Genomic DNA, 115343 nt, shown 5'->3' with positions numbered 1-115343 from the left:
GGGACCAAACCCGATCGTTGCACCAGGTGGAATATCCGAGATCGAAGCAATACCGGAACTGGATAACGCGGCAATAGAAAAAGGAGTCTCGTACATCGGGAACATGGCGCAGACATTATCCATCTTCATTCCCGGAGCCAGGGGGCTTTGGCCATCAACCGCTTCCCGGGCGGGGCCCATGGTGGTTAAGCCAAGCTTTAGATCACCCGTATGGACCAGCGCCATGTTCTGAACCGGGCCACCGGTGATTTCAGCCCCACCAGAAACCCCCAGATTCTTCGCCACAAAGTTTGCCCAGCCAGATCCGTAAGCGAAGTAAGTTCCGCCCTGGCTCGCCGTACCGACGGTAAAACTGGCCGGCCAGCCGGAACGATCCTGAGCCAGAACAGGGGTTGCAAAAACAGCGTAGGCGAGCGCAGTCGCCGCAATGGATTGGAATCTCATAATGAGTGCTCCCGATTGGTCTTGTTGGTTGGGTGCTGATGAGGCCAGAGAAGAGCCCCGCTGGGGGAAGCAATCAGCAAGCACCAGGCCAGATCGGGAAAACGGCCGAAGAACAGAAGGTTAAGTCTGAGTTGCTGTTATCGGACGGTGATAATGGGCGGGTCCCCACCCATCAATGGAATGAGTTTGGGTAGGCTCCCACCCATCCGGGCCCGGTAATATCCGTGACGTTAATGTGGCTTACCAACGCCCCTGCAACGTCGCCACAATCTTCCGGCTACCGGCGTTATCCCGGTGTTCACACACATAGATACCCTGCCAGGTACCCAGGGCCAGATGGCCGTGACTGATGGGCAGCGTCAGTGACGGGCCGATCATCACACTCTTGATGTGGGCCGGCATGTCGTCCGGGCCTTCCATGGTGTGTTCATAATGCGGAGCATTCTGGGGCACCATAACGTTGAAATGGCGCTCCAGGTCGCCCCGCACATCGGGACCGGCATTCTCGTTGACCGCCAGAGAGGCGGAAGTATGCTGGATAAACAGGTGCAGTAGCCCCACTTCGCAGTTGGTCAGTTCCGGCGCCTGGGCCAGAATTTCATTGGTGACCAGGTGAAAGCCCCGTGGTAGCGGGGCCAGTTCGATGGTGTTCTGATGCCAGATCATGATTCCGCCTCCGGTTACTTTTGCAGTTCGTCCCAGGGGTGTACGGGCACTACCGCGTCTTCCGACACTTCGCTCTCGAAGGAGCTGCGGAAGTAGTCCATGGCTTTTTCAGCTTCGCCCAGCTCGTCGAAGCGGGCGATGTGATAGATGGCCTCGCCTTCGTTCACCAGTGGCAGGTTGTTCACACAGATCACGATGCCGGAACAGGGGGACGTGATCGCCACCTCCGATTCACCAAAGGGGTCCGCCACCATGGCCAGTTTCTGGCCTTTACGCACCTTCTGTCCGAGACTGGCCACCGGGCGCATGATGCCGTCCATATCCGCCCGCACCCACTGTGAATTAGCCGCTGTTTCAGAGCGCTTTCTGGGCGCCCTCGGGCCTTTCTTGGCAGGCACCATTTCCAGTTCCCGCATCACCCGGATAATTCCCTTCACACCACTGGCAATCACCACATCATCAAAGCGCAGGGCTTCACCCCCCTCAAAGGTGATAACCGGAATATCCAGGGAATCGGCGTAGGCCCGCAGGCTGCCTTCCCGCAATCCGGCATTGATGATGATGGGCGCACCAAAGGCATCCGCCATGCGGGAGGTTTCCGGGTTCTTTAGTTCCGCGCGAATCTGCGGCAGGTTGAAGCGGTGAATGGCGCCGGTGTGCAGGTCAATAATGTGGGTGACCTTTTCCATAATCTGGGTGCGCAACAGGTAAGCAATGCGGCCGCCCAGGGAACCGGTTTCCGAGCCCGGGAAGCAACGATTCAGATCCCGGCGGTCCGGCAGGTAACGGGTGCGCTGCACAAATCCGAAGATATTGACAATGGGCACTGCCACCAGGGTACCGCGCAGATACCGCAGGGCCGAGTTTTTCAGCACCCGGCGGATGATTTCCACACCGTTGATTTCATCGCCATGAATCGCGCCACATACCATCAGTACCGGGCCGTCACGGCGGCCGTGCACCACCTCGACGGGAATGTGCAGCGGTGTGTGGGTGTAGAGTTTGGCCACCGGGACTTCCACAGTCTCCCGGGTACCGGCTTTTACCTGTACGCCAGCGATTTCAAACGGTGCTCTTGCCATGCGCGCTTATCCCCTGCCCCGGGTTTTGGTTTTCCAGGGTTTGTAGTTCTTTTCAGTCCAGTTGATGATCATGCCTGCCACGTTCTTGCCGGTGGCATTCTCGATGCCTTCCAGGCCCGGCGAGGAGTTTACTTCCATCACCAGCGGGCCACGGCTGGAGCGCAACAAGTCCACACCCGCCACGTTCAGGCCCATGGCCTTGGCGGCGGTAATGGCGGTGCGGCGCTCTTCCGGAGTAATCCGCACCAGCGAGGCCGTGCCACCCCGGTGCAGGTTGGAGCGGAACTCACCCTCGGCGCCCTGGCGTTTCATGGCGGCAATCACCTTGTCACCGATCACAAAACAGCGAATGTCAGCGCCGCCGGCTTCCTTGATGAACTCCTGCACCAGGATGTCTGCCTTCAGGCCCATAAAGGCCTCAATCACACTCTCTGCCGCCTTGCGGGTTTCCGCCAGTACCACGCCGATGCCCTGAGTGCCTTGTAGCAGCTTGATCACCACCGGCGCGCCGCCCACCATCTTCAGCAGCTCCGGCACGTTGTCCGGTTTGTTGGCGAAACCGGTGACCGGCATGCCCACGCCCTTTCGGGCCAGCAGTTGCAGGGAACGCAATTTATCCCGGGAACGGGTAATGGCCACGGATTCGTTCAGCGGAAACACCCCCATCATCTCGAACTGGCGCAGCACGGCTGTGCCGTAGAAGGTGACCGAGGCACCAATCCGGGGAATCACCACGTCGAAGTCTTCCAGCACCTCTTCGTGATAATGGATCAACGGGTTCGCAGAGGTGATGTTCATGGAGCAATGCAGGGCATCGATCACCTTCACTTCGTGGCCACGGTTAATGCCTTCCTCCACCAGACGCCGGGTTGAGTACAGGTGACGGTTTCGCGACAGTACCGCAATTTTCATATTCAGGTCCTTAATGCCGGTTTGCCGGCCAGGTAGGAAGCTTCAGGGTAAACGAGGGAGCGGCCCGCCATGGCGGTACGGCCCAGCAACATCCGGAACCGCATGGAATCCCGGTTTGTCAGTGTCATTTCAATCGGCCAGCTCTGATCACCCACCACCAGGGTGGTCTCAATCACCAGCCGCATTTCTTTGTGGCCACCGGAATCCGACACCGTTCGCTCATCCAGCACTTTGGCATCGCATTCCACCACGTGGTGCAGATCGTTCTGAACGGGATGAACCCAGAACTTCACTCTGCGCTCTCCGTTCTCCGTGTAGGGTTCGGTGCGAAAGGTGTGCAGGCACGATGTGCGCGCACCGGTATCCACTTTCGCCTTGATGCGGCCAATATCCAGATCCGGCAGGGCCACCCATTCCCGCCATCCCAGAGCGATCTTGTTATCCGCCTGGATTGGTTGAGTGGTCTTGATTGCTTCAGTTGTCTCGCGCGACATCCGGGGAGTCCTTATCTTTCTGTTGTTCCGGGCCCATCAGTTGCACACGGAAGGGCGCGGAATGGCTACCGGCATAAATGCTGGTATGGGGGAACGGAATCTCGATACCCTGCTGGTCCAGTGTTTTCTTGATGGCCACCATCATGCCACCACGGCCCTCGAAGAACTTGTCTTTGGGTACCCAGAAAGAAAACTGCAGATCCACGGAGGACGCGCCAAAGCCAGTGACCAGAACAAAAGGCTTGGGTTCTTCAAGGCATACCGCATTTTTCTCCGCCAGCTCCAGCAACAAATCACTGACACGCTCCACATCTTCCGCGTAGGCAATACCCACAGTCAGATCAATCCGGCGAATGGGAAAGCGGGAGCGGTTTACCAATCGGGTCTTGATCAGTGTCTCATTGGGGATTCGCACATACAGGTTGTCCGGCGTGCGCAGTTTCACACTCAGCAGGTCAATAGAAACGATTTCCCCGATAGTGGCATCCACCTCGATAAAGTCACCAATCTCGAAGGGTTTCTCCATGACCAGGAACAACCCGCTGATGATGTTGGAGGCTGAGGTTTGCGAGGCAAAACCAATGGCGACGGTCAGGATACCGGCGGCACCCAGTACAACCTCGAGAGAAAAACCAGCCTCGCGCAGCGCTGCCATGGCGAACAACATGAAGATTGCATAGAAGAACAACCGGCGAATCATCACCATGTGATGGCGAGACACCCGGCTCTCAACCATGCGGCCAACACTGCGGGCCACCAGTGAACCCAGAACGATACCCAGAGCCAGCAAGAATCCGGCGGACAACCACTGCCCCCAGGCAATCCCATTGATCACCTGTGTTATGGTTGCCTGAATTGCTTCCAACACGTAACTGCTCCTGTAGCGGCTGTTAGCCAAACATATGGTCGAAGGCGCGAACCAGCCTTCGGCCCCGGGCAAGCTTTTCCCGGGCCGGGGCGATGGCTTCGCAAGGGCCAGCCTCAGCAACCACAGACGACGCTATCTGCAGGCTGGCAGAACTCATGTCCGTTTCGCATTCTACAGTGATACCGGGTGTCCACAGCTGCCCTTTCTCGTTGCGATACAGAGACAGCAATGGCGTAGGCATACTGAAACGCTCCAGCAGGAGCGGCTTCTCCCGACTGTTGATGATGGTGACTGGGGTAACCGCCCGCCAGGGCCTTTTGGGTACCGCTTCCAGCGCTAATCGCCCATATGTCGACGAGGCGTAACACAACTCACCCTCACGGGTATTCCGGCCAAGCCAGGTCAGGGAAGGTGGCGCCAGCGGGATTTCCGCCAATTCCAGCCGCTCTTCACCCACGCAGACTTTCATCCAGAGTGCGGTTCCCACGTAGAGAACGCAACGGGCGCCAGGCGGAATTGTCAGGGGCTGAAAAGGACGAATCACCGTTGGCAGGCTGGCCATGGCCGGATAAAAACTCACCACGCCGTTGTCGCTGGAGCGAACGAAACGCTGAGCAGCAATCTCGGCCGAAGGCAGAGTGTAGCCGGTGGTTTCCAGCCAGTGCTGGGGATCAGACTCGACGTCAATTTTCTCTTCCCGAATCTGCCACTCCAGATCCAACAAGGTCACCCATAATCGTTTATGGCCAAGCTGGTGCTGCTGTGTCTGGCCCGAAGCCAGTTGGTATGGGTGTGCCCAGACACCGTCGCGCTGGCTTTCGGTAGCTTCAATCATGCCGAGAAAAAGGCTCCTGTTTCGTATACGGCTAGTCTGCTTAACTATAATCCAATCCGGTAGTTGCAGCGAATATACAAGCCAATGATTTATCGCCTGTAATTTCACCTATGCTTCACATTCAGGGGTACGCTTCCCAATGACAGAACTGGTCTGGTTCCGCAACGACCTCCGCCTGGCCGACAACGCCGCCCTGACTGCCGCCTGCGCCCGCAGCAAACCCGTGAAGGCCTGTTTCCTGGTGACGCCGGGGCAATGGCAGGAGCACGACTGGTCCGCCGCGCGGGTGCAGTTCGTGCTTGAGCACGCCAATGTTCTGGCCCGCCAGCTGGCCAAGCTGGGCATTACCCTGTCATTTCTTTACGCGGACACCTTTGCTGAAAGCCTCGACAAGCTGGAGGCATTCTGCAAACAACACCAGATTGCAGGCCTGCACTTCAATGAAGAGTACGGCGTCAACGAGCGCCGCCGAGACAAACAGGCCCACGACCGGCTGACGAACCTGGGTATTCGGGTTGCCAAGTACCGGGACCAGACCGTGGCCCCGGTGGGCCAGATTCTGACCCAGCAGAACGAACCCTATTCCGTGTTCACTCCCTTCTCCCGCCGCTGGCGCAGCTGGATAGAGGAAACCCAGCCCACCCTGTACCCGGCGCCGTCGTCCATGGGGCCAGAGGTAGAAGCCGAGCAAACCGACACCCTGCCCGCACCGTTCAAAGATGCACCGAAACCCTTGGTGGCCAACGGCGAAGACGCCGCCCATCAGCAACTGGATAATTTCCTGGAAGAACGGGCAAAAGGCTACAAAGACAACCGGGATTTCCCGGCGGTGGACGGCACCAGCCAACTCTCGCCTTATCTGGCCAATGGCGTATTATCCGGCCGCCAGTGCCTGATTGCCGCACGGCAGTCCGGCATCTCCGGCGACGGCATCGAGACGTGGATCAATGAAATCGCCTGGCGCGATTTTTACGTTCACATTCTTTACCACTATCCGCGCATCAGCATGCATCGTGCATTCAAACCGGAAACAGAAGCGCTGGTATGGAACGAGCCGGGCGAACATTTTGAGGCATGGAAGGAAGGCCAAACAGGTATCCCGATTGTGGACGCGGCTATGCGTCAGCTAAAGACAACCGGCTGGATGCATAACCGCCTGAGAATGATCACCGCCATGTTCCTGACCAAGAACCTGTTTATCGACTGGCGGCTGGGCGAAGCCTGGTTCATGCAGAATCTGGTGGATGGTTTTCTGGCGTCCAATAATGGCGGCTGGCAGTGGAGTGCCTCAACCGGTACCGATGCAGCACCTTATTTCCGGGTGTTTAATCCGGTAACTCAGAGTGAGCGGTTTGACCCGAAGGGGGAGTTTATTCGGCAGTGGGTGCCTGAACTGGCCAAACTGGATAACAAACGGATTCACGATCCATCCAAGGGAGGCGTTATCCCGAAAGGCTACCCCAGACCTATTGTCGATCTGAAAGAGAGCCGGAAAGAGGCCATTGCGAGATTTCAGGCTTTGAAGGATTGAGACTTTGGAGTCTTGCTGCCGGTCAGGGTTGGGGACGGCCTTTCCAAAACACGCCGTGAATACGTCCCTGTAGGCTCCGCTCCGCCATCCATGGCTCCGCAGGGTTTTGGAAAGGCCGTCCCCAACCCTGACCTACTCTTGAGCTAGCCGGCACAAACCGGGCAATCGAGGTCCTTCGCCAGCTTCATTTCCCGCCATTCCATCTGCCAGGCATCAAGGATTAGCAAACGACCTACCAATGGTTTGCCCACTTCCGAGATAACCTTTATTGCTTCCATGGCCTGAGCTGAACCGATCATGCCTACCAACGGGGCAATAACACCGGCTTCGGAACAAGTCAGGTCTTCATTGCCTTGCTCAGGATACAGACAATGGTAACAAGGACTATCCGCCTGCCGCGGATCGTAAACAGACAACTGCCCTTCACCACGGATGGCAGCACCGGATACCAGCGGGACCTTGTTGGCGACCGAAGCCCGATTCAGGGCAAAGCGGGTATTGAAGTTGTCGGTGCAATCGAGGACCAGAGTGGATTCGGCAACCAGCTGTTTGAGGTCGTCGCCATCCACCCGCCGATTCACCGCATTAACGGTGATCTCCGGGTTAATCGCCCTTACCCGCTCCGCCAGGCGCTCCGCTTTTGAATCGCCAAGCCAGCTCTGCTCAAACGCAATCTGCCGTTGCAGGTTAGCCAGTTCGATCTGGTCGTCGTCTACCAGGGTCAGATGGCCAACGCCGGCTGAGCCCAGATACAACGCAACCGGGCACCCCAAACCACCGGCGCCGATGACCAGCACATGGGCGGCCTTGAGTTTTTCCTGGCCGGCGATGTCGAACCGGGGCATCAGGATCTGGCGGCTGTATCGGAGCAGTTCTTCGTCGCTGAGCATGAGAGATCTCGCTACTGGTCGCTGGCAGGTTTCCGGGCCAGGGTCATTCGGTCATTTCCGCCGTAGTCCCGGCGGGTTTCTATGTTGCGCCATCCGGCTGCGGCAAACAAATTCCGAACAGCCTCACCCTGGTCGTAACCATGCTCCAGCAGCATCCAGCCATCGGGGTTCAGGTGTTTGAGGCCTTCGGCGACCAGCAACCGGATGTCATCCAGGCCATCATCGCCCGCCACCAACGCGGATGGTGGTTCAAAGCGTACGTCGCCTTCGTTCAGGTGATGGTCACTGACGGGTATATAGGGAGGGTTGGAGATCAGCAGGTCAAAGCCACTTTCGGGGATCTGGTCGAACCAGTGACTCTGCACTACGGTGATCGGCAGTTGCAGGGAGCGGCTGTTTTCCCGGGCCAGTTCGACAGCCTCCTCAACACGATCGCTGGCCATGATCTGCCACCCAGGCTTTTCACTGGCCAATGCCAGGGCAATGGCACCGGTACCGGTACCAAGATCCAGCACGCGGGCGTTGTCAGGCAAAGGCAATTCCAGCGCGGTTTCCACCAGGCATTCGGTGTCTGGCCGGGGAATCAGGGTGGAAGGGCTGACTTTCAGGGGCAAGGACCAGAATTCCTGCTGCCCCAGCAGGTAGGCGATGGGTAAGCCCTTGACCCGTTCAGCCACCAATTCGCGAAACGCTTGCGCCTGATCAGGGGCAACTTCCCGCTCGGGCCAGGCGCGGAAGCTGGTACGGCCCAGGCCGGTTACGTGGCTCAAGAGTAATTCAGCGTCCAGGCGGGGTGAATCGCCACCAATCTGTTCAATGGCGTTATTCAGAAGGGTTTCACAGGTCAGCGAGGACTCACTGCTCATTGGCCAGTTCTGCCAGCAATTCAGCCTGGTGTTCCTGTTGCAGGGGGACCACCACGGCGTCGAGATCGCCGGCAATCACCTCGTCCAGCTTGTACAGGGTGAGGTTGATGCGGTGGTCAGTCACCCGGCCCTGGGGGAAATTGTAGGTGCGAATACGTTCCGAGCGGTCGCCACTGCCCACCAAACTTTTGCGGGTTTCCGCCATGCTCTTCTGCTGTTTCTCCAGCTCGGCATTCTGCAGCCGGGACGCCAGCAGGCTCAGGGCCTTGGCGCGGTTCTTGTGCTGCGAACGTTCTTCCTGGCACTCCACCACAATACCGGTGGGCAGGTGGGTAATGCGGATGGCAGAGTCGGTTTTGTTGACGTGCTGGCCACCAGCGCCGGAGGAGCGGAAGGTGTCTACCCGCAGATCGGCTTTGTTGATTTCGATGGCTTCGGATTCATCGGCCTCCGGAATCACGGCCACGGTACAGGCGGAGGTGTGAATGCGGCCCTGGGATTCGGTTTCCGGTACCCGCTGCACCCGGTGGGCTCCAGACTCAAACTTGAGCGTTCCGTAGACGCCATCTCCTGACACCCGGGCGATGACTTCTTTGTAGCCGCCGTGCTCACCCTCGTTCTCGCTCAGCACTTCCACCTGCCAACGGTGTTTTTCCGCATAACGGGAATACATGCGGAACAGGTCGCCGGCAAAAATCGCGGCTTCGTCACCGCCGGTACCGGCGCGCACTTCCAGGAACACATTCTTGGTGTCGTTCGGGTCTTTCGGCAGCATCAATCGCTGCAGTTCTTCATCAAGCTCTTCACTACGCGCTTCGGCGGCGGCCAGCTCTTCTTCCGCCATGGCACGAATCTCGGCATCGCCGTCTTTGGCCAGCTCTTTCGCCTCCGCGATATCTTCATGGGATTGGCACCAGGCCTGGAAGCACTTCACCACCGGTTCAATCTCAGCAAATTCCCGGGACAGTTCCCGGAATTTGTCCTGGTTAGCAATCACCGAGGCATCGCTCAACAACGCGTTAACCTCCTCGAACCGTTCAACAAGCTGTTCGAGGCGGGACTGGATCGATGGCTTCATAATTTTTCCGTGGTGGTGGGCTCGTCAGCTTCCAGGGCATCAAGCTGATACAGCTCCCGCAGGCATTCGGTAACTTCGGTGCGGCCCTCGGCCATGGCTTTACGCACTTGCACAGAGGGCTGGTGAAGCAGTTTGTTGGTGAGGCCCCGCGCCAGGCTGCGCAAGACGGTCTCGGGATCAACGCCGTTGCGTAGAGCACGCAGGGCCTTTTCAGATTCGACATCCCGCAGCAGTTCGGCACGCTGGCGGAACACCTTCAGGGTAGAGACCGCATCCAGGGCCCGGAGCTGATCCAGGAATTCCTGCACGCCACTGCTGATCAGGTTCTCGGCTTCGCGGGCAGCACCTTCACGGGAGCGGATGTTTTCTTCGATTACCTGCCGCAGATCGTCGACGGTATAAAGATACACATCGGCCAGCGACCCAACCTCCGGCTCAATATCCCGGGGTACCGCAATGTCGACCATAAAGAACGGGCGATGCTTGCGCTTCTTCAACGCGCGCTCCACCGCACCCTTGCCAAGTATTGGCAACGGGCTGGCCGTGGAGGAAATGATGATGTCGACGTCCGCCAGGTGATCGGGAATTTCCGACAGCACAATGCCCTTGCCACCGTGCAGTTCGGCCAGCGCCTGGGCTCGTTCCAGGGTGCGATTGGCGACCAGGAAGTCTCTCACGCCGGCATCGGCCAGGTGGCGGGAGACCAGTTCAATGGTTTTGCCCGCGCCAATCAGCAACGCCTTGTTGCGGGACATGTCGGCAAAGATATGATGCGCCATGCTGACAGAGGCATAGGCCACTGACACAGGGTTTTCCCCGATGGCTGTCTGGGTTCGAACCCGCTTGGCTACCGAGAACGTCTGCTCAAACAGGCGGGACAGGAAAGAGCCGGTGGCACCGTGCTCGCGGGCCAGGGAGTAGGCATCCTTTAACTGCCCGAAGATCTGCGGTTCGCCCAGCACCATGGAATCCAGCCCCGCCGCTACGCGCATCATATGGCGAACGGCCTCGGAATCCCGGTGAACGTAGAGCACTTCTTCCAGGTCGGCCACATCCAGCTCGTGAAAACCGGCCAACCAGCGCAGCACCGCGGGCGCGCAGTCGTCGTCCCCAGCCAGATAAAGCTCCGTGCGGTTGCAGGTAGACAGAATAGCCGCTTCGCTGGCACCGGACGCCGCCCGGAGTTCCGAGAAGGCTTCCGCCATCCGCTCCGGGGTAAAAGCCACACGTTCGCGGATCTCCACGGGTGCGGTTCGGTGATTGATTCCCAGTGTCAGCAATGCCATTTCGAGGTTAAAAAACCTTATGCCAGTCGTGGATCATATTGTGCCATTCTACCGGTGAGGGCCACCGCCTGCCACCCGAAAACACGCCGCCTTCGGGAACTGCGGACAGGTTGGGCAAGTTATAATGCTTATGCCATTATAGAGGCTCGGCCACGGCCTAAACCCGATCTGCCTCAATTCTGCGGCAGAACAGAACATACTCTGACGTACTGCCGACAGCACACGGGAAGTTGCATGCAAAAATCCGCACCGTATCTGGTTACCAGCCTGCTGGCCTTCACCATTGCCGCCCTGCCCGGCTGCGCCAGCTTTTCCGAAACAACAGAACCAAAGGCTGATGAACCTACTCCCATAGTGGTCACCCCGACGCCACAGGAAGAGATTCGTTATGCGGATTTCGAGCCGGAAGTGCTTTACCAACTCCTGGCGGCGGAGATTGCCGCCCAGCGAGGGCGCTACGACGTAACCCTGGTCAACTACCTGCAGGCAGCCAAAACCTCAAAAGATCGCGGCGTCATCACCCGTGCCATGCGCATTGCCCAGTCCCTGAATGCCGATAACGCGCAGCAGCAACTGGCAGACCTATGGCTGCAACTGGAGCCCGACAACCTGCTGGCACACCGGGTTTCCGCGATTCAGGCGGTCAAACGCCAGGATCTTGAAACCGCTCTGGTCCACATGGAACGCATTATGGAGCAGGGAGAGGACGCGGACTTTGACAGCCTGGCGGCGATGTCTGCCAACCTGCCACCGGCCCAGCAACGGGAACTGCTGCAGCTATACGAGCGACTGGCTGAACGGCACCCGGGCAATCCCGAGCTTGAGTACAGCATTGCCCTGCTCCTGAAAATCACCGGCGCCCCGGAGCAGGCCCTGGAGCGCATTGAGCGGCTCACCAACCAGCAACCCAACTTCCAGCCCGCCATCGCACTCAAAGGCGACCTGCTGTACCAGACCGGTCAAACAAGAGAAGCCCTGACCTACCTGACCACAAACACCCGGCGATTCCCGTCCAACCGGCAACTGGGCACGCTTTACGGCCGCATCCTGATTAACGAGGGAGAACTTCAGGCTGCCCAGGACGAGTTCGAGCGACTGGTCAAACGCTATCCCCAGACCCCGGGGCTGCGGCTGTCATTCGCTCTGGTTGCCCTGGAAAATCGTCAGCCGGAGCTGGCCAGAGAGGAGCTTACGGAACTGATCGAACAGGGCCACCACACCGATGAAGCCAGCTACTACCTTGGCCGCATAGAGGAAGATGCGGGCAACATCACCCACGCCATCGGTTACTACATGAGCGTAGAAGGCGGAAACTACTTCTTCCCCGCCCTCGCCCGGGCAAGTGAACTGCAAGCCGAGACAGGGGATCTGGAAAGCGCACTTGCCAAGATTGACACACTGAGGGAGTCAAACCCGGGACAGGCTGAAAATTTCTGGCTCCTTGAAGTCAACCTGCTGCTCGACCAGCAGCGCGAACAAGACGCCATGGCAGCCGCCAACCATGCCCTTGAGGCCTTTCCTGAAAACATTCAAATCCGTTATGCCCGCGCCATGCTGCACGACTCTCTCGGCAACACCGAACTGGCGGAAGAGGACCTCAGGGCCATCTTATCGAATCAACCAGACAACGCGGTGGCGCTGAATGCGCTCGGGTATATCCTGACCATTCGTACCGAGCGCCTGGATGAAGCCCGCAGTTACATCGAACAGGCACTGGCCCTGGACCCGAATAATCCCGCCATTCTCGACAGCATGGGCTGGGTACTGTTTCGCCAGGGCGACACCGAAGCCGCCCTCGAATACCTGGCCGACGCCTGGGCCGCCTACCCGGACCCTGAAGTAGCCGCCCATTACGGCGAAGCCCTCTGGGTCAGCGGAAATGAAGAACAGGCCCGCGTTATCTGGGAGGAAGGCCTGGAACAGGATCCGGACCACGACATTCTGATTGAAACCATCCAACGCCTGACCGGCAACGGAAACTCCTGATGTTGAAGAATTTGTTCGCCGCCCTGCTGGTACTGAGCCTGCTGGGCGGCTGTACCACCATTCAGCTGGAACCACTCCCGGAAGGCATGACCGACCAACCCCCAGCCAACTGGGCTGAACAGTCCCGCACACTGGGTCAATTCAATCACTGGCAGCTTTCCGGGAAACTTGCGGTGCGCCAACCATCGGACAGCGGCACCGCAGTCATTAATTACTGGGAACAGCAAGGCGAGCAATACGACCTGGCGCTATCGTCGTCCTTTCTCGGAATGGGTAGCACCAGCCTGCGCGGAACACCGGGATTTCTCGAACTGCAACTGGCTAACGGCGACACCTACCAGTCAACGAACCCGGAACAGCTGGTACAGGCCGCAACTGGCTGGCAGCTGCCCATCGACAACCTGGCCTGGTGGATTCGTGGCCTGCCGGCACCAGACGGCAATTTCCGGTTATTGTTCGATGACCAGCAACGGCTAGCCATCATTCGCCAGGACGGCTGGGAAATCCGCTACGATCGCTGGCAGGCGTTCATTGATGACCTGCCTCAGCTCCCCGCCCGAATCACCGCCCTGAAGGACGACAAGCGCGTTCGAGTGGTAATCAGCGACTGGCAGAGAAAGGACTGAGCACGTGAGTAGCAGCATTACCCTGCCTTCGCCGGCCAAGCTCAACCTGTTCCTGCACATCGTGGGCAGACGACCCGATGGCTATCACGAACTGCAAACCCTGTTTCAGTTTCTCGATTACGGCGACGAGATCACCTTCACCCTGACCCCGGGGGATGCCCGCATACGCCTTGAGGAACCGGTTCCCGGGGTACCTGACAACGACAACCTCATTATTCGCGCAGCCCGTGCCCTGGCCGAACGCGCCAGCCATGCATTGCCCGGCGTGACGATCCGCATTCAAAAACGACTTCCCATGGGCGGCGGCCTCGGTGGCGGCAGCTCTAACGCCGCGACCACCCTGGTGGCACTTAACCACCTCTGGGAACTGCATCTTGATGAAGACGAGCTTGCCGAGCTGGGCCTGGATCTGGGCGCCGATGTGCCGGTGTTCGTCCGCGGCCGCTCCGCCATTGGCGAAGGGGTGGGCGAAAAGCTCACGCCCGCCAATCCGCCGGAAGACTGGTTTGTGGTCCTCAAGCCTGACTGCGAAATAAACACCGGGAAGATTTTTTCGGAAGAAGGGTTGACAAGGGACACCCCAAAAATGAAAATAGCGCCCGCTTTTGAGGGAGACGCCTCGAGGTACCGAAACGACTGTGAGGATGTAGTTCGAAAACTGTATCCTGAGGTTAACAAGAGCCTGGAATGGCTTTCACAATTCGGACCTGCAAGATTAACCGGAACCGGGGCTTGCATTTTTGGACGTTTCCCGACAGAATCCGCAGCCCGGATTATCTGGGAAAGCAAACCCTCCGGCATCACGGGGTTCGTAGCTAAAGGGGTGAACCATTCACCTCTGCACAAAAAGCTGACAGAGCTGAAATGATGCCAAGAAAGCACGATGATATTGGGGTGTCGCCAAGTGGTAAGGCAACGGGTTTTGATCCCGTCATGCGCAGGTTCGAATCCTGCCACCCCAGCCACCTTTCTCCCGCTTCTTCTGAATCAAACGCCGATACTGAGAAGGATGCTGTCGTGTCCAAATTGATGATCTTCGCTGGCAATGCCAACCCTGAACTGGCGCGCGATATTGCCAGGAAACTGCATATTCCCATGGGCCAGGCCACCGTTGGCCGTTTCAGCGATGGTGAGACCACCGTTGAGATCAATGAAAATGTTCGTGGTCACGACGTTTTCATTATCCAGCCCACCTGCTACCCCACCAACGACAACCTGATGGAACTGATCGTGATGGCCGACGCCCTGCGCCGTGCTTCCGCCACACGGATCACCGCCGTTATCCCTTACTACGGATACGCCCGCCAGGATCGTCGCGTTCGCTCTACCCGGGTAGCCATCAGCGCCAAAGTGGTTGCTGACATGATTTCCAGCATCGGCGTCGACCGTGTGCTGACCGTCGACCTCCACGCTGACCAGATTCAGGGCTTCTTCGACATCCCGGTGGACAACATCTACGCCACCCCGGTGTTGCTTGAAGACATCGAAAAGCAGCGGTTCGAAAACTTTGTCGTGGTATCTCCGGATGTAGGCGGTGTTGTACGTGCCCGCGCCGTTGCCAAGCGTCTGGATGATGCCGACCTGGCCATCATCGACAAACGCCGCCCGAAGGCCAACGTTTCCCAGGTAATGCACATCATCGGTGACGTCAAAGACAAAACCTGCATTCTGGTTGACGACATCGTTGATACCGCCGGCACCCTGTGCAAGGCAGCCAACGCTCTGAAAGAGCACGGCGCCTCCCGCGTAGTCGCCTATATTACCCACCCGGTGCTGTCCGGCCCGGCTGTCGAGAACATCAACAACTCGGAGCTGGACGAACTGGTGGTGTGCGACACCATTCCACTGGGTGACAAAGCCAAAAATTGTGCTAGAATCCGCCCCCTCAGCATGGCTGGACTGCTTGCGGAATCGATTCGTCGCGTGAGCAACGAAGAGTCCATCAGCGCCATGTTTGAGAACGTCTGAACGGGCCAAGCTCCGTAACACTCAGACTTTAAAGGCAGTTTTCGGGTCGGGAGTCCAACAGGGCTCCCGACTCTTTTAGTCGATCGGAAAAATCCGGTCATTCAAAGAACTCATCTGTCCCGAGCCTGGTCGCGGGCCGTTCAGATGAACAACGAGGTACATACCATGTCTCAGGAATTCCTTATTGAAGCATTTCCTCGTGACGATCAGGGGAAAGGTGCGAGCCGCCGCCTGCGTCGCGAAGAGCGTAAAATCCCGGCCATCATCTACGGTGGCGGAAAAGACGCAACGCCGGTCTCCATCTGGCACAACGAGCTGAAAAAGGCCCTCGAAAACGAAGCCTTCTTCTCTCACATTCTGACCATCGACATTCAGGGCAAAAAAGAAAGCGTGATCCTGAAGGATCTGCAGCGCCACCCGTACAAGCTGCTGCTGACCCACGCCGACTTCCTGCGCGTAGACAAGGATCACGAGATCCACGTTAACGTACCGCTGCACTTCCTGAACGAAGACACAGCGCCGGCGGTTAAGCTTCAGGGTGGTATTGTTTCCCACACCATGACCGAAGTGGAAGTGATCTGCCTGCCGCAGAACCTGCCTGAGTTCATCGAAGTTGACCTGACTGACGTCGCCATGGACCAGGTTGTCCACCTGAGCGACCTGAAACTGCCGAAAGGCGTTCGTGTTGCTGCCCTGCTGCAGGGTGAAGACCACGACCAGCCGGTTGCCTCTATCCACAAGCCGAAAGGTGCCAAGGCGGACGACGCTGCGGACGCCGAAGGCGAGGAAGGCGGCGAGGAGTAATCACTCCGGGGGCAAAGGCGAATGGCACAGGATATTGTCATGGTGGTTGGCCTGGGAAATCCCGGCGCCGACTACGAGAATACCCGCCACAACGCCGGCGCCCTGTTCGTCGAAGCGCTGGCCCGCCATGCGGGCCAGACGCTACGCCCCGAACGGAAGTACCACGGGCTTTACGCCCGCATTCAGTGGCAGGGTCTCGACCTGCACCTCCTGAACCCCAGCACGTTCATGAACCGCAGCGGCATTGCCATCAAGGCCCTCGCGGACTTCTTCAAGATCTCTCCTGAACAGATTCTGGTTGCCCACGACGAGCTCGACCTGCCTCCCGGCACGGCCAAACTCAAGAAAGGCGGCGGTCACGGTGGTCATAATGGCCTGCGGGACACCATTGCCCACCTCGGCACCAACGACTTCCAGCGACTACGCCTTGGCATCGGCCATCCCGGCGACAGCCGTAAGGTCACCGGCTTTGTACTGGGCCGGCTCGGCAAACAGGAAGCCGAGCAACTGGGCGCCGTGTTCGACGAAGTCATGCGAGTATTACCAGAAGCCGCCAACGGCAAACTGGCTGCTGCTATGAACCGGTTACACAGTTTCAAACCGACCCCCTGAGCAAGGCACATCCCCTTACTCGCACCCGTACCGATACCCCGGTATAATCCGCCCAAATTTTTCAGTTCCAGCAGAGGCATTCCATGGGATTTAACTGCGGCATCGTCGGCCTTCCCAACGTCGGCAAATCTACCCTGTTCAACGCACTGACCAAAGCCGGCATCGGCGCAGAGAACTTCCCGTTCTGCACCATCGAACCCAACGCCGGCGTGGTGTCCATGCCCGACCCACGCCTGACCAAACTGGCCGAAATCGTAAAGCCCGAGCGAGTCGTGCCCACCACCATGGAATTTGTCGACATCGCCGGCCTGGTCGCCGGCGCCTCCAAAGGCGAAGGCCTGGGCAACCAGTTCCTGGCCAACATCCGCCAGACCGACGCCATTGCCCATGTAGTGCGCTGCTTCGAAGACGGCAACGTCATCCACGTGGCCAACAAAGTTGACCCGGCATCTGACATTGAAGTGATCAACACCGAGCTGGCGCTGGCCGACCTGGACACCGTAGAGAAAGCTATCAAGCGCGTGCAGCGGGTAGCCAAGAGCGGCGACAAAGAGGCCAAGGCCCAGCTGGAAATGTTCGAGAAGCTGCTGCCGGTGCTGAATGAAGGCAAACCGGTGCGCAGCATGGGCCTGGACAAAGACCAGATGGCCCTGGTACGCGAGCTGTGCCTGCTCACCGTCAAGCCCACCATGTACATCGCCAACGTGAATGAAGACGGCTTCGAGAACAACCCACACCTGGACAAGGTTCGCGAAATTGCCGCCTCCGAGAACGCGGTGGTAGTACCCATCTGCAACAAGATGGAAGCCGAAATCTCCGAACTGGAAGACGAAGAGAAAGCCATGTTCCTGGACGAAATGGGCATGGAAGAGCCCGGCCTGGACCGCGTGATCCGCGCCGGTTACGGCCTGCTGGGCCTGCAAACCTACTTCACCGCGGGCGTAAAGGAAGTGCGCGCCTGGACGGTTAAAATCGGCGCTACCGCCCCCCAGGCTGCCGGCGTTATTCACACCGACTTCGAACGCGGCTTCATCCGCGCCGAAGTCATCAGCTACGACGATTTCGTGCAGTACAACGGCGAAGCCGGCGCCAAGGATGCCGGCAAATGGCGCCTGGAAGGCAAGGAATACATCGTTAAGGATGGCGACGTAATTCACTTCCGGTTTAACGTGTAATTTTTCCGGATTTTTGGCCCCAAAGCCTTGACACCTTGGACCCAAATACCGAAAATACGCGCCTCGTTTGGGGCATGCCCTGAAACGAAATGGCAAGGTAGCTCAGTTGGTTAGAGCACAGCACTCATAATGCTGGGGTCGGCGGTTCGACTCCGCCCCTTGCTACCAGTATTCTTAAAAGCCCGGTTCGAAAGATCCGGGCTTTTTTCGTTCTGGCCCAACCCCGTTGAGAGCCCGATTGCGTGTTTTACAGCACAGGATAGCAGCCATGCCGGAATCCCTCGTGTCAGGACTGTCGCTGGATCGCCTCGAGCGCATCAGCCGGCACTTTGAACAGAACTATATCCAGCCCGGCAAGCTACCCGGTTTTGCGGCACTGATTGCGCGACACGGCAAGATTGTCTGGCGTGATGCCCGAGGGCTGAGAGATGTAGAGCGCAACCTGCCCATGGAACGGGATACGGTGTTCCGCATCTACTCCATGACCAAACCCATCACCAGCATCGCGATGATGCAGCTGTACGAACAGGGTAAATTCCTGCTGAACGACCCGGTGCACAAGTACATTCCGGCCTGGCGCAACCTGCGGGTGTACAAGGGTGGCCGCTACCCGGATTTCAAAACCGAGCCGGCAACCACCACCATGACCATCCGGGACCTGATGACCCACACCTCAGGGCTGACCTACGGTTTCACCGAGCGAACCGAAGTGGATGCCGCCTACCGCCAGCTGAAGCTGGATGGCAGCTCCATCCTGACTCTGGAGAAGCTGGTGGATCGGCTGGCCGACCTGCCACTGGAGTTTTCCCCCGGGACCGCCTGGAACTACTCGGTGTCTACAGATGTGATCGGCTATCTGGTCCAGCTGCTCTCCGGCCAACCCCTGGATGACTATTTCCAGGAGCATATATTTAAACCACTGGGTATGACCGAGACGGGCTTCCAGGTGCGCCCGGACCAGCAAGACAGGTTTGCCGCCTGCTACCTGCATCAACCCGGCGACACCATGAAACTGCAGGATGACCCGCAGCGCTCGAAATATCTCAAGCGGCCCCGCTTCCTTTCTGGCGGTGGCGGGTTGGTCTCCACCATTGATGACTATTACCGGTTTGCCCAGGTCTTGTGCCAGGGTGGCGAGTATCAGGGCCAGCGGATTATCGGGCGAAAGACCCTTGAGTTCATGCGCCTGAACCATTTGCCCGGGGGCAAGGATCTGCCGGCGCTCTCAATTGGTGGCTTCAGCGAAACGCCCTACGCGGGCAGCGGCTTCGGGCTGGGCTTTTCGGTCAAAACCGATGTCGCCAAATCCGCCACTATCGGCTCAGAAGGCGAGTTCGGCTGGGGTGGGCTGGCCAGCACCAGTTTCTTTGTCGATCCGGTGGAGGACATGGTGGTGATTTTCATGACTCAGCTAATGCCCTCTTCCTCTTATGCGATACGTCAGGAACTCAGAGCTCTGGTATACGGAGCCCTGGACTGATCTGTGGCGATTGACAGGCATCATCCTCTTCTGGAAACCTCTGTGCCATACTTCAGGGCCTCAAACCAATAACGAACAAACCACCAGCAAGGAATGTTGTGATGAAAGCGGAAACCCTCGCACTGCACGCCGGCTTCAAGAGCGACCCGACCACCAAGGCCGCCACCACACCCATTTACCAGACCACATCCCACACCTTCGACGACACCCAGCACGGTGCCGATCTGTTTGATCTTAAGGTGCAAGGCAACATCTATACCCGCATCATGAACCCCACCAACGCGGTTCTGGAAGAGCGCATGGCGGCGCTGGAAGGCGGTATCGGGGCCCTGGCCGTGGCCTCCGGCATGGCTGCGATCACCTATGCCCTGCAGACCATCTGTAAAGTGGGCAATAACATCGTCAGCACCAGCCAACTCTATGGCGGCACCTACAACCTGTTCGCCCACTCCCTGCCCAACCAGGGCATCGAGTGCAAGATGGTGCCCCACGATGATTTTGCGGCGGTGGAAAACGCCATCGACGACCAGACCCGCGCCCTGTTCTGTGAGTCTATCGGCAACCCGGCCGGCAACGTGGTGGATATCCAGAAGTGGGCGGAGATTGCACACAAGCACGGCATTCCGCTGATTGTCGATAACACCGTCGCCACCCCGTTCCTGTGCCGACCGTTTGAGCATGGCGCCGATATCGTCATTCACTCCCTGACCAAATACATCGGCGGCCACGGCACCACCGTAGCGGGTATTGTGGTGGATTCCGGCAAGTTTGACTGGAAAGCCAGTGCAGACAAGTTCCCGATGATGAACCAGCCAGACCCGTCCTACCATGGAGTGGTTTACACCGAAGCCCTGGGCGAAGCCGCCTTTATCGGCCGCTGCCGGGTGGTGCCACTGCGTAACACCGGGTCTGCCCTGTCGCCATTCAACGCCTTCCTGATCATGCAGGGCCTGGAAACCCTGGCCCTGCGCATGGAGCGCCATTGCGACAACGCCCAGAAGGTTGCCCAGTTCCTGCAGGATCACCCCGCCGTGGAGTGGGTGAACTACGCCGGCCTGGCCAACAGCCCCTACAAGGCCACCTGTGACAAAATCTGCGGCGGCAAGGCCTCCGGCATTTTGAGCTTTGGCATCAAGGGCGGCCGCGAGGCCGGCGCCAGGTTTATCGATGCGCTGGACATGATCCTGCGCCTGGTAAACATTGGCGACGCCAAATCCCTGGCTTGCCACCCGGCCACCACCACCCACCGCCAGCTCAACGCAGACGAGCTGAAGAGTGCCGGTGTCAGCGAAGACCTGGTGCGCCTGTCTATCGGCATTGAGCACATAGACGACATCATTGCCGACATCACCCAGGCCCTGGACAAATCCCAGGCTTGATAACCATCAACCGGGTACGACCAAAGTCGTGCCCGGTTACCCCGTGATTGCCCGTATCTGCCTTGTATCTCCTCGCCCCGCCGATTAACCTTTAAGGTCCTCCATACCTTTTCTGCGAGAGTCTCCGGCCCAATGAGCGAAAGCGCAAAGCCCCGCATTACCAGTGGTTCCAAATTCCGTAACGAACACGGCTTTTCCGCCATCAAGGACGGCGTGAAACGAACGGCCGCCAGCACGGAAGACAAGCCCCTGGAGCGCAAGCCAAAATGGCTGAGAGCGCGTATGCCCGGTGGCGAACGTTACGATGCCGTGCGCCGGAATGTATCGGAACACCGCCTGAGCACCGTATGCCAGGAATCCCACTGCCCCAACATCGGCGAATGCTGGACCAACGGTACCGCCACCATCATGGTGATGGGCTCGGTGTGCACCCGGGCCTGTAAGTTTTGCGCGGTCGACACCGGCAACCCCAAAGGCTGGCTGGACCTGGAGGAGCCCGAGAACACCGCCAAGTCTGTGGAGCTGATGGGCCTGCGCTACATCGTTCTGACCTCGGTAGACCGGGACGATCTGGACGACGGTGGTGCCGCGCACTACGCCGCCTGCGTCTCTGCCATCAAACAGCGTACTCCGGAAGTGGCCGTTGAAGCCCTGACCCCGGATTTTGACGCGGTGATGAGCGACGTGGAAAAAGTGGTGGATTCCGGCCTGGACGTGTTCGCCCAGAACGTCGAAACCGTCAAACGCCTGACTCACCGCGTGCGCGACCCCCGGGCCGGTTACGAGAAAACCCTGAGCGTGCTGGCCCACGCCAAGAAGCACCGACCAGACGTACTTACCAAGACCAGCCTGATGCTCGGCCTGGGTGAAACCGAAGAAGAAATCCTGGCAACCATGGATGACCTGCGGGCCATTGGCGTCGACATTCTTACCCTTGGCCAGTACCTTCGCCCCACTCCCAACCATCTGCCGGTGGAACGCTACGTGACCCCGGAAGAGTTCAACCGTTACCGCGACATCGGCCTGGAGAAGGGCTTCATGGAAGTGCCATCAGGCCCCATGGTGCGCTCCAGCTATCGGGCTGACCGGGTGTTCGACAAGAACAACCTGGGGCTGGCCGTGCCCGACGTTCCGCAGGCGAGCAACGCCATGCAGATTCCCGTTAAAGCCATCGACTGAGGCGCCCATGCTGACACTGCTGCGCAATGCCCGGCTGAAGTACAAGTTCTGGTTGCTGAATATTGTAGTGTTTGCTGTGCTCTGCCTGCTGGTGCTTTACGCCATGCAGCTGATCGCTGACCAGTCTGGTGCGACCTTCTCACAGGTGTTTGCCGACACCGCACCGGGGTTTGCCCTGGTGGTTGCCGTGCTTATGGCACTTGAGATGGCCGGCTCCCAATTGCTGATTTCCTTTATAGAGCGGCACATACACCGCCTCAAAGACACCATGGTGTCGGTTCAGGCCAGCGGCAATCTCAGCGAGCGGGCCCCGGTGGATTCCACCGATGAGATCGGCGAGATGGCTACCGCTTTCAATGCCATGCAGGATCGTACCGTCGAGGTTGTTCGCAGCATGAAGGAGGCTATCGAACGGCTGAACCGGGAGGTTCAGGAACTGACGCTCGCGGCCGAATCCCGGCGAGATGATCTGGCCCGCCAACAAGCTGGCGCTGATCGCTCTGCCGAAGTGATCGAAACCATGCTGCAAAGCTTCATCGGCATTGCCGAGCAGTCTGGCATTGCCAAAACCCTGTCCCACGAAGCCCGCGACACCGCCCTTGCCGGCCAGGAACGCGTGGGCAGGAGCGCCGATAGCATTCGCCAGCTGGAACAGGTTATCCGCAACTCCGCCAGCAGCGTCGAATCCCTGGCCGAGAACAGCCAGGCCATTGGCCAGACCATCACCGAAATCAAGGGTATTGCCGAGCAGACCAACCTACTGGCACTGAATGCTGCCATTGAAGCCGCCCGGGCCGGAGAGCAGGGCCGGGGCTTTGCTGTGGTCGCGGACGAAGTGCGCAAGCTGGCCCAACGGGTGCAGGACTCCACCGACCAGATCCAGACCAGACTGGACAAGCTGTTGGCCGCCATGAACACCTCGGTACAGCAGATGACCGGCAGTTCAGAGAGCGCTGCCCGCTGCGTGGAGGAGTCGGAACTGGGGCGCCAGGCACTGGAAGCCATCAATGAAGTGGTTACCCGCATTGACCGGACCAACCAGGAAATCGCGGATATGTCCGCCGAACAGACGGCCGGTACCGATGACGTGCTGGCCAATGTCCAGGGTATCCGGGACACCACCCAGAGCATGGTCACCCAGCTTTCCGACAGCGCCGAGATGACCCGTCGACTGAAACACCTGATCGAATCGCTCGAAGACGCGGCATCAAAGGTCAAAGTTCACTGAGGTTTGTGGCACACTCTGCAGTCGTTTTTCGCTGCAGAGTCCTGATACATGAACCGCATCGGTGCCTTTTACGATCGCTTTATCCTTCCCCACCCCTGGATTGTCCTGGTCCTGTTCGGAGCCATCCTGGCCTTGGCAGCCTTGCGCTTTGACCAGTTCCGGCTCGACGCCTCCGCCGAATCGCTGGTGCTTGAGAATGATCGCTCACTGGAAGAGTACCGGCAGGTAAACCGCACCTTCACTACCTCGGACGACTTCCTGGTGGTGACTTATACGCCCCACGAGCCACTCTTCACCCCGGAAGGCCTGGGCCGCCTCAAAGCCCTGCGGGACGAGCTGCAGGCGCTGGAAGCCGTCAGCTCGACCAACAGCATCCTGAACGTACCGCTGCTGCACAGTCCGGACCTGACGCTGGATACCGTCGACACTGAAATCAAGACCCTGGACGAACACGAGGTTGCCCCGGATACCGCGCGCCAGGCGTTGCTGGACAACCCCATGTACCCGAACCTGTTGCTCAGCGAAGATGCCGGCACCACGGCCATTCAGGTTAACCTGCCCACACCCGAGCGCTATTTCGAGTTGCTGAACCAGCGTGACAACCTGCGGGACAGGGTGAACTCCGGCAACGCCAGCGCCGATGACCAACGGCAACTGGAACAGGTCAGCCAGGAATTCATTCGTTACACCGAATCCCTGGGCAAGGAGAGGGATGCCACCATCAAGAAGGTCCGGGTGATCCTCGATAACCACCGGGAGCACGCCAGCATTCACCTGGGTGGCGTACCGATGATTGTGGCCGATATGATTCGCTTCATTCAGAACGACCTGTCTACCTTTGGCCTGGGTGTACTGGCGTTCCTGCTGCTGACTCTGGCGATTATCTTCCGGCAGTGGCGCTGGGTTCTGGTGCCCCTGTTGTGCTGTGGCTTTACCGTGTGGCTGATGATTGGCTTCCTTGGCTGGGCGCAATGGCCCGTTACCGTCATCTCATCCAACTTTATCTCCCTGCTGCTGATCATGACTCTGTCGCTCACCATTCACCTGATTGTGCGCTACCGGGAGTTCCAGCACGACGAGCCAGGTGCTGCGCCCCGGGATGTCCTGCGCCGCACCGTCATGGCCATGATCAAACCCTGCTTCTATATGGCCATCACCACCATTGTCGCCTTCGGCTCCCTGACCTTCAGCGGCATTCGACCAGTGATTGATTTCGGCTGGATGATGACCCTGGGGCTATCCGTAGCCTTCATCATCACCTTCCTGGTGTTCCCTGCCCTGCTCAGCCTGCTGCCGCCCCCTTTGGACAGCCGGGTAACCTCGGACAGGATTCCGTTCACCGATGCCTTTGCCCGCTTTACAGAGCGGTTTGGCGGCACCGTGCTAGTGGGCTCCGGGGTGATTGCCGTGCTGTGCGTGATTGGCCTGAACCGGCTGACCGTTGAGAACAGCTTTATTGATTACTTCAAATCCTCCACCGAAATCCACCAGGGCATGATCACCATAGACGACCGGCTTGGCGGCACCACCCCGCTGGACGTGGTGATTACCGATGAGCCGCCACCTGAGAACTACAGCGACGACCCCTTCGCCAGCGATTGCGACCCGTTTGTGGAAGACTGTGACGAAGAAGACTACCGGGACACCTGGTATACCTACCAGAAAATGCGCCAGCTTGGTGACGTGCACGACTACCTGAACAGCCTGCCAGAGACCGGCAAGGTGCTGTCGATCAGCACCACCCTGGACCTGCTTGCCCAAATTAATGGCGGTACGCCCCTGAACGCCGTTGAGCTGGCGTTTGTGCCCGCCGCGGTGCCCGACGATTTGCAGGACATTCTTCTGACACCCTACATATCGGAAGAACAAAGCCAGGCCCGGTTCAGCATCCGGATTCTGGAAACCATGCCGGATTTGCGCCGGCAGGACCTCCTGGACCGCATACACAACCACCTGACAACGGAACTTGGCTACGCCCCGGAACGAGTCCAGCTCTCGGGTATGACCGTCATGTACAACAACATGCTGCAAAGCCTGTTCGACTCCCAGATCAAAACCATCGGGGTGGTTTTCGCAGCCATTATGGTGATGTTTTTGATCCTGTTCCGGTCACTCAAACTGGCGCTGATCGGCATGGCCCCGAACCTGATAGCGGCTGGCTCGGTGCTTGGGTTGATGGGCTGGCTGGGGATTCCTCTGGATATGATGACCATCACCGTGGCTGCCATTACCGTGGGCATTGCGGTGGATGACACCATCCATTACATCCACCGGTTCAAGACCGAGTTAGCCAAAGACGGTGATTACCTGGCCACCATGCACCGATGTCACCGCAGCATCGGCCAGGCCATGTTCTTCACCTCGTTGACCATCATCTCCGGGTTCTCGATTCTGGTGCTGTCCAACTTCATCCCCACCATCTACTTCGGCCTGTTCACCGGCTTTGCCATGTTCATGGCCCTGGTCGGCGCCCTGACCCTGCTGCCAAGGCTGATCATCCTGTTCAAGCCTTTCCCTGCCCCATAATAAAAAACCCCGCCGGAGCATCGCTCGGGCGGGGTCTGATTCAGCCGGTTTTACTGGCCAGGCTGCATCATCTGCTGTTGCTGCTGCATCTGCTGCTGCATTTCACGCATGCGACGATCCAGCTCATCACGCTGTTCTTCAGTGAATACCGCATCTACGCGGGCCTGCATCAGTGCAGACAGCGCCGCGATCTCGCCCGTTACATCACCCAGCTTCTCGGCATTATCCCGAATGGCAGATTCGCTGTAGTCCGCCTTGATTTCAGCCTGCAGTGCCTGCTGCAGTGACTGGGCATTCTGACGCAGCGCACCAATTTCGCCCTGCATTTCGTCGATGATGCCGCGAATTTCAGTTTGCTGGTCATCAGACAAACCCACCATCTCGGCCAACTGGTCTACCTGGTCAGGCTGGCCAGGGGCGGCTTGCTGGGCAAAGGCAGGCATTGACAGGCTGATGGCCACCAAAGCAGAACCAATAATTTTTGCAATCTTCATAAATGTCTCCAAATGGCCGGTGGCCACGCTCTAACCACCGGATTTCGTTGCTTTCACTGTTCAAGGCTGTACACACTAAAACATTCCGGCCCCACTTTTCACCCCGATCACCCTTCTTTTTGTACACACTTCCGAAAAAAACTCCGTCGGCTCCCGGCACACGGGGGTCGCAGCGACTATGAAAATTTGGTCATTCCCCTGCATAATGGCGCCTTTAAACAGCGAGCGGAGCACACACCATGGCGATTAACTGGTTTCCCGGGCACATGCACAAGGCCCGAAAGGAGATCAAAAAAGTCATGCCTCAGATGGATCTGATCATCGAGGTAGTCGACGCGCGCATTCCTTTCAGCAGTGAGAACCCGCTGGTGCCCTCGCTTCGTGGTGACACCCCGCTGATCAAAATCCTGAACAAGCGTGATCTGGCTGATCCGGCGATCACCGATCAATGGCTTCAGTGGCTGGAGCAGGAACGGGGCGTTCGTGCCATCACCCTGACCCATAACGAACGTAAGGAAGCGTTGGGTATCCTCAAGCTGGCCGAGGAACTTACCCCCGGCCATGATCGGCAGAAAAGCGCGCTTCGGGTGATGATCCTGGGCATTCCGAACGTTGGCAAGTCCACCCTGATCAACACCCTTGCCGGCCGGCCCGCCGCCAAGACCGGCAACGAGCCGGCGGTTACCCGGGCCCAGCAAGCCATCAAATTGCCAGACAACATACTGCTCTATGACACGCCCGGCTTCCTATGGCCCAAACTGTCCCCGGAACAGTGCGGTTACCGGCTGGCCATTTCCGGCGCCATTCGCAGCGCTGTGCTGGACTTCGAAGATGTGGCGATGTTTGAAGCGGACTACCTGGTCAAGTCCTACCCGGAACTGGTGATGGCCCGCTACGGTCTGGAACAGAAGCCGGCCGATGGCCTGGCCCTGATGGATGCCATTGCCGCGAAACGAAAGTTCTTCCGCCGGGGCGGTGTGCCGGACCTCCACAAAGTGTCCGAGATCCTGCTCAATGAATTCAGGGCCGGAACCATCGGCCGGATTTCCCTGGAAACACCTGAGATGGTAGAGAGAGAACTTCAGCAGGCCCGGGCCGATGAAGAGGCCAGGAACGCCGAGAAGCAGGCCCGAACCGAGCAACGCAAAAATAGGTCGTCCTGAAGGAATACCCACCGATTGACCACCGGACCGGTTAGACTAAAGCCTTCTTAAATTCCACGCATAAGACTAGACTCTTTTGCTATACTTGATTTTGATCAATGTGTGAGAATCCAGATGTTTCAGCATTGTCACCCATGGCGGTCCGCTAAACTTTGAGCGTATCCGGATTGGCCATGGTCTTGCTTCCTGAGCAGGGGCAATCCTTGCCAACCAGGAATGAGGACGGCTGCGCATGACCGCAGCCTGATATGGATCAACCCGGATGGTTCGTCAATATGGCCCAGGCAATTCGACTTCACCAAGTGTCTCCCCTCAAGGCCTCCTGCCAGCAGTGCAGCCTGAGCAACCTGTGTCTTCCCCTGGCGGTGGAAGAAAACGATCTGGAGCGATTGGAAGACATTGTCCAGCAGGGACGGATTTTCAATCGCGGCGAGCACATCTTTGATCAGAGCACGCCGTTCCGCTCGTGCTTTGCGGTCAAGAGCGGTTCCATCAAAACATCCATCATTACCGAAGGTGGCGACGAGCAAGTGACGGGCTTCTTCATGCCCGGCGAATTGGTGGGCCTCGACAGCATGAGCAGCGAACACTATGCCTGCACCGCGAAAGCCTTGGAGCGGACCAGTGTATGTGAGTTCCCGGTAGACAAACTGGAGGAACTCACCGGCAAGTTGCCGGAACTGCAGCACCACATGTACCACCTGATGAGCCAGGAAATCCAGAACAGCCATCAACTGGCCATGCTGCTGAGCAAGAATACCGCCGAAGAGCGCATCGCTGCCCTTTTGCTGTCTCTATCCAGTCGGTTCCGCCGGCGCAGAATGTCGCCCACCAACTTCAGCTTGCCCATGGCGAGAAACGATATCGCCAATTTCCTGGGGCTGGCCGTGGAAACCGTGAGCCGGGTGTTCACCCGCTTCCAGAATCAGGGCATCATCCGGGCCAGGGGCCGGGAAGTAGAACTTCTTGATGTTGAAGCCCTGCAGATGGTCACCCGGGATTTCGCTCGCCAGGGCTGCCAGCAGTAAGCCCGGGGACCAACAGCGCCGGTAGCTTCAGGAGCTCGCCGGCGCCTTGTCTGCTTCTGCCTCCGGCGAGGTTTTCAGCATCGCCACCTCCTCTGACAACCAGGTTCGCCACGGCAACTGTTTAATGCCGAAGGTGTTGCGAATCTTGCTGCACACCATCGTGGTGTTCACCGGCTCCAGGTGCCCCCACCCGGGCACTTCATCCACTATCCTTATGTCTTCGGGAATACCGGGCATCCCGGCAATCGCCAGCCCCAGCTCATAGAGGTTGATTTCTTCAGCCCCGGCGTACTGATAGGTGCCCCATACCTCAGCGCCACAATCTACCTGCAGAACCACCGCGGTAATCACCCGTGCCAGATCCTGCACGGCCACCGGCTGGCCTTTGCAACGCCCGGGCAAATGCAGCCCTTCATTACCAGCGGTGCTTTTCTGAACCTTCTCGATAAACCGGGCGAGGCTCCAGCCGGTTCTGAGCAGAATATGCCTGGGCAATACGGTGCGAAGCGCCTGTTCACACTCCCACTGCCAGCGGCCCAGTTCATTGACTGGTTGCCCGGGATTGGAGGCAATGTAAGCCGCCTGCTTGCGGCCATCAAAGACATAGCAAGACGACAGCTGTAAAAGGGCCATGTTCCGGTCACGGGCAAACTCCGCCAGCGCCAGGGGTAGGGAAAACGCCGCCTGGTGCGTTGCCTCGCGATTATCCTCGGCCTTTTCGGGGTCTACCAGCCACAGGGCATTCACAATCAGGTCAGTGTCTTCAGGAATCCAGTTTTCCAGAGCGTGCAAGTCGGCATTGGCCGGGTCGCTGACCAGCAAAGGGCTGACCTGAAGATGGGTTCTTCGCAGCCGCTCCAGCAACACCCTGCCAAGAGGGCCATAGTCGTGAACCACAAGTACATGCACGTTGAATCACTGCCTCCGGAATATCACTGATATGACGGGCGCTGGCAATCACTCAGGCCAATGGCCCGGGCAATCCATTTGCTGCACTATCATGCAACTTCAAGCGCCGGTGTAAAACCATTCTCACTGACGAGCATACAACAACAGGAACCTCTATGCTGAAACAACAAAGCCATATCGTGGCCCCCATCCCGGACGAACTGCGCACCCGGGCCCTGTATACCGTAAGCGAGCTCAAGGGGCGCGGTAAAGCCGATAAGGAAGCCATCGAAAAGCTGTACAACCTGATTGTCGAGCTGACTGAACAGGGCCTGGATTTCTTCTTCCTGGAGCCCCTGCGGCGCCTGAATGCCAGCAGCATGATGATGGGCATGGCCAAAATGGGCATCAGCAGCATGCTTAAAGGCAGCAAGATGGTTGTTCACAAGGTGCTGAAAAAGCTCGATGACCGGAGCCTGGCGGCGATTCTCGATTTTATCGAAGAAATCATTCACGAACCTGAAGCCCACTGAACTCGCCCAAGAGCCCTGAGGGCCTGCCTTTTACTCGCAGACCCTGGGCACCCTTGCGGTAACGCCGGTCAGCAGCTCGTAGCCTATGGTACCGGCACAGCTTGCGACTTCGTCGACGCTGACCGTCGTACCCCACAGCTCCACCGGATCGCCTTCACGGGCCTCTGGTGCACCTGTCAGGTCGACTGCCAGCATATCCATGGATACCCGGCCCAACAGGCGAACGCGCTTGCCACGAATGGCTGCCGGCGTTCCGGTACCGGCATGGCGAGGATAACCATCACCATACCCGATGGCCACCATACCCATTCGGGTATCCTCCTGAGCCACCCAACTTGCACCGTAACCCACGGATTCTCCGGCGCGAACAACCCGCGTGCTGATCAATGGCGCCTCAAGAGTCATCACTGGCCGCAGTCCCAAATCCGGGCCGGTCTTGCCGATCATGGGCGAGGCCCCGTACAGCATGATACCGGGCCGACTCCAATCATAGAGCGGCTGGCCCGGCCGAAAATGGGCCGCAGAATTGCCGACACTGCGCATTAACGCTGGCCAGGCAGCCGTGGCGTTCTCAAACAAACGGGTTTGATGATCGGTCATATCGCTGGTGAGGTCATCAGCACAGGCGAAATGGGTAACAAACCCCAGCAATGGCCCCGTCGTCGCTGACGGCCCCAAGGCGGCAACCACGGAATCCAGTTCTTCCGGGCGAAACCCCAAACGGTTCATGCCAGAGTTCACTTTCAGCCAGAATCGGGGGTTTGGGCCCGCGGCCAGCCAGTCAAGTTGCCCGTGGCAATGCATCACGGGCTCAAAACCATGCTGTACGCAATCACGCAAGTCGTCAGGGGTATGCACGCCCTGCAGCAACACGACGGGCTGCCCGAGGCCGACGCTCCGGATTGCCAGCGCTTCCTCAATACAGGCTACGGCAAATTTTTCGACCTCGCCGGCCAGGGCCCGGGCAACGTTAACAATTCCGTGGCCATAACCATCCGCCTTGACCACTGCCATGGCACGCGCGCCACCGGCCCTGGCCTGAGCCAACCGATAATTATGCCTTAGAGCATCCAGGTCAACGCGGGCAACGGTACTGCGTGGCATTAATAATCACCACCGTAATCGCTGTAATCGCCGTGGGCCAGATCTTCAAACTTGGTGTATTTACCGATGAACGCCAGGCGAATGGTGCCGATAGGACCATTCCGCTGCTTACCAATAATAATTTCCGCGATGCCCTTATCCTGGGTGTCTTCGTTGTAGACCTCATCCCGGTATACGAACATGATAACGTCGGCATCCTGCTCGATCGCACCGGATTCCCGCAGATCCGAGTTCACCGGCCGCTTGTTGGGCCGCTGCTCCAGGCTACGGTTAAGCTGTGACAGCGCCACCACCGGGCAGCTCAGCTCCTTGGCGATACCCTTCAGGGATCGCGATATTTCCGAAATCTCTGCCGTCCTGCCCTCGGTATTGCCAGGCACCCGCATCAACTGCAGGTAGTCGACCATGATCAGGCCGATTTTGCCGCCATTTTCCCTGGCAATCCGCCGTGCCCGTGACCGCATCTCCGTCGGGCTCAGGCCCGGCGTATCGTCAATATAGAGGGGTTTGTCCTTGAGCAGGCTCACCGCAGAGGTCAGCCGAGGCCAGTCATCTTCCTCCAGCTTACCGCTCCGGACTTTGGTCTGGTCTATCCGCCCCAGGGAAGACAGCATACGCATGGCCAGAGCGTCTGCCGGCATTTCCATACTGAACACCAGTATCGGCGTGCCGGTACTGATCAGAGCGTTCTCGACAATGTTCATGGCGAAGGTGGTCTTACCCATGGAGGGCCGGCCTGCAACGATAATCAGGTCCGCTGGCTGCATACCGGAGGTCTGGTCATCCAGATCCCGGAAGCCCGTAGTCAAACCCGTGGTCTGTTCACCGGATTCAAACAGCTCTTCAATACGGCTCAGCGTTGTCGCCAGAATGGGATTGATTGCCTTGGGGCCAGAGCCTTCCTTCGACCGGGATTCGGCGATCTGGAATACGCTGCGCTCGGCCTCGTCCAGAATCTCGCTACTCTTTCGCCCCTGGGGATTGAACGCAGAGTCGGAAATCTGGCCAGAGACCTCCACCAGTTTTCGAAGCACCGAACGCTCACGGACAATCTCGGCATAGGCACGGATGTTCGCCGCACCCGGCGTTTTCTCTGCCAGCTCGGCCAGATACGACAAGCCACCGGCATCTTCAATGTCACCGGCACGCTCCAGAAACTCGGCCAGGGTAACCACATCCAGGGGTTCACTTTCACTGGCGAGGCGCTCCACGGCACCAAAAATCAACCGGTGGTCCTGGCGGTAAAAGTCAGCAGCAGAAATGATCTCGGAGACTTCATCAAAACGCCGGTTATCCAGCATCAAACCACCGAGCACCGCCTGCTCCGCTTCAACAGAATGGGGCGGAACCTTGATACGGCTGGTTTCCGGATCAATGGATGCAGGTTTCAAAGTGGGATTGGCCATAAACACCAGACAACGTTGAATTGAATAACAGGAAACAAGAATACCAGAAAGCAACGGGCCCGAAACCGTTTCCGGCTCGGGCCCGTCTCAGAATGCTCAAGCCGTTGGCTTCAACACTCCATGCTTACATCAATCAACGATGACCGATTACTCGGCAACAACCGCCAGCTTGATGGTTACTTCTACGTCTGAGTGCAGCTGCAGTTCGATCTCGAACTCGCCAGTGGTCCGGATAGGACCTTCCGGCAGACGAACTTCGCTCTTCTCGACTTCCGTGCCACCGGCAGAAACCACGTCTGCGATGTCACGAACACCGATAGAACCAAACAGCTTGCCTTCGTCACCAGCCTTGGAGGTAATGGTGAAGGATGCACCTTCCAGAGCTTCGGCACGGGCCTGGGCAGCAGCCAGCTTCTCAGCAGCCGCTTTTTCCAGCTCAGCGCGACGCTCTTCGAACGCCTGTACGTTTGCGGCCGTGGCAGGAACAGCTTTGCCGTACGGCAGCAGGAAATTACGACCGTAACCGGCCTTAACCTTTACCTTGTCACCCAGGGAGCCAAGGTTTGCTACTTTCTCGAGCAGAATAACTTCCATCTCGTTAACCTCTTCGTGCTTTATTCAGCTGGCCCGGCGGGTTGTATACGCCCCCGGATATCCAGCCAGCTATCCACAAAAGCCAGAACCAATAACAGCAACATCAGACTCGGACCCAGCAATACCAGCGCCAGATAAAACATGGCCAGCCAGTTACCGCTCAACTGCTTACGACCAACAACACCGTGAACCAACCCCAGCGCAGCGATGAACAGCGGCGTACCCGCTGCCCAGGCCAACAGCATGGAATTGAGCCCCAACACCGGGCCAATCACCATGGTGAGTGCACAAACCACCGCAATGGCCGGCGACAACCTCAGGGCATGGAATTCCTTGCGGAATCCGCCGGGGTTATAGAGCCCCGCCTGCCAAGCCCTCGCCAGCATGGTCATACCAACCGCTGTCGCGAAGTAAGTGCCAGCCATACTGGCGTTCATGGTGTCCCGGATGATCAGCTCAAGATCGCTGCCCAATGACCGGGCCACTTCGGCGTTGTACTGCTCGTAAAAGCTGACACCGGTCTGAACCAGATCGTTCAGCAGTGCCGGATACATGACGGGCAACATCAACCCGCTCAATATCGCCAGAAAAGCACCCGACAACAGTGCTTTCTCCCAGGCCAGGGTTGTTCGCAGGATGGATGCCATCAGCATCACCTGCAGCAGTACCACCAGTGACGTTGGATCCTGGCCGTAAACGGCCCAGCCCAACGCCGGCATTAATGCCCAGAGGCCGATATTCAACCCCTGCCGGATGCCCAGTCTGAGAATGACCAGGCCAATAACCGCTGCGCCAATCCAGAACAACAGGGGCACTGCAGTGGTAACTGCTGCAACCCCGCCAGCCTGCAGGGGACCGCGCATTACATATTGTGCCAGTGCACGCATGGTCCCGGGTCCTGTCTATCTGTGCTTAGTGGTCGTGGCTGTCCGTATACGGCAGCAGTGCCAGGTAGCGGGCACGCTTGATAGCGGTAGCCAGCTGACGCTGATAACGTGCTTTGGTGCCGGTGATACGGCTGGGCACGATTTTGCCGGTTTCAGTGATGTAGCCTTTCAGGGTGTCCAGATCTTTGTAATCGATCTCTTTCACACCTTCTGCCGTGAAGCGGCAGAACTTACGACGTCTGAAAAAACGAGCCATAACGTAACTCCTAACTCCGGTTGATTACTCTTCTTCGTCCTGGGATGCGCTCTGACGATCTTCAGAGTCAGCTGAACGACGCGGACGATCGTCTCCGCCGGAACGACGGTCCTCACGGGACTCGGCAGCTTTCATCGGAGACATGTCGGTAACAGCCTCATCGCGACGCAGAATCAGGTCACGGATGATGGCATCGTTGAACCGGAAGTTATGAGTCAGCTCGTCCATAGCGGCTTGTGAACACTCAGCGTTCATCAGCACGTAGTGAGCCTTGTGAATCTTGTTGATCGGGTAAGCCAGATGACGACGGCCCCAATCTTCCAGGCGATGTACCTTGCCGCCATCTTCAGTGATGACGCTGGTATAACGCTCGATCATTGCGGGCACCTGCTCGCTCTGATCCGGATGTACCATAAAAACGATTTCGTAGTGACGCATGAGTTCTCCCTACGGTTTAAACAGCTTTCTTCTGCGGCGGGCGCGGTTAAGCCCCGTTCCCGAGCACGAAAGCAAGGAGGTGACAGCAAAGCTGCCGGCTTCTTTTTGCTTTTATCAACAAGGCCTTAAATATAAAGACCCGATCAAAAGCCAGGTTCTGCCTGCCTGCATTCAGGCAATACAAAACCACCCCTTGGAAAAGGGGTCACGTATTCTAGGCGTATGGGCGGTGTTGTGCAAGACTTAACCGAGCCGCTGGCGCAGGGCTTCATACAGGCAAACTCCGGTCGCCACCGACACGTTCAGGCTATCGACATGCCCCAGCATGGGAATGTTGATCAACTGGTCGCAGTGTTCCCGGGTTAAACGGCGCATACCCTTACCCTCGGCGCCCATCACCAGGGCCACCGGCCCCTTGAAGTCTGCCTGATACAGGTTTGCACTCGCCTCTCCGGCCGTACCAATCAGCCAAACGCCGAGTTCCTTGAGCTCGCGCAGGAAGCGAGCCAGGTTGGTCACCCGAACAAACGGCACGGTCTCCGCCGCACCACAGGCAACCTTTCGGGCCACCGGGGTCAGCGAAGCGGATTTGTCCTTGGGCACAATCACCGCCTGCACTCCCACGGCATCTGCCGTACGCATACAGGCACCGAGGTTGTGCGGGTCGGTCACCCCGTCCAGCACCAGCAGGAATGGTGGTTTGCCACTGGCGGCCAGCTGGGCCAGCAAGTCCGCTTCGGTCCACTCACGGCTTTCCGCCACGGCGGCAACAATACCCTGGTGAACACCGGCGACCCGCTCATCCAGCTCACGACGATGCACCACCTTCCAACGCACACCCAGGCTATCCAGGGTGTCGGTAACCGATTTAACCCGCTTATCCTGCCGCCCGGTCTGAATCCAGACTTGCTGCAGGCGCTCCGGTTCCCGCTTGAGAACGGCATCGACGGCATGCCAGCCAAATACATATTCCTGTGACACTGACGCTTATTTCCTGTGAAACGGTTTACTTTCGGGGCTTACGGGCTTTACCGCCGGCAGAGGGCTTACCCCTGCCACCTTTTCGGGACGCCGCCCTGGCCGCCTCGGCTGCCAGCTTCTCCTTGGCACTCTCAGGCTTGGCAGATTTACCGCGCTTTCCACCCTTTCCGCCCTTACCGGCACGATCACCTTTACCGCGGGTCTCGCGTTTGGACATGTCCAGGGCGTCACGATCTGCTGTCCGCTTTCTGGGCGTACTGACCAGTTCCAGATCGATCTTGCGATCTTCCAGCCCTACCCGAACAACCCTGACGCGAACCTCATCCCCTAACCGGAAGCTCACCGCGGTGCGCTCACCGATCAGGCGGTGCTTGGCGGAATCGTGGTGAAAGTAATCGCCACTGAGGGTGGACACGTGCACCAGCCCCTCAATATAGATATCCGACAGTTCGACGAAGAAACCGAAGGGTGTGACGGCCGCAATCACACCATCGTGCTCCTCGCCCACGTGATCCCGCAGGAACTCGCACTTGAGCCAGGCCATCACGTCACGGGTGGCATCGTCGGCTCGGCGCTCGGTCATCGAACAATGCTCACCCAGCTGTTCCATACGGGCATAGTCGTAGGGATACACCGCCAGCTCCGGATCGTGGCTTTTCGGCGACACCACGTCTTTCTGAACTTCAGGATTGTGAATCCGGGACTTGATGGCCCGATGAACGATCAGGTCCGGATACCGGCGAATGGGCGAGGTAAAGTGGGTATAGCTGGGAAAGCCCAGACCAAAATGGCCAGCTTCTTCCGGGCTGTATACCGCCTGACTGAGGGAACGCAGCATCACCATCTGGATCACATTGGCATCCGGACGGTCGGCAACCTGGGCCAACAGCTGCTGGTAATCCCCGGAGGTTGGCTTGTCACCGCCCCCTAACTGCAAACCGAGCTCACCCAGGAACAAGCGCAGGTTATTCAGACGTTCCTCAGAGGGCCCATCGTGCACCCGGTAAAGCGCCGGCACCTGATGCTTTTTCAACAGCCGGGCCGTGGCCACGTTGGCGCAGAGCATGCACTCTTCTACGATCTTGTGGGCATCGTTGCGGTGCACCGGCACGATTTCCTCAATCTTGCGCTCGGCATCAAAAACGATTTTGGTCTCGGTGGTCTCGAAATCAATCGCTCCACGCTCAGTCCGGGCACGGCGTAGCAGCTTATAAAGCTCATAGAGGTTATGCAGATGCGGCAGCAAATCGGCGTAATGGGCCGACAGCTTGTACCCCTGCTCCGAGTCCGGGTGCTCCAGCATGGCACTGACCTTGTTATAGGTCAGCCGGGCATGGCTGCGCATAACCGCCTGGTAGAAGGTGTAGCCACTGATATTACCGGCTGCGCTGATGGTCATATCCGCCACCATACACAATCGATCAACACCCGGGTTTAGCGAACACAATCCATTGGAGAGCTTCTCCGGCAACATGGGCACCACGTGGTCCGGGAAGTACACCGAGTTACCCCGGCGAATCGCCTCCTCATCCAACGGCGAGCCAGGGCGTACATAGTGCGACACATCCGCAATGGCCACGACCAGCCGGTAACCGCCACGGGGCCGGGGCTCACAGTAGATGGCGTCATCAAAATCACGGGCGGTTTCATCATCAATGGTGACCAGCCGCATGTTACGGATATCCACCCGGTTCGCCTTGTCTTTCTCGGCAACCTCTTCGGGAATGCCCGCCGCCTGCTCGCCCACGGCGGTTGGCCAGCTGTGTGGAATCTCGTAAGAGCGGATTGCTACGTCGATTTCCATCCCCGGAGCCATATGCTCCCCGAGAACTTCAACAATACGCCCTGTCGGCTGGGTGCGCACGGTGGGCTGGCGCAGAATTTCCACCACCACGTACTGGCCGTGCACAGCCTTACCGGCGTGCTCATCCGGCACCAGAATCTCGTGATTGATGCGGGCATTCTCGGGCACCACAAATGCAATGCCACTCTCCTTGAAGAAGCGACCAACCGTCTGACTGGTGCGATGCTCCAGAACCTCGACAATTACCCCTTCACGGCGACCACGATCATCCACGCGGTCCACCCGGGCAGCCACCCGGTCACCATGAAACACCTGGCGCATCTGGCGCGCGGTGAGGAACAGGTCTGAGCCGCCGTCATCGGGAATCAGGAACCCGAAGCCATCTTTGTGCCCAGTCACCTTACCCGTGACCAGATCCGCCTCTTCAATGGGCAGGAACGCATCCCGGCGGTTACAGATCAACTGGCCATCACGGCACATGGCAATCAGCCGTCGCCGCAACGCCTCGATACCTTCCTCGGACGTTTGCCCCAGTTCCTGGCACAACGTTTCATGAGTGGCCGGCGCACCGCGCTCTTTCAGGTGCTTGAGAATAAACTCCCGGCTCTGGATGGGGTTTTCATACTTCTGGGCCTCACGTTCAGCGTGAGGATCCCGTCCTTCTTTCTTCCTGGAAACCATTCGGATCCTTGTTATCAGGCCGCAAACACTGCGGCGGAATTCATTATTCCAGCAGTATAACGTCGGTAGGCGGTACCTGCCTAACCGCGGGCTGATTTATAGGCATAAATACGGCAAAAAGATTTTTGAAAAAATATTTGACAGCGTTCGGGGGAATTATTAAAGTACGCGCCATCGGTTGAGGGGCAACGCCTCAACACTGGCAAAACGCTAGGTTTTCAACAAACTAACAGCGATTTTGCAAATCACCTGCCGAGGTGGTGAAATTGGTAGACACGCTAGCTTCAGGTGCTAGTGGGGGCAACCCCGTGGAGGTTCAAGTCCTCTCCTCGGCACCATTCTTCTTGAATGGCCTTCCGAATTAGATACTTACCCTGAGAACAGTAACTTACGGACCTCGCTGGTACACATAACTGGTACACAGGGTCAATCGTGAGTCTACGCATGTGCTCCCCATACCGTCCTAAAAACAGCGCCAAGTACTGGGTTCGTAAGCGCGTCCCCAAAGAACTCAAAGCCGTTGTTGGTCAAACAGAAATCAAGCGCTCACTAGGCACAACATGCCCAAAGGAAGCCCGGCGACTGGCTCCCATTGTCTGCGCTGAGATTGACCAGATCATCACGAAAGCCCATCGCTCTCTCACTATGGATGTGTCAGACGTACAAGCCCTGTCCGGCGAATACCTGAGAGAGCGGCTGTCAGAAATCAAAGCTGATGCTATTAAGCAGAACTGGGACTCCAGCACTTTCAGCATTGCCCGTGAACGGCTGACAGAAACGCTAGACCGGAATCTACCATCCGGCGTGAGCAAGATGGAGTTTCACCAGGCGCAGTCACGGCGTGCCACTGAATGGGGCTTGAAGGCCGTGCAACCCATCCTCGATCGCCACGGGCTGAAGCCGAATGACCGCATAAGGGATAGCTTGGGCATTGAAGTGTTCAAGGCAGAGCTTGAAGCCTACGCCGGGGCCGACTCACAACTACACGGCGACACTAGCTGGCGGGCTCCAGCCTATGCGAACGAGGCGACACTGCAAGAACCGGCCACGTTGCCGGAACTGTTCGCCGACTATGTCAAAGTGACACCTAGGCTGGCAGCGCGGACTCGGGATGGGTGGTCAACCTATATCCGGCGAGCACACGACTTCTTTGATGGAAAGGCTGCCGCGCAAGTCACGCGCAAGGATGTCAGAGCGTTCGCCGATGCCTTGTTGGCGGGTGACAAGAATGCCACGCCTAAGGGCAAACCTTTATCACCGAAGACCGTCAAAGATAATTACATCGCGTCACTCTCGGTCATCTACAAGTTCGCCATCGACCGGGAGCGCCTGACCAGTGACCCAACCTACAAAATATCCTTAGAAGCAACTAAATCAGTCATCACAGGCTATAGCCGGGAACAGGTACGGACACTGCTGGAAGCGTCACGCATGAAGCAAGGCGCGAGGGTGCGACCAGAAACAGCCAATGTCAGACGCTGGGTTCCGTGGCTGGCGGCGTATACCGGGGCGCGCATCAGTGAACTGCTATGGCTTGGTCGTAATGACGTGCGATTCACGCAGGGTATGACCTACATCAACATTCAGGCCAGCACAGGCGCAACCAGCGCCAAGCGCGTCAAGACTCACAGCTCCACGCGCACTGTCCCACTTCATCCGGCAATCATTGAAGAAGGATTCCTTGATTACTGGCGATCACTTCCCGAGGGCGAGGAGTATCTATTCCCCGGTGAGTGGGCTGACCAGAACGGCGATAGGGCGAAGACACCAGCGAACAAACTGCGTGACTGGATCAAAGCGCAACTGCCGAACGCTGACTGGGATAGACTGAGTCCGAATCACAGCTTCCGTCACTGGCTAGTCTCGGAGTGTCGCCGCGCTAAAATTGACGGTGACGATAGGCGCGTCCTGACAGGTCACAAAGCTCAGGATGTGCATGGTCGCTACGGACCTGCTGATATCCCGACATTCTATGATCTAGTAAAACTCATACCGTCACCGGACGACTGGGACAAGTAGCCATCGGTAATGCGTCAATGACGCAGTGAGGGTGACGCAGCGCCGCCCTCGCTCCTTAAAACTCGCCCATGTCTGCCTCAAGGTACTTCTGGAAAGCTTTGGGACTCTCAAGGTACGGGGCGAAGCGCTCCGCCAGCTCCTCCTTCGAGATGTATTCCTTGTTCCATGTCCTGAATAGCTCAATCAGAACCTCCTGCTCGTGGGGCTCCTCTGCGTTGATCTTTTCCAATGTGGTGAGCCATCCGACAAGGCGTTCAGTCGCTGAGTAAGTTCGTTCCTGCTTGGACTGGCGGGCTTGCTTCCAGGTCATTTGATCGGCTTCGCCGTCCAGCTCCACCCTAGCGCTGACCATGCGATCCACTGTTTTGGGACTTCCCATCCCCATCAGTCCGGCCAGCTTTCGTGCCGACAAGCCCGCAGCCCATTCTTTGCCGTCGTGGAGTCTGACCACTTCGCGCCAGACCATCTCGCTCCGCTCCTCCTTGCCCAGCGGAATCGTAGCGTTGTAGGTGTTGAGAGCAGTAGCCAGCAAGTGCGCTTCTGACTCCGAACACACAATAACCCGCGCAGGCACAATGTCACGTTGCGCCGCCCTGTAACTGGAATATCGATGGTGACCATCAACCAAGACGAGCCTCCCCTCTACGTCACAAACTGTAACCGGCTCTGCGTGATGGTCCGGCCTCGCTGAAAGGTCGGCGGTTAGCTTTTTGACAACCTCCACTTCCTTCTCTCGAATGGCATTCCTCTGCACATTGGCCTCAGTACTGGCGGCGCGCTTTTGGAAGGTCCGGTGCTGCTCAATGTCGCTTAGCGGAATTGTGATTGGTGTCTGGCTTTTGGTCTGCGCTATGAGAGCACGAACCCGGTCATCTAATGCTGTCATGGGATTCCGGTGTCAAGGGCGTAGTGCGTCAATGACGCAGTGAGGTTGGCGCGGCGTGAGTTTACAATCCCGGCAATTAAAACGACAGGGGATCAGACGTAAAGCAGTCTCTAACAGTTCTTTATCCCTAAGGTGTGGGTTATCAAATAACCAGCTCACACGGCTTCTTTGGCATCTGCCAGCACCCGGCACACGGTCGCTTTGGAGTATCCAGAAAGCTTGGCAATGTCATTCAAGGTATGCCCTGCATCCCGCAATTCGATAACACGCTGATGCCGCTTAGAGTCCGCCTGTCGCCCTCTGTACTTGCCTTCCTGCTTTGCCTTCTGAATGCCCTGCCCCTGACGCTTGCGCCGATCCTCGTAGTCCTTGCGGGCTATGGCTGCCAGCATATCCAGCATCATCGTATTGATTGCCTTCAACATCGACTGCATGAAGTCTTGGCCTTCCTTCACGTCAAACGCTTGGTAGGAGGTCGGGAGGTCCTTGGCCACCACCGAAAGCCCCTTGTCTTCGATCTGGCGCTTGAGGCGCTGCCAATCTTCATCCTTGAGCCTCGTCAGGCGGTCTACCTGTTCCAAAAGCAGGATGTCTCCGGGCTGTGAGTCATTGAGCAGACGCTGCAACTCGGGGCGGTCCAGCGTCGCCCCTGAGACGTTCTCGACGTAGTACGAGGCGATGCGTTGCCCGTGCTCCTCAGCGAAGGCAGTCAGTTCCTCCCTCGCTCTCTCGGCATTCTGGTCATCGGTTGAGGCTCGTAGATAAGCGCGGACAAACATGCAGTAGATTCCTTATGTCTCATTAAGGTTGTCTCACTATCACCTGTCTCATATAGGTTGTCAAGTAATTACTTTTCGGCGTGTATCAGGTGGTCGCATGGAGACATAGGCTTTTGAGACAGCAGGTAGGACACACTGGCACATCGACCTCACAAGCTCCTTAACCGTTGAAGTTGACCACTTCAGGCAGCTATTGTAAGTACGACAACCTACCAATATCGCGAACTTACTGACCCGCATCATGGGCTGCTTGACAACATGGCTGAACCAACAGCACAACTTCGAAAAGACAACCACTACGTACCTCAACTCTATCTCAAGCAGTGGATGCGAAACGGAAAGATACCCACATACCGACTAATGGTACCCCATGACAATTGTCGGCTCTGGAAAGATCAATCACTAAAAAGCATCGCCTTTCTCCAACACTTCTATACCTACCACGTCGCGGGAAAGGGAGACACGGACGAGTTTGAACGGTGGTTAGACTCAGAGTTCGAGCGCCCCGCAGAGGAGGCAATAACACGGGTGGTAAACGGTCGTCAGTTGACCCCTGAACATTGGCGGGACCTAATCAGGTTTGCAGTTGCTCAAGATGTCCGAACACCAGCTCGCTTCAGGGAGTTTATGGAGAGGCAAAGCTCCACTCTGGAGCCGCTACTCAAGGATGTTACGTCAACTGCCGTACACAAATTGGAACAAGCCGCCCAACGACGAGTCCCAGTTTCAGGGGCAGGCTCGAATGACACCCCTTCACCCCGGTTAAATGTACCCCTTAATGTCAGCATTGAGCGCAGACCCGGCGGTGACGGTCTCCTCAAGGTCGAGACTATCCTCGGTCGGAAACTATGGATCGAGTCATGCCGTTATCTACTTTCGCACACGGTATCCCGGTTGCTCTCTCAAAGATGGACAATCCTTCACGCGCCTGAAGGTATGACATGGCCAACCAGCGACGATCCCGTTGTCCGCCTCAACTACATTGATGATAGCAACTATGACTTTCATGGTGGCTGGGACCGCACGAACGGAAATATATTCCTTCCCCTGAGCCCTAAGCATCTGATGTTCACACAAGTTCGCTCCTCTCTCCCTCGACGCGGAACAGTTCTGAGCAAACCATATGCACAGCAGATCAGAAAAATGATTGTGGAACATGCTGACCGTTACATCTTTTCAATCGACGAGAGTGACATCCAGAGCATCCGACCGAGAAAGGTTGCCCCCCTCGCTCTCGAGCGCGAAAGGCAAATGTGGCGGACATGGCATGAAATGCAAAGCAAAGCTGAAACTGCCTACTCGTTCAAGAACAGCACAGAAAGGTAGACGGTCCCAGACCTGTCAACTCTCACAGCCTCATCTCAATCGCAGGGGTACGGGGGGGTGATTCCGGAGCTTGGGGTATTCAAAACCCTGACAGAGTTTTGTCATATTCCTAACCAGCCGCTATGCTTGTGTCTCCGGGCATACAACCTACTGGTACACACGCCCAAGCAGGAGGCCCGCAAGTCACTGTTTATTAGGAGTTAAGTAGAGGCTCTAGCAAGTCCTCTCCTCGGCACCATTCCTTCATCAGGAATGGCAAGAACGAACTCCCAAGAATCAAGCGATCACACCGACCTTCAGGTTATCGGTGGTTTTTCCGTTTCTGAAATGCCGCCCTATTGGCCCTCCTGAATATCTCGACTAAGCCAAAGCATATTTCAATCAGCACTAAGCCCCGCCAACTCTTATCGACTCACTCCCAGCTCAGGCTATTTGCCCCATAGAAGCTGCTCCGGTAATCTCCACTTAAAAAGAGCATCAAGCCACTCCCTTTGCCCAAGACCTTCAGCAGGAAAGCAAAAGGCACTTCCGGAAAATACAATGCACCAACTTCTCTACACAGGTATGTAGATGCCACTGCGTGGAATCGTAAAGGGCTTTCCCCCTTCAACTTTGCGATATGCATTCTAATTATTGTCTCGGTTTTCCTGGCGGTCATTGAGACCGAACGCCCCATCAGAGAAGCCTACCCGTATCTTTTTCTGGTATCAGAGCGGATTTTGTTCGCCTTGTTTGTCATTGAGTATGGTCTTCGGGTGTATGTCGCTCCGGAAAATCCAAAGTACTCTGGCAGATTTGGACGACTCCGCTACATGAAATCCGGATGGGCCGTTTTCGATTTACTGGCACTTCTATCATTCATGGCACCTTTCGTCTCCAATTCTCTGGCTTTCTACATCAGGCTGACCCGCATATTCAGAATACTTCGGGTATCCAGGCTCGGACGCTTCACTCAAGCCTGGGATCTGCTCTGGGAAGCTACAGCCAGACGCAAGTTTGAGCTGCTCATGAGCGCAACTATCGCGTTTATTCTTTTACTAGTATCCAGCGCCTTTCTTTATCTGTTCGAGGCTGAATTACAGCCAGAAGAATTTGGAAGCATACCCAGGGCTCTATGGTGGAGCGTAGCCACACTGACAACCGTAGGGTATGGAGACGTCACGCCAATCACTGCTGCAGGTAAGTTCTTCGCCAGCCTGACGGCCATTTCAGGCATTGGCATTGTTGCCATGCCGACCGGAATACTGGCCGCTGCATTCAGTGACGCGTTCCAGGCACGTCAAGAAGCAGGCACAAACAAGGAGTAATGCTTTCTGTAGAGCCAAGAGCGAAGTTGCCCGTGCAACCAACGCTCAAATCACTCCGCCAGCAAACCCACCAGGTAATCCGACAAGGTCTGATACTGATAATCCACCCTGGCATAAGCATTTCTGGGTGCATCCTGGAACCGGGCACCACAACCGGCCACGGTTGTCACATCCAGCAGGTACGCCGTCTGGATCAGGTTTGGCAGGTCGGGGTTCAGGCTGTCGGCATCCAGCCGGGGGTAATAGAGCGACCACTGGAAGGCGCCATCACCGGGGCTGACCCCATCGAGATTAGCCGTTGCCGTGTCCAGGAACGGCAGTTTCAGCAATCGCTCTATGGCCAGTCCGTCCACGTCACGGGCGTCGTACTCATAGGCGCGGGGCCCGAAGTTGTTAGCGGCCTCTGTATTGCCGGCGTAATCAAACGGGAATAGTCGGGTGACATAGGGTGCCGCCTCATCAACCGGTGTTCGGTCGGTACCTTCAGGTTCGCAGGCGTCATCGGGCGTGGTGAAACTGAGTTCTGCTTCCGTCGCTTCCTCCGCCAGTACCCGGTAACCGGTCACCCAATCCGGCGCATCGGCTTCCAGCTCTTCCGATGGCGAGTTGGCCGCCAGTGTCGTGAAGGTTCGCCGCTCACCTCCCGCACTGCCAAGGCGCTCAATCAACTCCACCCCGGCATCATCCTGGCTCCAGCTCCAGGACAGTTCCGGCGTTCCGTCCAGCTCTGAGCTTTCCGGAGAAACCGCCAGGGTTTGCTTGTGGCAGCTGGTTACGGTATCGAAGTACGCTTGCTGATTGTCCCAATCGAAGACAATTCGCTCGTGGATGGCCTCGCCCTCTTCCTCATAGCGCTGCCGACTTTGGCGGGAGAGAGAGGCTGACGGCAGCCACTGGGTTTTCAACTGCGCCATATAACCATTCACCTGAATCAGGCGGGCGAACTCAGGCATGGAAGGCACCAGGCAGCCACGACTGGACACAGAGAGCAGCCGGCCGTCTTCGGTGTAATCAAAGAACAGTTCCGCCGAGATATCGAGATCCGAGGTTCCGGTGGGCAGATCCTGCCCACGCCTGGAATCCGCCGATACCTGCAGGCGGGTCAAGAGCACCGGATTGGCCAACTCCACTGGCACGCTGGGCAATGCCAGTGAATCGGTGTCCAGATTCTCGTAATTGCCTGCCGCAGCCGCATCAACGATGGCGATAACATCGCCTGCATTCTGTACCAGGGAATACCCCAACAGGAAAACGGCATCCCTACTCAGTTGCCGCTCGGTACCGTCACTGCCGGGGCGCGAGAGCACTTCATTGTAGCTATCCGGAATCTGGCTGGCCATGAAGCGAGCCAAGGCTCTGGCGTAAGCGTGGGCGCGATGATCACCAGCAACGATATAGTCCTGCCAGAGATTCAGACCATCCAGATCCGCTAACTGGCTTTCATTGACCGGGCTCAGGCTGTTGCGGCGGGCGGCGTCGGCGCGGAACCGGGCCAGGGTACTCAGTGGTGTCACGTTACGGATGCCGGGGCTGGCCGACATCAGGTAAGCCTGCTCAACAACTGCGTCGCCGCGGGAGGTTTCCTCCAGGGTTTTTCCGGGAATGGCCAGGGCGTAAAGCGGGTAATGCCTGGGGTCCAGATCAGGCCCAACGGATGGGTCCACGCTGAGTGCCGAGATATCGATGGAGAACCTGCCACCCGCGCCACTCATGGCCGTGGGCTCGCCTTCGTCGAGGGTCACCACTGCGCCGTTGGCCAACTCCACTTCCAGCGGGCCCGGGGTGAATTGGCCATCACCATCAATATCCAGCCAGACTCGGGCATTGTTGAGGTAACCGTCAATCACCCGCCCCTGATATGGCCCAGGCTCGCTGTAATCAACCCCATCGAAATCTCGCCCGTCAACCGGCAAGCGATCGGATTCTTCACCGCAACCGGCGATAACAAGAGACAGCAAAGGAACAGTAAGGGTGATCAGGCGTTTCATCGCGGCAACCATTTATCTTTATTAGTGCCGCTACTTTAGGAGATGTAATCGGTGCAGACCTTGACAGGCTTGGCAAATTGTAAAGTTTGGTAACAGGCAAGCCCCGGAATGTGCCGGGGCTTGCACTTACAGGGCTCCGATCAGAACGACCGGGCCACGATTTCCTTCATGATTTCGTTGGTGCCGGCATAGATGCGCTGAACCCGCGAGTCTGCCCAGGCCCGGGCGATCGGGTATTCCCACATGTAACCGTAGCCGCCGTGCAGCTGCACGCATTCGTCCATCACCTTGCACTGCAGGTCGGTGGTGTGCTGCTTGAGCATGGCGGCGGTGGGAATGTCCAGCTTCTTGGTCAGGTGCAGCTCCAGGCAGCGGTCGGTAAACACGCGGGCGGCGGTGATCTCGGCTTTCAGTTCCGCCAGCTTGAAGCGGGTGTTCTGGAACGCGATAACCGGTTTACCGAAGGCTTTGCGCTCTTTCACGTAGTCCAGAGTCCACTGCCAGGCAGCCTCGGCGGCCGCCACAGCGGTCAGCGCCACCTGCAAGCGCTCCGCCGGCAGTTCTTGCATCAGCTGGAAGAAGCCCTGCCCTTCCATGGCGCCCAGCAGGTTGTCTGCGGGTACTTTTACATCCTGGAAGAACAGCTCGGAGGTATCCTGGGCCTTCATGCCTACTTTGTTCAGGTTCTGGCCTTTCTCGAAGCCTTCCCAGGCGGTTTCCACCAGCAGAAGGCTGGTGCCCTTGGCGCCTTCCTTGGGGTCAGTCTTGGCAACAACGATTACCAGGTCTGCCAACTGGCCGTTGGTGATAAAGGTTTTGGAGCCGTTCAGAATGTAGTGGTCGCCCTGGCGAATCGCAGTGGTTTTCACGCCCTGAAGGTCAGAACCCGCGCCCGGTTCGGTCATGGCGATGGCGGTGATCATTTCACCGGAAGCCATTTTGGGCAGATATTTCTGCTTCTGCTCTTCTGAGCCGTAGTTCAGGATGTAGGGCGCAACGATATCGGAATGCAGCCCCCAGCCGATGCCAGACAAACCGGCCCGGGAGATTTCTTCCATGATGACCGCCGAGTAGCGGAAATCGGCGCCAACACCGCCATACTCTTCCGGCAGCATCGGGCACAGGAAGCCCAGCTCGCCCGCCTTCAGCCAGAGCTCGCGGCTGACCTGGCCGTCTTTTTCCCATTGCTCGTGATAAGGCGCGGCTTCCTGCTCCAGGAATTTGCGGACGGAGTCCCGGAAGCCTTCAAGATCGGCGTCGAAAAGAGTACGTGGAATCATGCTGAACCTCGGTGAACGGGTTGGTTTATCGTTGTGTTCAGCAAGTCTGTGGCGGGGCGGGTTTTCGCTCAATGGTGAAAACCATCAATCGCTTTGGCCAAAACCATCGCCCCGGACGGGCGCAGATCATCAGTCCGCGCTCTCGCCCCAACGGGGTACCAGAGTTTGCGGCAGGTCCAGGTGATCCAGAATCCGCGCCACCATGAAATCTACCAGGTCGTCCAGGGATTGCGGGTTATGGTAGAAGCCAGGGCTGGCGGGCATGATTACCGCCCCCATGCGGGTCAGTTTAAGCATATTCTCCAGGTGAACCTCGGAATACGGTGTCTCCCGCAACACCAGGATCAGCTTGCGGCGTTCTTTAAGCGCCACATCGCCGGCCCGCTCGATCAGGTTGTTGCTGGCGCCGGTCGCCAGCGCCGACAGGGTGCCTGTGCTGCAGGGGCAGATCACCAACGGGGCCTTTTCTCCGGAGCCGGAAGCTGGTGGCGAGAACCACTCTTCCCGGCCAAACACCTGCACCTGCCCCGGCTTTGCCTTGGCATAGTCCGTGAACGCCTCAACCATGGCCGGCTTGGAACCCGGCAGCCGGAACTCTGTCTCGGTGGCGATTACCACCTGGGCAGCCTTGCTCACCATCACATTCACCCGGCAGCCATTGGCTGCCAGGCATTGCAGCAGTCGCAGCCCATACTGGGCACCAGAGGCACCGGTAAAGGCCAGATTGATGACCGGCGAGTTATCAGCCACGACGTTTCTCCAGTTCGGCAACCAGTTTGCGATGAATACCACCAAAGCCGCCATTGCTCATAACCACAATGTGGCAGGTTTCAGGCAGCTGTTCCAGGGCCCGGGCAATCAGTGCCTCGACCGAATCTTCCACGGCATGGTGATCCAGCTCACCGTGTTCAGCCCGCCAGCCCCCGACCAGTTCTGGCAGCCAGGTCATCTCGCTGAGGTTACCCCAGAGTACCCGGTCAGCGGCAGCGGCACTGGGAATCAGGGTTTGCTGATGCACGCCCTGCTTCATGGTGTTGGACCGGGGTTCGATGATCGCCAATATCGCCTCATCCCCCACCCGGTTACGCAAGCCTTCCAGCGTCAGGGCGATGGCCGTGGGATGATGAGCGAAATCGTCATACACACGCACACCGCCTACTTCGCCCACCAGTTCCATGCGTCGTTTCACGCCGGAGAACCGGCACAGGGCTGCCACTGCATGGTCCGGGGTGACACCCACATGGCGGGCAGCGGCGATGGCCGAGAGCGCGTTGCGCACATTGTGCATGCCGGTGAGATTCCACTTCAGGGTGGCCACCGGTTGCTCGTGGTGAATCACCATGAACCGGCTGCCATCCTCCGCCAGCAGTTCAGCGCGCCAGTCTGCGGTGCGGCTGATCTCGCTGCCGATGGCGGTATCCTGCACCGGGCTCCAGCAGCCCATGTCGAGGGCGTTGTCCAGGTGCTTGTCAACCGCCGGGCGAATGATCAGCCCCTGGGAAGGCACGGTACGCACCAGGTGGTGGAACTGGCGCTCGATGGCTTCCACGCTGTCGAAAATATCGGCGTGGTCGTATTCCAGGTTGTTCAGAATCAGGGTGTTCGGGCGGTAATGGATGAACTTGGAACGCTTGTCGAAAAACGCACTGTCATATTCATCCGCCTCAATCACGAAAAAGTCACTGGTACCGAGGCGCGCCGAAACCGGGAAATCCTGGGGCACGCCACCCACCAGGTAGCCGGCATCAAACCCGGCCTGGTCCAGAATCCACAACAGCATAGCGGTGGTGGTGGTTTTGCCATGGGTGCCGGCAACCGCCATCACCCAACGATGGCGGAGCACTTCCCGGGCCAGCCACTCGGGGCCAGACATGTAGTCAATGCCGCGATTGAGCACTGCTTCCACTTCCGGATTGCCCCGGGACATGGCATTGCCGATCAGCACCAAATCTGGTCTGGGCTCGAGATTCTCGACCCGATAGCCTTGCATCAACTCGATGCCCTGGGCCTCAAGCTGGGTACTCATGGGCGGGTAAACACCCTGATCGGAGCCGGTCACGGTATGGCCAAGCTCTCTGGCGATAACCGCCAGGCTACCCATAAAGGTGCCGCAGATGCCCAGAATGTGTATGTGCATTAACGTGTTGCCTCCGGTTTGAAACCTGCCAAGCCTCTACCATACTTTCTGCGGGGTCAAGAGCCGGTATGTGCTCATGAAAAACCGCCGTGTTTGGCGTATCATCTGCGCCATCGTTGAACCAGCAGGAGGCCTTAGCCCGAGATGGCTATCAAGAACGCATTTTATGCCCAGTCTGGCGGGGTTACCGCCGTTATCAATGCCAGCGCCTGTGGCGTTATCCAGACCGCACGCAAGCACACGGATAAAATAGGCAAGGTGTTTGCCGGTCGTAACGGCATTATCGGCGCCCTGAAAGAAGAGCTGATCGACACCAGCCTGGAATCAGACGACGCCATTGCCGCGCTGCTTCACACCCCGGGCGGCGCCTTTGGCTCCTGCCGCTACAAACTGAAAAACATCTCCGAGAACCAGCGCGAGTACGAGCGGCTGATCGAAGTCTTCCGCGCCCACGACATCGGCTACTTCTTTTACAACGGTGGCGGCGACTCTCAGGATACGGCGTACAAGGTCTCACAGATTGGTGAAAAAATGGGTTATCCGATCACCTGCATTGGTGTGCCCAAGACAGTGGACAACGACCTGCCGTTCACCGACTGCTGCCCGGGCTTTGGCTCGGTAGCCAAGTACATTGCCACCTCTACCCTGGAAGCCAGCCTGGACATCAAATCCATGTGCGAAACTTCCACCAAGGTGTTCATCCTGGAAGTAATGGGCCGGCACGCGGGCTGGATTGCAGCGTCTGGTGGCTTGGCCGGCCAGGGTGAAGGCCAGCCGCCGCACATCATTCTGTTCCCGGAAATTCCGTTCAACCGGGAGAAGTTCCTGGAGCGGGTCGACCAGTGCGTGAAAGATTACGGCTACTGCGTGGTAGTCGCCTCTGAGGGTGCCCAGTACGAAGACGGCCGCTTTGTGGCCGACGCCGGTGCCAAGGATGCCTTTGGCCATACCCAACTGGGCGGTGTTGCTCCGGCACTGGCCAACATGGTCAAACAGGCCCTGGGACACAAGTACCACTGGGCCGTTGCTGACTACCTGCAGCGGGCCGCCCGGCACATTGCCTCGGCCACTGATGTAGAGCAGGCATATACCGTAGGCAAGGCCGCAGTGGAAATGGCAATAGCGGGCAAACAGGCGCTGATGCCCACCATCGTTCGCGAGCAGGCGAAACCCTACCGCTGGAGCATTGGTGAGGCCAACCTGAGCGAAGTGGCCAACCAGGAAAAGAAAATGCCGATCCACTACATTACCGATGACGGCTTTGGCATTACCCAGGATTGCCGGGACTACCTGCAGCCGTTGATCGAGGGCGAGAGCTTCCCGCCATTCGAGAATGGTCTGCCCAAGGTTGCGCACTTGAAAAACCAGCTGGTCGAGAAGAAGCTGAGGACTGAGTTCAAGCTCTGATCTGGTCGTCATGAAAAAGCCCGGTCACCTCACGGTAGCCGGGCTTTTTTTGTACCTGAAAACGGATGGCAATCAGGGTGCTGTTGCGGCCTCATGGTCGCGAACGTAGCCATAAAAATCATCGAAACCGCCAACGTATTCGGAACCGACGAGAATCTGGGGCACGGTATACACAGGGCGGCCGATCTGGTCGGCAATATCCTGCTTGCTCATTCCCCGCTCGATCATATCGATCCAGATGTACGGGATGTTTCTGGATTCACACAGGTCCCTCGCCCGAACACAAAAACCACAGCTTGTACGGCCATAAATAGTGACCTGCTCCATAACAACCTCCTGAATCCGGGTGAGCCCCAGGGTGAAACGAATGGTTCAATACTTGGTTTGAATGATGACATGAGAAGCAACAATTGAAAATTGATGCTTCTCATGGCTGTGATAGTAAGGGGCGATACTAACCCTCTGCGTTAAGTCATCAGGTTTTCAGCCGGCCCAGTTCCCGGTCAAGCACTTGCACCTGGCCGTCCAGCGCGTCACCGCTCTGGCGGACCCGCTGTGCGAGCTCCCGCAGATCGTTGGCCGCATCGCCAATCTGGGTCAGGTTGCGGTTGATCTCTTCGCTCACCGAACTCTGTTCTTCGGCGGCCGTGGCCACCTGGGTGACATGCTCGACAATGGTACCAATCCGCTCCACCACCGTGGCCAGTGAGTGGTCCGCTTCGCGAGTGCCGTCTACCGCAGTGGTTGCTCGCTCAACACCACCCTGGATGACGGTTACCGCGCCGTCCACATCGCCTTTGAGGCGTTCGATCATATCGCTGATTTCGTCGGTGGATTCCCGGGTTTTCGACGCCAGGGTTCGCACTTCGTCGGCCACCACCGCAAAGCCCCGGCCCTGCTCGCCGGCCCTGGCCGCTTCAATGGCCGCATTCAACGCCAGCAGGTTGGTCTGTTCGGCAATGCCGCGAATCACTTCCAGGATTCGGTTAATCTCCTCGCTGCGCTGTGCCACGTGGCCGATGGCGGAGCTGGCCTGTTCCATATCTCCCGCCAGCGCATCGACGCCCTTGAGCGCCGCGCCCAGGGTATCCTGGGTAAACCGGATGCCATCCCGGGCGGCCCGGGCATTATCAGCAGCCTCACCGGCAAAGCCTGCTACTTCGCCCGCGGCGGCAGACATCTCGTTCATGGCGGTGACGACGCTGTCGATGTCCTGATGCTGTCGCGACGTCTGGTCGTCAGTATCACGGGCGATGGCGCCCACGTCTGCAGCCTGGCCTCGCACCTGGGCATTGACCTCTTTCAGGTCATTGATCATTTCCCGCAGGCGAGCCAGGAAAGCGTTGAAGCCACCGGCCAGGTCAATCAGCTCGGCGTGGGTGTCTATATCAAGTTCACGGGTAAGGTCCCCTTCAGCGCTGGCCAGGTTGCGCATCCGGTCTCGAATTTCATCCAATGGCCGGGTGACTGAACGCACCAGCAGAATCAACACAGCAATGGCAATCAGTACCACCACCACACCCACCATGGTCTGCCGCGCCGCCGTATCAGCCACTTCGGAAGACAACAGACCGGTGATTTCCTCAACACTGGCCAGGGCCACTGAGCGCGGCAATTCAATCAACAACGACCATTCGGCGCCGGGTAACTGCACTTCCACCGGATAGGCCACCGCCAGGGTCTGCCCATCATCAAACCGGCCGCCACGCTGGTGCAGGCGGACAAATTCGTCAGCCAGGTCTGGTACGGCTTCCTGTAATGGCCGGCCAAGGTGGGACTGGTAATGGCTGGATGCGGCAATCAGCCCGCCCTCGCTTAACAGTGACACCCGGGACTCACCATCAAACAACGCCTGGCTGACACCAGCAATCGTGGCTTGCAGTGTGGACAGGTTAATATCCACACCGGACACACCGGCAAACTCACCGTTGTTCTGAATCGGCACTACCAGGCTGGTCATCAGCTCAGAGTATCCCTCCTCGATTTCGTATTCGTAAGGCTCCATCAGGCAGGGTTTGAGGGAATCCCTGGAACACAGATACCACTCTGCTTCACGAATGCCGAATTCGTTCCGGTTGTCGAGGTACTTGGTGGACGGGTCTTCGGTGCGGCTGAACAACACATTGCCCTGAGGATCACGGTAATAGTAGATCTCCAGGGTGCCTTCATCACTGCTGTGTTCCTCTACACCGTCGGTGAAATAGATGTCCATACCATCGTATGCGTCAGGTTCAAACTGGGCGTAGATGGAACTTAAATGCTGCTGTTCGGACAGAATGGTTCCGATGGTTTCCTGAAGATCCCGGCGGCTGATGCGGCCGGAACTGTCCGTTTCAATGTTGCGGGTGATCAGGCTGCGCACCACTTCCGGCGTCTGGTAGGCGGTTTCGAACAGGCCGGTCACCAACTCACCGTACTGCCCGGCCGTTGCGCTCAGCTGGTCCATGACAATATTCTGCACGGTATCGCGGGTTTCCCGGGACAATCGCTCTTCCATCGAACCAAGTGATAACTGGGCAGTCACCACAATACTGATGCCCATTACCAGCAGCAGTGAGATAACCAGACCATAGAGCTTGAAGCGAAGCGACAGGTGTTTCATAAACCGCGAAACCTTTGTTAATGAACCTTTACTGACAATACTAGAGCATGGAGGCGCCCTTGGCGTACCTGACCCTCTTTTTCACCGCATTCGCCGCCGCCACATTGCTGCCAGCCTATTCCGAGCTGCTGCTGGGCACTCTGGCCAGTCAGGGCCTGCCGCTATTCTGGCTGTGGTTCTGGGCCACACTGGGCAATACGCTGGGGTCAGTCGTTAATGGTCTTATCGGCCGGCAGGTGGATCGCTTTAAGCATAAACGATGGTTTCCGGTCAGCGAATTGCAGCTGCACAAGGCCCGCAACCGGTTCAATCGCTATGGGCAATGGTCATTGTTGCTGGGCTGGCTGCCGATTGTTGGAGACCCGCTGACCCTGGTAGGCGGCATCATGCGGGTGCCCTGGCTCAACTTTGTGATCCTGGTGGGTATCGGAAAGGGCCTGCGCTATGCCTTCGTGATCTGGGTAGTGCTGGAGGCCACCGGATTTGCCTCATCGGCGCCATCACCATAAAGGTATTTGCGCAACAGGTCTTCGCCGTTGAATTCTGCGTGCATCACCGCGATGAAGGTATACACCCCGATCAACTTTCGGTTGAGGAACACGAATTCCTTCGGGGGCACCCGGAAATACCGACTGATGGCTGAGCGCGCTGCGTGTTTGGCTACCCGCGAAGGCAAGTCACTCTGCTTCCAGCGGTACTGGCCCCTGGCGTTCACGGCATAGTCCGGCCACTGGCTGCGGTCCCGGGCCAGGGGCTCCAGCACCGACATACACACCGAACCAAACTTTTCCAGGACTTCTTCTGGCCAATCCCGGCTCATGAACCGGAGGGTAACGCCACCCTCAATCACCTGCTCCAGATCCTGCTCGTAGGACGCGCGAATCATCTGGATAACCGGATCAAGAAAGGCCGGTGAATAACTTTGAACGGCACCAAAGTCCAGAAGCACGATGCGGTCATAGTCTTCGTCACCACCCTCCTCGCCGGCAATCCGGATGCGGTAGTTCCCGAAGTTCGGGTCTGTCTGGATTTCGCCCCAGTCAAACAGCTCCCGGAAGAACAACTCCAGCGCCGCCTCGCCCAGGGCACTGCGGCGCTCCAGCGGCAAATCCCGTACCGCCGGGGAGCCAACGGAATGGCCGTGCTCGTAGGTAGAAGCGATGATATGGTCGGTCGAATACTCCTGTAATACCCTGGGCACAACAAACCTTGGGTCGGAGCCCAGCATGTTGCGGAATTTCTCGGTGGTCCTGGCCTCCAGGCGGTAGTCCACTTCCCGGTGCATCATCTGCCGGACTTCTTCCAGCCAGTCATTGAATTCCGGGCCGAAGCTCACCAGCCGGGCCACCTTCAATAACTGCGCCACGGCATTCAGGTCACTGTCCACGGCATCAGCAACGCCGGGGTATTGCACCTTGAGCACCAACTCCAGGCCGTCACTGCGTCGCACCGCACGGTGCACCTGGCCAAGGGAGGCAGCACCGATTGGTTCCGGATCGACATCCAGCTCTGCGAGCTTTTCGGCACCAATCTCAGCCTTCAGCACCCGCTCGATCGCCGGCCATTCCAGCGACGTGGTCTGGTCTTCCAGGGTGTGCAGGGCTTCGGTCACCTCTTCTGGCAAAAAATGCTCGCCATAGAGCGCCATCACCTGGCCAATCTTGACCACACTGCCTTTCAGCCGGCCTAACTCATCCACCAGGAAACGCGCCTGGCTCGACAACATCGCACGATGGCGCTGCTCCCGAGTGTCCTTGTTGCTGAACCAGTTGGTGGCCATGTGTGATGCCACACGGGTACCAGCGAAAAGCCCGGCCTTGGTCAGGGAAAGCCTGCGCTCGAAGCTGCCGGTTTTGATGCGGGACACGGATTTTCCGGGGCGTCTGGAAGACATGGATAACCTGTATGTTCAGAAAATTTTGGCGTTTCGACCGCGCCCGGAACAGTTTTCCCCGGCGCCGTTACTGCATTATACGGATCGCAAGCGGTGACAACCTAACCTCTACGCCGCAAAAGCTCCGTTTCCGCAGCCAATGTGGACAAATATTGTTCACCGTAAATATGTTCAGGTCGATGGTTACGATTTAACACAATCTCAAGTCACAATGCGTTCTAGAATTGGTTAACAGGAACAATGTGACTTTCGTCAATTACAATAAAAGCCAAGACATGAAGCCTTCAACAACCAGAACACCAGATTCTGAACTTTCCCAGTTCCGGGTGAAGGGTGAGATCCCGGTACCGGCCCTTATCAACGGGCTTACGGCCGCTGCTGTGCCGTTACTGTTGTTTTTTTCCTGGCGCTCAATGCAGCAGGGGGATTCGGTTACTGCCCCCTTCCTGATTGGCTTCGCTATATTGTTGGCGATCAACAGCCTGGTTTTTCTGTTCGTGGGCCACAAGACCTTTCATCGCCGGGTCTTTATTACCCTGATCACCGCGCTGTTTACCTATCTGGCAACGCAAGCGGTGGAGGATGGCTCAGCGATTATCTGGCTGTTTGCCTACCCACCGATTATTTTCTATATCAGTGAGGCCCGGGTCGGTATTTACGCCTGCCTGGGTGGCTGGCTGGCCGTCCTGGTGTTGTTCAGTCCGATTGGCGATGCGCTGTTTGCATCCCCCTACAACGCCACCTTCCGCCTTGTCATGATCATCGTCCTGGCGTTCGTCATGGTGACCTGTTACATCCTTGACCAGAGCCGCCGGCGCAGCAAACTCGGGTTGATCAAGCTGGCCAAGGAGTTTGAATACGCTGCGAAACACGATGCGCTGACCGGGCTGGCCAATCGGCGCGAAGGCCTGGAACAACTGGATAACGAATATCAACGTTACCTGCGTAGCGGCCGCGGCTTTTCCGTCCTGCTGATGGACATCGACCTGTTCAAGAGTGTGAACGACACTCACGGCCACCAGGCCGGTGACGAGATGATTGTTCTGGTCGCAAGAACGCTGGCCAGCCAGTGCCGAAAGGTGGACACCATTGCCCGTTGGGGCGGCGAGGAGTTTCTGATTCTGCTTCCGGAAACATCGTTAGCGGATGCCTACGCCTCCGCTGAGCGGATACGGCAGGCGGTATCCAGCCAGACCATTACTGTGGATGGCAAGGTTATTCGGGCCACGATAAGCATTGGCGTGGCAACGATCCAGGGATCGGAGTCGATTGACCGCCTGCTGCAGCGATCAGACGAAGCGCTTTACCAGGCCAAGTCCGAGGGCCGCAACCGTACCTGCCAGGCCAGCGTCGCCGCCTGAGCATCATTGCCAGCCCTGTCGCAGCTCCACCTGCTGGCGGTCGAGACCGCTGACCAGCTCGTGAACAAGCCTATGCTCCAGGCTGTACACGCTGGCTTCCGGTTCGAAATCACTGACCTGGCACATGGACATACCGGCGTAGCCGCAGGGATTAATGCGGCTGAACGGTTCCATATCCATATTGACGTTGAGCGCCAGACCATGGAACGAGCAACCCCGGCGTACCCGCAACCCCAACGAGGCAATCTTGGCGCCGTTGACATAGACACCCGGCGCATCCTGCCTTGGCGCCGCCTCGATGCCCGATTGCGCAAGCGTGCGAACAATAGCCTGCTCGATATGATCCACCAGCTCCCGAACACCCAGTTTGCAACGGGGCAGATCGATCAGTAGGTAGATAACAAGCTGGCCGGGGCCGTGATAGGTCACCTGCCCGCCCCGGTCCACCTGAATCACCGGGATATCGCCCGGCAACAGAATATGCTCTGCCTTGCCCGCCTGGCCTTGGGTAAACACCCGCGGGTGCTCAAGGCACCACAGCTCATCCACGGTGGTTTCGTCCCGGTTGGCGGTGAAGGTTTTCATCGCCTCCCAGGCTTCCATGTAGGGCTGCTGGCCCAATGAACGGACAATCAGATCAGCCATGGCGTCAGAGCACCATGTGCACGCGACCGCTCGCTTTCAGATCTTCGAACAGGGCCTTGAGCTGCGCTTCTCCAGTGGCCACAATCTTGAGCTGCACAGAGGAAAATCGACCTTTGCTACTGTCCGTCACCGAAATATCCGTTTCGCTGATACCAGGAGCGTGCTGCTCCACAACTTCCACGACAAACTCGGTGAAATCCGGAGCGGAATTGCCGATCACCTTGATGACGTAGTCACAGGGAAACTCGATCTTCGGCGCTTTAGGCTCACTCATGCCAGATACTCCCCGATGCCCGGCTGGCTATCACCGACCACCTTAATTGAACAGTTGTACGAAAAACAGTTTGATAGCATCCCAAAGCCGTTTGAAAACGCCACCCTGCTGCACATCAGTCAGTGCCAGTGCAGGCTCATCCACCAACACCTCACCGTCGAGCATAACCTGGATCCGGCCCAGCTCATCCCCCACCTTGATGGGTGCCTTGATGACAGAATCAAGGTCTACGGTTGATTCAAGCTTATCCCGGGCACCACGGGGAATCGTTACAAACACATCCTCCGCCAGGCCTACAGAAATCTGATCGCTCTTGCCACCCCAGACCTTGGCATCCACCAGCTCCTGACCGGCCCGGAACAGGCGCTCCGTCTCATAGTAACGGAAGCCATAGTTCAGCATCTTCTGAACTTCGCGGGCCCGCACCTCGGCACTGCTGGTTCCCATCACGGCAGCAATTAGCCGCGTGTTGTCCCGCTTGGCAGAGGCCACCAGGCAGTAACCGGCTTCTTCAGTATGGCCGGTTTTCAGGCCATCCACACTTTCATCCCGCCACAACAGACTGTTCCGGTTCGGTTGACGGATGTTGTTGTAGGTAAAGCTTTTCACCGCATACAACGGGTAGTTCTCCGGGTAGTCCTCAATAATGGCCTTGGCCAGCAGGGCCAGGTCATAAGCGGTGGAATACTGATTAGGATGTGGCAACCCGGTGGCATTCTCAAAATTGGTATTGTTCATACCCAGCTGGCGCGCCTGCTGGTTCATGATATCCACGAAGGCATCTTCACTACCGGCCACAAACTCCGCCAACGCGACGGACGCGTCGTTGCCGGATTGAATAATCACGCCCTTAAGAAGGTCTTCCACGGATACCTGTGTACCCTCCCGAACAAAGGTCCGGGAGCCGCCGGTTCGCCAGGCCTTAACGCTGATCGGCACCATGTCCGTCATGGCAATTCGGCCTTCATCCAGCTCGCGCTCAACGATATAGGCCGTCATCATCTTGGTCAGGCTGGCAGGCGGCACTCGTTCCTGGCTGTTATGCTCCATGATGATACGACCACTGAGAGGGTCCTTCAGCACCCAGGAACTGCCTGCGATCTGGGGCGGAGACGGAATCAAAGCCGACTGGGCAACCGCCTGTCCCACCAGCAGGGTGGCCAGGGACAAGACAAAAACAAAGCTGCGAATCACTGAATTAAAAGCCATGGGTAGGTTCATTCGTCGTAAGGTGTATTTTCTTCTGGGGTTTCAGGAATCAGTGGCTGTCGGTCAGCACAATAGACTGACCAAAGCCCCGGGATTCCAGTAAATTCTGTGCATGACGGGCCTCGGACTCATCACTGAATGGCCCTATCTGGGCCCGGTGAAAGCGGCCAGAGCCTGTTGTCACTTCGCGCACTCGCATCGGGGTTTCGATGACGCCCCGCGCCTTTGCCAGCAAGGCCTCCGCGGGGTCGCGCTGGCTGAACGAGCCGAGCTGAACAAACAGCCCACTGTTCCCGCCCGCCGATTGGCCAGGCACCGGAGCAGCGGCGACAGCAGGTGCCCCGACACCCGGCTTGAACGGTTTGCCGGCCAGCGTCATGGAGCCGTCTTCTCGAACGGTGATCGCCGCCACCTCAACCCTTGCGGTGCCCTTGGATTTGTAGCCAAGTTTCTTGGCCGCCGCGTACGACAGATCAATCAGCCGGTCATCGTGAAACGGCCCGCGATCGTTCACCCGAACAATCACAGACTGGCCGTTTTCAAGGTTCGTCACCCGGGCATAACTCGGTATGCGCAGGGACTTGTGGGCGGCAGACATCGAATACATGTCGAATATCTCGCCATTGGACGTTTTGTGACCATGGAACTTCTCGCCGTACCAGCTGGCGATTCCCCGGGCGACGTAGCCGTCGTTACTGTCCATAACCCGGTAGGTTTTCCCCCACACCTTGTACTGCGCCATATTGCCGGCATTCCGGGGCTGCTCGTAACGGGGAACCGCATCTTGCAGGCCCGAAACATCGAAACTCCCGGAAGGCGCTCTATCCTGTTTGATCGTATAGCGTGATGAGTGATCCGGCTCTGAAGATGTCGACTTGGGCGTACTGGAGCAACCCGCAAGGATCAGGCTTACCAGCACCCCCAACCACATTGTTCTTTGTTCCCTGATCATTATGTTCGGCAACCCATGCATCTTCATCCGGCACCCAGCCTTAGTGACCTGTAATATTGTAACGGGTTCCCGGCAGTATTCACCATTACCGGCAAGCCATCATCGCTTACACCCTCTACGCAGAGATCATACGGCGATGGGTATGAATCGACATCAGCACCCCGAACGCTGCCATCAACGTTACCCCGGACGTGCCACCATAGCTGACCAGTGGCAGGGGCACACCCACCACGGGCAGCAATCCACTGACCATGCCAACGTTCACAAAAACGTAGATAAAGAAGGTCATGGTCAAGGCACCGGCCAGCAGACGACTGAATGAATCCTGGGCGGTGACCGCAATATACAGGCAACGAAGAATGATCAAGAAATACAGGGTCATCAGCAGCAACATGCCAATAAAACCGAATTCCTCGGCCAGCACTGCCACGATAAAATCCGTGTGACTTTCGGGAAGGAACTCCAGATGGGACTGGGTACCCTGCAACCATCCTTTGCCATCCATGCCACCGGAACCAATGGCGGTTTTGGACTGGATGATGTTCCAGCCGGCTCCCAGAGGGTCACTCTGGGGGTCGAGCAATGTCAGCACTCGCTGTTTCTGGTAGTCCCTCATGACGAAAAACCACATCATCGGCGCAGATACCGATACCAGCGCAAAGAACGCTGAAATCAGCTTCCAGCTCATGCCAGCAAAGAACACCACAAATATCCCGGCCATACCCACCAGCAGTGAAGTACCAAGGTCGGGCTGCTGAACAATCAGGGCCATGGGCACCAGTACCAGGATCAACCCAACCGCGACGTGGGACAGGCGCGGCGGCAGAAAATGCCGCGACAGATACCAGGCAGCCATCATCGGAACAACCAGTTTCATGAATTCCGAGGGCTGAAACCTGGGCAGCCCGGGAATCGCCAGCCAGCGCTGAGCCCCTTTAGCCCCCACGCCCACCAACAGCACGGCCACAAGCCCTACCATGCCAGCCGCATATAACCACGGAGCCCAACGCCGGAATACCGCCGGGTCCAGTTGGGCAAAAACAAACATCACCACCAGCGCCACACCAAACCGGATGCCCTGAGCCTTGACCACTTCGATGTTACGGTCAGCGCCACTGTAAAGCACGAAAAGGCCACCGCCCATGAGCAACAACAGCATCAAAAGCAGCAAAGGATCCAGATGGATGGCCGACCAGAACCCCCGCGAACGGCCAAGATGGTGATTCGCCGGGTTATTGAGCAAGCTCCCCAATGCCATCAGCGACTCTCCTCGCGGTTAACCTGACTGATTACCGATGACTTCTCCGCCGCTGGTAACTCCTCAAGCCAGGCATCAAACAGGGCACGGGCAACCGGTGCGGCCGTGGAGCTGCCGCCACCACCGTTCTCAACGATGACAGCGACAGCAATCCTGGGGTTATCCGAAGGTGCAAAGCCAACGAAAAGCGCGTGATCCCTCAGGCGCTCGCGCACCTGCTCTTCGTCATACTCTTCATCTTCTGCGAGACTGAACACCTGCGCAGTTCCGGTTTTTCCCGCCATCCGATAGCTGGCCCCGCGGGCAGCGGCACGCGCTGTGCCCCTGGCACCATGCATCACCTCTTCCATGGTCTCCACCACGTATTCCCAATCATCGGGATTCTTCAGTATCAACGGCTCATGGGTTTCTGACGGAAGAAACTCATCCACTGAACGGTCACCGCGAATATCCTTCAGCAGCCTGGGCTCAACCCATACGCCACGATTGGCGATCAGTGTGGTTGCCGTTGCCAGCTGCAGGGGCGTCGCCAGCATGAAACCCTGGCCGATGCTCATGTTCACGGAATCCCCCGGATACCACGGCTCATTTCGGGCGGCCCGTTTCCAGTCTGCGGTGGGCAACAGACCGCTCAGCGCCCCCGACACATCCAGGGTGGCATCTTCGCCAAAGCCGAAATGCGCCAGGTATTCGGACATCACGCTGACGCCCATTTCAACGCCCACCTCATAGAAGTACACGTCGTTGGATCGGGCCATGGAATACTTGAGATCAACCCAACCGTCACCCGACCTGTTCCAGTTACGGAAACGCCGGCCGCCCTCACGCAACTGGAAGTACCCGGGGTCCCATATTCGCCTTTCCCGATTGGTCACGCCGCTGTCCAGGGCGGCAATCGCCATCATCGGCTTGATCGTGGAACCTGGCGGATACTGGCCACGTAGCGCCCGGTTGAACAGGGGCTTGTCAATATCTGTACTGAGATTGCGGTAGTCCTCAACACTGATCCCGGTGACAAACTTGTTGGCATCAAAGCCCGGCACGCTGGCCAGCGCCAGGATACCTCCAGTCTCCGGTTCGATTGCTACAATAGCCCCGCGGCGCCCCTCGAGCAGCTCATAGGCCTTGCGTTGCAGGCGCAGGTCAAGGTGCAACTGTAGATCCTCACCGGGCACCGGGTTTACCCGCTCAAGCACCCGCAGAATACGACCCCGGGCGTTGGTTTCGACGTGCTGGTAGCCCACGGTACCGTGCAACACCTGCTCGTAGAATCGCTCAATACCGGATTTTCCAATGTAGTTGGTTCCCGCGTAGTTCACCGGGTCAATCCGCTGTAGCTCTTCCCGATTGATTCGGCCAACGAAGCCCAGGGCATGAGCCGTCAGTTCACTATGGGGGTAATATCGAACCAGTTCAGCGCGAACCTCCACGCCGGGGAACTCATGCCGATGCACCGCCATTCGGGCAATTTCCTCTTCGCCCAGATCGTAGCTCAGAGGCATTTCCTGGAAGGGCCGGCGGGGTTCACGAAGTCGCCTCTTAAACCGCTCTATGTCCTCCTCGGCGATGTCCAGAATCTCGGACAACCGGGCCAGGGTGGCCTCCATACCCGCCACGCGCTCTGGCACCAGTGTAAGGCTGAACACCGGGCGATTCTCTGCCAGCAGCAGATTGTTCCGGTCGTACACCAGGCCCCGGGGCGGTGGCACAGACTGGACCTGAACCCGATTTTTGTCGGACAGCGTGGTGTAGATCTCATGTTCGACAATCTGTAGCTGGTACATCCGCGCCAGCAGGCCGATCATCATTAGCAGGACGAACACCAGCATGACCACGGCACGGCGCTGGAACAGCCGGCGCTCGGCTGCAGTATCCTTGAATTCGCCCCAGGCCATGGAAACTCCTAGGCCCGGTGATACGGGTGGTTACGGGTGATCGACCAGGCGCGATAGAGCTGCTCGGCAAGCACAATACGCACCAGGGGGTGGGGCAAGGTAAGCGGTGACAGAGACCACTGCTGGTCAGCTCGCTGCCGGCAGGCATCGGCCAGGCCATCGGGGCCGCCAACCAGAAAACAGACATCCTGACCGTCTTGTTGCCAGCTCTCCAGCTGGCTGGCCAGTTTTTCCGTGGACCAGGGCCTGCCGCCCACTTCCAGGGCGATGACCCGGTCACGGGGGGCGACCGACGCCAGGATGGCATCGCTTTCACGCTGCATAAGCCGCGGAATGTCCGGGTTCTTACCCCGGTGAGCCATGGCAATTTCGGTCAGTTCCAGGGGCAGCTCCGGCGGCATCCGGCGAGCATAATCGTTATACCCCGTACTGACCCAGTCGGGCATCTTCTGCCCCACACAGATCAGACGTAGTTTCATGGTTACTCGTGACCTGCCGCACCCAGGTCCGGCGCGTCACGCCAGAAGCGTTCCAGGTCGTAAAATTCGCGGGTTGCAGGCATCATGACATGCACGACCACGTCTCCCAGATCCACCAGAATCCAGTCGCTGCCACCCTCGCCTTCAACGTTGTTTGCCCTCACGCCCTGATCTTTGGCTTCAGATACGACGGAGTCTGCCAGGGATTTTACGTGACGGCTTGAGGTGCCGGATGCAAGAACCATAAAGTCGGTAACACTGGTTCGATCACGGACATCAATCACGCTGACGTCCTGTGCCTTGATATCTTCAAGTGCGGTTACGACCAGATCTTTCAGTTGTTCTGCCTGCATAATTACCCTGTTTTCCGGGCTCTGGCCAGGATGACCGCCCGATAAGTGATATTCAGACGCAATTGTACCATTAAAAGTTCCTGGCGGGGCACGCACCGTAAAGACCGAGCGCCTGGATTCTCTGCCATACAGAATCCGGGGTCAGATACCGGGGAGAGCGCCCGTCTGCGATGCGTTGTCGGATACCCGTTGCAGAGATATCCAGCAGGGGCGGATCCAGTTCCAGCACCGCCCCGCAAGGCGCCGAGCTTAGAGCCTCAGGTCCATCCGCCCGGCGTTCACGCACCAGGCGAGCCGCCTCACTACCAACGGGCAAATCCGAACCAGGGCGCTTCACAACCACAATGTGCGCCAGGCCCGGAATGTCGGCCCATTCACGCCAGCGATCAAAAGCGGCAAAGGCATCGGTGCCCACCACCATCACCAGGGGCTCATCTGGCCCCAGCTCAAGGCGCAACTGACGCAGGGTGTCGGCGGTATAGGAGGCGCCAGCCCGGCGCAGTTCACGGTCATCCACACGCAGCCCCGGCTCGCCCTCGATGGCCAGCTGGATCAGTGCCAGTCGCTGCTCAGAACTGGCACCGGTACTGCCCCGGTGGGGCGGAATATGGCAAGGCACCAGATGCACCTTTGTCACCGCCAGGGCATCGGCTATCTCCAGCGCAAGGCGCAGGTGGCCGTGATGGATCGGGTCAAAGGTGCCGCCGTAGATCACGTGCATGACATCATGTCCGGATGTGGCCGTCGCCAAACACCACGTATTTCTGTGACGTCAACCCTTCCAGACCTACCGGTCCACGGGCATGGAGCTTGTCGGTCGAGATACCGATCTCCGCACCCAGACCGTATTCGAATCCGTCAGCGAACCGGGTAGAAGCATTCACCATCACCGAACTGGAATCGACCTCGGTCAGGAACCGGCGAGCACGGGTGTAGTTTTCGGTAATAATGCTCTCGGTGTGCTGAGAGCTGTAGCGGTTGATGTGATCTATGGCGGCATCCAGCCCGGCCACAACCCGCACCGCAAGAATCGGCGCAAGGTACTCCGCGTGCCAATCTTCTTCCGTGGCAGCGATCACATCGGGCAGTACCGCCCGGGTGCGTTCACAGCCACGCAGCTCAACCCCCTTGGCCACAAACTCCCGAGCCAGCAAAGGCAGCATGTCATCGGCAATTTCCTCATCCACCAGAAGGGTTTCCATGGTGTTGCAGGTTCCGTAACGGTGAGTCTTGGCATTGACGGCGACCCTCAGCGCCTTCTCCGGGTCCGCGTGGCTGTCTATGTAGACATGGCAAACACCATCCAGGTGCTTGATGACCGGCACCCGGGCGTCACGGCTGATTCGTTCGATCAGGCCTTTGCCGCCCCGCGGCACGATCACATCCACATACTGGGGCATGGTAATGAGTTCACCCACTGCGGCCCGATCGGTGGTCGCCACCACCTGTACCGCCGTTTCAGGCAAACCGGCTTCAGCCAGCCCGGTCGCCAAGCAGGCAGCGATGGCCTGGTTGGAATGAATAGCCTCAGAACCGCCGCGCAGAATGGTAGCATTACCCGACTTCAGGCACAGGCTGGCTGCTTCAACCGTCACGTTGGGGCGGGATTCGTAGATAATACCAATCACCCCCAGAGGCACCCGCATCTTGCCAACCTGAATGCCGGATGGCCGGTAGGTCATGTCGGTAATTTCACCCACGGGATCTGGCAAGCCTGCCACCTGTTGCAGCCCCTCAATCATGGTGTCAATGCGGGCCTCGGTAAGCTCCAGGCGGTCGAGCATGGCATCGTCCAGGCCATTCGCCCGGCCAGCTTCGAGATCCTTCTGGTTGGCCCGCACCAGCTCGGTACGGGCAGCGCTCAACGCCCTGGCCGTTGCCAGCAGTGCCTGATTGCGAACGGCGGTGGTTGAGCGGGCCACTTCCCGAGCGGCGGCCCGAGCCTGTTGACCGAGTTCTGCCATGTAGGCTGCTACATCCATCGGATTACCTTTATATTTTGCATACTGATTCCGGAACTGGAACGCTACTTTACCTTTCCCGTTTCAAGTCCGCATCCCAAACGACTATTATAGCGCTGCACAGATTCAAATGGATGCGCCAGCAAAGGATAGATAACATGCCCCAGTCGGCTGAAAAGTTCCTGCCAGGCCGGCTCTCAAGAGCCGGTTTTGTTGCCCTTGCGCTCACCAGCGCAGCCGGCATAATGCTGGGCGAATTCCTGCTGGCAGCTTGCGCTGCCACTGCGGCGGGCATCAGCCTGGCCAGCAACCCACGTTTCACCAGCCACCATGTCCGGCTCTGGAAACACGTCAAAACAGCCAGCTATTCAATCCTGGCAATCCTGTTGCTGGTCGCACTCTGGCAGGGGCCCTGGGCGCTCAGCCACTGGCTCTATGCACTACCGCTGGTGACTTTTGCCCTGATGCCAACTTATATTGCAGCTCTGATCACTGCGCTCCTGACCTTTGCCATACTGGTTTCCACCCAATGGGCCGTGATTCTTCCCGACCGCCACCAGATGATCAGCGCCTTTGTGCTGACAACGCTGCTCTCCACGCTGCTGATCTTCTTGCGAGAATACAAGGCCCGGCAGCTGGCACCGCTGAGGCGAACCGACGAACTCACCCAGGCCGCCAGCCGGGAGTACCTGTCTGCCGACCTGCACAAGGAAATCCAGCGTAGCGAGCGTGAGGGCACCGACATGTCTGTGATGATGATCGGGCTGGACACCCACCTGAGCGACAATGATCCGGACGAAGACATTCGCGCTATCCTGCCCAGAATTGGCCGTTACCTGCATTCACAGCTTCGGGATTTTGACACTTACTACCGGGTAGCCGACCTGCAGTTTCTGGTTATCCTACCTGGTATCAATACCGCGGGCGCCGCCGCCAGCGCCGAGAAAATCCGCAATGGCCTGTGCAAGCTGCTGGCATCCCACGGCATGAAACTGACCGTCAGCACCGGCATTGCCGGCCTGAACATCGGCGACGACGCCGACAGCCTGCAACACAGTGCCGCCAACGCGCTACGCCGGGCGCAGCAACAGGGGGGCAACCGCACCCAGGCCTACAGCAACTGGCTGCATCCGGATGTCCAGAGCCCCACCGGCACCCAAGGTGACGCGCGATGACAGAAACAAGACTCAGAACCTGGACTCACAGCTTCGGCTACGGACTGGCGGCCCTGTTTATTTTCTCGCTGGCACTGCAGAACCTGCGCTACGGCTTTTACGAGTTATTTTATCTCGCCCTGGCGATGACCTGCCTGTTGCTGGCCGGGCTGATCTACACCTTCGTGTGTCGCCGCCAGCAGCTATCGGCCCCCGGGCACCTGCTGATTCTGGCCGGCCTCAACGCAGGCCTGGTGGCCGCCATTCTGGTTCTGGACAGCCCTGGGGTAACTCATTGGGCGATGCCGCTCCTGATCCTGAACCTTCTGGTTCTGCCGCTGCGCCAGGGGCTAAGCCTGTCTGCATTGCTCCTGGTTCCGGTAATGGGTGCTGTGTGGTTCGGTCATCCCGCCGCCTACGCCCTGATGACCTCCGTGGGCTTGATCCTGACACTCGCAGTCGGCGCCCTGTACATCTGGCACTATGATCACATCGCCCAATCTGCGGAGGATCTTGCCATTACCGACCCGGTCACCGGCGCCCACAACTCACGGTTTCTTGACGAAACCCTGCAAAAGGAAATCAGCAGAGCGATTGCCACGGGCCACCCCTTGTCAGTGATTAACCTGAGCTTTGATTACACGGACGAAATACGGGACCTACATGGCAAAGCGGGGCTGCAGAACCTGTTTAAATCGGTCACCGAGCATCTGTTTGGCGTTATCCGGGCGGGCGACAGCCTGTACACCCTGAACGATTCCGAGTTTTTCCTGATCCTCCCCTTCACGCCAGAGGAAGGCGTACGCGTCATCGCCGAGCGGATTCGAAGGACCATCGGCGAAAGGGAGTGGAGCGGCATTGGCAGGCTGTCTGTCAGCTTGGGCTGCACCACTCGCGGCAACGGCGATACCAGTACGGTCTCACTCCGTAACCGGGCCAATCAGGCAATGCATCAGGCACGTAAACGGGGTATGGATTCGGCCTGGTTCAGCCCGGGAGCGTCCGTCGACATATGATTGAAAGCTGGCTGGCTGATGCGGCAGCCTGGGTAGCAGACAACCCCGGCTGGCTGATACTGGCACTCTTTGCCACCGCCATGGTGGAGTCCCTGGCAATTGCCGGCATTGTTGTGCCCGGCGTTGCCATGCTGTTTGGTTTTGCCGCACTGGCAGGAAAATCCGGCATGCCCCTGTCCGAAGCCCTAGCCTGGGCAGGCATGGGAGCGGTTATCGGTGACCTCATCAGTTTTACCGTGGGCCGTTTCTTCAAGGGGCGGCTGCATTCGGTCTGGCCCTTCAGCCGTTACCCGGGGCTGATTACCCGGGGCGAGTCTTTTTTTAATGCCCACGGCGGCAAAAGTGTGATTGCCGGGCGTTTTATCGGCCCTATCCGCCCGGTCATCCCGCTGATTGCCGGTGCGCTGCACATGCCATGGCGCCGGTTTCTTACCTTCAACCTGATTTCCGCGGTCGGCTGGGCCCTGGTCTATGTGCTGCCGGGCTATGCCGTCGGCAGCGCCCTCGCCAGCGAAATAGAGCCACCACCTCATTTCTACCCGGTTATTGGCATCAGCGCAGCGGTGCTGGTGGCTTTGTATGTGGTGGTTCTTCAGTTCCGGCTTGGAGTTGGCGAGGGCAGCAGGCCCTACCGCTGGCTGGAGTCATTCATGGCCCGTTACGACACCACGCATCGGTTCTGGCGGCTTTACACCAACGAACGACCTGCCCGCAAAGGCGAATTCCCCCTGCCATCGATTGTTTTGGCTACGGGGTCGTTGGCGATGTTTGTGATCCTGACCCAGTTGGTTACTTACAGCCGGCGGATTAACGAGCTGAACCAGCTGGTCGTTGCCTGGTTTGAAGTGCTGCGGCAACCGCTGCTGGATATTCCGGTGATCGCCGCCACGCTCATGGGCGACCCTCCGGTACTGATCAGTGCGGCCGTATTGGCCGTGGCCGTTCTGTCGTTCAGGGGGTATTACGCCGCTGCCCTGCACATTGCCCTGGCGGCGATTCTCTGCTTTGCCTGTGTATGGCTGGTCAAAACCGGCCTGATGGTGGAACGCCCGGATCAGGTGCTTAGGCCACCGGCCTCAGGCGCTTTTCCCAGCGGCCATACTGCAGGGGCAACGGTGCTGGTCACCATGGCCGCCAGCTTCATCGCCGGCGAAAACAGGATGCGACAGCGCTGGCAAACCTATGTATTGCTGTCCTTGCCCCTGGTGCCCATTGCCCTTAGCAGGCTCTACCTGGGGGTACACTGGTTTACCGATGTACTGGGAGGAGTATTACTGGGGATGGCCATTACCGGCGCCATTCGCGCCAGCTACAGTCGCTACGACCGGGTACCCATCTGGCCGGATGCCCTGACCTGGGCCGCGGTGATGCTCTGGCTGGCGTTTGCCGCAGGTTACCTCATCACTCAGTGGGACACTGCCAGCCTGGCCTATTCGCCCTTGCCACCGAACTAGTTTTGCTCCAGCGCCTCAAGCAATTCCTGAAGCCGCTGTAGCCGTTCGAGGGGATCCTGCAGTTCTGCCAGCCGCTGTTTTTCCTGCTTGTCCAGGGGCAGCAGCTCCGTTAGCCGCCAGCCTACGTCCCGGGCATCCTCGTAGTCCACGTCCATGCCCAGATCCTTGACAACCGGGTGGCGGAACAACGCCCTCAGCACGGAAGGCAGTTCATGGAAACGCTCAGGGACTTCGCTTTCGGCCTCTGCGATCAGGCACTCCACGTCCCCCAGGTTCAAGCCGTCTTCCTGCTGCCAACTGCGAACAACAGACACTTTCAACTCACCTTCCACAGTGATCCCGAGCAGCCCGCTGTCTAATTGCTGGAAATCGATAATCCGCACGTAGGTTCCGATGTCGTAGAACGCCGCCTGGCGGGCTGTCTCCCCGCCCTCACGAAGCAGGACCACCACAAACCCACGGTCTTCTTTCATACACCGGGAGAGCATATCGATGTAACGCGGCTCAAACAGCTGGAGGGGAATGCGCCCCTTGGGCAAAACAATTGAATTCAACGGAAACAGGGGAACATTCATAATGGTGTCATTCACTGCAGGGCAGACTCCGTCATCAGGCAGTAGTTATCGGATGGACAGGAGCTTTTGCACCTCATCTACCCGTTCACGGGCCTCACTCAAAAGCTGTAGGCTCCGGGAGGCATTGAGATCCAGTTCCCCCAGGCGGCGCCAGGCTGGCACCTGGTCAAAAGCGGGCAAGCCGGCATTCTGACTGGATCCGATCATGGAATGCAACTGCGCCACGATCACAACATCAACCAGCTGGGGCGCAGACTCCCGACACTCATAGCTCCAGTCTTCCGCGTGGCGGGCGGACTCGATAAACGCTTTCGGAAACTGCCAGTTCTCCAGAACCGCACACCCTACATCGGCCCGCAACTCCGACATGGCATGCTGAAGGTTCTTTTCATCAGCAAACAGGTTCACATGGTGCTCGGCCTGCACCAGGACCGGAACGATACCAATATCGTGCAGCAAGCCCGCCAGCAGGGCCTCTTCCGGATCAATCCGGGTGGCGTGATCCGCCAGCACCCAACACAAGGCCGCCACCTCCCGGGAATGCCGCCAAAGCTGTTCCATTTCCTTCTGCAGCGAGGCCCGACGAGTCTTGAACACCTCGCGCATGGCAAATACTGTTACCAATTGCCGGGTGGTTCGCATACCCAAACGAACCACCGCCTCCCGCACGTTCCGGACATCACTGAACCCCCGGTACAACGGACTGTTGCAGGACCGCACCAGCTTTGCCGCCATGGCGGGGTCGGCTGAGACCGCCTTGGATACATCGAGCGCCGTCGAGTCTTCGCGGTCCACCACCCGGCGCACTTTCCAGGCTACATCCGGCACACTGGGCAACTTGAGCTGATTGGAGCGGAGTTCGGCGTAAAACTCCATCAACAGATGATGTTCTTCACTTTCATCGGCGCCGCCATCCCCGGAATCCATTTCCACCTGGGCGACCGGCGCCGATCTCAGCATCTGGTTCAGAATCTCCTGCTCAATGACCAGAAACTCGCAGGGTTTGACCGCAGTAACGTCGTACATCCTGGGCTGCAACCGGGCAATGGGGTTGAGTGCCTTTTCCGTTTCAGCCTCAATCACCGTTTTGCGCCCGTCCACAGACTCGAGCTCTACCTTCCCGGATATCAGGAAAAAGTCCAGGCCGTCGCGAACGCCCCGCTCTATCACCCGTTGGCCGGGCCCATGGGTCCGGCGTTCAGCCCGGCTGGCTAACAACACCAATTGGTCGTCCGTCAACCGCCCCAATGGCTGGAAATCCTTGAGACGACGCAGCTGCAGGCTTTCCTGGCCACCCATAGACAGACTCCCTCGCAATTCTGGTCAAAATATCCCGTTACTTGTTACGTATTGTAAACACGCACTGGCAAAACAGCCATGCGACCAGCGTTTAATCTGGTATCCTTTGTGCTCAAGTACAACCAGATAATCAGGGAGACAGCAGCACACCATGCCCCAGTACCGTTCCCATACATCAACCGCTGGCCGCAACATGGCCGGTGCCCGGGCGCTCTGGCGCGCCACCGGCATGAAAAATGAAGACTTTGGCAAACCTATCATCGCCGTTGCCAACTCCTTCACCCAGTTTGTGCCTGGCCACGTTCACTTGAAAGACCTCGGACAACTGGTCTGCCGTGAGATCGAAGCGGCTGGCGGCGTTGCCAAAGAGTTCAACACCATCGCGGTGGATGATGGCATCGCCATGGGCCACGACGGCATGCTTTACTCCCTGCCCTCCCGGGAAATAATTGCCGATTCCGTCGAGTACATGGTTAACGCCCACTGTGCCGACGCGCTGGTTTGCATTTCCAACTGCGACAAGATCACCCCTGGCATGCTGATGGCCGCCATGCGCCTGAACATTCCGACAATCTTCGTCTCCGGTGGCCCGATGGAGGCCGGCAAAACCAAGTTGTCCGAGCACAAACTGGACCTGGTGGATGCCATGGTGATCGCAGCGGACCCGACGGCCACCGATGAAATGGTCGAAGAATACGAGCGCAGCGCCTGTCCTACCTGCGGTTCCTGCTCCGGCATGTTCACTGCCAACTCCATGAACTGCCTTACCGAAGCCATTGGCCTGGCGCTGCCCGGCAACGGTTCCATGCTGGCCACCCACGCCGACCGTGAACAGCTGTTCCTGAACGCCGGTCGTCAAATTGTGGAGAATGCCAAGCGCTATTACGAGCAGAACGATGCCAGCGTGCTGCCACGCAGCATTGCGTCTTTCTCCGCATTCGAGAATGCGATGGTCATGGACATTGCCATGGGCGGCTCCACCAACACGATTCTGCACCTGCTGGCAGCGGCCCAGGAGGGCGGTGTTGAGTTTACGCTGGCCGAAATTGACCAGCTGTCGCGGAAAGTCCCCCAGCTGTGCAAGGTGGCCCCCAACTCCCCGAAATACCATATGGAAGATGTACACCGGGCCGGCGGCATCATGGGCATCATGGGTGAACTGGAACGTGGCGGGCTGATCAACGTCGATTTGCCAACAGTACACAGTAAAACCATGAGAGATGCCCTGGAAGTATGGGACATCATGCGTTCTCCCACCGCGGAAGTGGTTGAGTTCTACAAGGCCGGCCCCGCTGGCATTCCCACCCAGACCGCCTTCAGCCAGAGCACCCGCTGGCCCAGCCTGGACGGCGACCGTGAAAACGGCTGCATCCGGTCCGTTGAAAACGCCTACTCTTCCGAGGGTGGCCTGGCGGTTCTGTTCGGCAATATTGCCCAGGACGGCTGCGTGGTAAAAACAGCCGGGGTGGATGAGAGCATCTACGTGTTCGAGGGTAAAGCCAGGGTATTTGAAAGCCAGGATGCGGCAGTTGCCGGCATTCTGAGCGACGAAGTCAAACCCGGCGAGGTCGTCATTATCCGGTACGAAGGCCCCCGTGGTGGCCCAGGCATGCAGGAAATGCTGTACCCCACCAGTTACCTGAAATCCAAGGGCCTCGGCAAGGAATGCGCCCTGCTGACGGACGGCCGCTTCTCAGGTGGCACTTCCGGATTGTCCATCGGGCACGCGTCACCAGAAGCCGCCGCCGGTGGTGCCATCGGCCTGATCGAGAATGGTGACACCATCCTGATCAACATCCCGGAGCGCAGCATCAATCTGCAGGTCAGCAACGAAGAACTGGACAAACGTCGCAAAGACCGTGACGCTAGAGGCTGGAAGCCCGAACTCGCCCGCGACCGCAAAGTCTCTGCGGCACTCAAGGCTTACGCGCTGCTGGCGACCAGTGCCGACAAAGGTGCTGTGCGGGACCTGTCCAAACTGGACTAGGCCCCCACGCACTAACAAAAAAGCCCGCCTGACGGATGCCTGGCGGGCTTTTTTGTGGCTATCGTCCGGTCACCACAGTGACCAGCCGCTCTTCTCTTCTTCCTCTTCGGGCTCCGGCTCGGTCGCGGCAGCGGCGCTCTCCTCTGCAGCCGGCGCAGCTCCAGCTCCGGCCTGGCCCGCGGCGCTGGCCACCGGCTGCACAGCGGTCATACCCAGGGCGCGCTCGGTTGCCTCATCCAGCGAACCGGTTACCTCAAGCCCCTGGTCACGCTGGAACTTTTCCAGTTCGGCTCGGGTATTACTGTCCAGTTCCGGGTTAACGTTTTCTATATCGTAACCGGCACCGTACAAAGCATGCTTGAGGGCGACTACGTCGTTGGCATAGGCCGGGGATGTTAATCCCAGGAAGGCGATAGTTCCGGCGGCCATAGCCGCCATTCGTATGCGATGGCTGAAAGGATTCGTCATTGACACCTGATCTGCTCCTGATACCTCAGGGATATCGGTCTATTTATTATTATGTGGCGCCCATCTCCACAAGCCCGGGCGACCCACAGACCCTAACACAGATCAGTCGTCCTCTGCCGAACCTGTCGCACGTTTCGGCATATTCCCGGTGCTTTCGTTGCCAAATTCCCGGATAAAGATACCCCAGAACGCCATGAACAGAGCCGCCACCAGCGGGCCCATCACAAACCCGTTAATGCCGAACATGACAAGCCCGCCCAAGGTCGACAACAAAACCAGGTAGTCGGGCATCTTGGTATCCCGCCCCACCAGGATTGGCCGTAACAGGTTATCGGCCAGGCCAATTACCACCATACCGTAGACCGTCAGAATGACCGCTGGCACCACGTCACCGATGGCAGCCAGGTAGACCGCCGCCGGAATCCACACAATGGCAGCGCCAACGGCCGGTAGCAGGGAGAAAATGGCCATCACCACCCCCCACAGGAGCGCACCGGAGATCCCCAGAATCCAGAAAATCACGCCACCCAGGGCACCCTGAATGATGGCAATCAGCAAATTGCCCTTGACCGTTGCCCGGGTAACTTCGGCAAACTTGGCAAACAGCAGGCGCTCCCGCTCATCACCCAGGGGCAATGCCTTGATCAGCAGCTCTACCAGTTGCTGGCCATCCCGAATCAGGAAAAACGCCAGATACACCATAAGCGCCAGGCCGAGGAAAAACTGGAAAGTGTTCTGGCCGATGCCCAGCGCCTGCTTGGCAAGGAACTGGCTGCCACCAACAAACGCACTGACCACGCGATCCCGCAATTCACCGAAACTGATATCAAACTGGCCCAGAAACGCCTGAATGGCAGGGAACGACCGGTTGACCTGGTCAATGTATTCACCAGGACGGATCTCACCGCTCTGGATCTTCTGGTATAGCCCCATGCCTTCAGTAATCAGGGCCGCGCCCAGCCCCAGAACCGGAATCACCACGATAACAATACAAACCAGCAGGGTAATTATCGCATTGATATTAGGCCGGTGGCCCAGCCGGCGGGTCAGCCACTGGTTGACCGGGTAAAAGATCAGGGCAATGGCGATGGCCCAGAATATTGGCCCGAAAAATGGTTTCATCAACAACGCGAAGGCGATGGAAACGCCCACCAGCATCGCCAGAAAAGTCCGTGTCTCAAGTTTTGCGTACATAATCCCTATACCCTGAAGCGAACGGTGCCCATACCGGATGGAACGTTTCACGAAAAAACAGACTAACACGATAGCGTGGCCACTATAGCCACCTTCACGATATAGTATCAGGTTATCGATCAGCCAATTAACAGGTCATGTTGTTGGATTCAGACGCTTTTACCGTTGAAACAGCCCTTGAGGCCGCGACAGAACTCCAGAAGGTTCTGGCTTCGCGTATGCACCGCCGTAAGGTGATGGGGCAGGAAGTTCTGGTGCCTGGTCAACTCGGTGAAGCCCTACATCTTCCGCGCATCATCAACCGCTTGCAGAGCAAACAGCAGAGGCAACGGGACAGAGGGCTGGAAGACTTCCAGGAACTGTGGCCAACCCTGTCCGAGTATACCCGGCACCGGGTCATGGACAAACTCGGCTGGTACGACCCGAAAGACCTGGACTGGGAGGACAAACGCTCAAACCGTCGCCCCGTGGTCGATCCTGACGCCTGATACGTATAACTGCTGAACCCGAACCAATGCAGGATCACTGTGGCGACTTTGAACTGTCACATTTTGTCCTTATGTTCTATGGATCAGGAGGATTATTATGACAAATACTACCCATTACACCGCCATCCTGGCCGAAGGCAGTGCCGTGCCGACACTGTTATGCGGCCATTGCCGTTCCATTCTTTCCAGAGCCAGGATTTTCAGAAACCAGGGCGACGGCCATCAGGACATCCATTGCCATACCATCGGCCTGTGCTCGGCCGACGACTGTGGCGCCGTCAATTGTTGTGACGATGCTTTGGCCCGGATTGACAACCCTGAACGCCTGTTTGATATCGCGTCCTGATTCAAACCGGCAACGCACTGTTACGCAACTCAAACACACAAAATTTCCATCTGATTTATCCTGATTTCCGACGATTGCCGTAAAGACAATCACGCAACCAATCAGTCAGGACAGTCGATGGCATGCGTATTCTGAGAACCGACGAAGCCCGCTTCGCAGGCCTTCCGGATTATCCCTTCCAAGCAAATTATCTGGACGTTGAGCCAGGCCTGCGCATGCACTTCGTCGATCAAGGTCCGACCAATGGAGCACCGGTGGTCATGCTGCATGGCGAGCCCTCCTGGTCCTACCTTTACCGGCACATGATCCCCATGGTCGCAGAAGCAGGTTACAGGGTACTGGCACCGGATCTGATCGGCTTCGGAAAATCCGACAAACCAGCCAATGTGACCGATTACAGCTACAGTAGCCATATGAGCTGGCTGGCCCGCTGGCTGGAAGACCTGAACCTCACCAACATCACCCTGGTGTGTCAGAATTGGGGATCACTGCTTGGCCTGAGACTGGCCGCAGAACATCACAGACGTTTCAGCCGGATCATTGTCGGTAACGGCATGCTGCCTACCGGAGACTCGCCGGTGCCTGCAGTGTTCCGTGCTTGGAAAGCGTTTGCCAGCCACAGCCCCTGGTTTCCCGTGGCCCGCATCATACAGCTGGGTACCGAAAGGGCTCTGAGCCCGGGTGAGATGGCGGCATACGAGGCACCCTTTCCGAGCGCGGCATTCAAAGCGGGCGCCCGCGCCTTTCCGGGCCTGGTTCCGGTTTCACCGGATGATCCAGCCAGCGCCGCCAACCGTGAGGCCTGGCGGATCCTGGAGAAATGGCGCAAGCCCTTCATCACCTGCTTCAGCAATGGCGATCCGATCACCCGGGGAGGTGATCGTCACATGCAAAGACGCATTCCCGGGGCACTAGGACAGCCCCACATTACCCTGCGCGGTGGCCATTTCCTGCAGGAGGACTCCCCCAGGGAGTTTGCCCGGGTCATACTGGATGCCCTGAAAGCTGAAATGGCGGCCTGAGCCCCCACCCATTCAACCAAAAACGGTCACTGTCTGGCGGCTCAGCGCCACCAGTTCGCCGCTCTCAGTCCAGATACCGGCATGGGTATGGCCGTAACCGGCACCTGCCTGATCAATCGTGGCCCTGTAGAGCAGCCACTCTCCCGGCTTCATGGTCGGCCGCGGGTGCACAATCTCCAACGCCCAGCTCAGGGAACTGGCCGGTGCAGGACCTTTCAAGTGCGGCAATAACGCAGGCGGCCAGGCATCCACCAACGCCACAATGTGCGCGTCGGTCAGAGCAGAGGGCGTTTCCCGGAACTGCATCCAGCCCCCCATATCACGACCACCCTTGCCGGAAAACGGCATGTTGCCGAACGCCCAACGCATGTCGATATGCTGGGTAAATTCCGGGGTAACTCCGGGAATGTATGGCAACTCCTGGCATTGGTTTACCGGAGCAGCCGCCGGGGCAGGCGATGGCGCTACCTGAACCGACGACTCCCGGTCACCGCCAAAACTCGCCAGGCATGCCAGTCTGGTCTCACCGTTCTGCAGAATTCGCCCCTGAACCTGAGAGACCGCCTTGCCCTCACGCAACAGCTCTGCCTCAAACACCGCAGGCACATCCGGTTCCACCGGCCCGACAAACGACACCTGCATCGCCCGCATCGCCCTGCCAGAAGCAACTTTCGACGCCATCACATCGAACGCCAGTGCCGCTACCAGCCCACCGAAGGTAGCCCGTCCCTGCCCCCAACTGGCCGGGATCACAACGTCTCGGCCCTCGCGCACCGAATTCAGAAGCTCATCGAACGTCATACTCTTCCATTCCTGTTAATTAGCCTGCAAACAACCAAGACTGCCGCAGTTTACCGAAGCTGGCAAGCGGCTTCCCCGGCAACTACCTACCCTATTACCGGCAATAGTCATGTTAAAGACTGCCCAAACCGACTATAATGTTTCAAAATCATGCATTGCATTTGTAATGCGATACCCTCCGAATACCGAGTACATTCATGTCAGAATTGTCTTTTGCCGAACTGGGGCTGGATCCAGCAGTACTGGAAGCCGTCTCCGCAGTTGGCTATGAAACCCCGTCGCCCATCCAGGCGCAATCCATTCCAGCCCTGCTGGCCGGCAACCACCTACTGGGCGTTGCCCAGACCGGTACTGGCAAAACGGCGGCGTTTGCACTGCCGCTGCTGAGCCGTATTGATGCCAGCGTTGCAGAGCCCCAGATTCTGGTGCTTGCTCCTACCCGGGAGCTGGCCATTCAGGTGGCCGAGGCGTTCACCACCTACGCCAGCAAGTTCAAACACTTCCACGTTCTGCCCATTTACGGCGGCCAGGACTTTGCGCCACAGATCCGCGGCCTGAAGCGTGGCGCCCAGGTCATCGTGGGTACGCCAGGCCGGATGCTGGACCACCTGCGCAAAGGCACCCTGAAACTGGGTAGCCTGAAGGCACTGGTGCTGGATGAAGCAGACGAAATGCTGCGCATGGGCTTTATCGACGACGTAGAAGCGATTCTGGCGAAGACACCGGACACCTGTCAGCGCGCCCTGTTCTCGGCCACCATGCCGCCGCAGATCAAGAAGGTTGCGCAAACCTATCTCAAGAATGCGACAGAAGTAAAAATCGAGAGCGAAACCCGCACGGTTGAGCGTATCTCGCAATTCGTATTACCGGTCTACGCCGAGCGCAAACTGGATGCCCTGACCCGCATCCTGGAAGTGGAGCCGTTCGACGCCTCCATTATCTTTGTACGCACCAAGGCAGAAACCACCCTGCTGGCTGAAAAACTGTCAGCCCGTGGCCATGCGGTTGCGCCCCTGAGTGGTGACCTCAACCAGCGCCAGCGTGAACAGACCGTAGAAGACCTCAAGCGCGGCAAGAAAGACATCATCATCGCCACTGACGTTGCTGCCCGTGGCCTGGACGTACCCCGGATTACCCACGTGATCAACTACGACGTGCCCTACGACACCGAGGCGTACATCCACCGGGTTGGCCGCACCGGCCGTGCGGGCCGCACCGGCAAGGCGATTTTGCTGGTCACACCGCGCGAGCGCAGCTGGCTGCGCACCCTGGAGCGGGCCACCAACTCTCCGATGGAACCGTACCAGCTGCCGTCACCGGCTGCGCTGCAGAAAATGCGAGTAGAGCAGTTTGAAGAGCAACTGCTGGGCTTCACCAACGATCCCCGATCTGCCAAGGCCATTGCCCTGCTGGACGACATTGCCGAGCGCAATGACATGGACATGGCGGCCGTTGCTGGCGCCCTGGCCTGCTTGCTTGAAGCCTCCCAGCCGGATTCACTGCCGCTGGAGCAGCCCGAAGCCCTGCCGGAAGTGTCCGCAGCGCCCCGTCGCGACCGCAAAGGCCCGCCTCCCGGCAAAGGTGGCTTCCGTAAAGGCGCTCCTGGCAAGAAATTCAGCAAAGATGGCAAGCCCGGCTTCCGCAAGGGCCCACCCAAGGGCAAGCCTGCTGGCAAGGGCGGCAAGCCCTCTGCCAATGGCCCTAAGCGCGCCCCGCGCTGAAGGCCAGAACCGCTAGCCGGTCAGGCTGACCGGCTACGCTGGTAGACGACGAAACTGTAGTCGTAAGGATTATGATCAGACGCGGAGAAATCTTCGCGTCCGATTTCTTCCCAGTCATCCCAGTTCACTTCCGGAAAGTAAGCGTCGCCGTCCACCTCAGCGTGTACCTGTGTGATGTACATCCGGTCGACCATGGGCAACGCTTCGGCGTAGATCTGGCCACCGCCGATGATCATCACCTCATCACCGCCCTCCAGTTCCGCCTGGGCTTCTGCTCTGACTAACGCATCATTCAATGATGCCGCCGCGACCGTGCCGGCCGGCGCTTCCCATGCAGGGTTTCGGGAAATCACCACGTTCATCCGTCCCGGCAGTGGCCTGCCAATGGAATCCCAGGTTTTCCGCCCCATGATGATCGGCTTACCCATAGTGGCTTGCTTGAAGTAACGCAGATCGCCAGGCAGATACCAGGGGAGCTTGTTGTCCCGCCCAATGACGCGGTTCCGGGACATCGCAACAATCAGTGCCTTTCTCATATTTTTTCCTCATAACCTGGAGTTCTGGGCCTTTGGCTTGAGCCTTGGGGGCGGCAAGAGGACGGGGATGCCTCTCCAAAAAACGCCTCAAGGCATCCCTGCGCGGCTTGAGCTCCGCCATCCCTGGCTCCGCACATTTTTGGAGAGGCATCCCCGCCCCCTTGCGGCTTACCCATTCAGGCAGGCCGGCCTATTTAAAACCTTACTGCGCATCCGGGATCTTCGATCACCATTGTTCGAAAGCAGGGCAGCGGGTGGGGCTTTCCGAAAATGTGCGGAGCCAGGGATGGCGGAGCCAAGCGTACACGGACGTATTCACAGCGTTTTTCGGAAAGCCCCACCCGCTGTCCTGCCTCCCCCAGCCAACCGGGCCGCGATCCCAGGCTCGGGATCAGATCGCTATCGGAGCCTTAATCACCGGGTAAGGGTCATAGCCTTCGAATTCGAAATCTTCCAGCTCGTAGTCGAAGATGGATTCCGGCTTGCGCTTGATGACCAGCCTGGGCAAGGCACGGGGCTCACGCTTTAGCTGCTCGAACACGATATTGTCGGTCAGGTGATTGCTGTAAAGGTGACAGTCCCCAAACGTGTGCACAAACTCGCCAACATCCAGATCACACTGCTGGGCAATCATGTGGGTCAACAAAGCATAAGACGCAATGTTAAAGGGCACCCCCAGAAACAGATCCGCACTGCGCTGGTACAGCTGGCAAGACAGCTTGCCGTCCGCCACATAGAACTGGAACAGACAGTGGCAGGGCGCCAGCGCCATGCGCCCTTCCCGCACATTCTCCTGCGGACTGACCGACTCGTCCGGCAGTTCCGCCGGGTTCCAGGCGGAGACAATCAGGCGCCGGGAGTTGGGCTTGGTTCGAATTTGCTCGATAACCTCGCTGATCTGATCGATCACCCGACCGTCGTGGCACTGCCAGCTGCGCCACTGCTTGCCATAAATTGGCCCCAGGTCGCCGTTATCGAGTGCCCATTCGTTCCAGATGCTGACCTTTCGTTCCGCCAGCCAGGTGTTGTTGGTGGAGCCTTTCAGGAACCACAACAATTCGTAGATGATGCTGCGCAGGTGGACTTTCTTGGTGGTCACCAGCGGGAAGCCGTCCTGCAAGTTGAAGCGCATTTGCCGGCCGAACACGGAGCGGGTGCCAACGCCGGTGCGGTCGCCCTTGTCGAATCCGTTGTCAACAACGTCTTGCATCAGGTCGAGGTAAGCTTTCATGCAGCGTTTCTCCGGTAAGCAATAACAATCAGGGCAGCGCCAGCAATGACCATGGGCAACGACAGCACCTGCCCCATGGTCAGCCAGTCGAAGGCCAGGTAACCCAGTTGAGGGTCAGGCTGGCGGAAGAATTCGGTAAAGAATCGGAAACTGCCATAGCAGGCCAGAAACAGGCCAGAGACGGCCATTTTCGGGCGGGGCCGGGAGGAGAACCACCACAGGATAGCGAACAACACCACCCCTTCCAGGGCAAACTGATAGATCTGGGAGGGGTGCCTGGCCAGGCTGTCGGGGGCGGTGCGGAACACCATGCCCCAGGACACATCCGTAGGTTTGCCCCAAAGCTCCCCGTTGATAAAATTGCCGATGCGGCCCGCGCCCAGGCCCACCGGCACCAGCGGCGCCACAAAATCAGCGATGCTCCAGAACCCGGCCGACGTTTTACGCCCGAACCACCACATCGCCAGCATGACGCCCAGCAGGCCGCCATGGAACGACATCCCCCCTTCCCACACCCGCAACAACCATAGCGGGTCGGCTAGGAAGGCATCGAAGTTATAAAACACCACATACCCGAAACGGCCACCGAGAATGACACCCAGGGCCATATAAAACAGCAGGTCACCTACTTGCTCTTCATTCAGGGGCGACCAGGGTTTGCGGCTACGCAGGCGGCCAAGCCACCAGCCGGCGGCGAAACCAACCAGGTAGGTCAGGCCATACCAGTGGATTTTCAGGGGGCCGATGGCAATAGCCACCGGGTCAATCTGCGGGTGTTGCAACATGAATACGCTCTCAACTCAGCAGGAATCGGAGGCCGACGAGGATCAGCACAACGGCAAATATCTTCTTCAACAGGCGGCCATCCAGCTTGTGCGCCAGCTTTGCGCCGAAACGGGCAAAAAAGACACTGGTGGCAACAATACCGACCAACGCCGGCAAATAGATAAACCCAACACTGAAATCAGGCAGCTGCGGGTTCTGCCAGCCGGTCCAGATGTTGCCAGCAGCGCCGGCCAAGGCAATCGGCAAGCCGCAAGCCGCGGACGTGGCGACAGCCTGTTGCATGCGCACGTTACACCAGGTGAGGTAAGGCACGGAGATTGTGCCACCACCAATTCCGAAGATGGCAGATGCCCAGCCCACAAACCCACCGGCCACGCCGAGCCCGGCGTTTCCAGGCACATCCCGACCAGGCTTGGGGTTTGCTTCCAGCAGCATTTTCAGCGCGACCAGAATCGCAAAGGCGCCAATGATGGTTTTCAGCATCGGGCCACTCAGCAGCGACGCCGTCCACGCGCCGGCCAATGCCCCGACGATGATTCCGACCGTCATGGGCCGCACCAGTTCCCACCGGACAGCCCCATGGATATGGTGGGTGCGTATGGAACTGATAGACGTAAAGACAATAGTGGCCAGAGAAGTACCAATAGCGAGGTGAGCGGCGATCTCGGAACTGAACCCCTGGAAGCCAAAAGTGAAAATCAGCACCGGAACGATAACCAGGCCACCACCGATTCCGAACAGGCCAGCCATGGTGCCTGCCAGTGCACCTAGTGTCAGGTACAGAATGAATATACCGATCAGGGTCATGTTTGTTTGCTTAATCCCGGGAATAAATCAGGCTGGTATGATACGCATTGTTGCCAACCGCTGCAGCCTCCCAATTCAATTAAAGGATTGCCATCGACCATGTGCCTCATTGCTTTCGCCATCGGACAAAGCCCGGAATTTCCCCTGGTGGTGGCAGCCAACCGGGACGAGTTCTTCCGGCGCCCCACCGCCGCCATGGACTGGTGGCAGGACAACAACGGCCAGCAAATTCTGGCCGGACAGGACCTGGAATCCGGCGGCACCTGGTTGGCGGTCAATACCGACGGCACGGTAACAGCCGTGACCAACGTGCGGGAGGGAAGCCCCGAGGCTGGCCGCCAAAGCCGTGGCGAACTGCCCTTACACGCACTGAGACTCTCAACCAGTGAACTGCAATCCTCACTGGATGCAGAGCCGGGCCGCTACGCTGGGTTCAACCTGGTGAAGCTGACCGGGCTTGGAGGCTGGTATTACAGCAATCGGGACGCCCACCCTGGCCGGCAGGTATTCCGGGGCGTTTATGGCCTGAGTAACCACCTGCTGCAGACCCCCTGGCCAAAACTGCTGAGGCTACGCAAGGCCGTTGGCCACTGCGTGGAACAAGCGCGCAAAGACCCGGCGCCGCTGCACAAACAGCTACTGTCACTCTTACAGGACACCACGCCAGCGCCAGACCAGAGCCTTCCGGATACCGGCGTTGGCATGGAAACCGAGCGATTTCTGTCTTCACCATTCATCGTCGGCGACCACTACGGAACCCGAGCAACCACGGTTGTTACCGTGTCCCGACAGGGCCAGGTGTCAGTCACCGAGCAATCCTGGGGACCGAATGCCACAACTCTGGAAAAACGCCAATTCGCCTGGCAGCGATAGCTCAGGGACTCTGATATAATCCGCGCAATTTCCGAAACACCTGACCGGAGGTCGCCCATGGCCGGTGAGAATAACAGCAGCACATCCATTGCCGACTTTGAAAAATCCCTGGACGAACTTGAGCGATTGGTTCGCGATCTTGAGCAGGGAGAGCTTTCGCTGGAGCAGTCACTGGCAGCCTTCGAGCGGGGCGTAAAGCTCACCCGAGAATGCCAGACCGCCCTGAAAACCGCCGAGCAGCGTGTTGAACAGCTGGTTCAGAACAGCGATGGCTCCCTGGAGACCCGTCCCTTTTCAGCGGATGATGCCAACTGATGAGTGAGCGCCTGTCCCTGGCTCTGGAATTTCTGGAGCAATCCCGCCAGCAAATCGACCAGGCACTGGAACGCTCCATTCGCGATGGCGCCGCCTCACCCAGGCTGGATGAGGCCATGCGCTACAGCGTTCTGGGCGGTGGCAAGCGCATTCGCCCGGCACTGTGCCTGGCCGCAGCCCGCGCCATCGGCGCCGATCCGTTAGCGGCGCTGGCCCCCGCCTGTGCGCTGGAACTGGTGCACGCCTATTCCCTGGTGCACGACGACCTGCCCGCCATGGATGACGACGACCTCCGGCGTGGCCGACCAACCGTTCACATCGCGTTTGACGAAGCCAGCGCCATACTGGCCGGCGATGCGCTGCAAACCCTGGCCTTTGCACTTCTGGCGGAGGCCCCGGAGCTGTCAGACCAACAACGCATCGCAATGATTCGGGAACTGGCGACCGCCAGCGGACATCAGGGCATGGTTGGTGGCCAGGCCATTGATCTGGAATCGGTTGGCCGCCAACTGACCATAGAACAGCTTGAGTCCATGCATCGCCATAAAACCGGCGCCCTGATCGAAGCCAGTGTTCGCCTTGGCGCGCTGACATCCGGTTCGGTCACAGATCAACAACTGGCCGCCCTGTCTGATTTTGCCAGCGCCCTGGGCCTGGCGTTCCAGGTGCAGGATGACCTGCTGGATATTGAAGGCGATACCGAAGTCATCGGAAAGCGACAGGGCTCGGACGCCGCCAGGGAGAAACCCACCTATCCGGCCCTGCTGGGTATTTCCGGTGCCAGGGAACACCTGGAGAAGCTGCTGGATCAGGCCCAGAGTGCCCTGGACAGTTTCGGCGACGAAGCCGAGGTGCTGAGGGCCATGGCCGATTATGTGGTGGCCAGAAGCCACTGAACCGCGCTGACAAACAAGAATCGGCCGGTTTGACGACACCGTTTTGTAACATCTGGCCCGGGAAGTGTGAAACACACCTCCCTGTTCCCTTATAATGCCAGTCATAGAATCCATATTCCGATAAAGACCCGAGCTGATGCAGGACACATACATTTTCAGGGAAATCCCGTCGCAGCGGCCCAACACGCCCATTCTTGACCGGATTGACGTGCCCGCCCAGCTGCGCACCCTGCCCGAGGAAGATCTTCCCCAACTGGCCAGAGAACTCCGGGCTTTTCTGCTTTGGTCTGTCGGCCAGACCGGCGGGCACTTTGGTGCCGGCCTGGGCGTTCTGGAACTGACCGTCGCCCTGCACTATGTCTTCAATACGCCTGAAGATCGACTGGTCTGGGATGTTGGCCACCAGGCCTACCCCCACAAGATCCTGACGGGTCGCCGGGAACAGATGGGCAGCATCCGCCGCAAGGATGGCCTGGCCGGGTTCCCGAAACGCGCGGAAAGTGAATACGACACCTTTGGCGTTGGCCACTCCAGCACATCGATCAGCGCCGCACTGGGCATGGCCATTGCTGCCCGCATGCAGAATACCGGGCGCAAGAGCATCGCCGTAATCGGCGACGGCGCAATGACCGCCGGGATGGCCTTCGAGGCCCTGAACCACGCCGGCCATCTGCATGCCGACATGCTGGTCATCCTGAACGATAATGACATGTCGATCTCCCGCAACGTGGGCGGGTTGTCCAACTATTTTGCCAAGCTGCTGGCCAGCCGAACCTACAACCAGGTTCGGGACAGCAGCAAGAAAGTGCTGAAAAGCACCCCGCACCTGATGGCGCTGGCGAAGAAAACCGAAGAACACTTCAAGGGCATGATTGCCCCGGGCACGCTGTTCGAGGAGCTGGGTTTCAACTACATCGGCCCGATTGATGGCCACGATCTGCCATTGCTGGTTGAAACCCTGGAGAACATCCGGGAGCTGGACGGCCCGCAGTTCCTGCATGTGGTCACCACCAAAGGCAAAGGCTTTGCGCCCGCAGAGGCGGACCCCATTGGCTATCACGCCATCAACAAGATTGAACCCGTGCCACCGAGCAAACCGGAGCCGGTCAAACCGAAGCAGGCCAAACCAAAATACGCCAACGTCTTCGGACAATGGCTGTGCGATGCCGCCGAGCAGGATGAGCGCGTGGTCGGCATTACACCCGCCATGTGTGAAGGCTCAGACCTGCTGGCGTTTTCCGAACGCTACCCGGACCGCTACTTTGACGTCGCCATCGCCGAGCAGCACGCGGTCACCCTGGCCGCCGGACTGGCCTGTGACGGCGCCAAACCCGTCGTGGCAATCTATTCCACATTTCTGCAACGGGGCTATGACCAACTGATTCACGACGTTGCCATCCAGGATCTGGACGTGCTGTTTGCCATCGACCGGGCGGGGCTGGTGGGCGAAGACGGCCCGACCCATGCCGGCGCGTTCGACATCAGCTATCTCCGCTGCATCCCGAAAATGGTGGTGATGACCCCCTCAGATGAAAACGAAACCCGCCAGCTCCTGCACACCGGTCTTCAGTACCATGGCCCAGCTGCCGTGCGCTACCCCCGGGGCACCGGCCCCGGTGCCGAAATCCAGCAGGCGCTGTCGGCTCTGCCCCTCGGCAAGGGTCGCGTTGTCCGCGAGGGCGCTCGGGTGGCCATACTTAACTTTGGCACCCTGTTGGGCTCAGCCCTGGAAGCGGCCGACAGCCTGAATGCGACAGTGGCGGATATGCGTTTCGTTAAACCACTGGATGAGAGCCTGGTACTGGAACTGGCCGAACAACATGACCTGCTGGTAACGCTGGAAGAAAACGTGGTGGCCGGCGGTGCCGGTAGCGCAGTGACCGAATGCCTGAATAAACGGGAAGTGATGCTGCCGGTGCTGCAGCTGGGCTTGCCTGACCGCTTCGTCGACCATGGCAAGCACGGGGAATTGCTCAAGGAATGCGGGCTGGACCCGGAAGGTATCCGTAGCGCCATCGCCAGTCGGATTGACCGCCTCGGTAACGCCGCCCTGACCGCCATCAAGTGATCACTGCTGGCTGATAGCGCAGCCGTGCTATCAGCCGACTCTGCCAACCGGCTCAATCAGGCCGGGTCGTCATCCTGATGAGTCTCGAGCCAGTGGCCGAGCTTGCTTTGCTTGGTATTGAGATAGTGTTCGTTGTGCGGGTTGCGACCCACGTGCAGGGGAACCCGCTCCGAAATCTGAATTCCGTAAGACTCCAACGCCTTGACCTTCCTGGGGTTGTTGGTCATCAGCTTCAGGCTTCGGATCCCCAGGTGCTCGAGCATGTCCTTGCACATGCTGTAGTCCCGCAAATCCGCACCGAAACCCAGCCGCTCGTTGGCCTCTACGGTATCTGCGCCCTGGTCCTGCAACCGGTAGGCGCGAATCTTGTTCAGCAACCCGATGCCACGGCCTTCCTGGCGCAGGTACATCAGAATGCCACGGCCTTCGCGGGCAATGCTGCGCAATGCTTCTTCCAGCTGATACCCGCAATCACAACGCATACTGTACAGGGCGTCGCCAGTCAGGCACTCGGAATGGGTACGTGCCAGCAGCGGCTCATCGCTATCAATATCGCCCAGCGTTAGTGCCACATGCTCCTTTCCGGTGTCCGGCTCCTCAAAGCCGTGCATGTCGAACACACCGAAGGGGGTGGGCAAACGGCAGGTCTCAATGTAACGAACAGCCACTGTATTTCCTCGTGGTTCTGACAAATTGGGCGGGCATTCTATCATGCGGCTGCTTGCCTGGCGTAGTGTTGGCACGTTTACTCTCCGAATACAGTGTGGTCGGAAAGAGTACGGCCAAGGCCAGAGAGCAGATCATTGTTCCGGCGCGCGCCAGTGTCCCGAGCGGCCACCCTTCTTTTCCAGCAGCCGCACACCATCCACCACCATCGCCTTATCAACGGCTTTGCACATGTCGTACAGGGTCAAAGCGGCAACACTGGCAGCCGTGAGCGCCTCCATCTCGACACCGGTCTGCCCCGACAGCTTGCAACGGGTAAGGATATGCACAGAGGCGCCATCCGCCCCCGGAGACAACTCCACTTTCACCGATGTCAGATTCAGGGCATGGCACAGGGGAATCAGGTCATGGGTCTTCTTGGCCGCCATGATGCCGGCGATACGGGCGGTAGCCAGCACGTCGCCCTTGGGATGCTCACCATCAATGATCATTCGCAGGGTTTCCGGCGCCATGCGGATGGTTGCTTCCGCCCGGGCCTCCCGCTCGGTGACGGCCTTGCTCGTCACATCCACCATTCGGGCTTCACCCTTATCATCCAGATGGGTCAACTTGCTCACGCTGTACTCCCCGCTCGTTGTTGATCTGTCACTGTTTAACCACTGTCGCACAGGCTGATGCCGGCGGAAATCCGTAATCTCCGCCAGCGGCTCACCACCAGAAACCGATACCGGCAATGCCCTGGCCGCCCCGCTCACGACACAGTGTTTCATGACCTGGCCCCAGCCCCCCCAGCCCGTAGACTGGAAGCCTGGCATTGGCCACCAGGAATTCGAACTGCTCCCAGCCGATTCCGGGTTGCCCCGGATGGGTGGGCGTTTCCAACACCGGGCCCAGCGTCGCGTAATCCGCACCCAGAGCCGCCGCATGGTGCAGCTGCCCCTGGTCATGGCAGGACACCCCCAGCCATCGATCGGCCGGCACAGGGCGCCTTGAGAGCGCCTGAGCTTCACGCCAGGGCAGGTGCAGGCCGGCAGCTTTCGGAAACGCACCAAGCAAGCGCGGATGCCCATGCAAAACCAGTCCGACACCGGCACCGGAACAGATCGGCAAAGCCTCTGCCGCCAGTTTCAGGTAATCGTTATCCGGCAATTGAGGCGCCCGAAGCACAACCAGCTGCCCCGCCATCCCGCCAATCGACCGTTCCAGCCTGCTGATACCGTCCTGCCAGGATGCCATAGGGCCAACAATCGCGAGGCGCTGCGGTAAATTGAGTGCCCTGATGATCGGGCGGTTGGCGGCGGGGAAATCCGCATCGGCGAGCTCGCACGGGCGCAGCCAGCTGATCGGTTGCCCTTCCCGGCCCTCTGGCTGCCCCTCGGCTTCGGTGGTTCTCCAGACATCCAGGAAAACCTGTTTATCGCCGTAATCATGTCGAATACCGATCACCGGCTCCAGGCTGGCCAGGGGCACCTGCAGGCCGGTTTCCTCGGCAATCTCCCGAACCAGGGCCTGCTGTACGGTTTCCCCCGACTCCACCTTGCCACCCGGGAACTCCAGCAGTCCGCCCTGATGCACGTGATCCGGACGGCGGGCAATCAGAACCCGGCCGTCACGGATAATGACGGCGACGGCAACGTGGATCTGCTTCTTCCCCGCCAGGGTCTCAGGCTCAGGTACGGTATTCGGCATTGATGGTCACATAGTCGTGGGAGAAGTCACAGGTCCACACGGTTTCCTGAACGCTACCGCGCTTGAGGTCGATGGCAATGGTGATTTCTTCCTGGCTCATTACCCGCTGACCCCGGTCTTCGGAGTAATCATCGGCACGGCCACCATTGCGCACCAGGCAGACATCCCCCAGATAGATTTCCAAAGAGCCCAGGTCCAGGTCCGGCACACCCGCGCGCCCCACCGCCGCCAGAATCCGGCCCCAGTTGGGGTCCGAAGCAAACAGCGCGGTCTTCACCAGCGGCGAGTGCGCGACGGTATAGGCCACATCGAGGGCCTCCTGCTGGCTGGCCGCACCGCTGACATCGATGGTGACAAACTTGGTGGCACCCTCACCGTCCCGGACAATGGCATGGGCCAGGTCCAGGTATACCTGGCGAAGGGCTTCTCTCAGCGTCGGCAGGTGCGGGCTGTCTGCGGTGATTTCCGGCCCGTCGTACTGGCCACTGGCCATCAACATGCAGGCATCGTTGGTGGAGGTGTCGCCATCAATGGTAATCCGGTTGAACGACTTCTCGCCCAGCTCCGACGCCAATGACTGCAGCACGTCGGGTGCAATGCGGGCGTCGGTGGCGATAAACCCGAGCATGGTGGCCATGTTTGGCCGGATCATGCCCGCGCCCTTGCTGATGCCGGAGATGGTCACCGCATGGCCACCCAGATCCACCCACACAGACGCACCTTTGGGCCGGGTGTCGGTGGTCATGATGCCACTGGCGGCTTCCGCCCAGCGGTCTTCCCGGGCACTGGCCAGGGCTTCCGGCAACGCCTTGACAATCTTGTCGACCGGCAAGGGCTCACCGATCACACCGGTTGAGAACGGCAACACTGCGTCAGGGCTAACGCTTGCTTCGGCGGCCAGCGCTTCACAACAGCGCAGAGCATCGGCCATGCCACGTTCGCCGGTACCGGCGTTGGCATTGCCGGTGTTGATCAGCAGGTAGCGGGGTGCGCCCTGGGCCAAGTGTTTACGGCTGAGTACCACAGGAGCCGCGCAAAACTGATTGCGGGTAAATATGCCCGCTACCCTCGCCTCCGGCACCAACTCAAACACCACTATGTCTTTACGCCCGGGCTTTTTGATACCCGCACTCGCAATCCCCACCTTGATACCCGCCACCGGGTAAAACTCGGGTAAGGTTCCGGGACCTACTGCCATGCCTGCCTCCTGAATTTATCCGAAACTGTAAACGACAAAACCCGCATACCGCCCATACACTGGCCGATTGCGGGTTCTGGTGCCGAGGTTGCTGCTCAGGTTTTAGCTGACCTTACCGCAACACTGCTTGTACTTCTTGCCAGACCCGCAGGGACACGGCTCGTTTCGCCCTACCTTGCGCTCCTGGCGAACAAAGGTCTCCGGGGTGCCCTGGGCCTGGTTGCCCTGGCCAGCATCCTCACCCTGGGTGGCACTGGTCTGATCGTGCCGCAACTTGGCCCGGGCCATTTCCCGCTCCAGCTCTTCCTTGCGGCGGCGCTCGATCTCTTCCATCTCTTCGCGACTCTGAACCCGGACATGACACAACACACGGGTGACGTCACGCTTCATGGTGTCCAGCATGGTCTCAAACAGGTTGAAGGCTTCGCGCTTGTATTCCTGTTTCGGGTTCTTCTGAGCGTAACCGCGCAGGTGGATACCCCGGCGCAGGTGGTCCATGTTCGACAAATGCTCCTTCCACAGGGTGTCGAGCACCTGCAGGAACACCTGTTTCTCGAACTTGCGCATGGGCTCTGCGCCAGCAATCTCTTCTTTCGCCTTATATTCGGTGACGATAGCGTCGAGAATCTTCTGGCGCAGGTTTTCCTCATACAGCTTGCTGTCTTCATCCAGCCACTGTTGAATCGGCAGATCAATCGCCATTTCAGATTGCAGCTGCGCTTCCAGCCCGGCCACGTCCCACTGTTCCGGCATGCTCTGGGGCGGAATAAACTCGCTGACCATAGCGTCAACCACATCGCTGCGAATGGTGTCGACCATCTCGGAGATGTCGTCAGACGCCATCACCTCGTTACGCTGGTCGTAAATCACCGTGCGCTGATCGTTGGCTACGTCATCGTATTCCAGCAGGGTTTTACGCATGTCGAAGTTACGACCTTCCACCTTGCGCTGGGATTTCTCGATGGCGTTGGTGACCATACGGTGCTCGATGGCCTCACCCTTTTTCATACCCATGGCCTGCATCAGGTTCTTCACCCGTTCAGGCGCAAAGATCCGCATCAGGTTATCTTCCAGCGACAGGAAGAAACGGGAAGAACCCGGATCGCCCTGACGGCCGGCACGACCCCGTAACTGGTTGTCAATCCGCCGGGATTCGTGACGCTCGGTACCGATAATATGCAGACCACCGGCATCCAGCACCTGATTGTGGCGTTCGGTCCATTCCGCCTTCATGCGGGCGACTTCTTCCTCGGACGGATTATCCAGGGCGGCCACTTCGTATTCCCAGTTACCGCCCAACACAATGTCCGTACCACGACCGGCCATGTTCGTTGCAATCGTCACCGCGCCGGGGCGGCCCGCCTGGGCAATGATCAGTGCCTCAGAGTCATGCTGCTTGGCGTTTAGGATCTTGTGCTCGATGCGGGCCTTCTTGAGCAGCATGGACAGCAGCTCGGAGGCCTCGATGGACGCGGTACCCACCAGGATAGGCCGACCTTCACCCGTGACATCCTTGATCTCATCAATGATGGCGTGGAACTTTTCTTCCTGGGTCAGGTACACCAGGTCGTTGTAGTCAATCCGCTGAATGGGCTTGTTGGGCGGAATCACCACCACGTCCAGACCGTAGATCTGACGGAATTCGAAAGCTTCGGTGTCTGCGGTACCGGTCATGCCGGCCAACTTGTCGTACAGACGGAAATAGTTCTGGAAGGTGGTCGACGCCAGGGTCTGACTCTCGGCCTGGATCTTCAGGCCTTCTTTCGCCTCGATGGCCTGGTGCAGGCCTTCGCTCCAGCGGCGGCCCGGCATGGTCCGGCCGGTGTGTTCATCAACGATCACCACCTGACCACCCTGAACGATGTAGTCGACATCCTTCTGGAACAGGTGATGAGCCCGCAGGGCCGAATGAACGTGGTGCAGCAGGCTCAGGTTGGCTGCCGAGTAAAGGCTTTCGCCCTCCTGCAGCAGGCCTCGCTCCAGAAGTAATTCTTCAACCTTCTCATGACCGGCCTCGGTGAGCTCCACCTGGCGTGACTTTTCGTCGATGGTAAAGTCGCCGGAGCTTTCTCCGGATTCACTGACCTCGCCTTTTTCAAGGCCCGGAATCAGCGTATTGATGGCCTGATAGAGCTTCGAGGAATCTTCGGCAGCACCGGAAATAATCAGGGGGGTACGGGCTTCGTCGATCAGGATGGAATCCACCTCATCCACGATGGCAAAGTTGAGACCGCGCTGAACCTTGTCATCAATACTGAAGGCCATGTTATCGCGCAGGTAGTCAAAGCCGAATTCGTTGTTGGTACCGTAGGTGATATCCGCCTGGTAGGCGGCGCGCTTCTCTTCCGGTGGCTGACCAGCAACGACCACGCCAATGGTCAGGCCAAGGAAGCGATACAGCTTGCCCATCCACTCGGCATCACGGCTTGCCAGGTAATCGTTGACGGTGACAACGTGAACGCCCTTGCCGGGCAATGCGTTGAGATAAACCGCTGCGGTGGCCACCAGGGTTTTACCCTCACCGGTCTTCATCTCGGCAATGCGGCCTTCGTGCAGGGTCATACCACCAATCAGCTGTACGTCGTAATGACGCATGCCCATCACCCGGCGGCTGGCCTCGCGAACGGTGGCAAAGGCTTCGGGCAGCAGGGCATCCAGGGCTTCGCCCTCATCAAGACGCCGGCGGAATTCAGCGGTCTTGCCCTGCAACTCGGTGTCCGACAACCCGCCCAGCGCCTCTTCAAGTTGATTGATGCGCGTAACGGTTTTTCGCATCCGCTTGATTTCTCTGGCGTTTTTACTGCCGAACATCTTCGTTGCAAGCTTTGTGAACATAGACCACTGCTTCTTCAGTTAAACGGAGGAAGCCGGCATTCTAACCTTATTTGGCGACAGGACAAAAGGTGGGGTTCACGGGAATGGAATCAGCGGCTTGCGCGCTGGATATATTTCTCAGGATTTTCGGACTTGCCATTGCGGATCACTTCAAAATGCACGTGGGGGCCAGTAGACCGGCCGGTGCTTCCCATCAGTGCCACAACCTGCCCTTTCTGGACCACATCACCGGTTTCGACCTTGATGGTCTTGGCGTGGGCATAACGGGTAACCAGCCCGTCGCCGTGATCTACCTCAACCAGATTGCCGTAGCCAAAGCGGTCACCGGCAAAGGTCACAACGCCGGCACCGACAGTGATGATATCACTGCCTTCCTTACCCGCCAGATCCACTCCGGCATGCCAGCGGCGCTTGCCAGTGAAGGGGTCGGTACGGTATCCGTAAGGGGACGACAACCAGCCCCAGGTAATGGGACGGCCCTGCAGATACAGCTCGTCTTCGAGCTTGTTGCGGGACGCCACCTTATCAAGCAATCGCAGCTGCTTTTCACGATCATCCAGCGTGCGCTCCAATTGCTCGATCATATCGGTCAACTCAGGGGCACTGTAGGACTCACCACCCATACCGTCTTCGGGGCCACCAACAGCCGCCGGCTGATCAAAGTTGAATTCATCGCTGGCCACCAGCCCGGACTCAACGAAGCGCTGACCAAGGGCATCCAGTCGCAGAAGCCGCCCCTGGATATCACCAAGCCGGAGTGTCAAAGCGTCCACCTGCTGCTGCACGTTCTCCCGAACCCGCGTCACCTCGGCCCGTTGCTCCTGAAGCTTGTCTTGCCAGGTAGATACCAGTTCGGTCTCTGTGGGCTTTTTGGCTTCCGCCTTTGCCACGGCCACCTGATAACCCGCCCAGCCAGCCGCCAACAGCAGCGCCAGCACAGTAAACACCAGAGCTGCAACAATACCGGCGTTGAGCGCGATTGCCCGGGAACGGCCGTGGCGTTTGCCAACGAATATTACGTTCATATCGTCATTCGATTTCATTGAAGAGCCGCATACCTGTCCCTGTAGTGCTGCGGCCCGGAAATAAATATCCGAGCGGTTCTGCTATCCTTGGCAACAACTACGTACTGATAAATCGCAGCGCCCGGTAGACATACTCATTACCCACAATGTAAAACGAGTGTGTTATCAGCGCTACGCACAAAGCGTGCCGAAGTGTAACCAATCGTAAACAGTCCCGTCGAGAAAAAAGCCGGTTATGAGCAAAAAAAATGACCAAAAAATGATCTTTGGCAAAGTGGCTTCCAGCCCCGGCTCTACTCTGAAAGCCCTGCTGACCAAAGCCGAGCTTCACCAGCAGGCGGAACAACTGGTGCTCGACGCGGTTCCGGAGGAGCTGGCAGACGGCACGCGTTTTGTCAGCTGTACCGACGGAGAACTGGTGCTGGCCACCGACAACGCCAGCAAGGCTACCCGGTTACGGTTCCGGCAACACGAGATCATGGAAAAGCTGCGGGAGCAGGAGTTGTTCAGGTTTGTCTGGAAGGTTCGCATCAAGGTGTCACCCTTGAGGTACCGGGACAAACCGGAGGCGAAAATGACGCCCCTCAGCAAAGAAAATGCCCGGCTCCTCAAAGAGGAAGCCGGGCACACGAAGGATAAAGCACTACGCGAGGTTCTCGAAAAACTCGCAAGCCACGTCCGGGATTAAGGCTTCCGGCCTTAACCCACCGCGAGCACAGGTTTCATGTAAGAGATAGGAGCAGTGGCTTCATCATCGAAGGTCACCACTTCCCATGCGTCTTCTTCCGCCCTGAGCTTGCGCAGCAGCTTATTATTCAAGTCGTGACCGGATTTGATACCGCGGAACTCACCGATCAGGCTGTTGCCCAGCAGGTAGAGATCGCCGATCGCGTCCAGAACCTTGTGCTTGACGAACTCATCGTCATAACGAAGGCCATCTTCGTTAAGGATCTTGTAGTCGTCGACCACAATGGCATTGTCCACGCTGCCACCCAGCGCCAGGTTCATCGCACGCAGCTTCTCGATATCGCGCATGAACCCGAAGGTACGGGCACGGGAGACTTCCTTCACAAAAGACGTGCTGGAGAAATCCACCGTTGCGGTCTGGGCACGACCCTTGAACACAGGATGGTCAAAGTCGATACCGAAGCTGACCTTGAAGCCTTCAAACGGCAGGAAGGTCGCTTTCTTGTCACCTTCTTCGATGGTGACTTCCCGCTTGATGCGGATAAACCGCTTGGCGGCATCCTGTTCGGAAATGCCGGCAGACTGCAGCAGGAATACGAACGGCCCAGCTGAACCATCCATAATCGGCACTTCCGCCGCGCTCAGTTCGACATAGCAGTTGTCAATGCCAAGACCAGCCATGGCTGAGAGCAAATGCTCTACGGTCGCCACACGGACACCGTCATTTACCAGCGTCGTGGACAGCATGGTCTCACCTACATTTTCCGCGCATGCCCGGATCTCAACCATTGGGTCGAGGTCCGTACGGCGGAAGATGATGCCCGTATCAACCGGAGCCGGCTTCAGGGTCAGGTAAACCTTTTCCCCTGAGTGCAGGCCGATACCGGTCGCACGGATGGTATTTTTGAGTGTCCGTTGTCTGATCATCGGTTCATCATTCCGTCACAAAAAGTCGATATTCTGAGCAAAAAACTGCCCGGAGAATATCAGAATTCAAGACTGAGTACCATTTAGCCAACATGACTTTACTTAAAAATTGCAATAGTCATCCGCTATGGCCAACCAGCTCACGTTTATTCCGGACTAAAGGTTCCATCTGACTGCGTTGAAACCGATACCCCCGAACACAGGTGAGACAGATTATCAATCAGCCTGCCGGCGAAGGAATGCGGGAATATCGAGATAGTCCACGCCCTGCTCTTCGCTTTCTTTGCTCTGGTCCAGCGCCACATTGCCCTGCGAAACCGCACGACGACGCAGCACAGCAGGCCGATCCAACTGGTTGTAATCGGTCTTGCCGTCCAGTGTGCGTGAGTTGTCCACCACCTTGGTGGGCTTCTCACGCTCACCGCCGAGACCCGTCGCCACCACGGTGACCTTGAGCTCGTCGGTCATTTCCGGATCGATAACCGTGCCCACCACCACCGTGGCGGCGTCTGAAGCAAATTCACGAACGATGTCGCCAACTTCGGAGAATTCGCCCAGGTTCAGATCCATGCCGGCGGTAATGTTGACCAGGATGCCCTTGGCGCCCTGCAGGTTGATGTCTTCCAGCAGCGGGCTGCGAACGGCGGCCTCAGCGGCTTCACGGGCGCGGTTCTCGCCGGTGGCGCGGCCGGTACCCATCATCGCGTTGCCCATTTCGGACATCACGGTTTTAACATCGGCAAAGTCAACGTTGATCATACCGTTGCGGGTGATCAGGTCAGCGATACCCTGAACCGCGCCCAGCAACACGTCGTTGGCGGAGGCAAAGGCGTCCAGCAGGCTGGTCTTCTTTCCCATGACCGCCAACAGCTTCTCGTTCGGGATGGTGATCAGTGAATCAACGCTCTCGCCCAGCTCTTTCAGGCCGGACTCGGCCACGCTCATACGCTTGCCACCCTCAAACTGGAACGGCTTGGTGACCACGGCAACGGTCAGGATACCCAACTCCCGGGCCACTTCCGCGACAACAGGCGCGGCACCGGTGCCGGTTCCACCACCCATGCCGGCGGTGATAAAGACCATATCCGAGCCGCTGAGCGCCTCGGCAATACGATCACGATCTTCCAGGGCAGACTGACGGCCCACTTCCGGGTTGGCACCAGCACCCAGACCTTTGGTGATATTGCCACCAAGCTGGATAATCTGGCGGGCGTCCAGGTCTTTCAGTGCCTGGGCGTCTGTGTTGGCGCAGATAAACTCCACACCTTCAATGTCGCTGTTAAGCATGTGACGAACGGCGTTACCGCCACCACCGCCAACACCGACAACCTTTATAACTGCGTTTTGCTGAACACTATCAACGAGTTCAAACATATCCCCTACTCCTTCGTGCTGTTTCCGGTCTTTCCAGACCGGTTTCATTCGATCGTTTTGTGTTTTTCGAGATACCTTCGTGTACTACCTGCTGATTCACCGTCAGAAGTGACCGGTAAACCAGGCTTTCATGCGCTCAATCAGGGAAGGTGCATCCTCCCCTTTGAGCACCGGCGCCCGGCCAAGATCCATTTGCCGGAAGCCATGAATCAACAACCCCACACCAGTGGCGTAGATCGGGTTGTTGACCACTTCGGTCATGCCGGAGACCGCCTGCGGACAGGCCAGCCTTACCGGCATGTGGAAGATTTCTTCGGCCAGCTCCACCACCCCTTCCATGGTGGACGAACCGCCCGTAATCACGATGCCTGCGGGAATCATGTCTTCGAATCCCGACCGGCGAAGTTCCGACTGCACCAGGGTGAACAGCTCCTCGTAACGGGGCTCCACCACTTCCGCCAGCGCCTGCCGTGACAGGTCTCTGGGCGCCCGGTCCCCGACACTGGGAACCTTGATGGTTTCGTCGGCACCGGCGAGCTGAGTCAGCGCGCAGGCGTATTTGATCTTGATCTCTTCGGCATTTTGCGTTGGCGTGCGCAGCGCCATGGCAATGTCATTGGTGACCTGATCACCGGCAATGGGAATCACCGCGGTATGGCGGATCGCACCGCCGGTAAACACCGCGATATCGGTGGTGCCCCCACCGATATCCACCACACAGACACCCAACTCTTTTTCATCCTCGGTCAGAATCGCGTGGCTCGATGCCAGTTGCTCAAGGATGATGTCGTCTACCTCAAGGCCGCAGCGCTTCACACATTTCTCGATGTTCTGTGCCGCGTTTACCGCGCAGGTCACCAGGTGCACCTTGGCTTCCAGGCGCACACCGGACATGCCCATGGGCTCCTTGATGCCTTCCTGGTTATCGATCACGAATTCCTGCGGCAGGATATGCAGGATTTTCTGATCAGCGGGTATGGCAACCGCCTGGGCCGCGTCGATCACCCGGTCGATATCGGCCTGAGTCACTTCCCGGTCGCGGATGGCCACGATACCGTGGGAGTTCAGGCTCTTGATATGACTGCCCGCGATGCCTGCGTAGACCGAATGAATTCGGCAGCCAGCCATCAGTTCAGCTTCCTCCACTGCCCGCTGGATGGCCTGAACCGTGGTTTCGATATTCACCACCACCCCCCGCTTGAGGCCGCGGGACGGGTGTGAACCGATACCAACCACTTCGATGGTTCCATCCATCTTGCGCTTGCCGACAATCGCAACCACTTTGGAAGTTCCGATATCCAGGCCGACAATCATGTTTTCCGTTTCAACCGATGACATGTGTTTCACCAAACCCCAGGTTCGTAATAATCGTTATCAGGATTTCGGCGCGGCGGTTGCCACGTCCGACTTCCACTGCACCGCCACGCCGTTGGAGTAGCGGGCATCAACCCGACTGACTTCGTCCACTCGCGAAGCCAGGCGGTTCTCATAAACCGTAATAAAACGCTCAAAACGTTGCTCGACCTTGTCACGCCCCAAAACCACCTCAATGCCGTTTGACAGCGTGAGTGTCCAGGCGCCCCGTTGTTCCAGGGACAAGCCAGCAAATCCGAGCCCGTAACCGGCCAACTGGTCACTCATGGTGCGGGCCATGGAAATCACCTCTCGCACCCGCTCATCCGGCCCCGCCAGCCTGGGCAATCTGCCCGCCACTTCCGGGTTTGGCGGCAGGAATAGCTCGCCTGACCTGCTTACCAGCCGGCCATCCGTCCAATACGCCAATGGCTTTTTCTCCCGGATGTCGATCTCCAGCCGCCCTGGCCAAACCCGCCTGACCGCCGCCGAGGCTACCCACGGCCGACGTTCCAGTTCGGCTTTCACCTCCGCCAGATCGGTGGCGAAGTAACTCTTGCCAATCCAGGCGCCGGCAGCACGCTCCACGGCCACCGAGCTGTCGCCAACAAAGTCTCCGCGCACATCCACCGCAATGATCTGCTGGTCCATGGCGGTAAGCAGCCGGTCGGTTGCCCAGGGCACCATGGCCGCCAGCAGAACAATGGTTGCGCCCAGCCCCACCTGCAGCCAAGGCACCGCCGACAATACCCCTCGCAACACACCAAACCGGTCCCGCTCCGGTCCGACCGAGGTTGCCCCCCGTCGCCGGGGCGGCTCGGGCGGTACCGCCCGGCTCCGGATCAGTAATGTTTCAAGCATTCGTCGCCTCCGGCAGCGTGTCCTTGAGAATCCGCACGACCAGTTCTTCGAAGCTGATGCCTGCTGCCTTGGCGGCCATCGGCACCAGGCTGTGGTCAGTCATACCAGGGACAGTGTTCGCCTCCAGCAACCAGAATTCGCCGTCAGCATCCTGCATGATGTCGACCCGCCCCCAGGTTCTGCACCCGAGCACCCGAAAGGCGTCCAGCGCCAGGTGCTGCAACCGGACTTCATCGTCCGGGGCCAGGCCACACGGAATCCGGTACCGGGTATCATCGGCCAGATACTTGGCGTCGTAGTCGTAAAAGGTATGGTCTGTACTCAGGCCAATGGCCGGCAGAGCTTTGTCCTGAAGCAGGCTGACGGTAAATTCCGGCCCCTCAATCCACTGCTCCACCAGCACAAGATCATCGATTTCCGCTGCCTTTCGATAGGCCTCCGCCAGCTCTTCGACATTGTGAACCTTGAAGATCCCGATACTGGAACCTTCGTGGGCCGCCTTGACACTCAACGGTGTGCCCAGGCTCCGGATAATCTCATCCGCCTCCGCGGCGGAGGTCATGGCCCGGAATGCAGGCGTTGGCAGACCGCAGCCCTGGAATACATACTTGGTACGTAACTTGTCCATGGCCAGGGCCGAGGCCAAAACCTCGCTGCCGGTGTAGGGAATGCCCGCCTGCCCCAGAATCGCCTGCAGGGTGCCGTCCTCGCCGCCCCGGCCGTGCAGGGCAATAAACACCCGGTCGTACTCCGGAGCTTCGACGGTTTTCAGCAGGCAGCCACGCACGTCAATACCAAAGGCATCAACGCCGGCCGACTGCAACGCCGACAACACAGCCTGGCCACTCTTCAGGGACACCGCCCGCTCTGCGGAATCGCCCCCCATGAAGACCGCCACGCGCCCGAAGGCTTTCACCAGTTCCGGTGATGCCTGATAGGGCTGTGCGTTGGTATGACTCAAATCACTCACTTGCTCACTCCCGCCGCAGCCAGTCGTGCAGCAACGCCACCAATATCGCCGGCACCCTGGGTAATCAGCAGGTCGCCGTCTTTCAGGGCACTTTCCAACAGGTTTTCGATTTCCCGGTTTTCCTCGACGAACACCGGCTCAACCTTGCCACGCTGCCGGATACTCCGGCACAGGGCACGGCCATCGGCACCGGGTATTGCCGGCTCGCCGGCTGAATACACATCCATCAATAACAGGCCATCGAGTTCCGACAACACACGTACAAAGTCTTCGTACAAATCCCGGGTACGGGTGTAGCGATGGGGCTGGTACAGCATGACAATGCGCCGGCCAGGCCAGGCATCGCGTGCGGCACGGATAACCGCTTCCACTTCCGTGGGATGGTGCCCGTAATCGTCCACCAGCGTTACCGACCCTTGCGGAATCCGGTATTCGCCATACACCTGGAAGCGCCGGCCGACACCAGCAAAGCCCGCCAGGCCCCGACAGATTGCCTGATCATCCACCCCTTCATCGGTGGCAACGGCAATGGCAGCCAGAGCATTCAAAACATTGTGACGGCCCGGCATTTTCAGCTCGACCGTCAGGTCTGAGCGATTCCCTGGGCGGCGCACAACAAAATGGGTTCTCAGACCATCCGAACTGATCTGCTCGGCCCGGTAATCCGCATCCGGGTTGTCGATGCCGTAGGTAATGATGGCCCGGGATATCCTCGGAATGATTTCCTGCACGTAGGCGTCATCCACACACATCACGGCAATGCCGTAGAATGGCAGGTTGTGCAGAAAGTCCACGAACGTCTGTTTCAGTTTTTCAACATCACCGCCGTAGGTATCCATGTGGTCGGCTTCGATGTTGGTCACCACCGAAATCACTGGGGTCAGGTGCAGGAACGATGCATCGCTTTCGTCAGCCTCTGCCACCAGGTACCGGGAACCACCGAGCTGGGCATTGGTACCGGCACTGTTGAGCTTGCCGCCAATGACAAAGGTTGGGTCCAGGCCCGCTTCCCCAAGAATCGAGGCAATCAGGCTGGTGGTGGTGGTCTTGCCGTGGGTGCCAGCGATGGCAATGCCATGGCGATAGCGCATGATTTCCGCCAGCATTTCTGCTCGCGGTACGATCGGCACGCGGCGGCTGCGGGCGGCTGTCACCTCAGGGTTGTCGCCAGCGACAGCAGAAGAGACGACCACGACGTCTGCCTGCTCACTGTTCTCCGCCCGATGGCCGATCTGGACTTCTACGCCCATGGCGCGGAGGCGGCCGGTAACCGGACTCTCTTTCAGGTCCGACCCAGACACGTCGTAACCCTGGTTCTTGAGCACCTCTGCGATGCCACTCATGCCCGCACCGCCGATACCAACAAAATGGATACGGCGAATACGGCGCATTTCGGGCACCTGATAGACCAGCGGCGGATTGGTTACTTCAGCCATTGGCGGCCTCCAGACAGTAATTCACGACTCTCTCCGTTGCATCAGGGCGGGCCAGTGAGCGGGCGGCCGTCGCCATTGTCGAAATTCGTTCCCGGTCGCCTGCGAGATCTTTCAAGGTCTCCGCCAGCACATCCGGAGTCATCATCTGCTGGGGTATCAGAATGGCTGCCCCTGCTTTTACCATGTGTTCGCCATTGCGGGTCTGGTGGTCGTCCACCGCGTGGGGGAAAGGGACCAACACGGCCCCGACGCCAGCGGCGCAGAGTTCTGATACCGTCAGGGCTCCAGCCCGACACACCACAATATCTGCCCAGGCGTAGGCTTCGGCCATGTCCCGGATAAACGGTTCAACACTGGCCGAGACACCGGCAGCCTCATAGGCGTCCCGGGCTTCCTGCGCATTTTTTTCACCACACTGGTGCCGAACCTCCGGGCGCAGTTCCTCCGGCAACAACGCCAGTGCAGCTGGTACCTGCTGGTTGAAAACCCGGGCACCCAAACTGCCGCCCACAACCAGAACACGCACCGGCCCGGTCCGGCCCTTGAGGCGGCGCTCCGGCTCGTCGATTTCGGTGACATCTTTGCGCACCGGGTTGCCGGTGCAGCGGGTTACCACGTTCGCCCCAAAGCTCCCGGGAAAGGCTTCGAGCACCGTATCCGCAACCCGAGTCAGCCAACGGTTGGTCATTCCCGCGATGGCATTCTGCTCATGGATCACCAGGGGCACACGCTGCAGAAAGGCAGCGATGCCACCCGGGCCAGTCACAAAGCCACCCATGCCCACAACGCAATCCGGCTTGATCTTTCGCAGCACGGTGAACGCCTCACCCAGAGCGCGCATCAAGCGGATCGGTGCCAGCAACAGGACCAGTTTGCCTTTGCCACGAAGCCCGGAAACATGAATCAGCGACAGCGGAATATCCGTCTCGCCAATCAGCCGCTCTTCCATACCGCCCTTTGCGCCCAGCCAGAACACCTCGTGGCCTCTTTCCTGCAGCGCACGGGCGGTCGCCAGCGCGGGGAATACGTGGCCACCGGTGCCACCAGCCATCATCAGAAAACGACGGGGCTTACTCATACACAGCACCTCCCCGCGTTTTTTTTCTGGTTTGTTCTGAATTCATTCGCACCTTATCAAGCCGTTCAATTTCAACCCTTGCCAACACGCCGATACCAATGCAGGTCATCATCAGGCTGGATCCGCCGTAGCTCACCAAGGGCAGCGTCAGCCCCTTAGTGGGTAACAATCCCGTGCTGACGGCCATATTGATACCCGCCTGCAGACCCATCAGCAGGGTAAGGCCATAACTGAAGCACGCACCAAACGGCATACCCGCTTTCTCCGCCCGCCGCGCGATCACCAACCCGCTCACCACCAGTGCGGTGAACAATGCCAACACAATCAGCGAGCCCAACAAACCAAACTCTTCGGCGATGATGGCGAAGATGAAGTCGGTATGTGCCTCCGGCAGATAGAACAGCTTCTGGATCGAATTGCCCAGGCCAACACCGGCCCATTCGCCCCGACCGAAAGCAATCAGCGACTGGGTAAGCTGGTACCCGGTATCAAACTGGTCTTTCCAGGGGTCCAGATAGCTCACCACCCGCTTCAGACGATACGGCTGGGTAACCACCAGAACGGTTCCCAGCAACGCCAGGATGCCGATCAACGGAGCAAACCGGGTTAGCCGAACGCCGCTAAGGAAGATCATGCCCGCTGCGGCGGTGACCAGCACCACGGTGGCGCCGAAGTCTGGCTGAATAACCAGCAGCACCGACGCCAGGCCCAACACCACCAGGGGCTTCAGAAACCCGGACCAGGTGTTCAGCAACTCATTCCGGCGCCGAACCACGTATCCGGCCAGATAGGCGATCAGGCAAAGCTTGGCCACCTCGGATACCTGCACATTGAACAGTCCCAGAGGAATCCAGCGGGTTGAGCCGTTGACTGTGCGCCCCATGGGTGTGAGCACCAGCACCAAGACGAGCATGCCGACACCCAGCAGCAGCCACCCGCTGCGCTCCCACCAGGACACCGGCACATTCACGGCGACCAGGGCCATGAGGCAACCGAGCGCCGCAAACAGCACCTGCCGGATCACGTAGTGATAACTGTTGCCCATGGTGGCCGCTGCCATATCCATGGAGGCAGACGAAATCATCACCACGCCCAGCACCAGAAGCGCAACGGATGTCACCACCAGCACTGGCAGGGGCTGGAGATCACCTAACCAGGCTTGTGGCCGGTAACTGGCTGCACCCACTTGCATCACTGGGCCTCCACCAACACACGGAACTGGTCTCCGCGATCGTTATAATCCCGGAACATGTCAAAACTGGCGCAGGCCGGTGACAACAGCACCCGGTCGCCTGGCTGCGCCAGCCGGCGCGCTTGCTCGACGGCCTCGGCCAGCGACTCTGCCTTAACGATGTCAACACCGTCGGCCAACGACCTGGCAATGGTGTCGGCATCACGCCCCATCAATACGACCGCACGGCAGTATCTGGCTGCGGGTTCCGCCAGGGGTTTGAAGTCAGCGCCTTTGCCATCGCCACCGGCAATCAGGATTACCTGGCCGTCTTGGGGCGCCAGGCTTTCGATCGCGGCAACAGTGGCACCCACGTTGGTGCCTTTGGAATCATTGATGTAATCAACGCCATCCAGATGCCGGACAAACTCACAGCGATGGGGCAAGCCGGTAAACTCACGTGCCACCCCAAGCATGGTCTCCATTGGCAGGCCCGCTGCGTGACCAAGGGCCAATGCGGCCATCACGTTGCTGATGTTGTGCCGCCCCATCAGCTTGAGCTCGCTGGCCAGCAACAGGTTGTCGAACCCGAAGGTTATCCAGGTTCCCTGATCGTCGTCCCGGGTGCTGAAGGTCTCCGGGTTCACCCGATTAAAGCCAAAACAGATAAACCGCAGGTTATCCCGCGCCATGGGAGTGCTCAGGGCGTCGTCAAGATTCACAATGGCGTTCTTACAGCCCCGGTAAATCCGCTGTTTTGCCTGAAAGTACGCCATTTTGTCCGGGTAACGGTCCATGTGATCGTCACTGACATTGAGCACGGTAGCGGCCTCGGCGTTCAGCTCTTCGGTGGTTTCCAGTTGAAAACTCGAGAGTTCCAGTACATACAGGTCTGCGCCCTGACCAAGGAGATCCAGGGCGGGTGTACCGATATTGCCGCCAACCTTGACGTTCCGCCCCGCCGCCCGGGCCATTTCCCCGACCAGAGTGGTGACCGTTGTCTTACCGTTGGAACCCGTGATGGCTATGATGGGTGCATCTGCCGCGTCGGCAAACACATCAATATCACCGCGAACTCGAGCGCCATTTTTGGCGGCAGCGGCAATGGCTGGCTCCGCAATGGCAATACCCGGGCTGACCACCAGTTCGTTAAAACCGGCAAACAACGAGGGATCAAACGCTCCGAGATAGACCGGTATATCCGGCCAGCCCGCGCGCAGTTCTTCCAGCCCGGGCGGGTTTTCCCGGCTGTCAGCCACAGCAATGTCGCGGCCCGTTCCGGACAAATAGCGCACGCAGGAGAGCCCGGTTTTACCGAGCCCTACTACCAATGTGCGACGATCCGAAACAATGACACTCATAGCTGTAACCACTTCCTATCGGATTTTCAGACTGGCGAGGCCAATCAGTACCAAAACCACAGTGACCACCCAGAAACGCACAATAACGCGCGGTTCGGGCCAGCCTTTCAATTCAAAATGGTGATGCAACGGCGCCATGCGGAAGATGCGACGCCCGGTCAGCCGGAACGAAGCCACTTGCAGGATCACCGAGATGGTTTCCATCACAAACACGCCGCCCATGATGAACAGCACGATCTCCTGGCGGACAATCACGGCCACCACGCCCAGGGCAGCGCCCAGTGCAAGTGCACCTACATCCCCCATGAACACCTGAGCCGGATAGGTGTTGAACCACAAGAAACCAAGCCCCGCCCCGACCAGCGCACAGCAGAACACGATCAGCTCACCGGCACCCGGCAGGTGTGGAATCAGCAGATAGTTGGCGAACTGGGCATGACCAGACACATAGGCAAAGATCGCCAGCGCACTCGCCACCATCACCGTCGGCATGATGGCCAGGCCATCCAGACCGTCGGTCAGGTTCACGGCGTTGCTGCTACCAACGATCACAAAGTAGGTCAGAAGAATGAACATCACCGGCCCCAGGGTCAGTGATACGTTTTTCAGGAATGGCAGATACAGCGAAGTCTCTTGGGGCAGCGATGCCGTCATGTAAAGCACAATAGCTGCGGCAGCGCCGATGACCGATTGCCAGAAATACTTCCAGCGCCCAGGCAGGCCACGGGGATTACGCTCAACCACTTTACGGTAATCATCAACCCAGCCAATCGCACCAAACAGCAGCGTGACAGACAGCACCACCCAGACGTAGCGGTTGCTCAGATCCGCCCACAACAGGGTGGAAATCGCAATCGCCACCAGAATCAGCGCACCGCCCATGGTCGGTGTTCCGGCTTTGCTGAGATGGGTCTGCGGACCATCATCACGCACCGCCTGGCCAATCTGGTACTGGCTTAGCTTGCGAATCATCACCGGCCCGATCAGCAGCGATATCAACAGCGCTGTGAGCACGCCCAGAATGGCGCGCAGGGTCAGGTACTGAAACACCGTCAGTGCGGAAAAGTATTGCGATAGAATCTCTGTCAGCCAGAGCAGCATGTGTTTTTCACCTTTGTCTGAATCCCCTCCACCACGCGATCCATGGCGGAACTGCGAGAACCTTTCACCAGAACTGTTATAGCGCCCTGCCGGCCATCCACGATGGCCGGCACAGCCTGCTCATGACTCTGGAAAATTTCAGTGCCGGCACCAAAACCGGCCTCGTATGCCTCTGCACCCGGGCCTACCGCCAACAGGCGCTCAATGCCTTTGGCCTGGGCATGGGCACCCACCTGCCGGTGCAACTCGGCAGCCTCCGCACCCAGCTCCGCCATGGCACCCAATACCGCCACCCGAGTACCGGGGTAACCCGCCAGCACATTCAGGGCAGCGATCATGGACGCCGGGTTGGCGTTGTAGCTGTCATCAATCACGGTCAAATCGGCTGCGGGGTTCAGTACCTGCAATCGCCCTTTCACCGCCTGCACCCCTGCCAGGCCGTCCACGATCTGTTGATCCGTGGCTCCCAGCGCCCGGCAAGCCGCCAGCGCCAGCAGACCATTGGTTATGTTGTGTTCGCCGGCCAGCGGTATACAAACCTTGCAATGCCAGCCTTCCGGACCGGTTACTTCGGTTTCAAACCCCTCTGACATCGGGGTGCTGGCGACCGCCTGATAGTCAGCATCTGAAACCCCGAGCCGGGAAACGCTCAGCACCCGGCGCCGGCCCGCCCGCTCGCGCCACTGGTCAAAAGCGGGGTCGTCGCGATTCAGCACAACCACGCCATCGGCGGGCACACCATCAATAATTTCACCCTTGGCCAGCACAATGTTCTGGTAGCTGCCGAAGCCTTCCAGATGTGCCTGGCCGGCGTTGGTCAGGATTGCCACTTCTGGGCGAACCACCGCCACCGTGTGGGCAATTTCTCCCAGGCCACTGGCACCCAACTCAATGGCACCAAACCGGTGCTCTGGTGCCAGGCGGAACAGGGTCAGCGGCACCCCGATGTGATTATTCAGGTTGCCCTCCGTGGTCAGAGTCGGCCCCATGCCCGCAAGAATCGCCGACGTCATTTCCCGGACCGTGGTTTTGCCACTGCTGCCGGTCACCGCCAACAAGCGAGCGCTGCTTTCATCGCGATTTCCGGCCGCGAGCCGCGCCAGCGCATCCACCGTATCGGCGACCACCAACTGTGGGATCGCCAGGGAGCTGTCGGCGGTATCCACAACCGCCGCAACCGCTCCCTGCTCCATCGCTTGCCGGACAAATCCGTGACCGTCAAACCGCTCGCCTCGCAGTGCCACAAACAGCTGCCCTGGCACCACAGACCGGGTGTCGGTGGAAACGCCGTCAAACCGAACCGCATCAAGCGCAGAAACGGATCCGGCAACGGTTGCCTGCAACCAGTCGCGGGCCTCCGCCAGCGAAAAGGCGCGCATCATGCCACACCCCCATTCAGCTTCAATAGGTGGCGAACCTGCTCTGCATCACTGAACGGAAGCTTCTGCCCGGCAATCTCCTGCCAGGCTTCATGTCCCTTCCCGGCGATCAGCACCAGATCTTCCGGCCCGGCCATGGTCACCGCTGCCGCTATCGCCTCAGCGCGGTCATGGATAACCTTGAAACACCCTTCCTTTGAAAAACCCTGCTCAATATCACGGACAATCCGCGCCGGGTGTTCAGATCGAGGGTTGTCATCGGTGACGATGATCACATCTGCCTGTTTCTCCGCCTCGCGGGCCATTTCCGGACGCTTTCCGGGGTCCCGGTCACCACCACAGCCGAACACGCAGATCAGCCGGCCGGTGACGTGGGAGCGCAGGGCCGCCAAGGCATTGGCGAGGGCGTCCGGCGTGTGCGCGTAGTCCACAACCACGTTCCGGCCGTCGGCACCGGTGAACCGCTCCAGCCGCCCCGGTGGCGGGGTCAGCCCTGCCGTTGCGGCGACTGCCCTGTCAACAGGCACCCCCAGCGTCAGGACCGTAGCCAGTGCCGCCAGTACATTGCTGGCGTTGAAGCTACCCAATAACGGCACCTGCAGGTCGAATTCGCCCCACTGGCCATCAACACGGGCCCGGAAGCCAGTCGCCACCGGCGCGAAATCTTTCAGCCACAACTCGGTCTGAGCCTCATGCAGGCTGTAACGAACCCGGTCACATTGCCCATTGAGCTGTTCAAATAACTGCCGCCCAAAAGGATCGTCAAAGTTGATTACCGCAAAGTGCAGCTCTTCCCTGCGAAACAATCGGGCTTTGGCCTCGCCGTAGGCTTCCATGGAGCCGTGGTAGTCCAGGTGGTCCCGTGTAAGATTGGTAAACACCGCTCCGGTCATGGTCAGCTTGTCAATCCGCCCCTGATCCAAGGCATGGGATGACACCTCCATCACCGCTGCACGACCACCGTCGTTTCGAATTCGGTTAAGTACCCGGTTGACCTGGACCACGTCCGGCGTGGTGTGGGTTGCCGGCTGAAGGTTACCCGGCATGCCATATCCCAGAGTGCCCAGCACACCACAAGGGGTGCCGGTTTCCTTTAAAAGTTGTGCGATGTACTGGGTGACCGATGTTTTCCCGTTGGTCCCGGTCACGCCAATCAGCCGCAAATGCCGGGAGGGATGCTCGAAAAATCGATCTGCAATCCGCCCCAACTGGGCCCGAAGCCCCACCACGGGCACCACCAACGCGCCATGGCGTTCGTGGCATTCTCTCGATTCCGAAGCTTCCAGAAGTATCGCAGTGGCACCCGCCGATATCGCCTGGTCAACGTATTGCTCCGATGACGTTCGAGTCCCGGCCAGTGCGATAAACGCATCCCCCGACGCCACCGTTCGGCTGTCGGTCTTCAGCCCATGAATCGTGACATCAAACACCGATGGCACGTCGACAATACCCTGTAACAAGTTGCTGATAGATGTGATGCACATGGTGTTACCCTCGCTCTCCGGGAGCCTGACGGGGCGCTTTGGCCCCGCTGACTTCCAGTTCTGGCTTCACATTCAGCAGTCGCAGTGCGTCCCCCATCACCCGGGCGAATACCGGGGCCGCCACTTCGCCACCGTAGTACTCTCCGGATTGAGGCGCATCCACGGCCACAACCGTCACGATACGCGGATCATCAATCGGCGCCATGCCCGCAAATATCGCTTTGTACTGGCTCTTTTCATAACCCCGGGCGCCCACGAGATGAACCGTGCCGGTCTTGCCTCCGGCGGCATAGAGACCCGGCTGGCCGCGACCACCCGTTCCCCGCGCCACGGCCTCTTTCAGCATACCGCGCACGGCAAACGCCACGTCTTCACTCAATACCCGCTGCCCCTGGGGCGGAGCATTCTGCTTCATCAGGCTTAACGGGTAACGGATGCCACCATTAGCAATCACCATATAGGCCTGGGCTAACTGCAAGGCGTTCACGCTCATGCCGTAACCGTAGGACAGCGTGGATTCTTCAACCGGGCGCCACCTTGGCGGTGCCGGTAAAACACCAACGGCTTCCCCTGGGAAGCCGATACCGGTTGCCTGCCCCAACCCCATCCTGGCGAACAGATTCCTCAACACATCGCCCCCAAGCTCCGTGGCAATCTGGCTGACCCCCACGTTACTGGATTTGACGATCATTTCTGTCAGGTCCATGGTTCCGTAATTTCGCGCATCCCGGATGGTAAAACGACCAAATCGGCGAAAGCCGGGTGAGGTGTCTATGGTGCTGTTAACCTGGTACTTGCCGGATTCCAGTGCCGCCGCGATGGTAATCGGCTTGATGGTGGAGCCTGGCTCAAACAAGTCGGTGATTGCTTTGTTGCGCAGATTATCCGCGGATAACTGGGCCCGGTCATTGGGGTTGTATGAACCCTGGTTAACCATTGCCAAAACTTCACCGGTATCCACGTCCAGCATGACCAGCGTGCCGCCCCGGGCGTTATGGGCAGTTACCACTGCCTTGAGTTCTCGGTAGGCCAGGTACTGAAGCCTCAGGTCCAGGCTGAGCTCAAGATCCCGGCCGGGGCGGGCATCCCGGATCAGCATCAGGTCTTTGATGACACGCCCACGATTGTCCTTGAGTACCCGCTTGCGCCCGGGCTCGCCGGTTAGCCACTGGTTATAGGCCAGTTCAATCCCTTCCTGCCCCAGTTCGTCGATATTGGTGAAACCGACCACATGCGCAGTCACCTCTCCGGCAGGGTAGTACCGACGGTATTCTTGCCGGGCATAGATGCCACCGATCCCAAGATCCAGCGCTTCACGCGCCAGGCTGGGCTGAACTTTCCGGCGCAGATAGATGAATTCACGACCCGCAAACGTACGCAAACGCTCCCGCAGCGAACCTTCGGTCATACCCAACAGGCGAGCCAGACCCGCCAACCGGGGATCATCAGGATCAGTTTCAGAGGGGTTTGCCCACAGTGTCTGAACCGGGGTGCTGACCGCCAATGGCTCACCATGGCGATCGCTAACCACACCACGATGAGCGTCAATCGATTCAACCCGGATAGTCCGGACATCGCCCTGTTGGCGCAGAAACTCCTTATCCACCACATGCAGATCGACCAGACGCCAGCCAATACCCAGCATCACCAGCAGAAAAACGCCCAGCACCGAGCCGAAGCGCCAGGCCTTCAACCCCGCGGACAAACGCTGCTGCCAGTTTGCTGCCTGCTTTCCCTGACCGGACAAATCGATCACCCTGATGTGTTTGTTATGATCGTTATTTCGCCGCAACCGGAGACATCAGCGGCACAAGAACTATGTCCTGTCGCCCCGGCACCACCATATTGAAACGTTCTGCCGCCAGGTGTTCTACGCGCCCATGAGCACTCAGCGCACTCTGCTCAAGCAAGAGCTGACTCCATTCCCGCTGATAAGCATCACGTTGCTGCTGCAACCCGGACAACGTATTGAATAACTCCCGGTTTTCGTGGGCACTGACAACAACACCGATGGCAGACAGTGTTAATACCGCCACCAACGCCAGAGTCACCACCACCCGGCTCTCCCGCGTGGTGTCGAAAACCTGCCGGGACAGGCGCACGGCGGTTGCCACGCCGTCACGAACCCGCTGCTTGCTGAGCCTGGTGGTTTTGGTTGGTTGTTCGATGGCTACCGCGCCCATAACGTCGCGCTCCCCTGCGAATTCGATTAGTTGGTTCGTCTTTCCAGTACCCGCATGACTGCACTACGGGCACGGACGTTTTCGGTAATTTCCTGCTCATTGGCCTTGCTGGCCTTACCTACCAGGCAAAACTCGGAGCGCTCCTGGTCAGCGGTCACTGGCACACCCTTTGGTATCTTCGGGCCACGGGCCAAATCCCGCATGAAGCGCTTTACCAGGCGATCTTCAAGCGAGTGAAAGCTGATCACCACCAGGCGACCGCCTGGCGCCAGGCGGTCGACCGCAGCAGCCAAACCGACTTCCAGGTCTTCCAGCTCCCGATTGATAAAGATTCGGATAGCCTGAAACGTTCTGGTGGCCGGGTGTTTGTGCTTTTCTTTCTTGGGCACCGCCTCAGCCACCAACTCCGCCAGCTGGCGGGTTGTTTCAATGGCCTCTTCCTGCCGGCGGGCAACCACCAGACGCGCGATACGGCGAGAGAAACGTTCTTCGCCGTAGCGCCAGATCACATCCGCAATGTCGCGCTCGTCTGCGGTTGCCAGCCATTGAGCAGCGCTTTGCCCCTCCTGAGGGTTCATCCTCATGTCCAGCGGGCCATTGCGCATAAACGAAAAACCGCGCGCAGCATCGTCCAGCTGTGGCGACGACACCCCGAGATCCATCAGCACACCCTGCACCGTCGGCCACTGCTGACTGTCCAGAGCCTGACTCAACTCAGAAAAGGAGCCGTGATACCAGGAAAACCGGCCATCTTGTGCTGCCAGATCTTTGGCAACCTGAATGGCTTCCGGGTCTTTATCGATACCCATCAAGCTGCCCTGAGCGTCCAACTGGCCCAGAATCAGACGACTGTGACCGCCCCGACCGAAGGTGGCGTCCACATAACGACCAGCTGGATCATTGATCAGATAATCGACAGCCTCATCCAGCAGCACCGAGCGATGCCGGAATGGCTGATCTGACGCCTGCTCTGTTTCGGTCATAGCGACAGCGCCTTCATTTCCGGCGGCATATCGTCATCGCCAGAAGATTCATCCAGCCAGGCAAACCAGCGCTCCTCGCTCCAGAGCTCCAGCTTCTTGCCCTGACCAATCAGCATCAACTTTTTCTCCAGGTGCGCGTAGCTTCTCAGCGTCGGCGGCACCAGGATGCGGCCAGCGGAATCCAGCTCCATAGGCGCCGCATTACCGAGAATCAGCCGCTGTAAACGCCGGGCGGCTTTATTCATGTTTGGCAGCGCTTCAATTTTGGGCCTGAGGGTTTCCCACTCCGGCTCTGGATACAGCAAAAGACAGCGCTCTTCATCGGCATTGGCGGTCAGAACAATACGGCCACCACAAAGCTGCGCGAGTTCCTCACGCACCTTTGTCGGGATCGCCAGGCGACCCTTCGCGTCCATATTGATGGCATGACTGCCAAGAAAGTTGCTCATTTATGCCGTATCCAAGGCTGCTATTTCCACAAAAAACCACTTGAAACCACTTTTTCCCACTTCCGCACACTATAGAAACACGCAAAAGACAATGCAAGCGCCGCATTCGGCACCACACAGGCGAAAGTTCCTTTAATGACAAGAGGTTACAAAGGGGAAACTTAGAAAATCGTTAAAAAGACGTAAAGAAAAGGAGAAAAAACAAGCACCTGCAGAAAACTCTAAAGAGCCTTTCTGAGGTTTAAGATTTTTTGGCTATAAAGGCCGAATTGTGAGAAGGATGGGCATTACATCAAAAGAGAAAATGGCGAGCTCGCCGATAAGCCGGGTTCTGTCTTGGACAGTCATTCATCTAGGGCCTGCGTCACCGCAGGCCTCAAGCAACCTACCCGAATCCAGCGCGGGCCACGCCATTGGATTCCTATTTGGTCTTGCTCCAGGTGGGGTTTACCATCGCCGTGGACTGTTGCCAGCCACGCGGTGCGCTCTTACCGCACCATTTCACCCTTACCGGCGCCCGAAGGCGCTTAGGCGGTATACTTTCTGTTGCACTTTCCGTCGGCTCGCGCCGCCCAGGCGTTACCTGGCACCTTGCCCTGCGGAGCCCGGACTTTCCTCCCCCGATCGAAACCGGCGGCGACTGCCTGGCGAGCTCGGTGCCGACAATACCCCCGCATCCGCCGCCATGCAAGGCCTTAATGATCTTTCAGCTCCAACGCGCGCTGGTAGAGCTCATTTTTACCCAGACCACTGACTTCCGCCGCAATCCGGGCCGCCTTCTTCACCGGCAACTCCTTGATCAACAACTCCAGCAGTTTATCGGTGTCCAGAACGGAGGCTTCTCCAGCGGGTGTCGGCGCCGCGCCACGGACCATCACCACAAACTCGCCCCTGGCTCCATGAGGATCACTCTCAAGCTGTTCAAGCACCTCATCCGCGCGACCACTGTAGAAGGTCTCAAAGGTCTTGGTCAGCTCTCGCCCCAACACACACTCCCGATCCGCCCCCAATACCTCAGCCAGGTCTTTCATAAATTCGATAATGCGATGTGGCGACTCATAGAACACCAAAGTCGCTGGCTCCCGCGCCAATTCCGTCAACGCAGCCTGCCGGCCCGAGCGCTTGGCTGGCAAAAAGCCTGCGAACAGAAACCGGTCGGTCGGCAACCCCGCCACAGACAAGGCGGCAACCAGCGCACACGGGCCAGGCACCGGCGACACCCGGTAACCCGCCGCGCGAACCTCGCGAACCAGCAAGTAACCTGGGTCCGAGATCAGCGGTGTGCCAGCATCAGATACCAACGCTACCTGCCGCCCCGCCGCCAGCGCATCCAGAATACCTGCTACCCGAGCACGCTCATTGTGGTCATGCAGCGCCAACATTTGTTTGCTCAACCCAAGATGCTGGAGCAACCGTCCGGAGTGACGGGTATCCTCCGCAGCCACCAGGTCCACTTTTGCCAAGGTCTGACGCGCCCTGTCAGAGAGATCGTCCAGATTACCAATTGGCGTTGCAACCACATACAGAACACCATCCATCTCTTTCCGGACATTTTCCGAACCGGACATACACATACTCCCACCGATAGAAGACAGGAGCTGCGTCACTCCCGTGCAACCCGGCACCCATGACAGGCATGTCATGTGAAAAGGGCCGGGAGCTGGTAAACTTGCCACCAATAAAGCGGCACCACAAGCCTAATGATCCGGAGACTCCGAGCCTGCCATGACTAAATACCGCAGCCATCGAACACTTTTTGCCCTGATCACCCTGGTCATCCTTCTGACTGCGGGTTGCGCCACCGTCAACCTGGACAGCCAGGTTGCAGACACACCAGAGCGTGCACTCGAACTTGCTGCCAGCGAACGAAACCCCGTAACAGCACAGCGTTACCTGCTGCGGATGGCCAGCA

Annotated in this window: 108 protein-coding genes, 3 tRNA genes and 1 other RNA gene (2 of these 112 cut by a window edge); 39 read left to right on the top strand and 73 right to left on the bottom strand. The window is 58.4% G+C overall.

What is annotated here, in order from left to right:
- The 7 genes from QUE75_RS05075 to QUE75_RS05045 form a co-directional block, all read right to left on the bottom strand.
- Positions 1-444 carry the 5' end (the start) of a TAXI family TRAP transporter solute-binding subunit gene (locus QUE75_RS05075; protein ID WP_106693452.1) on the bottom strand. Its footprint begins 534 nt before the window's first position, so 444 of the gene's 978 nt are visible here — the first part of the coding sequence; the start codon lies at positions 442-444; its stop codon lies beyond the left edge, outside the window.
- Between the two features lie 240 nt (positions 445-684).
- Complete coding sequence (locus QUE75_RS05070; RefSeq protein ID WP_286254097.1) at positions 685-1110, bottom strand: secondary thiamine-phosphate synthase enzyme YjbQ; 426 nt, start codon at positions 1108-1110, stop codon at positions 685-687.
- Between the two features lie 14 nt (positions 1111-1124).
- The gene (locus QUE75_RS05065; protein ID WP_106693451.1) at positions 1125-2192 is read right to left on the bottom strand and encodes a succinylglutamate desuccinylase/aspartoacylase family protein; all 1068 of its coding nucleotides are present in this window, start codon (positions 2190-2192) and stop codon (positions 1125-1127) included.
- 6 nt (positions 2193-2198) lie between these two features.
- Positions 2199-3104, bottom strand: coding sequence for a 30S ribosomal protein S6--L-glutamate ligase (gene rimK, locus QUE75_RS05060; protein ID WP_058091875.1), 906 nt, complete (start codon positions 3102-3104; stop codon positions 2199-2201).
- A gap of 2 nt (positions 3105-3106) precedes the next feature.
- Positions 3107-3598: an ATP-dependent zinc protease family protein gene (locus tag QUE75_RS05055; protein ID WP_138437800.1), complete on the bottom strand. Its 492-nt coding sequence runs from the start codon at positions 3596-3598 to the stop codon at positions 3107-3109.
- The gene (locus QUE75_RS05050; RefSeq protein WP_286254089.1) at positions 3579-4466 is read right to left on the bottom strand and encodes a mechanosensitive ion channel family protein; all 888 of its coding nucleotides are present in this window, start codon (positions 4464-4466) and stop codon (positions 3579-3581) included. Before QUE75_RS05050 ends, QUE75_RS05055 begins: the two co-directional genes overlap by 20 nt.
- Positions 4467-4488: 22 nt before the next feature.
- The gene (locus tag QUE75_RS05045; RefSeq protein ID WP_106693447.1) at positions 4489-5301 is read right to left on the bottom strand and encodes a hypothetical protein; all 813 of its coding nucleotides are present in this window, start codon (positions 5299-5301) and stop codon (positions 4489-4491) included.
- Positions 5302-5440: 139 nt separating this feature from the next.
- Between QUE75_RS05045 and phrB the strand changes: the two genes are divergently transcribed.
- Positions 5441-6832, top strand: a complete 1392-nt coding sequence (gene phrB, locus QUE75_RS05040) for a deoxyribodipyrimidine photo-lyase (protein ID WP_286254085.1) — start codon at positions 5441-5443, stop codon at positions 6830-6832.
- Between the two features lie 143 nt (positions 6833-6975).
- Here phrB and QUE75_RS05035 read toward each other — a convergent pair whose 3' ends face one another.
- Genes QUE75_RS05035 through hemA form a run of 4 tightly spaced genes read right to left on the bottom strand, consistent with a single transcriptional unit; the run spans position 6976 to position 10952 of the window.
- Positions 6976-7722: a HesA/MoeB/ThiF family protein gene (locus QUE75_RS05035; protein ID WP_286254083.1), complete on the bottom strand. Its 747-nt coding sequence runs from the start codon at positions 7720-7722 to the stop codon at positions 6976-6978.
- A gap of 11 nt (positions 7723-7733) precedes the next feature.
- On the bottom strand, positions 7734-8588 hold the full coding sequence (prmC, locus tag QUE75_RS05030; RefSeq protein ID WP_286254081.1) for a peptide chain release factor N(5)-glutamine methyltransferase: 855 nt from the start codon (positions 8586-8588) through the stop codon (positions 7734-7736).
- Positions 8578-9666, bottom strand: a complete 1089-nt coding sequence (gene prfA, locus QUE75_RS05025) for a peptide chain release factor 1 (protein ID WP_286254078.1) — start codon at positions 9664-9666, stop codon at positions 8578-8580. Before prfA ends, prmC begins: the two co-directional genes overlap by 11 nt.
- Complete coding sequence (gene hemA / locus QUE75_RS05020) at positions 9663-10952, bottom strand: glutamyl-tRNA reductase (RefSeq protein ID WP_286254076.1); 1290 nt, start codon at positions 10950-10952, stop codon at positions 9663-9665. The genes prfA and hemA overlap by 4 nt, the downstream gene beginning before the upstream one ends.
- Before the next feature lie 234 nt (positions 10953-11186).
- Between hemA and QUE75_RS05015 the strand changes: the two genes are divergently transcribed.
- The 14 genes from QUE75_RS05015 (at position 11187) to QUE75_RS04950 (ending at position 25915) form a co-directional block, all read left to right on the top strand.
- Positions 11187-12938, top strand: coding sequence for a tetratricopeptide repeat protein (locus QUE75_RS05015; protein ID WP_138437807.1), 1752 nt, complete (start codon positions 11187-11189; stop codon positions 12936-12938).
- Positions 12938-13564, top strand: a complete 627-nt coding sequence (lolB, locus tag QUE75_RS05010) for a lipoprotein insertase outer membrane protein LolB (protein ID WP_106693438.1) — start codon at positions 12938-12940, stop codon at positions 13562-13564. The genes QUE75_RS05015 and lolB overlap by 1 nt, the downstream gene beginning before the upstream one ends.
- A gap of 4 nt (positions 13565-13568) precedes the next feature.
- A complete protein-coding gene (ispE, locus tag QUE75_RS05005) occupies positions 13569-14432 on the top strand; it encodes a 4-(cytidine 5'-diphospho)-2-C-methyl-D-erythritol kinase (RefSeq protein ID WP_286254072.1) in 864 nt (287 codons plus the stop codon).
- Positions 14433-14454: 22 nt separating this feature from the next.
- Positions 14455-14529, top strand: a tRNA-Gln gene (locus QUE75_RS05000).
- A gap of 52 nt (positions 14530-14581) precedes the next feature.
- Positions 14582-15532, top strand: coding sequence for a ribose-phosphate diphosphokinase (locus QUE75_RS04995; RefSeq protein WP_061333292.1), 951 nt, complete (start codon positions 14582-14584; stop codon positions 15530-15532).
- Between the two features lie 165 nt (positions 15533-15697).
- Positions 15698-16336: a 50S ribosomal protein L25/general stress protein Ctc gene (locus tag QUE75_RS04990; RefSeq protein ID WP_061333314.1), complete on the top strand. Its 639-nt coding sequence runs from the start codon at positions 15698-15700 to the stop codon at positions 16334-16336.
- Positions 16337-16357: 21 nt separating this feature from the next.
- Entirely contained in the window at positions 16358-16948 is a 591-nt protein-coding gene (gene pth / locus QUE75_RS04985) for an aminoacyl-tRNA hydrolase (protein ID WP_106693435.1), read from the top strand.
- A gap of 83 nt (positions 16949-17031) precedes the next feature.
- A complete protein-coding gene (ychF, locus tag QUE75_RS04980; protein WP_286254067.1) occupies positions 17032-18123 on the top strand; it encodes a redox-regulated ATPase YchF in 1092 nt (363 codons plus the stop codon).
- Positions 18124-18214: 91 nt separating this feature from the next.
- Positions 18215-18291: transfer RNA gene (locus QUE75_RS04975), tRNA-Met, on the top strand.
- 100 nt (positions 18292-18391) lie between these two features.
- Positions 18392-19603, top strand: a complete 1212-nt coding sequence (locus QUE75_RS04970; protein ID WP_286254065.1) for a serine hydrolase domain-containing protein — start codon at positions 18392-18394, stop codon at positions 19601-19603.
- Positions 19604-19704: 101 nt separating this feature from the next.
- A complete protein-coding gene (locus QUE75_RS04965; protein ID WP_286254063.1) occupies positions 19705-20982 on the top strand; it encodes an O-acetylhomoserine aminocarboxypropyltransferase/cysteine synthase family protein in 1278 nt (425 codons plus the stop codon).
- A 132-nt stretch (positions 20983-21114) separates the two neighbouring features.
- Positions 21115-22161 carry a lipoyl synthase gene (gene lipA, locus QUE75_RS04960; RefSeq protein WP_286254061.1) on the top strand — a complete coding sequence of 349 codons (1047 nt, stop codon included), beginning with the start codon at positions 21115-21117 and terminating at the stop codon, positions 22159-22161.
- Positions 22162-22168: 7 nt separating this feature from the next.
- Positions 22169-23389 carry a methyl-accepting chemotaxis protein gene (locus tag QUE75_RS04955; protein ID WP_138435356.1) on the top strand — a complete coding sequence of 407 codons (1221 nt, stop codon included), beginning with the start codon at positions 22169-22171 and terminating at the stop codon, positions 23387-23389.
- Between the two features lie 48 nt (positions 23390-23437).
- Complete coding sequence (locus tag QUE75_RS04950) at positions 23438-25915, top strand: efflux RND transporter permease subunit (protein ID WP_286254059.1); 2478 nt, start codon at positions 23438-23440, stop codon at positions 25913-25915.
- Between the two features lie 50 nt (positions 25916-25965).
- On the opposite strand, the gene QUE75_RS04945 is transcribed toward QUE75_RS04950, so the two are convergent.
- Positions 25966-26409 (bottom strand): Spy/CpxP family protein refolding chaperone, encoded by a 444-nt coding sequence (locus QUE75_RS04945; RefSeq protein ID WP_106693646.1) that lies wholly within the window; start codon positions 26407-26409, stop codon positions 25966-25968.
- A gap of 239 nt (positions 26410-26648) precedes the next feature.
- Between QUE75_RS04945 and ylqF the strand changes: the two genes are divergently transcribed.
- Positions 26649-27572: a ribosome biogenesis GTPase YlqF gene (ylqF, locus tag QUE75_RS04940; RefSeq protein WP_286254057.1), complete on the top strand. Its 924-nt coding sequence runs from the start codon at positions 26649-26651 to the stop codon at positions 27570-27572.
- A gap of 275 nt (positions 27573-27847) precedes the next feature.
- Positions 27848-28600: a fumarate/nitrate reduction transcriptional regulator Fnr gene (gene fnr, locus QUE75_RS04935; RefSeq protein WP_061333312.1), complete on the top strand. Its 753-nt coding sequence runs from the start codon at positions 27848-27850 to the stop codon at positions 28598-28600.
- A gap of 27 nt (positions 28601-28627) precedes the next feature.
- Here the strand turns inward: fnr and QUE75_RS04930 are convergent, their stop codons facing one another.
- A complete protein-coding gene (locus QUE75_RS04930; RefSeq protein WP_286254055.1) occupies positions 28628-29509 on the bottom strand; it encodes an SDR family oxidoreductase in 882 nt (293 codons plus the stop codon).
- 155 nt (positions 29510-29664) lie between these two features.
- On the opposite strand from QUE75_RS04930, the gene QUE75_RS04925 reads away from it, so the two are divergent.
- Complete coding sequence (locus tag QUE75_RS04925; protein WP_058092233.1) at positions 29665-30021, top strand: hypothetical protein; 357 nt, start codon at positions 29665-29667, stop codon at positions 30019-30021.
- A gap of 30 nt (positions 30022-30051) precedes the next feature.
- On the opposite strand, the gene alr is transcribed toward QUE75_RS04925, so the two are convergent.
- The 8 genes from alr to rnr all read right to left on the bottom strand — a co-directional run bounded on the left by alr (position 30052) and on the right by rnr (position 38172).
- Positions 30052-31125: an alanine racemase gene (alr, locus tag QUE75_RS04920; protein WP_286254053.1), complete on the bottom strand. Its 1074-nt coding sequence runs from the start codon at positions 31123-31125 to the stop codon at positions 30052-30054.
- Positions 31125-32531, bottom strand: coding sequence for a replicative DNA helicase (gene dnaB, locus QUE75_RS04915; protein WP_058092235.1), 1407 nt, complete (start codon positions 32529-32531; stop codon positions 31125-31127). Before dnaB ends, alr begins: the two co-directional genes overlap by 1 nt.
- A gap of 147 nt (positions 32532-32678) precedes the next feature.
- Entirely contained in the window at positions 32679-33125 is a 447-nt protein-coding gene (gene rplI / locus QUE75_RS04910) for a 50S ribosomal protein L9 (RefSeq protein ID WP_058092236.1), read from the bottom strand.
- 20 nt (positions 33126-33145) lie between these two features.
- Positions 33146-34012 (bottom strand): hypothetical protein, encoded by an 867-nt coding sequence (locus tag QUE75_RS04905; protein WP_058092237.1) that lies wholly within the window; start codon positions 34010-34012, stop codon positions 33146-33148.
- Between the two features lie 25 nt (positions 34013-34037).
- The gene (gene rpsR, locus QUE75_RS04900) at positions 34038-34268 is read right to left on the bottom strand and encodes a 30S ribosomal protein S18 (protein ID WP_008937282.1); all 231 of its coding nucleotides are present in this window, start codon (positions 34266-34268) and stop codon (positions 34038-34040) included.
- Positions 34269-34292: 24 nt separating this feature from the next.
- The gene (gene rpsF, locus QUE75_RS04895) at positions 34293-34706 is read right to left on the bottom strand and encodes a 30S ribosomal protein S6 (protein ID WP_061333280.1); all 414 of its coding nucleotides are present in this window, start codon (positions 34704-34706) and stop codon (positions 34293-34295) included.
- 243 nt (positions 34707-34949) lie between these two features.
- On the bottom strand, positions 34950-35687 hold the full coding sequence (rlmB, locus tag QUE75_RS04890; protein ID WP_058092239.1) for a 23S rRNA (guanosine(2251)-2'-O)-methyltransferase RlmB: 738 nt from the start codon (positions 35685-35687) through the stop codon (positions 34950-34952).
- A 25-nt stretch (positions 35688-35712) separates the two neighbouring features.
- On the bottom strand, positions 35713-38172 hold the full coding sequence (rnr, locus tag QUE75_RS04885; protein ID WP_286254040.1) for a ribonuclease R: 2460 nt from the start codon (positions 38170-38172) through the stop codon (positions 35713-35715).
- Between the two features lie 251 nt (positions 38173-38423).
- On the opposite strand from rnr, the gene QUE75_RS04880 reads away from it, so the two are divergent.
- A tRNA-Leu gene (locus QUE75_RS04880) sits at positions 38424-38510 on the top strand.
- 94 nt (positions 38511-38604) lie between these two features.
- A complete protein-coding gene (locus QUE75_RS04875) occupies positions 38605-40191 on the top strand; it encodes a site-specific integrase (protein WP_286254038.1) in 1587 nt (528 codons plus the stop codon).
- A gap of 55 nt (positions 40192-40246) precedes the next feature.
- Here QUE75_RS04875 and QUE75_RS04870 read toward each other — a convergent pair whose 3' ends face one another.
- Positions 40247-41077, bottom strand: coding sequence for a ParB N-terminal domain-containing protein (locus QUE75_RS04870; RefSeq protein WP_286254035.1), 831 nt, complete (start codon positions 41075-41077; stop codon positions 40247-40249).
- A gap of 155 nt (positions 41078-41232) precedes the next feature.
- Positions 41233-41856 (bottom strand): recombinase family protein, encoded by a 624-nt coding sequence (locus QUE75_RS04865; protein WP_286254033.1) that lies wholly within the window; start codon positions 41854-41856, stop codon positions 41233-41235.
- A 258-nt stretch (positions 41857-42114) separates the two neighbouring features.
- Between QUE75_RS04865 and QUE75_RS20590 the strand changes: the two genes are divergently transcribed.
- Together QUE75_RS20590 and QUE75_RS04860 are read left to right on the top strand one after the other, a co-directional pair.
- A complete protein-coding gene (locus tag QUE75_RS20590; protein WP_396631689.1) occupies positions 42115-43182 on the top strand; it encodes a DUF4238 domain-containing protein in 1068 nt (355 codons plus the stop codon).
- A gap of 491 nt (positions 43183-43673) precedes the next feature.
- Entirely contained in the window at positions 43674-44489 is an 816-nt protein-coding gene (locus tag QUE75_RS04860) for an ion transporter (protein WP_286254029.1), read from the top strand.
- Positions 44490-44539: 50 nt separating this feature from the next.
- Here the strand turns inward: QUE75_RS04860 and QUE75_RS04855 are convergent, their stop codons facing one another.
- The 4 genes from QUE75_RS04855 to mpl all read right to left on the bottom strand — a co-directional run bounded on the left by QUE75_RS04855 (position 44540) and on the right by mpl (position 49894).
- Entirely contained in the window at positions 44540-46477 is a 1938-nt protein-coding gene (locus QUE75_RS04855) for a hypothetical protein (RefSeq protein ID WP_286254027.1), read from the bottom strand.
- Between the two features lie 140 nt (positions 46478-46617).
- The gene (locus QUE75_RS04850) at positions 46618-47757 is read right to left on the bottom strand and encodes an acyl-CoA dehydrogenase family protein (RefSeq protein WP_106693416.1); all 1140 of its coding nucleotides are present in this window, start codon (positions 47755-47757) and stop codon (positions 46618-46620) included.
- 129 nt (positions 47758-47886) lie between these two features.
- Positions 47887-48507: a flavin prenyltransferase UbiX gene (locus tag QUE75_RS04845; RefSeq protein ID WP_106693414.1), complete on the bottom strand. Its 621-nt coding sequence runs from the start codon at positions 48505-48507 to the stop codon at positions 47887-47889.
- Positions 48500-49894 (bottom strand): UDP-N-acetylmuramate:L-alanyl-gamma-D-glutamyl-meso-diaminopimelate ligase, encoded by a 1395-nt coding sequence (gene mpl / locus QUE75_RS04840; RefSeq protein WP_286254023.1) that lies wholly within the window; start codon positions 49892-49894, stop codon positions 48500-48502. The genes QUE75_RS04845 and mpl overlap by 8 nt, the downstream gene beginning before the upstream one ends.
- Positions 49895-50038: 144 nt before the next feature.
- Between mpl and QUE75_RS04835 the strand changes: the two genes are divergently transcribed.
- Positions 50039-51301, top strand: coding sequence for a 6-phosphofructokinase (locus QUE75_RS04835; protein WP_061333038.1), 1263 nt, complete (start codon positions 50039-50041; stop codon positions 51299-51301).
- Between the two features lie 72 nt (positions 51302-51373).
- On the opposite strand, the gene QUE75_RS04830 is transcribed toward QUE75_RS04835, so the two are convergent.
- The gene (locus QUE75_RS04830; RefSeq protein WP_286254021.1) at positions 51374-51628 is read right to left on the bottom strand and encodes a GrxA family glutaredoxin; all 255 of its coding nucleotides are present in this window, start codon (positions 51626-51628) and stop codon (positions 51374-51376) included.
- Positions 51629-51776: 148 nt separating this feature from the next.
- The gene (locus tag QUE75_RS04825; RefSeq protein WP_286254019.1) at positions 51777-53903 is read right to left on the bottom strand and encodes a methyl-accepting chemotaxis protein; all 2127 of its coding nucleotides are present in this window, start codon (positions 53901-53903) and stop codon (positions 51777-51779) included.
- A gap of 59 nt (positions 53904-53962) precedes the next feature.
- Between QUE75_RS04825 and QUE75_RS04820 the strand changes: the two genes are divergently transcribed.
- The gene (locus QUE75_RS04820; protein ID WP_058090963.1) at positions 53963-54412 is read left to right on the top strand and encodes a YqaA family protein; all 450 of its coding nucleotides are present in this window, start codon (positions 53963-53965) and stop codon (positions 54410-54412) included.
- Here the strand turns inward: QUE75_RS04820 and QUE75_RS04815 are convergent.
- Positions 54346-55797 carry an ABC1 kinase family protein gene (locus QUE75_RS04815; RefSeq protein WP_286254016.1) on the bottom strand — a complete coding sequence of 484 codons (1452 nt, stop codon included), beginning with the start codon at positions 55795-55797 and terminating at the stop codon, positions 54346-54348. The two genes, QUE75_RS04820 and QUE75_RS04815, sit on opposite strands and share 67 nt — an antisense overlap.
- Positions 55798-56072: 275 nt before the next feature.
- Between QUE75_RS04815 and QUE75_RS04810 the strand changes: the two genes are divergently transcribed.
- A complete protein-coding gene (locus QUE75_RS04810) occupies positions 56073-57158 on the top strand; it encodes a GGDEF domain-containing protein (protein WP_106693644.1) in 1086 nt (361 codons plus the stop codon).
- A 3-nt stretch (positions 57159-57161) separates the two neighbouring features.
- On the opposite strand, the gene lipB is transcribed toward QUE75_RS04810, so the two are convergent.
- The 10 genes from lipB to QUE75_RS04760 all read right to left on the bottom strand — a co-directional run bounded on the left by lipB (position 57162) and on the right by QUE75_RS04760 (position 66205).
- Positions 57162-57803: a lipoyl(octanoyl) transferase LipB gene (lipB, locus tag QUE75_RS04805; protein WP_058090965.1), complete on the bottom strand. Its 642-nt coding sequence runs from the start codon at positions 57801-57803 to the stop codon at positions 57162-57164.
- Positions 57804-57807: 4 nt separating this feature from the next.
- The gene (locus tag QUE75_RS04800) at positions 57808-58077 is read right to left on the bottom strand and encodes an HP0495 family protein (RefSeq protein ID WP_058090966.1); all 270 of its coding nucleotides are present in this window, start codon (positions 58075-58077) and stop codon (positions 57808-57810) included.
- A gap of 42 nt (positions 58078-58119) precedes the next feature.
- Positions 58120-59286: a D-alanyl-D-alanine carboxypeptidase family protein gene (locus QUE75_RS04795; RefSeq protein WP_106693408.1), complete on the bottom strand. Its 1167-nt coding sequence runs from the start codon at positions 59284-59286 to the stop codon at positions 58120-58122.
- Between the two features lie 49 nt (positions 59287-59335).
- Complete coding sequence (locus QUE75_RS04790) at positions 59336-60217, bottom strand: septal ring lytic transglycosylase RlpA family protein (protein WP_286254010.1); 882 nt, start codon at positions 60215-60217, stop codon at positions 59336-59338.
- A 136-nt stretch (positions 60218-60353) separates the two neighbouring features.
- Positions 60354-61496 (bottom strand): rod shape-determining protein RodA, encoded by a 1143-nt coding sequence (rodA, locus tag QUE75_RS04785; protein ID WP_106693405.1) that lies wholly within the window; start codon positions 61494-61496, stop codon positions 60354-60356.
- Positions 61496-63391 (bottom strand): penicillin-binding protein 2, encoded by a 1896-nt coding sequence (gene mrdA / locus QUE75_RS04780; RefSeq protein WP_286254006.1) that lies wholly within the window; start codon positions 63389-63391, stop codon positions 61496-61498. Before mrdA ends, rodA begins: the two co-directional genes overlap by 1 nt.
- An 8-nt stretch (positions 63392-63399) precedes the next feature.
- Positions 63400-63870: a 23S rRNA (pseudouridine(1915)-N(3))-methyltransferase RlmH gene (gene rlmH / locus QUE75_RS04775; protein WP_072678034.1), complete on the bottom strand. Its 471-nt coding sequence runs from the start codon at positions 63868-63870 to the stop codon at positions 63400-63402.
- A 2-nt stretch (positions 63871-63872) separates the two neighbouring features.
- Positions 63873-64223 carry a ribosome silencing factor gene (gene rsfS / locus QUE75_RS04770; protein WP_058090972.1) on the bottom strand — a complete coding sequence of 117 codons (351 nt, stop codon included), beginning with the start codon at positions 64221-64223 and terminating at the stop codon, positions 63873-63875.
- 70 nt (positions 64224-64293) lie between these two features.
- Positions 64294-64944, bottom strand: coding sequence for a nicotinate-nucleotide adenylyltransferase (gene nadD, locus QUE75_RS04765; protein ID WP_286254003.1), 651 nt, complete (start codon positions 64942-64944; stop codon positions 64294-64296).
- Between the two features lie 4 nt (positions 64945-64948).
- Positions 64949-66205 (bottom strand): glutamate-5-semialdehyde dehydrogenase, encoded by a 1257-nt coding sequence (locus QUE75_RS04760; RefSeq protein WP_286254001.1) that lies wholly within the window; start codon positions 66203-66205, stop codon positions 64949-64951.
- 137 nt (positions 66206-66342) lie between these two features.
- Here QUE75_RS04760 and QUE75_RS04755 point away from each other — a divergent pair, with 137 nt between their 5' ends.
- Genes QUE75_RS04755 through QUE75_RS04745 form a run of 3 tightly spaced genes read left to right on the top strand, consistent with a single transcriptional unit; the run spans position 66343 to position 69808 of the window.
- Entirely contained in the window at positions 66343-67359 is a 1017-nt protein-coding gene (locus QUE75_RS04755) for a GGDEF domain-containing protein (RefSeq protein ID WP_286253998.1), read from the top strand.
- The gene (locus QUE75_RS04750) at positions 67356-68354 is read left to right on the top strand and encodes a GGDEF domain-containing protein (RefSeq protein WP_286253996.1); all 999 of its coding nucleotides are present in this window, start codon (positions 67356-67358) and stop codon (positions 68352-68354) included. Before QUE75_RS04755 ends, QUE75_RS04750 begins: the two co-directional genes overlap by 4 nt.
- Complete coding sequence (locus QUE75_RS04745) at positions 68351-69808, top strand: bifunctional DedA family/phosphatase PAP2 family protein (RefSeq protein WP_286253994.1); 1458 nt, start codon at positions 68351-68353, stop codon at positions 69806-69808. Before QUE75_RS04750 ends, QUE75_RS04745 begins: the two co-directional genes overlap by 4 nt.
- Here the strand turns inward: QUE75_RS04745 and QUE75_RS04740 are convergent.
- A complete protein-coding gene (locus QUE75_RS04740) occupies positions 69805-70383 on the bottom strand; it encodes an LON peptidase substrate-binding domain-containing protein (protein ID WP_318036586.1) in 579 nt (192 codons plus the stop codon). The genes QUE75_RS04745 and QUE75_RS04740 overlap by 4 nt on opposite strands.
- Before the next feature lie 45 nt (positions 70384-70428).
- On the bottom strand, positions 70429-71682 hold the full coding sequence (locus QUE75_RS04735; RefSeq protein WP_286253988.1) for an HDOD domain-containing protein: 1254 nt from the start codon (positions 71680-71682) through the stop codon (positions 70429-70431).
- A gap of 151 nt (positions 71683-71833) precedes the next feature.
- On the opposite strand from QUE75_RS04735, the gene ilvD reads away from it, so the two are divergent.
- On the top strand, positions 71834-73669 hold the full coding sequence (gene ilvD / locus QUE75_RS04730) for a dihydroxy-acid dehydratase (RefSeq protein ID WP_106693393.1): 1836 nt from the start codon (positions 71834-71836) through the stop codon (positions 73667-73669).
- Between the two features lie 69 nt (positions 73670-73738).
- Here the strand turns inward: ilvD and QUE75_RS04725 are convergent, their stop codons facing one another.
- On the bottom strand, positions 73739-74137 hold the full coding sequence (locus QUE75_RS04725) for a peptidoglycan-binding domain-containing protein (protein ID WP_061333033.1): 399 nt from the start codon (positions 74135-74137) through the stop codon (positions 73739-73741).
- 102 nt (positions 74138-74239) lie between these two features.
- Positions 74240-75331 carry an AI-2E family transporter gene (locus QUE75_RS04720; RefSeq protein ID WP_061333032.1) on the bottom strand — a complete coding sequence of 364 codons (1092 nt, stop codon included), beginning with the start codon at positions 75329-75331 and terminating at the stop codon, positions 74240-74242.
- Between the two features lie 137 nt (positions 75332-75468).
- Between QUE75_RS04720 and QUE75_RS04715 the strand changes: the two genes are divergently transcribed.
- The 3 genes from QUE75_RS04715 (at position 75469) to QUE75_RS04705 (ending at position 77187) form a co-directional block, all read left to right on the top strand.
- Complete coding sequence (locus tag QUE75_RS04715; protein ID WP_061333031.1) at positions 75469-75819, top strand: hypothetical protein; 351 nt, start codon at positions 75469-75471, stop codon at positions 75817-75819.
- A gap of 97 nt (positions 75820-75916) precedes the next feature.
- The gene (locus QUE75_RS04710; RefSeq protein WP_058090983.1) at positions 75917-76165 is read left to right on the top strand and encodes a hypothetical protein; all 249 of its coding nucleotides are present in this window, start codon (positions 75917-75919) and stop codon (positions 76163-76165) included.
- 122 nt (positions 76166-76287) lie between these two features.
- Positions 76288-77187 carry a haloalkane dehalogenase gene (locus tag QUE75_RS04705; RefSeq protein ID WP_061333030.1) on the top strand — a complete coding sequence of 300 codons (900 nt, stop codon included), beginning with the start codon at positions 76288-76290 and terminating at the stop codon, positions 77185-77187.
- 12 nt (positions 77188-77199) lie between these two features.
- Here QUE75_RS04705 and QUE75_RS04700 read toward each other — a convergent pair whose 3' ends face one another.
- On the bottom strand, positions 77200-77988 hold the full coding sequence (locus tag QUE75_RS04700; protein ID WP_106693392.1) for an acyl-CoA thioesterase: 789 nt from the start codon (positions 77986-77988) through the stop codon (positions 77200-77202).
- 197 nt (positions 77989-78185) lie between these two features.
- Here QUE75_RS04700 and QUE75_RS04695 point away from each other — a divergent pair, with 197 nt between their 5' ends.
- Positions 78186-79709 carry a DEAD/DEAH box helicase gene (locus QUE75_RS04695; RefSeq protein ID WP_106693390.1) on the top strand — a complete coding sequence of 508 codons (1524 nt, stop codon included), beginning with the start codon at positions 78186-78188 and terminating at the stop codon, positions 79707-79709.
- A gap of 20 nt (positions 79710-79729) precedes the next feature.
- Here the strand turns inward: QUE75_RS04695 and QUE75_RS04690 are convergent, their stop codons facing one another.
- The 4 genes from QUE75_RS04690 to QUE75_RS04675 all read right to left on the bottom strand — a co-directional run bounded on the left by QUE75_RS04690 (position 79730) and on the right by QUE75_RS04675 (position 83069).
- Entirely contained in the window at positions 79730-80245 is a 516-nt protein-coding gene (locus QUE75_RS04690; RefSeq protein ID WP_061333027.1) for a dihydrofolate reductase, read from the bottom strand.
- Positions 80246-80636: 391 nt separating this feature from the next.
- Positions 80637-81476, bottom strand: coding sequence for a thymidylate synthase (locus QUE75_RS04685; RefSeq protein ID WP_286253978.1), 840 nt, complete (start codon positions 81474-81476; stop codon positions 80637-80639).
- Positions 81473-82261 carry a prolipoprotein diacylglyceryl transferase gene (gene lgt, locus QUE75_RS04680; RefSeq protein WP_061333025.1) on the bottom strand — a complete coding sequence of 263 codons (789 nt, stop codon included), beginning with the start codon at positions 82259-82261 and terminating at the stop codon, positions 81473-81475. Before lgt ends, QUE75_RS04685 begins: the two co-directional genes overlap by 4 nt.
- Before the next feature lie 10 nt (positions 82262-82271).
- Complete coding sequence (locus tag QUE75_RS04675) at positions 82272-83069, bottom strand: sulfite exporter TauE/SafE family protein (RefSeq protein ID WP_106693386.1); 798 nt, start codon at positions 83067-83069, stop codon at positions 82272-82274.
- Positions 83070-83168: 99 nt separating this feature from the next.
- Between QUE75_RS04675 and QUE75_RS04670 the strand changes: the two genes are divergently transcribed.
- The 4 genes from QUE75_RS04670 to dxs all read left to right on the top strand — a co-directional run bounded on the left by QUE75_RS04670 (position 83169) and on the right by dxs (position 87221).
- The gene (locus QUE75_RS04670) at positions 83169-83942 is read left to right on the top strand and encodes an NRDE family protein (protein WP_286253974.1); all 774 of its coding nucleotides are present in this window, start codon (positions 83169-83171) and stop codon (positions 83940-83942) included.
- Between the two features lie 57 nt (positions 83943-83999).
- Entirely contained in the window at positions 84000-84257 is a 258-nt protein-coding gene (locus QUE75_RS04665) for an exodeoxyribonuclease VII small subunit (protein ID WP_058090992.1), read from the top strand.
- Entirely contained in the window at positions 84257-85153 is an 897-nt protein-coding gene (ispA, locus tag QUE75_RS04660) for a (2E,6E)-farnesyl diphosphate synthase (RefSeq protein ID WP_286253971.1), read from the top strand. The genes QUE75_RS04665 and ispA overlap by 1 nt, the downstream gene beginning before the upstream one ends.
- 136 nt (positions 85154-85289) lie before the next feature.
- Positions 85290-87221, top strand: a complete 1932-nt coding sequence (dxs, locus tag QUE75_RS04655; RefSeq protein WP_230713971.1) for a 1-deoxy-D-xylulose-5-phosphate synthase — start codon at positions 85290-85292, stop codon at positions 87219-87221.
- Positions 87222-87277: 56 nt separating this feature from the next.
- On the opposite strand, the gene ribA is transcribed toward dxs, so the two are convergent.
- From ribA to QUE75_RS04625, 6 genes are all read right to left on the bottom strand, one after another.
- Positions 87278-87832: a GTP cyclohydrolase II gene (ribA, locus tag QUE75_RS04650; protein ID WP_396631704.1), complete on the bottom strand. Its 555-nt coding sequence runs from the start codon at positions 87830-87832 to the stop codon at positions 87278-87280.
- Between the two features lie 189 nt (positions 87833-88021).
- Positions 88022-88504 carry a cyclic pyranopterin monophosphate synthase MoaC gene (gene moaC / locus QUE75_RS04645; RefSeq protein ID WP_058090996.1) on the bottom strand — a complete coding sequence of 161 codons (483 nt, stop codon included), beginning with the start codon at positions 88502-88504 and terminating at the stop codon, positions 88022-88024.
- 91 nt (positions 88505-88595) lie between these two features.
- Positions 88596-89576: a Nudix family hydrolase gene (locus QUE75_RS04640; RefSeq protein WP_286253967.1), complete on the bottom strand. Its 981-nt coding sequence runs from the start codon at positions 89574-89576 to the stop codon at positions 88596-88598.
- Positions 89557-90774: a bifunctional glutamate N-acetyltransferase/amino-acid acetyltransferase ArgJ gene (gene argJ / locus QUE75_RS04635; RefSeq protein WP_286253965.1), complete on the bottom strand. Its 1218-nt coding sequence runs from the start codon at positions 90772-90774 to the stop codon at positions 89557-89559. Before argJ ends, QUE75_RS04640 begins: the two co-directional genes overlap by 20 nt.
- Before the next feature lie 102 nt (positions 90775-90876).
- The gene (gene secA / locus QUE75_RS04630; RefSeq protein ID WP_072678058.1) at positions 90877-93609 is read right to left on the bottom strand and encodes a preprotein translocase subunit SecA; all 2733 of its coding nucleotides are present in this window, start codon (positions 93607-93609) and stop codon (positions 90877-90879) included.
- A gap of 89 nt (positions 93610-93698) precedes the next feature.
- Positions 93699-94634 (bottom strand): M23 family metallopeptidase, encoded by a 936-nt coding sequence (locus QUE75_RS04625; protein ID WP_244178157.1) that lies wholly within the window; start codon positions 94632-94634, stop codon positions 93699-93701.
- A 235-nt stretch (positions 94635-94869) separates the two neighbouring features.
- Between QUE75_RS04625 and QUE75_RS04620 the strand changes: the two genes are divergently transcribed.
- Positions 94870-95322 (top strand): DUF721 domain-containing protein, encoded by a 453-nt coding sequence (locus QUE75_RS04620; protein ID WP_061333016.1) that lies wholly within the window; start codon positions 94870-94872, stop codon positions 95320-95322.
- Positions 95323-95333: 11 nt separating this feature from the next.
- On the opposite strand, the gene lpxC is transcribed toward QUE75_RS04620, so the two are convergent.
- From lpxC to rsmI, 18 genes are all read right to left on the bottom strand, one after another.
- The gene (gene lpxC, locus QUE75_RS04615; protein ID WP_058091002.1) at positions 95334-96248 is read right to left on the bottom strand and encodes a UDP-3-O-acyl-N-acetylglucosamine deacetylase; all 915 of its coding nucleotides are present in this window, start codon (positions 96246-96248) and stop codon (positions 95334-95336) included.
- Between the two features lie 216 nt (positions 96249-96464).
- Entirely contained in the window at positions 96465-97622 is a 1158-nt protein-coding gene (gene ftsZ / locus QUE75_RS04610; RefSeq protein WP_058091003.1) for a cell division protein FtsZ, read from the bottom strand.
- Between the two features lie 102 nt (positions 97623-97724).
- The gene (ftsA, locus tag QUE75_RS04605; RefSeq protein WP_058091004.1) at positions 97725-98960 is read right to left on the bottom strand and encodes a cell division protein FtsA; all 1236 of its coding nucleotides are present in this window, start codon (positions 98958-98960) and stop codon (positions 97725-97727) included.
- 36 nt (positions 98961-98996) lie between these two features.
- Positions 98997-99836, bottom strand: a complete 840-nt coding sequence (locus QUE75_RS04600) for a cell division protein FtsQ/DivIB (protein ID WP_106693375.1) — start codon at positions 99834-99836, stop codon at positions 98997-98999.
- A complete protein-coding gene (locus QUE75_RS04595; protein ID WP_106693373.1) occupies positions 99829-100806 on the bottom strand; it encodes a D-alanine--D-alanine ligase in 978 nt (325 codons plus the stop codon). The genes QUE75_RS04600 and QUE75_RS04595 overlap by 8 nt, the downstream gene beginning before the upstream one ends.
- On the bottom strand, positions 100803-102242 hold the full coding sequence (gene murC / locus QUE75_RS04590; protein WP_058091007.1) for a UDP-N-acetylmuramate--L-alanine ligase: 1440 nt from the start codon (positions 102240-102242) through the stop codon (positions 100803-100805). Before murC ends, QUE75_RS04595 begins: the two co-directional genes overlap by 4 nt.
- Entirely contained in the window at positions 102235-103320 is a 1086-nt protein-coding gene (murG, locus tag QUE75_RS04585; protein ID WP_286253954.1) for an undecaprenyldiphospho-muramoylpentapeptide beta-N-acetylglucosaminyltransferase, read from the bottom strand. The genes murC and murG overlap by 8 nt, the downstream gene beginning before the upstream one ends.
- On the bottom strand, positions 103313-104512 hold the full coding sequence (gene ftsW / locus QUE75_RS04580) for a putative lipid II flippase FtsW (RefSeq protein ID WP_058091009.1): 1200 nt from the start codon (positions 104510-104512) through the stop codon (positions 103313-103315). The genes murG and ftsW overlap by 8 nt, the downstream gene beginning before the upstream one ends.
- A complete protein-coding gene (murD, locus tag QUE75_RS04575; protein ID WP_286253951.1) occupies positions 104512-105852 on the bottom strand; it encodes a UDP-N-acetylmuramoyl-L-alanine--D-glutamate ligase in 1341 nt (446 codons plus the stop codon). Before murD ends, ftsW begins: the two co-directional genes overlap by 1 nt.
- Before the next feature lie 15 nt (positions 105853-105867).
- The gene (gene mraY, locus QUE75_RS04570; RefSeq protein WP_058091011.1) at positions 105868-106953 is read right to left on the bottom strand and encodes a phospho-N-acetylmuramoyl-pentapeptide-transferase; all 1086 of its coding nucleotides are present in this window, start codon (positions 106951-106953) and stop codon (positions 105868-105870) included.
- On the bottom strand, positions 106938-108335 hold the full coding sequence (locus QUE75_RS04565) for a UDP-N-acetylmuramoyl-tripeptide--D-alanyl-D-alanine ligase (protein ID WP_286253948.1): 1398 nt from the start codon (positions 108333-108335) through the stop codon (positions 106938-106940). The genes mraY and QUE75_RS04565 overlap by 16 nt, the downstream gene beginning before the upstream one ends.
- Complete coding sequence (locus QUE75_RS04560; protein WP_061333009.1) at positions 108332-109816, bottom strand: UDP-N-acetylmuramoyl-L-alanyl-D-glutamate--2,6-diaminopimelate ligase; 1485 nt, start codon at positions 109814-109816, stop codon at positions 108332-108334. The genes QUE75_RS04565 and QUE75_RS04560 overlap by 4 nt, the downstream gene beginning before the upstream one ends.
- A gap of 4 nt (positions 109817-109820) precedes the next feature.
- Positions 109821-111563, bottom strand: coding sequence for a peptidoglycan D,D-transpeptidase FtsI family protein (locus QUE75_RS04555; protein ID WP_286253943.1), 1743 nt, complete (start codon positions 111561-111563; stop codon positions 109821-109823).
- A 31-nt stretch (positions 111564-111594) separates the two neighbouring features.
- Positions 111595-111999, bottom strand: a complete 405-nt coding sequence (gene ftsL, locus QUE75_RS04550) for a cell division protein FtsL (RefSeq protein ID WP_058091014.1) — start codon at positions 111997-111999, stop codon at positions 111595-111597.
- A 26-nt stretch (positions 112000-112025) separates the two neighbouring features.
- The gene (gene rsmH, locus QUE75_RS04545; RefSeq protein ID WP_286253940.1) at positions 112026-112982 is read right to left on the bottom strand and encodes a 16S rRNA (cytosine(1402)-N(4))-methyltransferase RsmH; all 957 of its coding nucleotides are present in this window, start codon (positions 112980-112982) and stop codon (positions 112026-112028) included.
- Positions 112979-113431, bottom strand: coding sequence for a division/cell wall cluster transcriptional repressor MraZ (gene mraZ, locus QUE75_RS04540; protein ID WP_286253939.1), 453 nt, complete (start codon positions 113429-113431; stop codon positions 112979-112981). The genes rsmH and mraZ overlap by 4 nt, the downstream gene beginning before the upstream one ends.
- A gap of 304 nt (positions 113432-113735) precedes the next feature.
- Positions 113736-114087, bottom strand: an RNA gene (gene rnpB / locus QUE75_RS04535) — RNase P RNA component class A.
- 39 nt (positions 114088-114126) lie between these two features.
- Positions 114127-115005: a 16S rRNA (cytidine(1402)-2'-O)-methyltransferase gene (rsmI, locus tag QUE75_RS04530; RefSeq protein ID WP_061333006.1), complete on the bottom strand. Its 879-nt coding sequence runs from the start codon at positions 115003-115005 to the stop codon at positions 114127-114129.
- Between the two features lie 151 nt (positions 115006-115156).
- Here rsmI and QUE75_RS04525 point away from each other — a divergent pair, with 151 nt between their 5' ends.
- Positions 115157-115343, top strand: the 5' end (the start) of a protein-coding gene (locus QUE75_RS04525) for a penicillin-binding protein activator (RefSeq protein ID WP_286253935.1). It continues 1688 nt past the right edge of the window; 187 of the gene's 1875 nt are visible here — the first part of the coding sequence; it begins with the start codon at positions 115157-115159; the stop codon falls past the right edge of the window.

Source organism: Marinobacter shengliensis (assembly GCF_030297115.1).
In the GTDB taxonomy this organism is placed as follows: Bacteria; Pseudomonadota; Gammaproteobacteria; order Pseudomonadales; family Oleiphilaceae; genus Marinobacter; species Marinobacter shengliensis.
Note: the sequence above shows the minus strand (reverse complement) of the source record. Positions and strands in the feature narration are given on the sequence as shown.

Coding starts and splice junctions, on each gene's coding strand:
- QUE75_RS05070 (WP_286254097.1), bottom strand. CDS start 1,110: ATGATCTGGCATCAGAACACCATCGAACTGGCCCCGCTACCACGGGGC.
- QUE75_RS05065 (WP_106693451.1), bottom strand. CDS start 2,192: ATGGCAAGAGCACCGTTTGAAATCGCTGGCGTACAGGTAAAAGCCGGT.
- rimK (WP_058091875.1), bottom strand. CDS start 3,104: ATGAAAATTGCGGTACTGTCGCGAAACCGTCACCTGTACTCAACCCGG.
- QUE75_RS05055 (WP_138437800.1), bottom strand. CDS start 3,598: ATGTCGCGCGAGACAACTGAAGCAATCAAGACCACTCAACCAATCCAG.
- QUE75_RS05045 (WP_106693447.1), bottom strand. CDS start 5,301: ATGATTGAAGCTACCGAAAGCCAGCGCGACGGTGTCTGGGCACACCCA.
- phrB (WP_286254085.1), top strand. CDS start 5,441: ATGACAGAACTGGTCTGGTTCCGCAACGACCTCCGCCTGGCCGACAAC.
- QUE75_RS05035 (WP_286254083.1), bottom strand. CDS start 7,722: ATGCTCAGCGACGAAGAACTGCTCCGATACAGCCGCCAGATCCTGATG.
- prmC (WP_286254081.1), bottom strand. CDS start 8,588: ATGAGCAGTGAGTCCTCGCTGACCTGTGAAACCCTTCTGAATAACGCC.
- prfA (WP_286254078.1), bottom strand. CDS start 9,666: ATGAAGCCATCGATCCAGTCCCGCCTCGAACAGCTTGTTGAACGGTTC.
- hemA (WP_286254076.1), bottom strand. CDS start 10,952: ATGGCATTGCTGACACTGGGAATCAATCACCGAACCGCACCCGTGGAG.
- QUE75_RS05015 (WP_138437807.1), top strand. CDS start 11,187: ATGCAAAAATCCGCACCGTATCTGGTTACCAGCCTGCTGGCCTTCACC.
- lolB (WP_106693438.1), top strand. CDS start 12,938: ATGTTGAAGAATTTGTTCGCCGCCCTGCTGGTACTGAGCCTGCTGGGC.
- QUE75_RS04990 (WP_061333314.1), top strand. CDS start 15,698: ATGTCTCAGGAATTCCTTATTGAAGCATTTCCTCGTGACGATCAGGGG.
- pth (WP_106693435.1), top strand. CDS start 16,358: ATGGCACAGGATATTGTCATGGTGGTTGGCCTGGGAAATCCCGGCGCC.
- ychF (WP_286254067.1), top strand. CDS start 17,032: ATGGGATTTAACTGCGGCATCGTCGGCCTTCCCAACGTCGGCAAATCT.
- QUE75_RS04970 (WP_286254065.1), top strand. CDS start 18,392: ATGCCGGAATCCCTCGTGTCAGGACTGTCGCTGGATCGCCTCGAGCGC.
- QUE75_RS04965 (WP_286254063.1), top strand. CDS start 19,705: ATGAAAGCGGAAACCCTCGCACTGCACGCCGGCTTCAAGAGCGACCCG.
- lipA (WP_286254061.1), top strand. CDS start 21,115: ATGAGCGAAAGCGCAAAGCCCCGCATTACCAGTGGTTCCAAATTCCGT.
- QUE75_RS04955 (WP_138435356.1), top strand. CDS start 22,169: ATGCTGACACTGCTGCGCAATGCCCGGCTGAAGTACAAGTTCTGGTTG.
- QUE75_RS04950 (WP_286254059.1), top strand. CDS start 23,438: ATGAACCGCATCGGTGCCTTTTACGATCGCTTTATCCTTCCCCACCCC.
- QUE75_RS04945 (WP_106693646.1), bottom strand. CDS start 26,409: ATGAAGATTGCAAAAATTATTGGTTCTGCTTTGGTGGCCATCAGCCTG.
- ylqF (WP_286254057.1), top strand. CDS start 26,649: ATGGCGATTAACTGGTTTCCCGGGCACATGCACAAGGCCCGAAAGGAG.
- fnr (WP_061333312.1), top strand. CDS start 27,848: ATGGCCCAGGCAATTCGACTTCACCAAGTGTCTCCCCTCAAGGCCTCC.
- QUE75_RS04925 (WP_058092233.1), top strand. CDS start 29,665: ATGCTGAAACAACAAAGCCATATCGTGGCCCCCATCCCGGACGAACTG.
- alr (WP_286254053.1), bottom strand. CDS start 31,125: ATGCCACGCAGTACCGTTGCCCGCGTTGACCTGGATGCTCTAAGGCAT.
- dnaB (WP_058092235.1), bottom strand. CDS start 32,531: ATGGCCAATCCCACTTTGAAACCTGCATCCATTGATCCGGAAACCAGC.
- rplI (WP_058092236.1), bottom strand. CDS start 33,125: ATGGAAGTTATTCTGCTCGAGAAAGTAGCAAACCTTGGCTCCCTGGGT.
- QUE75_RS04905 (WP_058092237.1), bottom strand. CDS start 34,012: ATGCGTGCACTGGCACAATATGTAATGCGCGGTCCCCTGCAGGCTGGC.
- rpsR (WP_008937282.1), bottom strand. CDS start 34,268: ATGGCTCGTTTTTTCAGACGTCGTAAGTTCTGCCGCTTCACGGCAGAA.
- rpsF (WP_061333280.1), bottom strand. CDS start 34,706: ATGCGTCACTACGAAATCGTTTTTATGGTACATCCGGATCAGAGCGAG.
- rnr (WP_286254040.1), bottom strand. CDS start 38,172: ATGGTTTCCAGGAAGAAAGAAGGACGGGATCCTCACGCTGAACGTGAG.
- QUE75_RS04870 (WP_286254035.1), bottom strand. CDS start 41,077: ATGACAGCATTAGATGACCGGGTTCGTGCTCTCATAGCGCAGACCAAA.
- QUE75_RS04865 (WP_286254033.1), bottom strand. CDS start 41,856: ATGTTTGTCCGCGCTTATCTACGAGCCTCAACCGATGACCAGAATGCC.
- QUE75_RS20590 (WP_396631689.1), top strand. CDS start 42,115: ATGGCTGAACCAACAGCACAACTTCGAAAAGACAACCACTACGTACCT.
- QUE75_RS04855 (WP_286254027.1), bottom strand. CDS start 46,477: ATGAAACGCCTGATCACCCTTACTGTTCCTTTGCTGTCTCTTGTTATC.
- QUE75_RS04850 (WP_106693416.1), bottom strand. CDS start 47,757: ATGATTCCACGTACTCTTTTCGACGCCGATCTTGAAGGCTTCCGGGAC.
- mpl (WP_286254023.1), bottom strand. CDS start 49,894: ATGCACATACACATTCTGGGCATCTGCGGCACCTTTATGGGTAGCCTG.
- QUE75_RS04835 (WP_061333038.1), top strand. CDS start 50,039: ATGGCTATCAAGAACGCATTTTATGCCCAGTCTGGCGGGGTTACCGCC.
- QUE75_RS04830 (WP_286254021.1), bottom strand. CDS start 51,628: ATGGAGCAGGTCACTATTTATGGCCGTACAAGCTGTGGTTTTTGTGTT.
- QUE75_RS04825 (WP_286254019.1), bottom strand. CDS start 53,903: ATGAAACACCTGTCGCTTCGCTTCAAGCTCTATGGTCTGGTTATCTCA.
- QUE75_RS04815 (WP_286254016.1), bottom strand. CDS start 55,797: ATGTCTTCCAGACGCCCCGGAAAATCCGTGTCCCGCATCAAAACCGGC.
- QUE75_RS04810 (WP_106693644.1), top strand. CDS start 56,073: ATGAAGCCTTCAACAACCAGAACACCAGATTCTGAACTTTCCCAGTTC.
- lipB (WP_058090965.1), bottom strand. CDS start 57,803: ATGGCTGATCTGATTGTCCGTTCATTGGGCCAGCAGCCCTACATGGAA.
- QUE75_RS04800 (WP_058090966.1), bottom strand. CDS start 58,077: ATGAGTGAGCCTAAAGCGCCGAAGATCGAGTTTCCCTGTGACTACGTC.
- QUE75_RS04795 (WP_106693408.1), bottom strand. CDS start 59,286: ATGGCTTTTAATTCAGTGATTCGCAGCTTTGTTTTTGTCTTGTCCCTG.
- QUE75_RS04790 (WP_286254010.1), bottom strand. CDS start 60,217: ATGTGGTTGGGGGTGCTGGTAAGCCTGATCCTTGCGGGTTGCTCCAGT.
- rodA (WP_106693405.1), bottom strand. CDS start 61,496: ATGGCATTGGGGAGCTTGCTCAATAACCCGGCGAATCACCATCTTGGC.
- mrdA (WP_286254006.1), bottom strand. CDS start 63,391: ATGGCCTGGGGCGAATTCAAGGATACTGCAGCCGAGCGCCGGCTGTTC.
- rlmH (WP_072678034.1), bottom strand. CDS start 63,870: ATGAAACTACGTCTGATCTGTGTGGGGCAGAAGATGCCCGACTGGGTC.
- rsfS (WP_058090972.1), bottom strand. CDS start 64,223: ATGCAGGCAGAACAACTGAAAGATCTGGTCGTAACCGCACTTGAAGAT.
- nadD (WP_286254003.1), bottom strand. CDS start 64,944: ATGCACGTGATCTACGGCGGCACCTTTGACCCGATCCATCACGGCCAC.
- QUE75_RS04760 (WP_286254001.1), bottom strand. CDS start 66,205: ATGGATGTAGCAGCCTACATGGCAGAACTCGGTCAACAGGCTCGGGCC.
- QUE75_RS04755 (WP_286253998.1), top strand. CDS start 66,343: ATGCCCCAGTCGGCTGAAAAGTTCCTGCCAGGCCGGCTCTCAAGAGCC.
- QUE75_RS04750 (WP_286253996.1), top strand. CDS start 67,356: ATGACAGAAACAAGACTCAGAACCTGGACTCACAGCTTCGGCTACGGA.
- QUE75_RS04745 (WP_286253994.1), top strand. CDS start 68,351: ATGATTGAAAGCTGGCTGGCTGATGCGGCAGCCTGGGTAGCAGACAAC.
- QUE75_RS04740 (WP_318036586.1), bottom strand. CDS start 70,383: ATGAATGTTCCCCTGTTTCCGTTGAATTCAATTGTTTTGCCCAAGGGG.
- QUE75_RS04735 (WP_286253988.1), bottom strand. CDS start 71,682: ATGGGTGGCCAGGAAAGCCTGCAGCTGCGTCGTCTCAAGGATTTCCAG.
- ilvD (WP_106693393.1), top strand. CDS start 71,834: ATGCCCCAGTACCGTTCCCATACATCAACCGCTGGCCGCAACATGGCC.
- QUE75_RS04725 (WP_061333033.1), bottom strand. CDS start 74,137: ATGACGAATCCTTTCAGCCATCGCATACGAATGGCGGCTATGGCCGCC.
- QUE75_RS04720 (WP_061333032.1), bottom strand. CDS start 75,331: ATGTACGCAAAACTTGAGACACGGACTTTTCTGGCGATGCTGGTGGGC.
- QUE75_RS04715 (WP_061333031.1), top strand. CDS start 75,469: ATGTTGTTGGATTCAGACGCTTTTACCGTTGAAACAGCCCTTGAGGCC.
- QUE75_RS04710 (WP_058090983.1), top strand. CDS start 75,917: ATGACAAATACTACCCATTACACCGCCATCCTGGCCGAAGGCAGTGCC.
- QUE75_RS04705 (WP_061333030.1), top strand. CDS start 76,288: ATGCGTATTCTGAGAACCGACGAAGCCCGCTTCGCAGGCCTTCCGGAT.
- QUE75_RS04700 (WP_106693392.1), bottom strand. CDS start 77,988: ATGACGTTCGATGAGCTTCTGAATTCGGTGCGCGAGGGCCGAGACGTT.
- QUE75_RS04695 (WP_106693390.1), top strand. CDS start 78,186: ATGTCAGAATTGTCTTTTGCCGAACTGGGGCTGGATCCAGCAGTACTG.
- QUE75_RS04690 (WP_061333027.1), bottom strand. CDS start 80,245: ATGAGAAAGGCACTGATTGTTGCGATGTCCCGGAACCGCGTCATTGGG.
- QUE75_RS04685 (WP_286253978.1), bottom strand. CDS start 81,476: ATGAAAGCTTACCTCGACCTGATGCAAGACGTTGTTGACAACGGATTC.
- lgt (WP_061333025.1), bottom strand. CDS start 82,261: ATGTTGCAACACCCGCAGATTGACCCGGTGGCTATTGCCATCGGCCCC.
- QUE75_RS04675 (WP_106693386.1), bottom strand. CDS start 83,069: ATGACCCTGATCGGTATATTCATTCTGTACCTGACACTAGGTGCACTG.
- QUE75_RS04670 (WP_286253974.1), top strand. CDS start 83,169: ATGTGCCTCATTGCTTTCGCCATCGGACAAAGCCCGGAATTTCCCCTG.
- QUE75_RS04665 (WP_058090992.1), top strand. CDS start 84,000: ATGGCCGGTGAGAATAACAGCAGCACATCCATTGCCGACTTTGAAAAA.
- ispA (WP_286253971.1), top strand. CDS start 84,257: ATGAGTGAGCGCCTGTCCCTGGCTCTGGAATTTCTGGAGCAATCCCGC.
- dxs (WP_230713971.1), top strand. CDS start 85,290: ATGCAGGACACATACATTTTCAGGGAAATCCCGTCGCAGCGGCCCAAC.
- ribA (WP_396631704.1), bottom strand. CDS start 87,832: ATGCACGGCTTTGAGGAGCCGGACACCGGAAAGGAGCATGTGGCACTA.
- QUE75_RS04640 (WP_286253967.1), bottom strand. CDS start 89,576: ATGCCGAATACCGTACCTGAGCCTGAGACCCTGGCGGGGAAGAAGCAG.
- argJ (WP_286253965.1), bottom strand. CDS start 90,774: ATGGCAGTAGGTCCCGGAACCTTACCCGAGTTTTACCCGGTGGCGGGT.
- secA (WP_072678058.1), bottom strand. CDS start 93,609: ATGTTCACAAAGCTTGCAACGAAGATGTTCGGCAGTAAAAACGCCAGA.
- QUE75_RS04625 (WP_244178157.1), bottom strand. CDS start 94,634: ATGAACGTAATATTCGTTGGCAAACGCCACGGCCGTTCCCGGGCAATC.
- QUE75_RS04620 (WP_061333016.1), top strand. CDS start 94,870: ATGAGCAAAAAAAATGACCAAAAAATGATCTTTGGCAAAGTGGCTTCC.
- lpxC (WP_058091002.1), bottom strand. CDS start 96,248: ATGATCAGACAACGGACACTCAAAAATACCATCCGTGCGACCGGTATC.
- ftsZ (WP_058091003.1), bottom strand. CDS start 97,622: ATGTTTGAACTCGTTGATAGTGTTCAGCAAAACGCAGTTATAAAGGTT.
- ftsA (WP_058091004.1), bottom strand. CDS start 98,960: ATGTCATCGGTTGAAACGGAAAACATGATTGTCGGCCTGGATATCGGA.
- QUE75_RS04600 (WP_106693375.1), bottom strand. CDS start 99,836: ATGCTTGAAACATTACTGATCCGGAGCCGGGCGGTACCGCCCGAGCCG.
- murC (WP_058091007.1), bottom strand. CDS start 102,242: ATGGCTGAAGTAACCAATCCGCCGCTGGTCTATCAGGTGCCCGAAATG.
- murG (WP_286253954.1), bottom strand. CDS start 103,320: ATGAGTAAGCCCCGTCGTTTTCTGATGATGGCTGGTGGCACCGGTGGC.
- ftsW (WP_058091009.1), bottom strand. CDS start 104,512: ATGCAAGTGGGTGCAGCCAGTTACCGGCCACAAGCCTGGTTAGGTGAT.
- murD (WP_286253951.1), bottom strand. CDS start 105,852: ATGAGTGTCATTGTTTCGGATCGTCGCACATTGGTAGTAGGGCTCGGT.
- mraY (WP_058091011.1), bottom strand. CDS start 106,953: ATGCTGCTCTGGCTGACAGAGATTCTATCGCAATACTTTTCCGCACTG.
- QUE75_RS04565 (WP_286253948.1), bottom strand. CDS start 108,335: ATGATGCGCGCCTTTTCGCTGGCGGAGGCCCGCGACTGGTTGCAGGCA.
- QUE75_RS04560 (WP_061333009.1), bottom strand. CDS start 109,816: ATGTGCATCACATCTATCAGCAACTTGTTACAGGGTATTGTCGACGTG.
- ftsL (WP_058091014.1), bottom strand. CDS start 111,999: ATGGGCGCGGTAGCCATCGAACAACCAACCAAAACCACCAGGCTCAGC.
- rsmH (WP_286253940.1), bottom strand. CDS start 112,982: ATGACCGAAACAGAGCAGGCGTCAGATCAGCCATTCCGGCATCGCTCG.
- mraZ (WP_286253939.1), bottom strand. CDS start 113,431: ATGAGCAACTTTCTTGGCAGTCATGCCATCAATATGGACGCGAAGGGT.
- rsmI (WP_061333006.1), bottom strand. CDS start 115,005: ATGTGTATGTCCGGTTCGGAAAATGTCCGGAAAGAGATGGATGGTGTT.